At 62.6% G+C, this 114379-nt stretch carries 106 protein-coding genes, 14 pseudogenes and 1 riboswitch (2 of these 121 running past the window's edge); of the genes and pseudogenes, 53 read left to right on the top strand and 67 right to left on the bottom strand.

What is annotated here, in order from left to right; genetic code table 11:
- From ACFQT0_RS09880 to ACFQT0_RS09870, 3 genes are all read left to right on the top strand, one after another.
- Nucleotides 1-188, top strand: partial view of a hypothetical protein gene (locus tag ACFQT0_RS09880; RefSeq protein ID WP_380202369.1) — the end only. Its footprint begins 475 nt before the window's first position; only the last 188 of its 663 coding nucleotides appear in the window; its start codon lies beyond the left edge, outside the window; the stop codon is at nt 186-188.
- A 273-nt stretch (nt 189-461) separates the two neighbouring features.
- Nucleotides 462-854, top strand: coding sequence for a vanadium-dependent haloperoxidase (locus tag ACFQT0_RS09875; protein WP_380202367.1), 393 nt, complete (start codon nt 462-464; stop codon nt 852-854).
- 818 nt (nt 855-1672) lie between these two features.
- Nucleotides 1673-2104, top strand: coding sequence for a hypothetical protein (locus ACFQT0_RS09870; RefSeq protein WP_380202365.1), 432 nt, complete (start codon nt 1673-1675; stop codon nt 2102-2104).
- 55 nt (nt 2105-2159) lie between these two features.
- On the opposite strand, the gene ACFQT0_RS09865 is transcribed toward ACFQT0_RS09870, so the two are convergent.
- On the bottom strand, nt 2160-2351 hold the full coding sequence (locus ACFQT0_RS09865; protein WP_380202363.1) for a hypothetical protein: 192 nt from the start codon (nt 2349-2351) through the stop codon (nt 2160-2162).
- Between the two features lie 384 nt (nt 2352-2735).
- Here ACFQT0_RS09865 and ACFQT0_RS09860 point away from each other — a divergent pair, with 384 nt between their 5' ends.
- The 11 genes and pseudogenes from ACFQT0_RS09860 to ACFQT0_RS09810 all read left to right on the top strand — a co-directional run bounded on the left by ACFQT0_RS09860 (nt 2736) and on the right by ACFQT0_RS09810 (nt 16509).
- A complete protein-coding gene (locus ACFQT0_RS09860; RefSeq protein ID WP_380202361.1) occupies nt 2736-3245 on the top strand; it encodes a hypothetical protein in 510 nt (169 codons plus the stop codon).
- Nucleotides 3246-3445: 200 nt separating this feature from the next.
- Nucleotides 3446-5329, top strand: a pseudogene (locus tag ACFQT0_RS09855) (substrate-binding domain-containing protein); the annotation flags it as partial.
- Between the two features lie 97 nt (nt 5330-5426).
- A complete protein-coding gene (locus ACFQT0_RS09850; protein WP_380202359.1) occupies nt 5427-6230 on the top strand; it encodes a response regulator transcription factor in 804 nt (267 codons plus the stop codon).
- Nucleotides 6231-6582: 352 nt separating this feature from the next.
- Entirely contained in the window at nt 6583-8511 is a 1929-nt protein-coding gene (locus ACFQT0_RS09845) for a SusC/RagA family TonB-linked outer membrane protein (protein ID WP_380202357.1), read from the top strand.
- On the top strand, nt 8415-9746 hold the full coding sequence (locus ACFQT0_RS09840; RefSeq protein WP_380205966.1) for a SusC/RagA family TonB-linked outer membrane protein: 1332 nt from the start codon (nt 8415-8417) through the stop codon (nt 9744-9746). Before ACFQT0_RS09845 ends, ACFQT0_RS09840 begins: the two co-directional genes overlap by 97 nt.
- A gap of 376 nt (nt 9747-10122) precedes the next feature.
- Entirely contained in the window at nt 10123-11490 is a 1368-nt protein-coding gene (locus ACFQT0_RS09835) for a RagB/SusD family nutrient uptake outer membrane protein (protein WP_380202355.1), read from the top strand.
- A 120-nt stretch (nt 11491-11610) separates the two neighbouring features.
- Nucleotides 11611-12948 (top strand): sugar porter family MFS transporter, encoded by a 1338-nt coding sequence (locus ACFQT0_RS09830; RefSeq protein ID WP_380202353.1) that lies wholly within the window; start codon nt 11611-11613, stop codon nt 12946-12948.
- Between the two features lie 18 nt (nt 12949-12966).
- A complete protein-coding gene (locus tag ACFQT0_RS09825) occupies nt 12967-13527 on the top strand; it encodes a PfkB family carbohydrate kinase (RefSeq protein ID WP_380202351.1) in 561 nt (186 codons plus the stop codon).
- The gene (locus ACFQT0_RS09820; RefSeq protein WP_380202349.1) at nt 13511-14773 is read left to right on the top strand and encodes a PfkB family carbohydrate kinase; all 1263 of its coding nucleotides are present in this window, start codon (nt 13511-13513) and stop codon (nt 14771-14773) included. Before ACFQT0_RS09825 ends, ACFQT0_RS09820 begins: the two co-directional genes overlap by 17 nt.
- Nucleotides 14770-15417, top strand: a complete 648-nt coding sequence (locus ACFQT0_RS09815) for a GH32 C-terminal domain-containing protein (protein WP_380202347.1) — start codon at nt 14770-14772, stop codon at nt 15415-15417. Before ACFQT0_RS09820 ends, ACFQT0_RS09815 begins: the two co-directional genes overlap by 4 nt.
- 702 nt (nt 15418-16119) lie before the next feature.
- Nucleotides 16120-16509: an integrase core domain-containing protein gene (locus tag ACFQT0_RS09810; RefSeq protein ID WP_380202345.1), complete on the top strand. Its 390-nt coding sequence runs from the start codon at nt 16120-16122 to the stop codon at nt 16507-16509.
- Nucleotides 16510-16625: 116 nt separating this feature from the next.
- Here the strand turns inward: ACFQT0_RS09810 and ACFQT0_RS09805 are convergent, their stop codons facing one another.
- Together ACFQT0_RS09805 and ACFQT0_RS09800 are read right to left on the bottom strand one after the other, a co-directional pair.
- Nucleotides 16626-17351, bottom strand: a complete 726-nt coding sequence (locus ACFQT0_RS09805) for a LytR/AlgR family response regulator transcription factor (protein ID WP_380202343.1) — start codon at nt 17349-17351, stop codon at nt 16626-16628.
- Nucleotides 17320-18045, bottom strand: a complete 726-nt coding sequence (locus ACFQT0_RS09800) for a sensor histidine kinase (RefSeq protein WP_380202341.1) — start codon at nt 18043-18045, stop codon at nt 17320-17322. Before ACFQT0_RS09800 ends, ACFQT0_RS09805 begins: the two co-directional genes overlap by 32 nt.
- Nucleotides 18046-18625: 580 nt before the next feature.
- Between ACFQT0_RS09800 and ACFQT0_RS09795 the strand changes: the two genes are divergently transcribed.
- The 5 genes from ACFQT0_RS09795 to ACFQT0_RS09775 are packed head-to-tail and all read left to right on the top strand — an operon-like array spanning nt 18626 to nt 23156.
- Nucleotides 18626-19540, top strand: a complete 915-nt coding sequence (locus tag ACFQT0_RS09795; RefSeq protein ID WP_380205965.1) for an ABC transporter ATP-binding protein — start codon at nt 18626-18628, stop codon at nt 19538-19540.
- Entirely contained in the window at nt 19537-20163 is a 627-nt protein-coding gene (locus tag ACFQT0_RS09790) for a hypothetical protein (RefSeq protein WP_380202339.1), read from the top strand. Before ACFQT0_RS09795 ends, ACFQT0_RS09790 begins: the two co-directional genes overlap by 4 nt.
- 11 nt (nt 20164-20174) lie before the next feature.
- Nucleotides 20175-21368: a hypothetical protein gene (locus tag ACFQT0_RS09785; RefSeq protein WP_380202337.1), complete on the top strand. Its 1194-nt coding sequence runs from the start codon at nt 20175-20177 to the stop codon at nt 21366-21368.
- Entirely contained in the window at nt 21287-22495 is a 1209-nt protein-coding gene (locus ACFQT0_RS09780) for a M1 family aminopeptidase (RefSeq protein ID WP_380202335.1), read from the top strand. The genes ACFQT0_RS09785 and ACFQT0_RS09780 overlap by 82 nt, the downstream gene beginning before the upstream one ends.
- Nucleotides 22476-23156, top strand: a complete 681-nt coding sequence (locus ACFQT0_RS09775) for a hypothetical protein (protein WP_380202333.1) — start codon at nt 22476-22478, stop codon at nt 23154-23156. The genes ACFQT0_RS09780 and ACFQT0_RS09775 overlap by 20 nt, the downstream gene beginning before the upstream one ends.
- Before the next feature lie 137 nt (nt 23157-23293).
- Here the strand turns inward: ACFQT0_RS09775 and ACFQT0_RS09770 are convergent, their stop codons facing one another.
- From ACFQT0_RS09770 to ACFQT0_RS09745, 6 genes are all read right to left on the bottom strand, one after another.
- Nucleotides 23294-23923, bottom strand: a complete 630-nt coding sequence (locus ACFQT0_RS09770) for an ABC transporter permease (RefSeq protein WP_380202331.1) — start codon at nt 23921-23923, stop codon at nt 23294-23296.
- Entirely contained in the window at nt 23899-24129 is a 231-nt protein-coding gene (locus ACFQT0_RS09765; protein ID WP_380202329.1) for an ABC transporter permease, read from the bottom strand. The genes ACFQT0_RS09770 and ACFQT0_RS09765 overlap by 25 nt, the downstream gene beginning before the upstream one ends.
- Nucleotides 24074-25720: an ABC transporter permease gene (locus tag ACFQT0_RS09760; protein WP_380202327.1), complete on the bottom strand. Its 1647-nt coding sequence runs from the start codon at nt 25718-25720 to the stop codon at nt 24074-24076. Before ACFQT0_RS09760 ends, ACFQT0_RS09765 begins: the two co-directional genes overlap by 56 nt.
- Nucleotides 25721-25765: 45 nt before the next feature.
- Nucleotides 25766-26455 (bottom strand): ABC transporter ATP-binding protein, encoded by a 690-nt coding sequence (locus tag ACFQT0_RS09755; RefSeq protein WP_380202325.1) that lies wholly within the window; start codon nt 26453-26455, stop codon nt 25766-25768.
- A 301-nt stretch (nt 26456-26756) separates the two neighbouring features.
- Entirely contained in the window at nt 26757-27428 is a 672-nt protein-coding gene (locus ACFQT0_RS09750) for an efflux RND transporter periplasmic adaptor subunit (RefSeq protein ID WP_380202323.1), read from the bottom strand.
- Between the two features lie 108 nt (nt 27429-27536).
- A complete protein-coding gene (locus tag ACFQT0_RS09745; protein WP_380202321.1) occupies nt 27537-27971 on the bottom strand; it encodes a hypothetical protein in 435 nt (144 codons plus the stop codon).
- A 512-nt stretch (nt 27972-28483) separates the two neighbouring features.
- On the opposite strand from ACFQT0_RS09745, the pseudogene ACFQT0_RS09740 reads away from it, so the two are divergent.
- Nucleotides 28484-29858: pseudogene (locus ACFQT0_RS09740) on the top strand (sigma-54-dependent transcriptional regulator).
- A gap of 4 nt (nt 29859-29862) precedes the next feature.
- Complete coding sequence (locus ACFQT0_RS09735) at nt 29863-31200, top strand: sensor histidine kinase (RefSeq protein ID WP_380202319.1); 1338 nt, start codon at nt 29863-29865, stop codon at nt 31198-31200.
- A 302-nt stretch (nt 31201-31502) separates the two neighbouring features.
- Here the strand turns inward: ACFQT0_RS09735 and ACFQT0_RS09730 are convergent, their stop codons facing one another.
- The 4 genes from ACFQT0_RS09730 to ACFQT0_RS09715 all read right to left on the bottom strand — a co-directional run bounded on the left by ACFQT0_RS09730 (nt 31503) and on the right by ACFQT0_RS09715 (nt 34934).
- Nucleotides 31503-32288 (bottom strand): T9SS type A sorting domain-containing protein, encoded by a 786-nt coding sequence (locus tag ACFQT0_RS09730; RefSeq protein WP_380202317.1) that lies wholly within the window; start codon nt 32286-32288, stop codon nt 31503-31505.
- Complete coding sequence (locus ACFQT0_RS09725; protein WP_380205964.1) at nt 32285-32494, bottom strand: cadherin-like domain-containing protein; 210 nt, start codon at nt 32492-32494, stop codon at nt 32285-32287. Before ACFQT0_RS09725 ends, ACFQT0_RS09730 begins: the two co-directional genes overlap by 4 nt.
- Before the next feature lie 72 nt (nt 32495-32566).
- Nucleotides 32567-33892 carry an SBBP repeat-containing protein gene (locus ACFQT0_RS09720; RefSeq protein ID WP_380202315.1) on the bottom strand — a complete coding sequence of 442 codons (1326 nt, stop codon included), beginning with the start codon at nt 33890-33892 and terminating at the stop codon, nt 32567-32569.
- Nucleotides 33893-34778: 886 nt separating this feature from the next.
- Nucleotides 34779-34934, bottom strand: coding sequence for a hypothetical protein (locus tag ACFQT0_RS09715; protein WP_380202313.1), 156 nt, complete (start codon nt 34932-34934; stop codon nt 34779-34781).
- Nucleotides 34935-35376: 442 nt separating this feature from the next.
- Between ACFQT0_RS09715 and ACFQT0_RS09710 the strand changes: the two genes are divergently transcribed.
- Nucleotides 35377-35547, top strand: coding sequence for a hypothetical protein (locus ACFQT0_RS09710; RefSeq protein ID WP_380202311.1), 171 nt, complete (start codon nt 35377-35379; stop codon nt 35545-35547).
- A 4-nt stretch (nt 35548-35551) separates the two neighbouring features.
- On the opposite strand, the gene ACFQT0_RS09705 is transcribed toward ACFQT0_RS09710, so the two are convergent.
- The 5 genes from ACFQT0_RS09705 to ACFQT0_RS09680 all read right to left on the bottom strand — a co-directional run bounded on the left by ACFQT0_RS09705 (nt 35552) and on the right by ACFQT0_RS09680 (nt 41004).
- On the bottom strand, nt 35552-35917 hold the full coding sequence (locus tag ACFQT0_RS09705) for a cupin domain-containing protein (RefSeq protein WP_380202309.1): 366 nt from the start codon (nt 35915-35917) through the stop codon (nt 35552-35554).
- A gap of 247 nt (nt 35918-36164) precedes the next feature.
- Nucleotides 36165-37109: an FAD-dependent oxidoreductase gene (locus tag ACFQT0_RS31615; RefSeq protein ID WP_449272057.1), complete on the bottom strand. Its 945-nt coding sequence runs from the start codon at nt 37107-37109 to the stop codon at nt 36165-36167.
- A 44-nt stretch (nt 37110-37153) separates the two neighbouring features.
- The gene (locus ACFQT0_RS09690; RefSeq protein WP_380202307.1) at nt 37154-37306 is read right to left on the bottom strand and encodes an NAD(P)-binding protein; all 153 of its coding nucleotides are present in this window, start codon (nt 37304-37306) and stop codon (nt 37154-37156) included.
- A 603-nt stretch (nt 37307-37909) separates the two neighbouring features.
- Nucleotides 37910-39790 (bottom strand): gamma-glutamyltransferase family protein, encoded by a 1881-nt coding sequence (locus ACFQT0_RS09685; RefSeq protein ID WP_380202305.1) that lies wholly within the window; start codon nt 39788-39790, stop codon nt 37910-37912.
- A gap of 536 nt (nt 39791-40326) precedes the next feature.
- Nucleotides 40327-41004, bottom strand: coding sequence for an MCP four helix bundle domain-containing protein (locus tag ACFQT0_RS09680; RefSeq protein ID WP_380202303.1), 678 nt, complete (start codon nt 41002-41004; stop codon nt 40327-40329).
- Nucleotides 41005-41192: 188 nt separating this feature from the next.
- Between ACFQT0_RS09680 and ACFQT0_RS09675 the strand changes: the two are divergent.
- Nucleotides 41193-41867, top strand: a pseudogene (locus ACFQT0_RS09675) (response regulator transcription factor).
- A gap of 84 nt (nt 41868-41951) precedes the next feature.
- Here ACFQT0_RS09675 and ACFQT0_RS09670 read toward each other — a convergent pair.
- The gene (locus ACFQT0_RS09670) at nt 41952-42434 is read right to left on the bottom strand and encodes a hypothetical protein (RefSeq protein ID WP_380202301.1); all 483 of its coding nucleotides are present in this window, start codon (nt 42432-42434) and stop codon (nt 41952-41954) included.
- On the opposite strand from ACFQT0_RS09670, the gene ACFQT0_RS09665 reads away from it, so the two are divergent.
- The 8 genes and pseudogenes from ACFQT0_RS09665 to ACFQT0_RS09630 all read left to right on the top strand — a co-directional run bounded on the left by ACFQT0_RS09665 (nt 42424) and on the right by ACFQT0_RS09630 (nt 50533).
- Complete coding sequence (locus ACFQT0_RS09665; RefSeq protein ID WP_380202299.1) at nt 42424-42567, top strand: hypothetical protein; 144 nt, start codon at nt 42424-42426, stop codon at nt 42565-42567. The two genes, ACFQT0_RS09670 and ACFQT0_RS09665, sit on opposite strands and share 11 nt — an antisense overlap.
- Nucleotides 42527-43249, top strand: coding sequence for a sensor histidine kinase (locus ACFQT0_RS09660; protein WP_380202297.1), 723 nt, complete (start codon nt 42527-42529; stop codon nt 43247-43249). Before ACFQT0_RS09665 ends, ACFQT0_RS09660 begins: the two co-directional genes overlap by 41 nt.
- A 355-nt stretch (nt 43250-43604) precedes the next feature.
- Nucleotides 43605-45083, top strand: coding sequence for an efflux RND transporter periplasmic adaptor subunit (locus ACFQT0_RS09655; RefSeq protein WP_380202295.1), 1479 nt, complete (start codon nt 43605-43607; stop codon nt 45081-45083).
- Nucleotides 45084-45221: 138 nt separating this feature from the next.
- Nucleotides 45222-47287, top strand: a pseudogene (locus ACFQT0_RS09650) (efflux RND transporter permease subunit).
- Between the two features lie 34 nt (nt 47288-47321).
- Nucleotides 47322-48398, top strand: coding sequence for an efflux RND transporter permease subunit (locus ACFQT0_RS09645; RefSeq protein ID WP_380202293.1), 1077 nt, complete (start codon nt 47322-47324; stop codon nt 48396-48398).
- 194 nt (nt 48399-48592) lie between these two features.
- Nucleotides 48593-49333: pseudogene (locus ACFQT0_RS09640) on the top strand (TolC family protein); the annotation flags it as partial.
- Nucleotides 49334-49442: 109 nt separating this feature from the next.
- Nucleotides 49443-50033, top strand: a complete 591-nt coding sequence (locus ACFQT0_RS09635; protein ID WP_380202291.1) for a TolC family protein — start codon at nt 49443-49445, stop codon at nt 50031-50033.
- Between the two features lie 35 nt (nt 50034-50068).
- On the top strand, nt 50069-50533 hold the full coding sequence (locus tag ACFQT0_RS09630; protein ID WP_380202289.1) for a GreA/GreB family elongation factor: 465 nt from the start codon (nt 50069-50071) through the stop codon (nt 50531-50533).
- 48 nt (nt 50534-50581) lie between these two features.
- On the opposite strand, the gene ACFQT0_RS09625 is transcribed toward ACFQT0_RS09630, so the two are convergent.
- From ACFQT0_RS09625 to ACFQT0_RS09615, 3 genes are all read right to left on the bottom strand, one after another.
- Entirely contained in the window at nt 50582-51274 is a 693-nt protein-coding gene (locus ACFQT0_RS09625) for an alpha/beta hydrolase (protein WP_380202287.1), read from the bottom strand.
- Between the two features lie 88 nt (nt 51275-51362).
- Nucleotides 51363-52298 (bottom strand): VOC family protein, encoded by a 936-nt coding sequence (locus tag ACFQT0_RS09620; RefSeq protein ID WP_380202285.1) that lies wholly within the window; start codon nt 52296-52298, stop codon nt 51363-51365.
- Between the two features lie 157 nt (nt 52299-52455).
- Complete coding sequence (locus ACFQT0_RS09615) at nt 52456-53052, bottom strand: Crp/Fnr family transcriptional regulator (protein WP_380202283.1); 597 nt, start codon at nt 53050-53052, stop codon at nt 52456-52458.
- Nucleotides 53053-53206: 154 nt separating this feature from the next.
- Here ACFQT0_RS09615 and ACFQT0_RS09610 point away from each other — a divergent pair, with 154 nt between their 5' ends.
- The gene (locus ACFQT0_RS09610) at nt 53207-53821 is read left to right on the top strand and encodes a trimeric intracellular cation channel family protein (RefSeq protein ID WP_380202281.1); all 615 of its coding nucleotides are present in this window, start codon (nt 53207-53209) and stop codon (nt 53819-53821) included.
- Nucleotides 53822-53885: 64 nt separating this feature from the next.
- On the opposite strand, the pseudogene ACFQT0_RS09605 reads toward ACFQT0_RS09610, so the two are convergent.
- Nucleotides 53886-54631, bottom strand: a pseudogene (locus ACFQT0_RS09605) (SDR family oxidoreductase).
- A gap of 227 nt (nt 54632-54858) precedes the next feature.
- Here ACFQT0_RS09605 and ACFQT0_RS09600 point away from each other — a divergent pair.
- From ACFQT0_RS09600 to ACFQT0_RS09570, 7 genes and pseudogenes are all read left to right on the top strand, one after another.
- Nucleotides 54859-55023, top strand: a complete 165-nt coding sequence (locus ACFQT0_RS09600; RefSeq protein ID WP_380202279.1) for a hypothetical protein — start codon at nt 54859-54861, stop codon at nt 55021-55023.
- A 41-nt stretch (nt 55024-55064) separates the two neighbouring features.
- The gene (locus tag ACFQT0_RS09595; protein WP_380202277.1) at nt 55065-55517 is read left to right on the top strand and encodes a YceI family protein; all 453 of its coding nucleotides are present in this window, start codon (nt 55065-55067) and stop codon (nt 55515-55517) included.
- 356 nt (nt 55518-55873) lie between these two features.
- Nucleotides 55874-56563 (top strand): TetR/AcrR family transcriptional regulator, encoded by a 690-nt coding sequence (locus ACFQT0_RS09590; RefSeq protein WP_380202275.1) that lies wholly within the window; start codon nt 55874-55876, stop codon nt 56561-56563.
- A gap of 42 nt (nt 56564-56605) precedes the next feature.
- Nucleotides 56606-58345: an ATP-binding cassette domain-containing protein gene (locus ACFQT0_RS09585; RefSeq protein WP_380202273.1), complete on the top strand. Its 1740-nt coding sequence runs from the start codon at nt 56606-56608 to the stop codon at nt 58343-58345.
- 38 nt (nt 58346-58383) lie between these two features.
- Complete coding sequence (locus ACFQT0_RS09580; RefSeq protein WP_380202271.1) at nt 58384-59670, top strand: HlyD family secretion protein; 1287 nt, start codon at nt 58384-58386, stop codon at nt 59668-59670.
- 148 nt (nt 59671-59818) lie between these two features.
- The gene (locus ACFQT0_RS09575; protein WP_380202269.1) at nt 59819-61270 is read left to right on the top strand and encodes a TolC family protein; all 1452 of its coding nucleotides are present in this window, start codon (nt 59819-59821) and stop codon (nt 61268-61270) included.
- A 205-nt stretch (nt 61271-61475) separates the two neighbouring features.
- Nucleotides 61476-63636 (top strand): annotated as a pseudogene (locus ACFQT0_RS09570) (glycoside hydrolase family 97 protein).
- Nucleotides 63637-63818: 182 nt separating this feature from the next.
- On the opposite strand, the gene ACFQT0_RS09565 reads toward ACFQT0_RS09570, so the two are convergent.
- From ACFQT0_RS09565 to ACFQT0_RS09540, 6 genes are all read right to left on the bottom strand, one after another.
- Entirely contained in the window at nt 63819-64112 is a 294-nt protein-coding gene (locus ACFQT0_RS09565) for a sensor histidine kinase (protein WP_380202267.1), read from the bottom strand.
- Nucleotides 64109-64237 (bottom strand): hypothetical protein, encoded by a 129-nt coding sequence (locus tag ACFQT0_RS09560; RefSeq protein ID WP_380202265.1) that lies wholly within the window; start codon nt 64235-64237, stop codon nt 64109-64111. Before ACFQT0_RS09560 ends, ACFQT0_RS09565 begins: the two co-directional genes overlap by 4 nt.
- Nucleotides 64225-65379 carry a hypothetical protein gene (locus ACFQT0_RS09555; RefSeq protein ID WP_380202263.1) on the bottom strand — a complete coding sequence of 385 codons (1155 nt, stop codon included), beginning with the start codon at nt 65377-65379 and terminating at the stop codon, nt 64225-64227. The genes ACFQT0_RS09560 and ACFQT0_RS09555 overlap by 13 nt, the downstream gene beginning before the upstream one ends.
- A complete protein-coding gene (locus ACFQT0_RS09550; RefSeq protein WP_380202261.1) occupies nt 65379-65873 on the bottom strand; it encodes a tetratricopeptide repeat protein in 495 nt (164 codons plus the stop codon). Before ACFQT0_RS09550 ends, ACFQT0_RS09555 begins: the two co-directional genes overlap by 1 nt.
- 677 nt (nt 65874-66550) lie before the next feature.
- The gene (locus ACFQT0_RS09545; protein WP_380202259.1) at nt 66551-66982 is read right to left on the bottom strand and encodes an OmpA family protein; all 432 of its coding nucleotides are present in this window, start codon (nt 66980-66982) and stop codon (nt 66551-66553) included.
- The gene (locus ACFQT0_RS09540; protein ID WP_380202257.1) at nt 66979-67167 is read right to left on the bottom strand and encodes a hypothetical protein; all 189 of its coding nucleotides are present in this window, start codon (nt 67165-67167) and stop codon (nt 66979-66981) included. Before ACFQT0_RS09540 ends, ACFQT0_RS09545 begins: the two co-directional genes overlap by 4 nt.
- Before the next feature lie 315 nt (nt 67168-67482).
- Between ACFQT0_RS09540 and ACFQT0_RS09535 the strand changes: the two genes are divergently transcribed.
- The 5 genes and pseudogenes from ACFQT0_RS09535 to ACFQT0_RS09515 all read left to right on the top strand — a co-directional run bounded on the left by ACFQT0_RS09535 (nt 67483) and on the right by ACFQT0_RS09515 (nt 73534).
- Nucleotides 67483-68241: a DNA/RNA non-specific endonuclease gene (locus ACFQT0_RS09535; protein ID WP_380202255.1), complete on the top strand. Its 759-nt coding sequence runs from the start codon at nt 67483-67485 to the stop codon at nt 68239-68241.
- A gap of 464 nt (nt 68242-68705) precedes the next feature.
- Nucleotides 68706-69329: a GAF domain-containing protein gene (locus ACFQT0_RS09530; protein ID WP_380202253.1), complete on the top strand. Its 624-nt coding sequence runs from the start codon at nt 68706-68708 to the stop codon at nt 69327-69329.
- Between the two features lie 237 nt (nt 69330-69566).
- Complete coding sequence (locus ACFQT0_RS09525; protein ID WP_380202251.1) at nt 69567-71015, top strand: BON domain-containing protein; 1449 nt, start codon at nt 69567-69569, stop codon at nt 71013-71015.
- Between the two features lie 23 nt (nt 71016-71038).
- Nucleotides 71039-72663: pseudogene (locus ACFQT0_RS09520) on the top strand (oleate hydratase).
- 76 nt (nt 72664-72739) lie between these two features.
- Nucleotides 72740-73534, top strand: coding sequence for a universal stress protein (locus ACFQT0_RS09515; protein WP_380202249.1), 795 nt, complete (start codon nt 72740-72742; stop codon nt 73532-73534).
- A gap of 193 nt (nt 73535-73727) precedes the next feature.
- Here the strand turns inward: ACFQT0_RS09515 and ACFQT0_RS09510 are convergent, their stop codons facing one another.
- From ACFQT0_RS09510 to ACFQT0_RS09495, 4 genes and pseudogenes are all read right to left on the bottom strand, one after another.
- Nucleotides 73728-74783 carry a chloride channel protein gene (locus ACFQT0_RS09510; RefSeq protein WP_380202247.1) on the bottom strand — a complete coding sequence of 352 codons (1056 nt, stop codon included), beginning with the start codon at nt 74781-74783 and terminating at the stop codon, nt 73728-73730.
- Nucleotides 74780-75034, bottom strand: a complete 255-nt coding sequence (locus tag ACFQT0_RS09505) for a hypothetical protein (RefSeq protein WP_380202245.1) — start codon at nt 75032-75034, stop codon at nt 74780-74782. The genes ACFQT0_RS09510 and ACFQT0_RS09505 overlap by 4 nt, the downstream gene beginning before the upstream one ends.
- Nucleotides 75035-75090: 56 nt before the next feature.
- A riboswitch (Fluoride riboswitch) is annotated at nt 75091-75166 on the bottom strand.
- 359 nt (nt 75167-75525) lie between these two features.
- Complete coding sequence (locus tag ACFQT0_RS09500; RefSeq protein WP_380205962.1) at nt 75526-76137, bottom strand: efflux RND transporter periplasmic adaptor subunit; 612 nt, start codon at nt 76135-76137, stop codon at nt 75526-75528.
- A gap of 136 nt (nt 76138-76273) precedes the next feature.
- Nucleotides 76274-76504, bottom strand: a pseudogene (locus tag ACFQT0_RS09495) (efflux RND transporter periplasmic adaptor subunit); the annotation flags it as partial.
- Here ACFQT0_RS09495 and ACFQT0_RS09490 point away from each other — a divergent pair.
- Entirely contained in the window at nt 76443-76769 is a 327-nt protein-coding gene (locus ACFQT0_RS09490; protein ID WP_380202243.1) for a hypothetical protein, read from the top strand. The pseudogene ACFQT0_RS09495 and the gene ACFQT0_RS09490 sit on opposite strands and share 62 nt — an antisense overlap.
- 81 nt (nt 76770-76850) lie before the next feature.
- On the opposite strand, the gene ACFQT0_RS09485 is transcribed toward ACFQT0_RS09490, so the two are convergent.
- From ACFQT0_RS09485 to ACFQT0_RS09450, 8 genes and pseudogenes are all read right to left on the bottom strand, one after another.
- On the bottom strand, nt 76851-77357 hold the full coding sequence (locus ACFQT0_RS09485) for a TolC family protein (protein WP_380202241.1): 507 nt from the start codon (nt 77355-77357) through the stop codon (nt 76851-76853).
- Nucleotides 77291-78184 (bottom strand): TolC family protein, encoded by an 894-nt coding sequence (locus ACFQT0_RS09480; RefSeq protein WP_380202239.1) that lies wholly within the window; start codon nt 78182-78184, stop codon nt 77291-77293. The genes ACFQT0_RS09485 and ACFQT0_RS09480 overlap by 67 nt, the downstream gene beginning before the upstream one ends.
- Nucleotides 78111-79516, bottom strand: a pseudogene (locus ACFQT0_RS09475) (efflux RND transporter permease subunit). Before ACFQT0_RS09475 ends, ACFQT0_RS09480 begins: the two are co-directional and overlap by 74 nt.
- Nucleotides 79513-81225 (bottom strand): efflux RND transporter permease subunit, encoded by a 1713-nt coding sequence (locus tag ACFQT0_RS09470; protein ID WP_380202237.1) that lies wholly within the window; start codon nt 81223-81225, stop codon nt 79513-79515. Before ACFQT0_RS09470 ends, ACFQT0_RS09475 begins: the two are co-directional and overlap by 4 nt.
- A gap of 228 nt (nt 81226-81453) precedes the next feature.
- Nucleotides 81454-81855, bottom strand: a complete 402-nt coding sequence (locus tag ACFQT0_RS09465) for a hypothetical protein (protein ID WP_380202235.1) — start codon at nt 81853-81855, stop codon at nt 81454-81456.
- Between the two features lie 176 nt (nt 81856-82031).
- Entirely contained in the window at nt 82032-85955 is a 3924-nt protein-coding gene (locus ACFQT0_RS09460) for a T9SS type A sorting domain-containing protein (protein ID WP_380202233.1), read from the bottom strand.
- Nucleotides 85956-86289: 334 nt separating this feature from the next.
- On the bottom strand, nt 86290-87210 hold the full coding sequence (locus tag ACFQT0_RS09455; protein WP_380202231.1) for a DNA/RNA non-specific endonuclease: 921 nt from the start codon (nt 87208-87210) through the stop codon (nt 86290-86292).
- Nucleotides 87128-87619 (bottom strand): hypothetical protein, encoded by a 492-nt coding sequence (locus ACFQT0_RS09450; protein ID WP_380202229.1) that lies wholly within the window; start codon nt 87617-87619, stop codon nt 87128-87130. The genes ACFQT0_RS09455 and ACFQT0_RS09450 overlap by 83 nt, the downstream gene beginning before the upstream one ends.
- A 778-nt stretch (nt 87620-88397) precedes the next feature.
- Between ACFQT0_RS09450 and ACFQT0_RS09445 the strand changes: the two genes are divergently transcribed.
- Together ACFQT0_RS09445 and ACFQT0_RS09440 are read left to right on the top strand one after the other, a co-directional pair.
- The gene (locus ACFQT0_RS09445) at nt 88398-88973 is read left to right on the top strand and encodes a hypothetical protein (RefSeq protein ID WP_380202227.1); all 576 of its coding nucleotides are present in this window, start codon (nt 88398-88400) and stop codon (nt 88971-88973) included.
- Nucleotides 88974-89583: 610 nt separating this feature from the next.
- Nucleotides 89584-90042: a T9SS type A sorting domain-containing protein gene (locus ACFQT0_RS09440; RefSeq protein ID WP_380202225.1), complete on the top strand. Its 459-nt coding sequence runs from the start codon at nt 89584-89586 to the stop codon at nt 90040-90042.
- A gap of 182 nt (nt 90043-90224) precedes the next feature.
- On the opposite strand, the pseudogene ACFQT0_RS09435 reads toward ACFQT0_RS09440, so the two are convergent.
- From ACFQT0_RS09435 to ACFQT0_RS09380, 13 genes and pseudogenes are all read right to left on the bottom strand, one after another.
- Nucleotides 90225-91309 (bottom strand): annotated as a pseudogene (locus ACFQT0_RS09435) (YeiH family protein).
- 85 nt (nt 91310-91394) lie between these two features.
- Nucleotides 91395-92306 (bottom strand): LysR substrate-binding domain-containing protein, encoded by a 912-nt coding sequence (locus ACFQT0_RS09430; protein WP_380202223.1) that lies wholly within the window; start codon nt 92304-92306, stop codon nt 91395-91397.
- A gap of 70 nt (nt 92307-92376) precedes the next feature.
- Nucleotides 92377-92799 carry a response regulator gene (locus tag ACFQT0_RS09425; protein WP_380202221.1) on the bottom strand — a complete coding sequence of 141 codons (423 nt, stop codon included), beginning with the start codon at nt 92797-92799 and terminating at the stop codon, nt 92377-92379.
- Complete coding sequence (locus ACFQT0_RS09420) at nt 92778-93152, bottom strand: sensor histidine kinase (protein ID WP_380205961.1); 375 nt, start codon at nt 93150-93152, stop codon at nt 92778-92780. The genes ACFQT0_RS09425 and ACFQT0_RS09420 overlap by 22 nt, the downstream gene beginning before the upstream one ends.
- Nucleotides 93153-93324: 172 nt before the next feature.
- A pseudogene (locus ACFQT0_RS09415) lies at nt 93325-93972 on the bottom strand (PAS domain-containing protein); the annotation flags it as partial.
- A gap of 20 nt (nt 93973-93992) precedes the next feature.
- Nucleotides 93993-94568: a PAS domain-containing protein gene (locus ACFQT0_RS09410; protein WP_380202219.1), complete on the bottom strand. Its 576-nt coding sequence runs from the start codon at nt 94566-94568 to the stop codon at nt 93993-93995.
- Nucleotides 94561-94737 (bottom strand): circadian clock KaiB family protein, encoded by a 177-nt coding sequence (locus tag ACFQT0_RS09405; RefSeq protein WP_380202217.1) that lies wholly within the window; start codon nt 94735-94737, stop codon nt 94561-94563. Before ACFQT0_RS09405 ends, ACFQT0_RS09410 begins: the two co-directional genes overlap by 8 nt.
- A gap of 174 nt (nt 94738-94911) precedes the next feature.
- Nucleotides 94912-95013, bottom strand: a complete 102-nt coding sequence (locus ACFQT0_RS31610) for a hypothetical protein (protein WP_449272056.1) — start codon at nt 95011-95013, stop codon at nt 94912-94914.
- Nucleotides 95014-95116: 103 nt separating this feature from the next.
- A pseudogene (locus tag ACFQT0_RS31605) lies at nt 95117-95215 on the bottom strand (circadian clock protein KaiB); the annotation flags it as partial.
- 45 nt (nt 95216-95260) lie between these two features.
- Nucleotides 95261-95440 (bottom strand): hypothetical protein, encoded by a 180-nt coding sequence (locus ACFQT0_RS09395; RefSeq protein ID WP_380202215.1) that lies wholly within the window; start codon nt 95438-95440, stop codon nt 95261-95263.
- Nucleotides 95400-96755, bottom strand: coding sequence for a circadian clock protein KaiC (gene kaiC / locus ACFQT0_RS09390; RefSeq protein WP_380202213.1), 1356 nt, complete (start codon nt 96753-96755; stop codon nt 95400-95402). Before kaiC ends, ACFQT0_RS09395 begins: the two co-directional genes overlap by 41 nt.
- Nucleotides 96667-97005, bottom strand: a complete 339-nt coding sequence (locus ACFQT0_RS09385) for an ATPase domain-containing protein (RefSeq protein WP_380202211.1) — start codon at nt 97003-97005, stop codon at nt 96667-96669. The genes kaiC and ACFQT0_RS09385 overlap by 89 nt, the downstream gene beginning before the upstream one ends.
- A 153-nt stretch (nt 97006-97158) precedes the next feature.
- Nucleotides 97159-97383: a DUF1153 domain-containing protein gene (locus ACFQT0_RS09380; RefSeq protein WP_380202209.1), complete on the bottom strand. Its 225-nt coding sequence runs from the start codon at nt 97381-97383 to the stop codon at nt 97159-97161.
- A gap of 536 nt (nt 97384-97919) precedes the next feature.
- Here ACFQT0_RS09380 and ACFQT0_RS09375 point away from each other — a divergent pair.
- Nucleotides 97920-98219 (top strand): T9SS type A sorting domain-containing protein, encoded by a 300-nt coding sequence (locus tag ACFQT0_RS09375; protein WP_380202207.1) that lies wholly within the window; start codon nt 97920-97922, stop codon nt 98217-98219.
- A gap of 256 nt (nt 98220-98475) precedes the next feature.
- Entirely contained in the window at nt 98476-99558 is a 1083-nt protein-coding gene (gene fbaA, locus ACFQT0_RS09370; protein WP_380202205.1) for a class II fructose-bisphosphate aldolase, read from the top strand.
- A gap of 99 nt (nt 99559-99657) precedes the next feature.
- Here the strand turns inward: fbaA and ACFQT0_RS09365 are convergent, their stop codons facing one another.
- The 12 genes from ACFQT0_RS09365 to ACFQT0_RS09310 form a co-directional block, all read right to left on the bottom strand.
- On the bottom strand, nt 99658-100317 hold the full coding sequence (locus ACFQT0_RS09365) for an OmpA family protein (RefSeq protein WP_380202203.1): 660 nt from the start codon (nt 100315-100317) through the stop codon (nt 99658-99660).
- 158 nt (nt 100318-100475) lie between these two features.
- Nucleotides 100476-101318 (bottom strand): hypothetical protein, encoded by an 843-nt coding sequence (locus tag ACFQT0_RS09360; protein WP_380202201.1) that lies wholly within the window; start codon nt 101316-101318, stop codon nt 100476-100478.
- On the bottom strand, nt 101303-101845 hold the full coding sequence (locus tag ACFQT0_RS09355; RefSeq protein WP_380202199.1) for a hypothetical protein: 543 nt from the start codon (nt 101843-101845) through the stop codon (nt 101303-101305). Before ACFQT0_RS09355 ends, ACFQT0_RS09360 begins: the two co-directional genes overlap by 16 nt.
- Nucleotides 101846-102072: 227 nt before the next feature.
- Nucleotides 102073-103140, bottom strand: a complete 1068-nt coding sequence (locus tag ACFQT0_RS09350; protein WP_380202197.1) for a hypothetical protein — start codon at nt 103138-103140, stop codon at nt 102073-102075.
- 25 nt (nt 103141-103165) lie between these two features.
- Nucleotides 103166-106114 (bottom strand): hypothetical protein, encoded by a 2949-nt coding sequence (locus ACFQT0_RS09345; RefSeq protein ID WP_380202195.1) that lies wholly within the window; start codon nt 106112-106114, stop codon nt 103166-103168.
- Between the two features lie 132 nt (nt 106115-106246).
- The gene (locus ACFQT0_RS09340) at nt 106247-106552 is read right to left on the bottom strand and encodes a hypothetical protein (RefSeq protein ID WP_380202193.1); all 306 of its coding nucleotides are present in this window, start codon (nt 106550-106552) and stop codon (nt 106247-106249) included.
- A gap of 173 nt (nt 106553-106725) precedes the next feature.
- Nucleotides 106726-107199, bottom strand: coding sequence for a hypothetical protein (locus ACFQT0_RS09335; RefSeq protein WP_380202191.1), 474 nt, complete (start codon nt 107197-107199; stop codon nt 106726-106728).
- A 411-nt stretch (nt 107200-107610) separates the two neighbouring features.
- Nucleotides 107611-108204, bottom strand: a complete 594-nt coding sequence (locus ACFQT0_RS09330) for a hypothetical protein (RefSeq protein WP_380202189.1) — start codon at nt 108202-108204, stop codon at nt 107611-107613.
- 159 nt (nt 108205-108363) lie between these two features.
- Entirely contained in the window at nt 108364-108774 is a 411-nt protein-coding gene (locus ACFQT0_RS09325; protein WP_068192029.1) for a hypothetical protein, read from the bottom strand.
- A gap of 15 nt (nt 108775-108789) precedes the next feature.
- On the bottom strand, nt 108790-109269 hold the full coding sequence (locus tag ACFQT0_RS09320; RefSeq protein WP_380202187.1) for a hypothetical protein: 480 nt from the start codon (nt 109267-109269) through the stop codon (nt 108790-108792).
- Between the two features lie 53 nt (nt 109270-109322).
- Nucleotides 109323-109808: a hypothetical protein gene (locus tag ACFQT0_RS09315; RefSeq protein WP_380202185.1), complete on the bottom strand. Its 486-nt coding sequence runs from the start codon at nt 109806-109808 to the stop codon at nt 109323-109325.
- Nucleotides 109805-110059, bottom strand: coding sequence for a hypothetical protein (locus tag ACFQT0_RS09310; protein WP_380202183.1), 255 nt, complete (start codon nt 110057-110059; stop codon nt 109805-109807). Before ACFQT0_RS09310 ends, ACFQT0_RS09315 begins: the two co-directional genes overlap by 4 nt.
- 266 nt (nt 110060-110325) lie before the next feature.
- Here ACFQT0_RS09310 and ACFQT0_RS09305 point away from each other — a divergent pair.
- The 4 genes and pseudogenes from ACFQT0_RS09305 to ACFQT0_RS09290 all read left to right on the top strand — a co-directional run bounded on the left by ACFQT0_RS09305 (nt 110326) and on the right by ACFQT0_RS09290 (nt 113551).
- Nucleotides 110326-111445 (top strand): annotated as a pseudogene (locus ACFQT0_RS09305) (outer membrane beta-barrel protein).
- Between the two features lie 102 nt (nt 111446-111547).
- Nucleotides 111548-111979 carry a hypothetical protein gene (locus ACFQT0_RS09300; RefSeq protein ID WP_380202181.1) on the top strand — a complete coding sequence of 144 codons (432 nt, stop codon included), beginning with the start codon at nt 111548-111550 and terminating at the stop codon, nt 111977-111979.
- 148 nt (nt 111980-112127) lie between these two features.
- Complete coding sequence (locus ACFQT0_RS09295; protein ID WP_380202179.1) at nt 112128-113144, top strand: NAD(P)/FAD-dependent oxidoreductase; 1017 nt, start codon at nt 112128-112130, stop codon at nt 113142-113144.
- An 80-nt stretch (nt 113145-113224) separates the two neighbouring features.
- Nucleotides 113225-113551: a 2Fe-2S iron-sulfur cluster-binding protein gene (locus ACFQT0_RS09290; protein ID WP_380202177.1), complete on the top strand. Its 327-nt coding sequence runs from the start codon at nt 113225-113227 to the stop codon at nt 113549-113551.
- Between the two features lie 175 nt (nt 113552-113726).
- Here ACFQT0_RS09290 and ACFQT0_RS09285 read toward each other — a convergent pair whose 3' ends face one another.
- A protein-coding gene (locus tag ACFQT0_RS09285) for a DUF4440 domain-containing protein (protein WP_380202176.1) crosses the window boundary here: on the bottom strand, nt 113727-114379 show its 3' portion. The gene runs 256 nt beyond the window's last position; the window shows 653 of its 909 coding nt (coding positions 257-909); its start codon lies beyond the right edge, outside the window; the stop codon is at nt 113727-113729.

The following is a 114379-nucleotide window of genomic DNA, read 5'->3' as shown; positions in this document are numbered from 1 at the left end:
TGGCGCTGGGCCAGGCCGCGGCCGCCGCCATCCTGGCCCGGCGCGCGAACGACGGGTCCGACCGTGCGCAGATTCCGTTCGTGCCGGGCACGGCCCCGGCGAGTATCAGTTTACCCCCGTTTGACGGGCCCCCTTCAACGGGTTCTATGCGCTGGCTGGGTGGAAAGACGTGCTGCCCTTTGCCCTGACGTCGGCCAGCCAGTTCCGCTCCGCGGCGCCGCCCGCGCTAACGTCGGGCACGTACACCACGGATTATGAGGAAGTAAAAGCGTTGGGGGGCGCCGTGAGCTCCGCCCGCACGGCCGAACAGACCGCCCTTGCGCGCTACTGGCTGGATAACTCGCCGCTGCAGTGGAACCGCATCGCCCGCGCCGCCCTGGCGGCCCAGCCCCGGGACGCCTACGCCACGGCGCGGCTGCTGGCCCAGGCTGCAGTAGGCCGAAGCCGACCCCTACCTGGCCATGGCCGACGCCAAGATGGCCTACCCGCGCTGGCGCCCCATCACGGCCATTCACCTGGCCGCCACCGATACCAACCCGGCCACCGCGCCCGACCCCGCGTGGATGCCCCTGGCCTTCCCGAACCCGCCCGATGGCGAATACCCCTCGGGCCACGCCACGGCCGGCGGGGCCGCCGCCGCTGTCTTGCAGGAGTTCTTTGGCACCGACGCGGTGCCCTTGTCCATCGCCAACAACGCCGGCGTCACCCGGAGCTTCAGCGGCTTTGCCCAAGCCGCCGAGGAAAACAGCGTCTCGCGGGTGTACGCCGGGTACCATTTTCGCAATTCCACGGCCGAAGGCCAAGCCCTGGGCCAGCGCGTGGGCGCTTACGTAGCGGCCAACGCGCTGAAGTAAACTCCCCTCCATCATGGAGCACTGTATGGGTTCCGTTAAACGGTGGTAGCTGTTGCCGAACTCCCGAAGCTGGCTTTCCCTACCGGTTTACTGGTTCATCAACTGCTTGGATAAACCCCTGGAGCCCCGTTTTCTGCCGTGCGCCCTTGGGGGCAAGTGGGTGATGCTACAACCGGTACCCCGCTAGTCGCCGCTTCCGCTGGATGGGCGATGAGTGCCCGCCAAGCAACGTCGAATGGGCCAGTTTCACTTCGGAAGGGAAGTGTACAGCAAAAATATTTCCCAGAGACGCGTTCATAAATAAACTTAACCTTATAATGCAATGGCTACCACCGACCCTATCCCTCATGCCCCCGCGGCTCCCCTGGAGTCGAGCCCCCGTACCCTTTCGGCCCGCGGGTCCGCTGCGCCCGTCGGCGACCCCGGCTGTTCCACGCCCGCCGCCTCCCACCTCTGGTCGCGCGAAGTTCCGGTCCGGCGCAAAAAAGCGCGTTGTTCTTGGCCTTGCTCTTAAGCGCCGGCGCGTTCCTAGCAGGCTGTAAAAAGGACTCAGCCGACCCGGCGGTGCCCGAAGAACCGACCGTGACCGTGGTAGTGAATGAGGCCAGCCTGAATGGCTGGCTCAAGCAAACAATCGGAAACGGACCGCCGACGTTGACTTTTGTGAACGGCGCGGCAACGCCCCCGTCGGGAAAGGCAGCGTACGCTTCACGACGGGGCCAAATCATAACCACACGTTTTCTTTTGCCCGGATCCGAAACACAACCTACGCCGGAACGCCGTTAGCAAACCTTACCGAACTCTCTTACTACACTTACGTGGAACGCCGGGATTCCACGGTCGATACCCCTTTCGTGGTGATGGCGATTGACAACAACGGCGACGGGACGATAGACGATGAACTGAATTTTGGCCCTTGGTACCAAACGGGGCGATTCATCCTACCAGGCGGTGTCCCGGACCAAGGGAGCAGCCAGTTGAACACCTGGCAAAAGTGGGACGCACTGCGGGGAGGCTGGTTTGCCTTCACTACCGTCCAAGAGGACCCGGACCATTCGGGTCACGTCATTACAATGGCAGCCTATAAAACAAAGTATCCAAATGCTGTCATTCGAAACCTAGCCAACGGCTTGGGGGGCTTTCGGATACAGGCCGGGGGGCCAATCTTTTCCAACAACTTTATTGGGTATGTCGATAAGCTGAAGATTGGCGTCTCCGGCACGAACACCACGTATGATTTCGAAGAGTGAGGAGGGTAGGAAAAGACTATTCCGGGCCCGTTGGCGGGGTCAAAGCGGGCAAGTGTCAAAAAATAGGGGACCGTTGAGGCAACCGGGGCAAGTATTGTTTGGCTTCGCCGGCAGCCGCGCCGCGCACAAACAGCGTGCTTGCCCGTTTCCCGTTGCGCGCGGTGCCCGGAAGGGTGGTGAAGGCGTGAAAGACGTTGACGCCCGGCAGTGCCTGGCCCCCGGCGTCGCGGACGGTGCCGGTAAACATGGTGGGTGATTTTGTGCCGCCAGGGGCAGGGAGACGGCCAGCAAGACCAGAAAAAGGAGCTGTTTGATGGGAATAGCACTGAGAAGTGGCTTCAAAGTGGCCGGCTGCTATTCCGTCTGAAAATAAAGAGTGATGAAGGGTCGAATGAGTGCCTTGAATGAACGTTCGGCCGGGGTGAGTTGCGGGGCTACCCCAGGATAATGGAGCAGTGAACGCAGTTGTGTTTACACAGTTGTGTTTTCCGCGCGAAGGCCCAAACACCGCTTTCCCGAGGTGGCCATTATCCTCCGTTTATGTTCAAGAAAACGGTCGGAATCGCCAAAGGATGGTTACTTAGCGCCCGGGGCTCCTTGATGGCTGATGCGAAAAATACTCCTTGGGTTCATGTGCGTGCTGCTGGCCGGCGGCTTGATTGCCTTTGACATTCTCACGCAAGACCCCCTGAAGCCGGGTCTGTGTTTTGCCGCCTCACGCGAAGCCTCGCTCGGGGGCTTGTGGCTGGGCCTCTACCGGGACGGCACCTTTGCCTTCGGCCAGCACGAACGCGCCATTGCCGCGCGCGGCACCTACCGGTTCCGGGGCGACACCTTGCTGCTGGCCGCCGCCCCGGGCACGAGCATCACCCGCGACCGGCCCCACTACCGGTTCTTGCTCCGCGATTCCCTCTTGGAGGAACTGCTGGAGCCAACCGAAGACGTTCGCATCGGCTTCTTGGAAGTCCACCGCACGGGGCATGGCAGTTGCGTGCCCGCCCTTTCCGCCAACCCGCCAACTGCCGGAAAAGCAACCAGCCCCGCGCCAGGGCCTAAGCAAGAGGTCGTTCACAGAAACGGTGGTGCCTTGAACGCGCTCCGTTTGGTGAAAGGAACGATACTTTCGTGTGGGAATGGGTGAGGCCTCCCCTTCCTGCGCGGAACAGGCTCTAGTGAATGGGCTGTTACATAGTGCTCACCACGATGCGGACCATAAAGCTGGGGCTCCCAACTGCGAGGCCTTGACCCGGCGATGCCATAATTTCATCAGTATGTGGCCAGACTGCATACCTTTAAATTTATCGAGGGCTTCCTTTTTGCGAATTATCCTGTTTCCCTTTCATGCTATCACTCGCTGCTGCGTTCCGGTATCTTACGGTGCTACTTCGAAGCATCGCGCTGCTGCTGTTGTTGCTTGCCGCAGCCAGCTGTTCAGCTCCGGCTCCCCGGCCTTATCGGATAGGTTTCTCGCAGTGCACAAACGGTGACGCCTGGCGACTGGCGATGATGGCGGGCATGAAGAAAGAGCTCAGCTTTTATCCGCAAGTGACGTTTCGCATGAAGGACGCGCGCGATAACAGCGCCGTGCAGCGTGAGCACATCGCCGAGTTTTTGCGCGAAGGCATCGACTTGCTCATCGTCTCGGCCAACGAAGCAGAGCCGATTACACCCATCGTTGAGGAAGCTTATAACCGGGGCATCCCCGTGGTCATCTTGGACCGGCGCACCACCTCCCCGCTGTACACGGCCTACGTGGGCGGCAACAACCAGGAAGTAGGCCAAACGGCAGCCCGCTATATCAGCAGTCTATTACGCCAGCGGGGCGAGGTACTGGAAATCCTGGGAGCGGCGGGCTCCTCCCCGGCCGTGGACCGGCACCGGGGCTTCGTGGAGGGGTTGGCTGCCTACCCCGGCATTCGGCGAACCGCCCAGGTGCAGGGCGACTGGAAGCACCCCTCGGTGCTACGGGCCCTGCCGGCCGTGCTCCGCGACCACCCGGAGGTAGACCTGATTTTTGCCCACAACGACCGCATGGCCCTGGGCGCCTACCAAGTGTGTAAACAGATGGGCTTAGCCGGACGCATCCGCATTGTAGGCGTTGACGGACTGCCGGGGCCGCAGGGCGGCATCCAGATGGTGCAGGACAAGGTAATGACGGCCACGCTACTGTATTCTCCCGGCGGGGAAGAAGCCATTCGCACCGCCATGAAGATTCTCCTCCGGCAACCTTTCGAGAAGGAGAACATTCTCAGCACCATGGTCATCGACTCGACCAATGTGTTGACCATGAGGATGCAGACCCAAAAGCTGGCTGACCAGCAGCAGGACATTCAGCGGCAGCAGCAGCTGCTCCAAGAGCAGCTGGTCACCTACACCAGCCAGCGAACCGTGCTCTACATTCTGGGAGCAGCGCTGGTGGGGGCCTTGGTGCTAGGCGTGGTGCTGTGGCGCGCTTTCCAGTTCAACCGGCGCATCACCCGCAAGTTGGCCGGGCAAAACGATGAAATCCGTGCCCAGCGCAACCAGATTGAGTTGTTGGCCGAGCAGGCGCGGGTAGAAACCGAAGCCAAGCTCCGCTTCTTCACCAACTTCTCGCACGAGTTGCGCACGCCCCTGACCCTCATCATGGGGCCGGTGGAAGAGTTGCTGACCAACGGGGCTGACCTGTCGGTTTCCCAACGCCACGACCTGGATTTGGTCCGGCGTAATACCCAGCGCCTGCTGCAACTCGTCAATCAGCTCCTTGACTTCCGCAAAATCGACGTGGGCAAGATGCCCGTGCGGGCCACGGAAGGCAACGTAGTAGCCTTTGTACGCGACATCATGGACGTGTTTGAGAAACCGGCCCGGCAGCGCGGCATCAGCCTGCGGTTTTTACCCGCCGAGCCCAGTATCCGTCTGTGGTTTGACGTGAATATTCTCGATAAAATCATTTTTAACCTGCTTTCCAATGCCCTGAAGTTTACCCCGGAGCGCGGGCAGATTACCGTCAGCATCCAGCCCTTGCCCGCCGCGCGCCAGGTGCGCATCAGCGTGGAAGACACGGGTCGCGGCATCAGCGAACAGGACCGGGCGCACATTTTTGAATGGTTCTACCAAGGCCAGCAGGGCAGCGCCAAAGGGTCAGGCATGGGCCTCGCCCTGGCCATGGGCCTGGCGCGCCTGCACCAGGGAGAGCTCAGTTTTACGAGCACCCCGGGCCAGGGCAGCACCTTTACCGTGACCTTGCCCCAGGAACTGCCCGCGGACTTGCGCAGCACGGAGGCCCTTGCTCCGCCCTTGGCCCTGGCCGAAGTGGAGCTGGAAGCCGCAGCGCCTGAGCATGTTCCTGCCGCGGGCCGGGCCGGCAAGGACCGCAAGGAGCCTGGTGCTCGTGATAGAGGACAACGAAGAGGTCAACGCTTTCCTCGCCCAAAAGCTGGGCGCCCATTTTCAGGTGCAAACCGCCACCGACGGCGCCACCGGCCTGCGCCTGGCCGGCGAAACCATTCCGGACATCATTGTGTGCGACGTGAACCTGCCCGAGCTCAGCGGCCTGGACGTGGCTGCGGCCCTTAAGAGCGATTGGCGCACCTCGCACATTCCGCTGGTGCTGCTCACCGCCCGCAGCGCCCCCGAGCAACAGGTAGAAGGCGTGCAGGCCGGGGCAGACCTCTACCTGACCAAGCCCTTTAACCCGACCTTTCTGCTCGAAAGCCTGCGCACGTTGCTCGGCAACCGGGAGCGGCAGCGCGAACATTTTCGGCGCGGCATTTCCGTGGACACGGCGACTGTGGCTCCCCAGCGGGTGGACCAGAAATTTCTGACCGACCTCACGGCCATTGTGGAGGCTAACTTGAGCAACTCCAAGTTGAGCGTGGAAGACGTGGCCCGCAGCCTGGGCACTTCCCGGGTACAGCTCTACCGCAAGACCAAGGCCCTGCTCGGTACGGGCGTTACCGATTTCATCCAGGACATCCGCCTGACTAAAGCCCGGCAGCAGCTGCTCAACACCGAGTTGAATATTGCCGATGTGGCCTACCAATTGGGCTTCACCTCGCCGTCGTACTTCTCGGCCAGCTTCAAGGCCAAGTACCGCATCTCGCCCTCCGAGTTCCGGGCGCTGCACACCACGCCGAGTGCGTGAATCAATTCTGACAGCTCGGTAACATGAGTGATAGACTGTGAACCGTTGAAGGAGTATTTATCCTTGCAATCCACTGATTATTAGTAGTTAATATTATTTGTTGTAGGCGAACGAATAGTGATACTATTTGGGATAATCGCGCTACCTGCTGGCCCCGGTGCTGCCCCACCTTTGGGACATGAAGCCGTCGTGCCTGCTCCCTAATTTTCCTACCTTCTCTGTTGCAGCGCCCGTGCTGCCGGCCGCCTACAATCGTTTCCGGACGAGCGGTGGAGGTATTGAAGCGCCCCTGAAGGAGTGTGGCTTGATGCGCAAACGCTGCATTTTTCCACTTTCACTTTTTCAAATTCCCATGCGCAAACAAGTACTTCTGGCGCGACGGCTGCTGTTGCCGACGATGCTGGCCGCCGTGCCCATGCTGGCCACCGCGCACCCCGAAGGGGCCTACTCAAGTGAGACCATCGCGGCACCGGCGGCCCAGGCTGACCGTCCCATCACGGGCCGCGTGACCGACGAAAAAGGGGAAGGCCTGCCCGGCGTAACCGTGCTCGTAAAAGGCACCGCCGTTGGGACGGGTACCGGCCCTGACGGCAGTTTTGCCCTCACCGTGCCCGACAACGCCACGCTGGTGCTCTCCTTCGTGGGCTACAAGACACAGGAAATCGCGGTGGGTAGCCAGACGACAGTGGCCGTGCAAATGGTGGCCGACGCCGCAGCGCTGGATGAAGTAGTCGTGACCGGCTACCAATCGCAGCGCAAAGCCGACCTGACCGGCGCCGTGGCCGTGGTGAAGACCGACGAAATCAAGGACATGGCCTCCAACGATGTCACGCGCAACCTGCAAGGCCGCGTACCGGGCGTGCAAATCAACACCGACGGCGCTCCGGGCAGCGCGGCCACCGTGCGCATCCGCGGCATCGGCACGTTGGGCAACAACGACCCACTCTACGTAATCGATGGCATTCCCACGAAAGAGGGCATCAACCAAATCAACCAGAACGATATTGAGTCGATTCAGGTGCTGAAAGATGCTTCGGCGGCCAGCATTTATGGTTCGCGGGCGGGCAACGGGGTAATCATCATCACGACGAAGAAGGCCAAGCGCGGCGCTACGCGGGTGGATTTCTCGACCTTTTTCAGCGTGCAGCAGCCGGGGCCGCACATCAAGCTGCTGGGCACCCAGGACTACGGCCGCGTGTATGCTCAGGCTGCCATCAACGACGGTACTGTTCCCAGCCTTCCTTACTACAAGTTCCAAACGCACCGCGACGCCAGCGGGCGACTCGTGCTGGATGGCGTGACGGTGCCGGAGTATATCGACGCCGACAAAACCCAGCGCGCCGCTAACACCGACTGGTTCAAGGAAACCCAGCAAAACGCCCTGATTCAGAGCTACAACCTGAGCTTGAGCAGCGGCGGCGAGCGGGGAGGCGCCTTGTTTTCCTTGAACTACTACGACAACAGCGGCACCCTGAAGCACACCAGCTTCGACCGCATGACGGCCCGCCTCAACTCCGACTACAACTTTCTGGAGGGCAAGCTCAAAGTGGGCGAAAACCTGACTATTGTGAAGTCGCAACGGGCCGAGTTCGACCTGAACCTGGTACGCGACCGGACCACGCAACTCCCCTCCATTGTCCCGGTGCGCACCGTGGATGGTGTGGGCTGGGGCGGGCCGGTGGCCGGCATGAGCGACCGGGACAACCCGCTGCGCCTGCTCACCGACAACCAGCAGAACCGCTCCAACACGGGCCGCGTGTTCGGCAATTTGTTTGCCGATGCCGAAATCCTGAAAGGCCTGCACCTGCGCACCAGCTTCGGCATTGACTACAGCCTCTTCAAGTACCGCCAGATCTACAAGACCTACAAGGCGGGCTTCCTCTCCGAGGCCAACAACCGCGTAACCGACAACAACCGTTTCTGGGGTAACTGGGTGTGGCAGAACACGCTCAACTACGACATGACGCTAGGGGACAAGCACCGCCTGGGCCTCGTGGCCGGCACGGAGCGCATCAGCTACTACGACGAGAGCAGTTTTGCCTCGCGCACCAACTTTGCCAGCGAAGACCCCAATTATGCCTACCTCGATGCGGGGGCCGCTAACAAAGACAATGGCGGGGGGCCACGGCCTTCCGCCTGGCTTCCTACTTCGCCAAAATCAACTATTCCTTCGCCGAACGGTATCTGCTCTCGGCTACCATCCGCCGCGACGGCTCCTCGCGCTTTGGAGAAAACAAACGGTTTGGCGTATTCCCCGCCCTGTCGGCGGGCTGGCGCCTGAGCGAAGAGGCCTTTGTCAAGGACGCGCTGCCCCTCCTGTCGGACCTGAAATTGCGCGCCGGCTGGGGCCAGACCGGCAACCAGGACATTGCCAACTTCGCTTCGCGCGGCCTGTACCAGTCGTTGCTGGGCACGCTGGACCCCAACTTTGACTACGACCACGGCACAGCCTACGACATCTTTGGCAACGACACGAACCTGCCTTCGGGCTACCGCCGCGTGCAGCGCGCCAACCCCGGCCTGAAGTGGGAAACCACCACCCAGACCAACATCGGCGTTGATTTCGGCCTGATGGAAAACAAGCTCTCCGGTTCGGTCGATTACTTCGTCAAGAACAGCAAGGACATTCTCGTGAACCTGCCTTTCCTGGCGGTGGTGGGCGAAGGCGGCGACCAGTTTGTGAACGGCGCTTCCATCCAGAACAAGGGCTGGGAGTTCCTGCTCGGCTACCAAAGTGAGCTGGCCGGCGGGCTGACCTACGGCATCACGGGCAACCTGTCCACCTACCGCAACAAGCTCACGTTCCTGCCCGACGAAGTAATCAACGCTTACGGCGGCAACGGGCAGGATGTAACCCGCCTGGGCCACTCCATCAACGCGGTGTACGGCTACGTGGCCGATGGCCTCTACCAGAACGCCGCGGAGGTGAGCGGCGGACCCACGCAGGTGGGCGCCGCGCCCGGCCGCATCCGCTACAAGGACCTGAACGGCGACGGCAAGGTGGACAACTTCGACCAGACCTGGCTGACGGAAGGCGTGCCGAACTTCAACTACGGCCTGAACCTGAATGCCGGCTACAAGGGCTTCGATGCGCAGGTGTTCTTCCAGGGGGTGCAAGGCCTGGACGCGTTCAACAACGCCAAATTCCGGACGGACTTCTCGTCACTGGCTTCGGGCGAAAACTGGGGACAGCGCCTGCTGGGGGCCTGGACGCCGACCAACACCGGCTCCACTATTCCGGCCGCGACGCTCATCAACACCAACAACGAAGGCCGCGCTTCTACCTACTTCATCGAAAACGCTTCTTACCTGAAGCTGCGCAACGTGCAGCTGGGCTACTCGCTGCCCAGTGGCCTGGTAAGCCGGGGTAAGCTGCAGGGCGTGCGCCTGTACGTGCAGGGCCAGAACATCTTCACGGTCAAGAGCAAAGAGTACACCGGCGCCGACCCCGAGGTGACCAACTACCAGTACCCCTTGCCGCGCATTTTCACTGCCGGCCTCAACGTATCCTTCTAACCACCCGCCCGCGCTATTGCCATGAAAATCTTTAAAATCAGCGTGTTGGCCTTGTCGCTACTCGCCTTTGTTTCCGGCTGCAACGACAACAAGTTTCTCGACGTGCAGCCCACTGGCGCCCTCAGCGACGACCAGCTGAACACGCCCGCCAACATCGAAAAGCAGGTGATTGCCGCCTACTCCCAACTCGGCAACGACGTGTACCGCGCCCCCTACACCTCCATGTGGCCCTACGGCAACGTGCGCGGCGGCGACGCCTACAAGGGCGGCAACGGCACGGCCGACGTGGACGCCTTTCACTTCTACGAAACCTTCACGTTCAACCGCGTGGACGTCGGCAACACCGACGAGCCTGTGGTTCCTGCTCTACATCGGCGTGTCGCGCTGCAACGACGCCCTGCGCCGCCTCGATGGGGTCGATGCCGCGGTTATGCCCACCAAAGCCGTGCGCCAGGGCGAAGTGCGCTTCCTGCGCGGGCACTACTACTTCCTGCTGAAAGAGCTCTTCAAGCGCGTGCCCTACATCGACCAGTCGGTGCCCACGGACAAGTACGGGGAGGTGTCGAACGTGGCCCTGAGCAATGAGGAGCTGTGGACCAAGATTGCCGATGACTTCCGCTTTGGCGTGGCCAACCTGCCGGAAACCCAGCCCGAAACGGGGCGGGTAACAAAGTCGGCGGCCCAGGCCTACCTGGCCAAAACCTTGCTCTACCAAGCCTATGTGCAGAGCGACAATAACGCCGTCACGAGCGTGGACCAAGCCAAGCTGCAGGAGGTAGTGGCGCTGACCAACCAGGTTATTGCCTCGGGCAAGTACTCGCTGCACCCGGATTTTGCCACCAACTTCCTCACGGTCGGCGACAACGGCGTGGAGTCGGTGTTTGCCATCCAGTTCTCGCGCAACGACGGCACGCCCAAGGGCCGCACCAACCGCGGCAACGAGCTGAACTACCCCATGAACCCCGACTACGGCTGCTGCGGGTTTCACCAGCCCAGCCAAAATCTGGTTAACTCCTTCAAGACCGATGCCCAGGGCCTGCCGCTGTTCAACACGTTCAACAACTCAGATCTGACGACCCCGGCTGATTTTCAGGTTAACACCGTTGACCCGCGCCTCGACCACACCGTGGCCATTCCGTCGCACCCCTACAAGTACCTGCCGACGTTCATTTTCGAAACGTCCTGGCTGCGCGACCAAAACACGTACGGCGTGTACATGTCGATGAAGGAAACGGTGCTACCCTCCGACCCCAGCTTCCAGAAAACGCCGCCCTTCATGAATTCCTCGAAGAACTGGGCGCTCATCCGCTTCGCCGACGTGCTGCTGTGGAAGGCCGAGGCCCTGATTGAGCTAAACCGCGCTTCGGAAGCGCTGCCCATCATCAACCAAATCCGGCAGCGGGCCCAAAACAGCACGGGCCGCTTGAAAAACACGGCCGGCACCAATATTTCCAACTACAACATTGGGCAGTATGGCGCCGCCCAATGGAACCAGCCGTACGCCCGCGAAGCCCTGCGCTTCGAGCGGCGCCTGGAGTTTGCCATGGAAGGCTACCGCTTCTTTGACTTGGTGCGCTGGGGCATTGCCGGCGACTACCTGAACGCCTATTTCGACAAGGAAAAGACCAAGCGCCTGTACCTGAAGGACGCGCGCTTTACGAAGGGCCGCGACGAGTACCTGCCCATCCCCATCAACCAGATTAATTTCAGCAAAGGCCTGTACAAGCAGAACCCAGGCTGGTAAGGTGACCAAGCGAGGTGGTGAAGGGGAAGTTGTGGCCGCTAGAAGGCCTGCAGGCCGCCCCCTTTTCCACCTCATAATGCACCATCTCACAATTTCAATCTCACCTTAGAATTATCCGCCGTGAAAAACAGCAACGTTTTCTTTTGGTCCCTGGTGGTTGCGCTGGGTGGCTTCCTGTTTGGCTTCGATACGGCTGTAATTTCGGGGGCTGAAAAAGCCATTCAGCAGGTGTGGAACCTGAGCCCGGTGGAACACGGTTTCACCATTTCCATCGCCCTGATTGGCACCGTGTTCGGCGCCATCTTCGGCGGCATTCCTTCGGATAAGCTGGGCCGGCGCCAAACGCTCATCTGGATTGCCGTGCTCTACTTCGTGTCGGCCCTGGGGGCAGCCCTGACGCATAGTTGGATGGCCTTTGTGGTGTTCCGCTTTTTGGGTGGCCTCGGCGTTGGGGCGTCCTCGGTTACGGCACCGCTCTACATTTCGGAAGTGTCACCGCGGGAGTCGCGGGGGCGCATGGTGAGCATGTTCCAGTTTAACATTGTGCTGGGCATTCTGGTGGCCTACCTCTCCAACTACCTGCTGACGGGCATCGGCGAGCAGGACTGGCGCTGGATGCTGGGCGTGCAGGTGGTGCCGGCGGCCGCGTTTTTCGTGCTCCTGTTTCGAGTGCCCGAAAGCCCGCGTTGGCTGATTGGGCGCGGCCGGGTGGAAGAAGGCCGCAAGATTCTGCAGCTCATTAACCCCGCCTCCGCCGATGAAGACGTGAACAGCATCCTGACCACCAACGCCACCGACGAAGCCATGGTGGGCGGCCGGTCCCTGTTTGCGCGCCAGTACCGGACCCCCGTCATGCTGGCCGTGCTGTTCGCCGTGTTCAACCAAGTGTCGGGCATCAACGCCATCATCTACTTTGCCCCGCGCATTTTTGAAATGACGGGCCTGGGCAAAGGCTCGGCCCTGCTGTCGTCGGCAGGCCTGGGCCTGGTGAACTTTGCCTTTACCCTACTGGCCCGCCAATATATCGACCGGGTAGGCCGCCGCCAGCTTATGCTCATCGGCTCGTACGGAGTCATTGCCACGTTAGGGCTGGTGTCGTGGGCTTTTTATAGCCAGAACTTTAGCGCTCTAGGGGGCATGCTGGTGCCGGTGCTGCTGTTCGTGTACATCGCCTTTTTTGCCTTCTCGCAGGGCGCCGTTATCTGGGTGTTCATCTCCGAAATCTTCCCGAATACGGTACGCGCCAAAGGCCAGGCCCTAGGCTCTTCAACTCACTGGGTAATGGCGGCCATCATCGCCTTCACCTTCCCTTACCTCGCCGAAAAGCTGGGTGGGGGCCACACCTTCGCCTTCTTCTGCGCCATGATGGTGCTGCAGCTGCTCTACGTGTGGCGCCTGATGCCTGAAACCAAAGGCACCTCACTGGAGCAACTCGAGAAGACGCTGGTCGTCCACTAACTTCTTAACCACAGCATCATGCAACCAACAATAGTTTGTTTTGGCGAAACCCTGTGGGACGTGCTGCCCTCGGGCAAGCAGCCCGGTGGGGCCCCTTTCAACGTGGCCGTGCATCTGCATCAACTCGGCCAACCGGTGGAACTCATCAGCCGGGTGGGCGACGACGACCTGGGCGCGGAATTGGTCGGCTTCCTGCACGAGCGCGGCCTGAGCACCGACTACGTGCAGCAGGGCCAAACCCACCTCACGGGCGTGGTGAAAGCCAACGTGGGCGACCGCAACGAGGTGGTGTACAAGATAGTGCAGCCCGTGGCCTGGGACTACATTCAGTACGAGGAGCGCCTGAGCAAGCTGGTGGCCGAGGCCGCGATGCTGGTGTTCGGCAGTCTGTCCGCCCGCACCCCCACCACCCGCGAAACCCTGTACCGCCTGCTGCCGCAGGCCCGCTTTCGGGTATTCGACGTGAACATGCGCCCGCCGCACTACACCCGACCCGTGGTGCAGTACTTGCTGGAGCACAGTGATTTGGTGAAAATGAACCACCACGAGCCTGGCCGAAATATTGGAGTGGTTCGGTAAAAAGGCCGACGAGGACTCGGCCTTGGAGTGGCTGGCTTCGCGTTTTAACCTGCAGGCGGTGTGTGTCACTTTGGGCGCCGATGGTGCCCTGCTGTACACAAATGGCCAGCTCTACAAAAGCAACGGTTACCACGTCGAGGTCACGGACACCATAGGTAGCGGCGATGCCTTCTTAGCGGCACTGCTCGCGGGTTGGCTGGCGGGTCAACCGCCGCAGGAATGCCTGCAATTCGCCTGCGCTGCCGGAGCGCTGGTCGCTACTCATCAGGGCGCCACGCCCGTTATCACCCCGCCGATGTGGCCAGGCTGCGGCAGGCTCAATCGGTATCCTCCCAATCGTAATTCAAGCAGTTCCGCTGCGACTTCCTTGCTTATGAAAAAGCCATTTTTACTGGCCTGTAGCGTATTGGCCCTGGCTTTCGCCAGCCATGCCCAAACGGCAGCGCCGGTACCGCCAGCCACTCCGCAATACCGGCCGGCTTATCATTTCACTCCCGCTGCCCATTGGATGAATGACCCCAATGGCATGGTCTACTACCAGGGCACCTACCACCTGTTTTTCCAATACTACCCCGACGGCATGGTGTGGGGGCCCATGCACTGGGGCCACGCCACCAGCACCGACCTGGTGAGATGGAAAGAGCAGCCCATTGCCCTGTACCCGGACAAGCTGGGCATGATTTTCTCGGGCAGCGCCGTAATCGACAAGGACAACACCGCCGGTTTTGGCAAAGACGCCATGGTGGCCATTTTCACCCACCACAGTCCCGAAGAAGAAAAGAAAGGTCAGAACAAGCACCAGTACCAAAGCCTGGCCTACAGCCTCGACGCGGGCAAAACCTGGAAGAAGTACGAGGGCAACCCCGTGCTGCCCAACCCCGGCATTGCGGACTTCCGCGACCCCAAGGTGAGCTGGTACGAGGCCGGCAAGAAGTGGGTGATGACCCTGGCCACTAAGGACCGCATCACCTTCTACTCATCGCCCAACCTGAAAAACTGGACCAAGGAAAGCGAGTTTGGCGCGAAGCTGGGTGCCCACGGCGGCGTGTGGGAATGCCCCGACCTGTTTCCAATGACGCTCAACGGCAAAACCCACTGGGTGCTCATCGTCAACCTGAACCCCGGTGGCCCCAACGGCGGCTCGGGCACGCAGTACTTTGTGGGCAATTTCGACGGCAAAACCTTCACCCCCGCAGCACCGATACCAAATGGGCTGATTACGGCCCCGATGACTACGCCGGCGTGACGTGGAACAACACCGGCACCCGTCGCCTGTTCATGGGCTGGATGAGCAACTGGACGTACGCCAACCAAGTGCCCACGTCTCCCTGGCGCAACGCCACCACGGTGGCCCGGGAGTTGGCCCTCAAGCAGGTCGGGAGCCAGATTTATTTAACCTCGCAGCCGGTGAAAGAAACTGCAAAACTGTTTCCATCGGTAACCACTTTTAAGGACCTGACCGTAAATAAGACCCTTGAGCTTAACCCGAAGCTCAAGAGCGTGGGCGATAAGTTTCAACTTAAACTCAAGGCGCAGCAGTTGGCCAGCTTCTCGCTGGTCCTGGGTAACGGCAAAGGAGAAGAGGTGATAATTGGCTACGATAAGCCAACTAACCAGTACTTTGTAGACCGCACCAAATCGGGCCAGCTAGGCTTTAGCGACAAATTTGCGGGCCGCCACACGGCTCCCCGGCTAGCGACTTCGCCCCAAGCCGATATTACTCTACTGGTGGATGCCACCTCAGTGGAAGTATTTGCCGACCAGGGCCTTACGGTGATGAGTGAGTTGTTTTTCCCGACAGAACCAATCTCCAAACTGCGGCTTTCTGTCGACTCCAGCTTTCTGATTCAGGAGCTGACGTACGCTCCCCTCGCGCCCAAGGCGCAGTAAGTAAGCAGCGCAACGGTAAAGACGAGCATTTCGGGGCTCAGCCGATGGAACTCGTGCGCGGGTTCCATCAGGCGAGCCCTGGTTATGATTGTTGCAGAAGACCTTATTGGGCATCGGCCACCTTTATGACCGGGCATCAACTGCGCGAATAAACCGCTTGAACCCCGTTTGAGCCGGGCGCCCTGGTTTTTGCTCGGCGAAGGCTTGTTCCAGCCGACTTTTGCAACAGCCACTGGGATAATCTTGAACCAACGTTGAGAAGTGTCTTACTTCAGTTGATTCTAATCGAAGTTGAATGAAGGGACAATTGACGGGGGACCCGTCAGGGGACCCGTGGCTCATCTCCCCTATATCAGGACCTATCAGGCTGGACACTACTCTGCACCTCAAACGGCCAAGAAGGCAAAGGAAGTCGGGTTTTGTCTGTTCTCAACTAGCATAATAAGCAATTTCCGGGCCTTACACGACCACTAAAAAGCCCTTCACAATAGCCTTAAGGGCCTTTTTGCTTTTCCGGGAACCCGTGAGGGGACTTGGAACCACGGGCTGCGCTGTGCTCCCAACCGCTTGCTCGACTAACCCACCTCACCCAGGCCAACCGGGTCTGGTTCTCGGGCATCACGTATTTTCCGCTGGCGAACGGCACCTGGGCCTTCTTGTGCGCGTTTCAGAACGTGGCCAGCAAGCACGTGGATAGCTGGCATGCCACCATGCCCGAGGAACTCAACTCGTCACCACGACCTTGCAGCGGAGCTTTTTGGCCCAACCGGCCACCCCGGAGCTCCCTGTGCACTCCGACCGCGGCGGCCAGTACTGTGGCAACGCATACCGCGCCCTGTTGCACCGGCACGGCGCCGTGCGTACGCAGAGCCGTCGTGGCGAGTGCTACGACAACGCGCAGGCCGAAAACCGGATAAAGGTTTTGGGCGCCCCTGGTCCCGGCTCAAAACGGAAGTGCTCGAGCTACGCAAGTGGCCCGTTTTTGCCGGCTTGGCCGCCGCACAGGCCAGCGTCGCCGACTATCCTGACTACTACAATCGCCACCGGCTGCACCCCAGCATCCGCTATCAGCCCCCGTATCGCAATTACTAACAACTTCTTCGAACTACTACCCTAAACTGTCCAGCCTAATCGGACTACCTCAGGTTAACCTTGATTTGCTAATTCTAGCAGAGGCTGTAAGGGGAGGACAAAGAAACTCGCCCTACTCAAAACCCCTTCAGCATTTTATAAAAAGCTTCGGCATAGGTATCACTGATGGGGATGATTTGGTCGGCAATTTGAATCCGGTTTTTCTCGATGTGGTCAATTTTGTGAATAGCGACCAGGAAGGACCGGTGCACGCGGACAAAATCCTGGACGGGCAGCAGCTCTTCCAATTTGGCAAAGCTGAGCAGCGTCATAATCTTCTCTTCGGTAGTATGAATCCGCAGATAGTCTTTCATCCCCTCCACAAAGAGAATGTCGCGGGTCGCTACTTTCTGGATGCGGTGGCCCACCTTGAGAAAAATATGCTCCTGCTCCAGCTTCGTTTCCGCTTTTACTTCCCTTTTCTCCACGGCCTGTCGGGGGCTTTGTTCCTGGTACAGGCGTAACACGCCTTTATAAAACCGCTCGAACGTAAAGGGTTTTAACAAGTAGTCCTTCACCTCCAGGTCATACGCCTTCAGCGCGTACTGGTCGTAGGCAGTGGTCAGGATAATCATGGGCTTGGGGCTGAGCATCGGGATGAAACTGAGCCCGTCCAGGTCCGGCATGTTGATGTCCAGAAACAGCAGGTCGGGTTGGTCCGCCGCCAAATGAGCGGCAGCCTCCAGGGGACTCTCGAAGGTTCCTTTCAACTCCAGGAAAGAGACTTTCCGGATGTATTCTTCCAGTATTTCCTGGGCCAGGTGCTCGTCCTCAATGATGTAGCAGGTGAGCTTGTCTTTCATGAGTCGGGACGTGAAGGCCGTGGATGGTGAGTAGGATCGTAAAGGTGTCGCCCTTGTCCTGAATGGTCAGCGTGTGCTGGTCAGGGTATAACAAAGACAGCCTTTTCCGGACATTGGGCAAGCCGATGCCCCCGGGTTCTTCCAGCGGATTAGCCGCCTTTTTGGCAATGGGGTTCTGTACGCTGAAAGCGAGGGTATCTTCTTTTACCTGCACCCGCACCTTCAGGTCGCCGGGTTCCAGGCGGGCGGGGCTGTGTTTGTAGGCATTTTCCAGCAGGTGGATGAACAGCAAGGGAGCAATGTAGCAGGCTTCGGTCTCCCCTGCTATCTGCAGGTCCACCACCGGGCTGTTCTTGTAGCGAAGCTGCTGCAAACTCACGTAATCTTGCAAATAGTCCATCTCCCGGGCCAGCGGCACCGTGGCCGCATTGGACTCATAAATCATGTAGCGCATCAACGAGGCCAGGTGCATGACGGCCTCCGGGGCGGCCGGGGCCTGCTTGTACACCAGCGTATGGATGTTGTTGAGGGTATTGAACAGGAAGTGCGGGTTAATCTGCGACTTCAGGTTGGTGAGTTCTGCCTCCACGGCCTGCTTCTCCAGCTGCTCTTTCCGGATGGTATTCAGTACCAGCGTCTCGGTGACTCGGGCCAGCCAACTCAGGAAGAGAAAGATGGGTACGGTCGTGACCAAGTACATCGAATAAAACCCAACATCGAACGGCTTCTGGTGGAAAAGCAAAAAGGGCAACGGCCCGCTCAATGCAATTCCCCCAGCCGGAGCCAGTATCCTCTTCCTTTTCTCCTACCGGAATACTGAGTCAGTAGGTAGAAATGGATGTAGAAAACATACAGACAGGTGGCCATGAATCCTGCCGCGGTACTCCGCCAGTAGGCATCGGTGTCACTCTTGAGTTGCAAGACGACCATCAAGGTGAACAAGGCCCAGACGGACAAGTGAATCAGCCAGAAGATTTTTTTGACGCGCTCCATAACACAAAGGTGGGGTTGTAGGCGGTGGCCCGCGCCCGCGTTTCGACCAGCTGGGAAGGCTAATCTACGGGAGGGGAAAAGGAGCCTGCCAGTGCTTTGGCGGAAGCAAAGACCAACTTGGTAGATTACTTCCCCGCATCAGCATATCGGTTTTCGCTATGCGGGCCGGTAGCCATTGCTTCGTGCCACAATAGAGAAAGCCAGCATCGGCCAAGGTGCTTCACTTCCCTCATTCTAAACGATTCACCGAAGCAAATCAAGATAAAATGGAAAAGCACCTGTTGGGTCTGGCCATCCGCAATGTTTCCAAACGGTATGCAAATGGCGTGCAGGCATTGGATAATGTATCACTGGATATTCCTCCGGGCATGTATGGCCTGCTGGGCCCGAACGGCGCGGGCAAGTCCACCCTCATGCGCACGCTGGCCACGCTGCAGGAACCCGATGCCGGGCAAATATTCTTGGGAGACATCGATGTGGTGAACCAGAAGGAAGCCGTGCGGCAGACGCTGGGCTACCTGCCCCAGGAGTTCGGCGTGTACCCCAAAGCCAGCGCGGAGGAACTGCTGGACTACTTCGCGGTGCTCAAAGGCATTACCAACCGGGCGGAGCGCCGAGCCACCACCGAGGCCTTGCTCCGGCAAACCAACCTCTGGGACAAGCGCAAGCAGAAGCTGGGCGGCTACTCCGGCGGCATGCGCCAGCGCTTTGGCGTGGCGGTGGCGCTGCTGGGCAACCCCACCCTGCTCATTGTGGATGAGCCCACCGCCGGCCTGGACCCCGCCGAGCGCGTGCGCTTCCTCAACCTGCTAAGCGAATTAGGGGAAAACAGCGTGGTCATCCTCTCCACGCACATCGTGGAAGATGTCTCGGAGCTGTGCACCAACATGGCCATCATCAACCAGGGCCAAATCCTGCTGGAGGCGCAGCCCCTGGAGGCCGTGGCTGCGCTCAAAGGCCGCATCTGGCGCAAACTGACCGATAAAACTGCCCTGCCGGCGTTGGAGCAGCAGCACCAGGTTATTTCGGCCAAACTGCTCAGTGGCCGCACCATGGTGCACGTGTACAGCCCGGACCTGCCCGGCAACGGGTTTGAGCCGGTGGAACCGGACCTGGAAGATGTCTATTTCAGTGCCATGACGGGCTGCTTCGACGCGGTTAGTCAGCAGCCAAAAGCGGAGGGGATAACGCTATGAAATTCCAGCGGATTTTTGCGCTGGAATTCAGCTACCAGCTGCGCCAGGTTGCTACCTGGCTCTACTTCGGGGTCATCTTACTCATCACTTTTCTGGTTGTCATTGCCAACTATGCCTCCGATGCGCGGGACGGGTACATTTTACTGAATGCGCCCATCGTCATGGCCGCCGTCACGGTTATTTGCTGCGTGTTTTGGCTGGTGATAGGCGCCTCCGTGGCGGGCGAGGCGGCGGCCCGCGATGTGCAGACCCGCATGCATTTGCTCACCTACGCGGCCCCCGCCAGCAAAGCCGCCTACCTGGGCGGGCGGTACCTGGCCTCCTTTGCCCTCAGCGCCTTCCAGCTGCTCGCCATCCCGGTGGGTATGCTGCTGGCCATGCACTTTGCCGGGGTAGAAGCCGAGATTCTGGGTCCGTTCCGGGTGGCGCCCTACCTGACCACCTTTTTCTTTATCGCGCTGCCCAACGCTTTTTTCGCGACGGCCATGCAATTTTCGGCGGCGGCGCTCAGCCGCCGGGCCCTGGCCAGTTATCTGGTTGGCGCGGTCCTGTTCGCGGCGGCCTACACGATATGGCCGCTGCTGGAAAAAGGGGAGAATGGGGGAATCTGGCCGACCCGATGAGTTTTGGCCCGGTGCTGAGCCATCTGTCCGTTGACTGGAGCCCGCAGGAGAAAAGCACGCGTTTTGTGCTGCTGGAGGGCTCCTTTCTCGCCAACCGCCTCCTGTGGTTCGGCATTTCGCTGGGCCTGCTGGCGTTTACCTACTTGCGGTTTCAGTTCGTGCTGCCCGAAACCGGCCAAAAACAGCAGTCGGCTAGACAGCTACCCGCAGCGGTGGCGGCCTGGGAGAAGCTGAACTGGGGAACCGGGGAAGCGCTGCCGCAGGCTAAGGGAACCTATGGATGGGTCACCCAACTGCGCCAGTTGCGCCTCCTCACCTGGGAATCGTTTGTGCAGCTTGCCAAAAGCAAAGCCGGGCTGCCCCTGCTGGCCGTCCTGGCCCTGCTGGTGGGCGCGACCGTGCCCGGCAATCTGAAGGGCCGAGGCATGCCCTTGCTGCCCCGAACTGACTTTGTCCTGGATTATCTGACCGGGTCCCTGGCGCAGCCGGAGCGTTTTTGGATACTCATCGCCCTACTCACCATTTTCTACGCCGGTGAGCTGGTCTGGCGGGAGCGGGAAGCTGGATTGAGCGAAATTGCCAACGCCGCGCCGGTCCCGGAATGGGTGCTTTTCGGGAGCCGGTTTCTGGCGCTGAGCCTGGTGCTGGTGGTGTGGCTGACCTTCCTGATGACGGCCGGAATGGTGGCGCAAGTGGCCATCGGTGGTGCTACTCCTGAAATTGAGCTGTACCTGCAAATCCTCTTCGGACTGCAATTGGTGGACTGCCTGCTTTTCGCCCTGCTGGCCCTGTTGGTGCATGTGCTGGTGAATCAGAAATTCGTGGGGCATCTGGTAGCGCTGGTAGCCTATGGCTTTATCGCCTTTGCGCCTACCCTGGGCATTGAGCATAAGCTCCTCATTTTCGGCTCCAGTCCGCGGTGGACCTATACCGACATGGCTGGTTTTGGCTCGTCGCTTGGCGCCTGGCTGTGGTTTAAAGGGTACTGGGTGGCCTGGGCGCTGTTACTGGCGGTGGTAGCGCGGCTGTTCTGGGTCCGGGGCCGGGAGGGCAGTTTTGCGGCGCGGCTCCGGCGGCCCGCCGGCGCTTCACGCGTTCCAGCGTCCTGGTTTCGGCAGTGGCTGTGGCCGGCATCCTTTTGTCGGGCGGGTTCATCTTCTACAACACCAACGTGCTGCATGACTACCTATCCGCCTCTGAAATAACAGCTCAGCGCGCTGCCTACGAGCAGCGCTACCGCCGGTACCTGAACGTACCCCAGCCCCAGCTAACCGGGGTAAATCTGCAGGTGGAAATCTACCCTAAGCGGGGAGCGGTGGAGATACAGGGCACCTACCTGCTGGTGAATAACAATCAGGTTGCAATAGACTCGGTTCAGCTGGCTACGGGCGCGGGCGTTGAAACAACCGCAGTCAACTTCAACCAGCCAGCCAAAGCAGTGCTCGTGGATGAGGAGCATGGCCACCGCATTTACACCCTGGCGCAGCCCCTCTCCCCTGGCGATTCGCTGCGCCTACGTTTTCTAGTAACGTACAAAGCGCAGGGATTTTCCAACAACGGAGCCGACGCGCAAGTGCTGGCTAACGGCACCAGCTTCCGGAATATGGAATGGCTTCCCGTCATCGGGTACGAACCGTACCGGGAACTGGACGAGGCCGGCGCTCGGAAAGCGCACGGCCTGACCCCTCGGCCCGCCACCTCCTCGCTCTACGACGTGGCGGCCCGTCGCTATGCCCCATTTCCCGAGCAAATCCGCTTGGAGGCCATCGTGGGCACGGATACGGGCCAGACGGTGGTGGCACCGGGCACCCTGCGCCGCACCTGGACCAAGGGCGGCCGCCGCTACTTCCACTACGCCACAGATGCGCCCATCCGCAACGAATATGCCTTGTTCTCGGCCAGCTACGCGGTGCAGGAAAGCAAATGGCGCAACCCATCGGCCGGCCCGGGGCAGGACGTTGCCATCCAGATTTACTATCCCCCGGGGATGACGGAGAACCCTGCGCGGATGGTCCGGAGCGCCCAGGCGTCGCTGGACCACTACACCAGGCAGTTTGGGCCCTACCCGCACCGGCAGCTCCGCTTTGTGGCCCATGCCAGTTACGCCTTCGGGCACCACGCCGCACCCATCAACATTACGGCGGAGGAGGGCTTTTTCCTGCTCAACCCGAAGGATGATAAGCGGGGCTTTGACCTGGTGACGGCCGTGGTGGCACACGAGGTGGCGCACCAATGGTGGGGCAACCAGGCTCAAGCAAGCCTATGTAGAGGGAGCCGGCCTGATAACCGAAAGCCTGGCGTGGTACTCGGCCATGGGTGTAATCGAGGATGAATACGGTCCGGAGCACCTGCAGGCACTGCTGAGTTTCCTGCGGGAGGAGAACGAAACCCCGCGCACCCGCGCCGCCAAGCCACTGCTGCAGGCCGACGACTTTTACCAGAACTACCGCAAAGGCCCCTTCGCGCTGTACGCGCTGAGCCAATACATCGGCCGGGACCGCCTCAACGGGGCGCTCCGGAATTTGCTGGCCAAGCACCGCCCCGGGACAACTCCCTTCGCCACTTCGCTGGACCTCTACAAGGAGCTGCAGACGGCCACGCCGGACTCGCTCCAACCGCTGCTGCACGACCTGTTCCAGGCCAACACCTTTTGGGAACTCGCGACGGAAACCGCCACCGCCAAACAGCTCAACGGAGGCACCTGGCAGGTGACGCTCACCCTGCAGGCCAGCAAGCTGGCAGTGGATAGCGCCGGCACCGAGACCAAACTACCGATGAAGGACTGGGTGGAAATCGGCATCTACGCCTCCGCCGATAAGGGAAAGGAGGTCGGCAAGCAGCTTTATCGGCAAAAGCACCTTATCAAATCCGGCCAGCAGACTATCGTGTTGACCGTACCTGGCAGACCTGCTAACGTTAATATTGACCCACGTCATTTATTAATTGACTGGAAGTTGCAAGACAATGACCAAGTGGTGAAGACAAAAGATTAGGTCTTGACGAGAGATTGGGGGCCGGTCGTGCCGAAAAGGCACAGCAGAAATAGCTGCGTTTTCATGGGAATGTAGCTTGGCACTGAAAGAGTGCCAATGACCTTGGCCGAAAGAAGCGGCAGGGTTGCCTGGGGGCGTCAGTTGGCCCGCAGGTTGTTCACGGGATTCACCGTTGCGGCCCGCACGGCCTGGTAGCCCACCGTGAGAAAAGCCACTACGGCCGCAATAAACCCGGCGGCCAGGAAGGCCCATAGCGGCATGTCGATGCGGTAGGCAAAGTCCTGCAGCCAGGCATTCATGGCCAGCCAGGCAGCGGGGAAGGCAATGACGGCCGCCACCAGCACCAGCACCATAAACTCCTTCGACAGGAGCGACACGATGTTGCCCACGCTCGCACCCAGCACTTTCCGGATGCCGATTTCCTTTTTGCGGCGCTCGGCCGCGTAGGTGGCCAGGCCAAACAGCCCCAGGCAGCCCACGAAAATGGCGATGCCCGTGAACAGCCAGAGCAAGGACTTGAGCTTGTCTTCGGCCTTGTACATGTCGTCGAAGTTCTGGTCCAGGAACTTGTACTCGATGGGGCTCTCGGGGCTGAATTTGGCCCACACCTGCTTCACCCCGTCCACGGAGGTTCCGAGGTTTTCGCCCTTGAGCTTCACGGCCACTTTCCAGTAGGCGCCCGGGAATATCTGCAGCACGGCCGGTTCCAGCTTGTCGTAGAGGCTCTTGTAGTGGAAGTCTTTCACCACACCGATAATCTGCCCCACTTTGAGCGAATCGGGGTTCCGGTCGCTCCAGACCTTCCATTGCACTTTTTTCCGAGCGCTTGCTGCGGCGTGCCGAAGCCGAATTCCTTCACGGCCGTTTCGTTGAGGATGAAGGCGTGGTCTTTGTCGGTGGTCTGCTCTTTCGAAAAATCACGGCCCGCCACCAGCTGCAGGCCCAGGGTTTTGATGTAGTCGAAGTCCACCATCAGCTGCGTAGACGGATGCTCTTTCATCTCGCCGTTGGTGGGCACCATGATGCCGTCGCCGGCCACCTGGTCGCCCGGAAAGCCGTAGCCGATGCTCACCGATGCCACGCCGGGCACCTGGGCCAGGCTCGTTTTTGAAGGCATCGTAGTGCTTGGTCATGTTGTCGCCGCGCATGGGGAAGAACATGATTTGGTCGCGGTTGAAGCCCAGGTCTTTGTTGTGCAGATAGTTAACCTGCCGAAACACCACAATGGCGCAGATGATGAGGAACACGGATAGCGCAAACTGCACCACTATCAGCCCGTGGCGCAGCCATTGCACCCGCCCAAAAATGCCGTCCGTGACCACGGCGCTTTTCAGCACCTTCACCGGCTGAAAGCTCGAGAGCACCAGCGCCGGGTAGAAGCCCGCCACCAGGCCCACCACCAGCGTGAGGGCCACCAGCATGCCCAGCAGCGCGGGGTTGCGGAGCAAGTCAAACGTCATGGTTTTGCCCGTAAACGCATTCAGCGACGGCAGCAGCAGCGCCGTGAGCACCACGGCCAGCACCACGCTCACCAGCGTGAGCAGCACCGTTTCGCTCAGAAACTGCCCCATCGCCTGCTGGCGGCTGGCCCCGATGGTTTTGCGGATGCCCACTTCCTTGGCCCGCTGCATGGACTTGGCCGTGGACAAATTCACGAAGTTGAACCCGGCGATTAGTAGAATAAACCCGGCGATGAAACTCAGGGCCTTCACGTAGGTGATGTTGCCCTTCACCGTCAAATCGTACTTGAAAGTGGACGAATACAAGTGGATGGCGTGCAAGGGCTGCAAAAACGGCTTGTCTTCCATCTGCTCGTCCTTCAGCGCCGGCTTTACCTTTTCCACCATGTAGCGCTGCAGCTTGGCCTGGGTTTGGGCGGCATCGGCGCCGGGGCGCAGCTTTACGTAGGTGAAAAACTGGTGCCACCCCCAGTTCTTCATGCGCGTGGCCGGCAGCTGCGCCGCCGCGAGCGGGATGAGGTAATTGATTTTCAGGTGGAACTTCGACAAGTCGTTGCGCAGCACCCCTTTCACCACGAAGGGCGACTTGTTCATTTTTATCGCTTTGCCCACGGGGTTTTCGTTGCCGAAAAAGCTCCTGGCCACGTCCTCCCCCAAGACAATGGACGTGGGCGCATCCAGCGCCCCGGCGGCCGAGCCGTACTTGAACGCCAGCGGAAACACCCCAAAAAAGGTCGAGTCCACAATCTGCCCGTCTTCGACGTAGATTTTCTTGTCGCCCACTTCCAGCAGGTTGGTGGTCGACTGCATCAGAATGCGCAGCGTCTGCTCCACTTCGGGAAACTCCTGCTTGAGCGTGGTGGCGTACGCGGGCGACACCGGGGCGTAGGTGTCCGGCAGTTCCTTATTCGCTTGCTCGGTGTACACGCGGTACACCCGCTCGCCGTCGGGCACGAACTTGTCGAACTGCAGCTCGTCGTACACAAACAGCCCAATCAGCAGGCAGGCCGTGAGGCCCAACGCCAGGCCGGCAATGTTGAGAAAGGAAAAGCCCTTGTGCCGGATGAGGTTCCGGTAGGCAACGAGGAAATAGTTCTTAAACATGGCAAGAGGCGGCAAGCGCGCAGAAAAAAGGCGGGAAGGATGGGGTTAGGCCGTAAAGGCCGGGTGCAGGTTTTCGAGCACCACCTGCCCGTCAAGCAGGCGCACCACGCGGTGGGCATACCGGGCGTCGTGCTCCGAGTGCGTGACCATGACAATGGTGGTGCCCGCCTCGTTGAGCTCGGTGAGCAGCTCCATTACCTCGTTGCCGTTGCTGGAGTCGAGGTTGCCGGTGGGTTCGTCGGCCAGTATCAGGCGGGGGCCGTTTACCACGGCGCGGGCCACGGCCACGCGCTGCTGCTGCCCGCCCGAGAGCTGCTGCGGGAAGTGGTTGCGGCGGTGCATTATCTGCATCTTTTCCAGCACCTTATTCACTTTGTCCTTGCGCTCGGCCGCGCCCACGCCCAGGTATATCAGGGGCAGCTCCACGTTTTCGGCCACGGTGAGTTCGTCAATCAGGTTGAAGCTCTGGAACACGAAGCCGATGTGCTTTTTGCGCAGCTCGGCCCGGCGGCGCTCGGGCGCGTGGGCTACTTCGGTGCCCGCAAACGTGAAGCTGCCGGCATCGGGCTCATCGAGCAGGCCCAGGATGTTGAGCAGCGTGGACTTGCCGCAGCCCGAAGGCCCCATGATGGCCACAAACTCGCCTTCGCTCACGGCCATCGACACGTCATTGAGGGCTTTGGTCTGCACTTCTTCCGTGCGGTAAATCTTTTCGAGGTTTTCGATTTTAATCATCGGAGTAAGGGGTGCGGGGTGAGTGGATAGGTACTTTTTGCAGAAGGTGAGAAAAGCGGTGTGGTATTTTTCGGTAATCGAAACAGCAAAGCGGCGTTTAGCAGAACGTCATGCTGAGCGCAGTCGAAGCATCTCTACCGCTTCGTTGCAGCGAAGCCAAAGCACTCACCATTGATTTACTCTCGTGGTAGAGATGCTTCGACTGCGCTCAGCATGACGTTCAATTTTAGCTCAATTCTTGACGGTTCTTTTTAGCTCAATGCGTGTTCAGTTTTAGCTCAATTCTTATGTGGCTTAGAGGCTATTGGGCCTTCGTTTTTAGCTCCAGCTCGCCCATCTTTTCGTAGCCTTCGTAGCTCGAGGTGATGACCCGGTCGCCGGGCTTGAGGCCTTCGAGCACTTCGAAATAGTCCGGGTTTTGGCGGCCCAGGCGGATGTCGGTTTTGTAGGCTTTGGTGCCGTCTTCGCTCAGCTTGAAAATCCAGTTGCCGCCGGTTCGCTGGTTGAAGCCGCCGCGGGGCACCCGCACGGCCACGGTGGGGTCGCTCAGGGCCAGGCGCACCGGCAGGGTTTGGCCGCGGCGCAGGTCGGGCGGGGCGACCCCCACAAACTCCATGTCGACCTGCACACCCTTGGTTACCTGGGTGAATATCTTTTTCACACTCAGCTGGTAAGACTTGTCGTTCACGGTCACCTCGCCTTTCTGGCCGGGGAAGATGCGCGAGATGTAGTACTGGTCGAGAGTGGCGCGCACTTTCAGGCCGGTGAGCATGTCGAGCTGGCCGATGCGCTGGCCCCGGGTTTTCAGCTCCCCGATTTCGGCATCGAGCGAGGTGATGCGACCCGCCGCAGGCGCCTTGATGGTGAGGTCCTCCAGCTTGCGGCGCATCAGGGCCAGGTTGCTTTGCATGCGCGTCACCGACTGCTGCATCTGGTTGATTTGCTCGCGCATGGCCAGCGAATCCTGGTTCAAGGCCTTGCGGCTGAGCTGCCGCCGGCGCACTGGTACTCGTAGGCATTCTTGGTTTGCTGGTACTCTTGCCGGGCTATTACTTTCTGCTCGTACAGGGTTTTGTTCAGGTCATACACGCGCTTGGCTTCGCGCAGGCTGGTTGTCGATGTCGGCCTGCTGGTTGAGCTGCTGAATGCGGTTTTGCTGGAGCAGGTTGCGGGTGTTGTGCAGGTTGTTCATCAGGTCGAACACCGCCGTTTCGCGGTTCACCATTTCCAGCTGCAGGTCCGTATTAGCCAGCTGAATGATGGGCTGTCCGGCCGTGAGCGTAGCCCCGTCTTCCACCAAAATGCGCTGCACCGTGCCGCCCTCGGGCGCGTCGAGGTAAATGGTTTTGATGGGCATCACCACCCCATCAACCGGCACAAACTCCTGAAACGGCCCCCGCGTGACCGGGCTGATGGTCAGCCGCTCCGGGTCGACATTCAGCGTATCCGGCCCGGCCGAGGACAGCAGGCTGGCCGCTACCGCCGCCACCAGCAGCACCAGCGCCGCCAGCAGCACGAGCCGCGTCGGGGTCCAGGTCTTTTTTCAATCAGTACATCCATGTGCTTGGCAGCGTTTGTGTTGCCTTAGTAATAGGCTCCTGCCGCTGCACACGAAGAACGATGCCAATTGAGTAACTTATTGATTATAAATTCATTAAAATCATAGCCTTTATTTCAACACCCAAAATCGTACGCTTTTGATACACTCGCCGTCCGCTTATGATACACTGGCACGCGTGGGTTGAGCCAAAAGCTGCTGCCAGAAGCTCAGAAGCGGCTTTTCAGAAACTAGTACAATTCTGGCTAGAGCCGTTCCATTGTAGCACGACCTGTAGCGCGGACTGTGTAGTCCGCGTCCCCGACGGAAACCCGAACGACAGCCACCCAACGGCGCGGGGACGCGGACTACACAGTCCGCGCTACAGGTCGCGCTACCGTCTGACGTGTAAATGCCGAAACCGCTCCAAGAATGCGTGCTTTGCGTCCGCAATGGGTTCGGGCCTCAATTCAATTAGTTTTACTGAATTCATGATTCTCAAGAAAGCACGTGTTTTGGTGGTGGACGACGACACGGACGTGTTGTTTGCCGTGCGCATGCTGCTCAAGCCCGAGGTGCAGGATGTGGTGACGGAGAAGAACCCCGAGGTGCTGCTTTCCCTGCTGGCCAAGCAGCGCTTCGACGCCATTTTCCTCGACATGAACTACAAAAGCACTCTGGGCACCGGCAACGAAGGCCTGTACTGGCTGGGGCGCATTCGGGAGAAGGACCCCACCGCCACGGTGATTATGATAACGGCGCACGGCGAAATCGGCACGGCCGTGCGCTCACTCAAAGCCGGCGCTACCGACTTCATCGTGAAACCCTGGCACAACGCCCAGTTGCTCGAAACCCTGGCCGCCGCGCTCGAGCCCAGCGAAGCCGGCAAACCCGCTGCCACCCCGGCCGTGCGGCGCCCGGCTTCCTTCGCCGAGTTTTCGCTGCTGGGCGAATCGGAGGCCATGCAGGAGGTGTTTCATAAAATAGAGAAAGTGGCCCCCACCGAGGCCAACGTGCTGCTGCTGGGCGAAAACGGCACCGGTAAGGAGCTGGTGGCCAAAGCACTGCACCAAAAGTCCTTCCGGGCGGCAAAGCCCTTCGTGACGGCCGACCTGGCGGCCATGAGCGAAGGCATTTTCGAAAGTGAGCTGTTTGGCCACAAGAAAGGCGCCTTCACCGATGCCCGCGAAGACCGGGTGGGGCGGTTTGCGGCGGCTTCGGGCGGCACGTTGTTTCTGGATGAAATCGGCAACATCTCGCTGGCCCAACAGGCCAAGCTGCTCACGGCCCTGCAAAACCGCGAGGTGATTCCGGTGGGCAGCAACGCGCCCGTGCCCATCGACATCCGCCTGATTTCGGCCACCAATGCCCCACTCTACGAGCCTGGCCGCCCAGCAGCGCTTTCGCAAAGACCTTATTTATCGGCTCAATACCGTGGAAATCACGCTGCCGCCCCTACGGGCGCGCGGCGACGACGTGGTGCTGCTGGCCCGCCACTTTGCCGGCCTCTACGCCGCCCGCAACCGCAAGCCCATGCCCGACTTTGAGCCGGCCACCCTGCACAAGCTGCAGCAGCACGCCTGGCCCGGCAACGTGCGCGAGCTGCAGCACACCGTGGAGCGGGCCGTTATCCTGGCCGAGGGCCCGGTGCTGCGCCCCCAGGATTTCCACTTTTCGGCCATGGAGGCAGCTGCCGCCCCGGCCACGCCTGCGGCACCGGAAGGCCCGCTGCAGCTGAGCGAAGTGGAGAAAACCACCATCATGCGCGTGATTGAGCGCCACCACGGCAACATCACCAAGGCCGCCAAGGAGCTTGGGCTAACGCGCACGGCCCTGTACCGCCGGCTAGAAAAACATGACCTTTAGTCGCTTGGAACCCGGCATCGCGTGGCGGCTGCTTGGGCTGTTTGGCCTCCTCTACGGGGCCGAGCGGGCGCTGGAGCACGGCAGGTACGGGCTGCTGGCACTGGCCGTGCTGCTGCTGGCGGCGGCCGTGTGGGAGCTGGGCCGGCACGTCACGCGCGGCAGCCGGGCCCTGGCCGATTTCCTGCTCGCTGTGCAGTACCGCGACTTTTCGCAGCTCTACAACGAGGCCCACCCCAACCGGGCCCTGCGGCCGCTGCATGCCGTGTTCAATCAGCTCAGCGCCACCTTCCGGCAGCTCAGCGCCGAGCGCGAAGCCCAGTTCACCTACCTGCAAACCGTGCTGCAGCTCATTGACACGGGCATTATTTCCTACGACGCCGCCGGGCAGGTAGAGTCCATCAACGAGTCGTTTAAGCGCACGCTGGAGCTGCCCTACCTCAAGCGCCTATCCACACTGGAAAAGCGCCTGCCGGTGCTTTACGATGCCATCAGTCAGCTGGAGCCCGGCGCGTCCACGGTGGTAAAGCTGACGGTGGGCCAAAAAACCATGCAGCTGCTGCTTTCAGCCACCACCTTCCGGCTGCAGGGGCGTGAGTTCACGCTGGTGGCACTCAAAAACGTGAGCCATGCCCTGGAGGAAAATGAGACGGAGGCCTGGCAAAAGCTGCTGCGCGTGATGACCCACGAAATCATGAACTCCGTGGCGCCCATTGCATCACTGGCCGATACGCTGCGGCGCGACCTGCGCCGGGAGCTCGAGCAGAGCGCCGCCCTGCCGCCACCCGAACGCGACCTGCTGGCCGATGTGGTGGAGGGCATCGGCATCATCCAAACCCGCAGCGAAGGCCTGCTTCGGTTTTCGCAGGTGTACCGCGACTTCAGCACCATCAGTGCTCCGGTGCTTGCGCCCGTGCTTGTGCAGGAGCTGTTCGCCAGCATTTGCCGCCTGATGAGCACGCAGCTGGAAGCCCAAGGCATTGAGCTGCTGGCCTCGGCAGAGCCGCCGGACCTGTGCCTGCAAGCCGACGCCCACCTGCTCGAGCAGGTCCTTATCAACCTGGTGCTCAACGCAGCCTACGCCGTAGAGCAGCGCCCGCACCCCAGAATTGAGCTGCGGGCCACCGAACCCGAGCCGGGCCGCGTGGCCATCGAGGTCATCGACAACGGCACCGGCATTCCGGCCGAGGTGCTGGACAGCATCTTTATTCCCTTTTTCACCACCCGGCGCGGCGGCACTGGCATCGGCCTCAGCCTGGCCAAGCAGATTATGCACCTGCACGGCGGTAGTATTAAGGTACAAACCGCGCCGGGGCAAGGCACCATGTTTCGGCTGGAAATGTAGCGCAGCACGTTTGTAAAGCCCTTTTTCCGCACCAGACGGGGCTTGCAGGCGAGTGCTTTTGGCGCAGGTCTCCCAGTGGGATTTTTTAAAAGTATACTGAAATGCGGTGGTCTAATAGGAAACGTTCTCCCCGGCGGAACTGACCATAATCGGGGACTGGCTCACCCACCAGGTAGAACAGCAGGGCGCGCCCTCGGCCATCCGAAAGAAGCAAGCGTCTGCGAAAAACAACAGCCGGTGAATGATTAGAATTCGTTTGCCAGCTTTTTTACGTTAGGCCAACCAGCGGCTTTCGCTGCGCCTTACTTCTGAACCAGCAGGCGCAGGTGCTGCACCTGTTGGCCACTCTGCAGCCGCAGCAGGTAGAGGCCCGCGCTTAGCTCCTGCGCGTCCACGGGCACTTCGCGCGGCTCGCCGGCTTGCAGGCTGCCGGTGAACAGCGAGCGCACCCGCCGGCCCTGCAAGTCGAACAAGTCCAGCCGGGCCGGGCCGGAGAGGCCGGCCAGGACCCGTACCCGGAACTGCCCAGTGCTGGGGTTGGGCCAGGCCTGCAGCTGGGTTTGCCCGGCCACGCTGGCGCTCATCGACGAAGAGGCCCGCCGTGCCTGGGCGGCAGCCGGCCCAACCTCTACGGTAACCGTGCCGAGGGAGTAGAGCACCGGCAGGCAGGGCTCCAGCCCTCCGTACTCGACCACGTAGCCGGCGGTGCTGCCGCCGGGGTTGCAGTCGTCCACGTCGTTCCACAGCCCCGAGTTGCCGTAGAGCTGGGCGTAGTCCTCCCCTTGGGGGCGCCACTCGTTTTGGTAATCGTTGGGCTCGCCGGGCAACCAGTTGGCGTACGCTGAGCCGGCACCGGCGGGGCCGCCGCGCCAGAACAGCTGGCCCGCCTCGGGGCCGGTCTGCCAGCGCCACTCGCCCTCCACGCCCGTATCGGCCGCCCCGAACCAGTACTGGCCCTGTGCCCGGCCCACGAGGAAGTCCTTTTCGCCTTCTAACGTGATGGTGGCCAGGTAGCCGGCCATGCCCTGGTAGCGCCGAGCCGCAGCCGCAGCCTTCGCCTCGGTCCAGCACAGGCCGGGGGCACTCACAAACTCGTAGTAATGCCCGGTGACGGGGAGGCCAGCACGGGCCCGGCTTCCTGAATCAGGTAGGTGAAGGTGGCCGTGCCTACAAAGCCGGGCCACGGGGTGTAGGTAAAAGTGCCGTCCGTGTTGCGCACCAGCGAGCCGGCGCTGGGCTGGCCCACGCTGGCCACCTGCAGCGCCCGGCCCAGCGGGTCCCGGTCGTTGGCCAGCAGCCTGGGCTGCCGTAAAGGTTAGCGGGCCCGCGCTCACCGCCAGGCGGTCGGGGCCGGCCACGGGCTGGTTTACGGTACGGTTGCACTCCGGGGCGGGCTCGGCCACCCCCGACTGCGCGTATTTAACGGTGGCGTAGTCCTGGCTGGAGCCGGTAGCGCTGGAGCCGGCGGAATTACCCGTGACGTAGACGTTGCCCCGCACATCCAGGGCCAGCGCACTGGCCCCGTCTTCCTTTTAATGGGGCCATCGTAGCGCGCCACCCACAGCTGCTGGCCGGCGGGCGAATACTTCACGGTGGCGTAATCGACGAAGGTGCCGCTGTTGCCACCGGAACTGCCTGTGACGTAAGCGTTGCCCGCGGCGTCGAGAGCCAGAGCATTCGCCATATCGTCGCCGTGGCCCGGCCCGTCGTAGCGGGCCTCCCAAAGCGGCTGCCCATCGGGCGCGTACTTCAGGGTGGCGTAGTCCGACTGCAGGCTGCTCCCCTGGGACACCCCGGTGACCAGGACGTTGCCGGCGGCGTCCACGGCCAGGTCCCGGGCCGTGTCGTCGCCGTTGCCCGGCCCGTTGTACAGGGCGGTCCACAGCAGGCGGCCGGTAGGCGAATACTTCAGGGTGGCGTAGTCGGCGGTGCGCAGCTCCGGCCCGAGCACGAACCCCGTCACGAACACGTTGCCGGCGGCATCCATCGCCACGCCCTGGGCCTGGTCAAAGTCGTTGCCCGGCCCGTTGTAGATGGCCTCCCACAGCTGCTGTCCCTCGGTGGAGTACTTCACCGTGGCGTAATCGGCGCCCGAGCTGCGGTCGTCGCCGTACGAGTAGCCGGTGACCGCCACGTTGCCGGCGGCGTCCACGGCCAGGGCTTCGGCAAAGCTGCCGCTCTGCCCCGGCCGGTCGTAGCGCGCCACCCACAGCTGTTGCCCGCTGGGCGCATATTTCAGGGTTGTATAGCCCGCCACTGCCCCGGTTGAATAGCCCGTCACGTACACGTTGCCTGCCGAGTCGAGCGCTACATCTTCGGCTCGGTCGTTGCCGTTGGCCGGGCCGTTGTAGCGGGCTTCCCACAGCCGCTGCCCGTCGGTGGAGTACTTGACCGTGGTGTAGTCCGAGCTGGTTCCTAGTCCATTGGAATAGCCCGTCACGTACACGTTGCCCGTCGCGTCGACGGCCAGGGCCTGGGCTTCATCGGGCCCGTTGGCGGGGCCGTTGTAGCGCGCCACCCACTGTTGGGCCCCGCTGGGCGAGTACTTAACGGTCAGCCAGTCCGGCGGCATCTGGCTGCCCACGTAGGTAATACCGGTCACGTACACGTTGCCCGCCCCGTCGACGGCCACTGCCCGGGCGGTGGCGATGCTGAACATCCGGGGGCCTGCCTCGGTAGTATACCGGGCCACCCACTCCTGGGTGACTTCGTCCGCCGCCGTGCCCAGTTGCTGCGATTGCGTTCGCGAGGCCGGAGACAGCGAAGCCGGGACCGAAGGGGCGAAAGCCGGGGGCTGGAGCCTCGCGGGGAAGCTGCCCTCGCGAATAAGTCCGCACTCAGGGTTCGCGCGGGATACCGGCTTGGCTGTTCCAGCCGTGCCATTTTGGTGGCCCCAGCCTGCACCGGGCGCGGGCCGGCCAGTTGTTGAGCCAGGACGGGCGAGCCTAGCAGCGCGAGGGCCCCGGCCAGCAGCAGATATTGGGTAAAAATTCTGTTCATGGGCTCGGATAGAAGGAAGGTAAATTAATAACAACCACCCCCGTATGCACCATCCCAAGAGGGTTCCCGGCGCCCCGGCGCCAAGCCCTCGGTAAGACGTGTTTACGGACCAGCTTGCGACTGCAAGAATTTAACTATACGCTTAGGCTCGAATTTAGCATATAAATAGTGAAATAAAAACTAAAAATGATTATGATTACTTCGCCTTTTTACGGTCTGTTTTCAGGAGCCGAACTGGCATTGGGGCGCCACATTATTTGGCAACCGCGTGAGTCAGGCCGGTTCGCCAAGACCAGCGGGACAATGCACGGGCTTTGGCTCAACGTACATCCCCTAGCTCCTGTGCATTAGAACCATCCGGGAAAAAGCTCTTTCTGCCAGTCGGACCTTTTCCCTGGGCTTTTTAATCGATGGCGCGGTACTACACCGAATTGGCAGGCGCAGCAGCGTATTTTGTCCGGTGTCTTTGCCGCGTGCTGCGCGCATGCTATCCTCGGCCAGCCACTGCCACAACCACGAGCGTTTACTTACACTGGCCTGGCATTCGGCCATGGCCCGGGGCGGGAACGCGCCAGGTCTCAGCAGTAATACAACCCGGCGCCCACTATTCCGGTGAGGGTGTAAATGCCCAGCAGGACCACGTCCTGGGGCCACTCCATCCACGAATACCAGGGCCTGGCAGCCGTCCCGTTCGCATGGTGGGCGTACAGGCTCGCCGACCGCACGTACCCCATCCATTGCCAGGCGGCACATTGCCCGGTCCCGAGCAGGGCGCCGAGCCCCACAACTCGTAGAGGGGCAGGGACAGCAGCAGCAGCAGCTTATTCCGGATGGAAAGGTGCATCCAGCCCTGCCACACTCCGAGCGGCGAACCCAGGAGCAGCGCCATTTTCAAAAAACCGCGGTCATGGCGCACGCCATCAGCAACAGGAAGAGACGCAGCACGTGTTTCATAGAGGTCTCGAGCAACAAGAAGGGTATTCCCTCACTTGGAGCCGCTCTGGCCAACGGCGGGGCGGCGAGGGCACTGAATCACCCGAAGCGAAAGGAAGCGTCTGCCCACTGGTTCAACCAAATGGTGGAAAAAGGAAACGAGGGTTACGTTGCGTTGCCTGGCTTGCTACTGATGCCCGCTGACTTTCTCCTTCGTCAGCAGCAGTCCGGTGCGGCCACAAGATGAACGGCACTGACGCCTTGAGCTTGCAACCCTTCGCCGCCACCGTGCAGGCCGCGGTGCCCTGGCCTGCCCTTGCGCACGCCCTGAAGCGGGAAGTGTATTTTCAAGAGACCTGGGACGAGGACGGCTACAAGCGGGTCCTGTTCATCAAGGCCGCGGGCACCCGGTAAGCCCCTACAACACCTCCAGGTCCCGGCGCGTCCGCTCGCTTTCCACGTTGCCGGTATTGAGGGTGGTTTTGGGTTCTATCATCAGAATCCAGGTTTCGCCTTCGGTGCGGGGCCGGTGATCGGTGCCGCGCGGCACCACCAGCAGCTGCCCGGGGTGTACCTCCTCGGTGCGGTCCCGGAAGTCCATCAGCAGCTTGCCCTCCACTACCATAAACAGCTCGTCCTCCTCGGCGTGGCTGTGCCAGATAAACGCGCCATTGACTTTGGCAATCTTGATGTGCTGGTCGTTCAACTCGCCGATGATGCGGGGGTTCCACAGGTCCTGAAACTGCGCGAACTTATCGGTCAGGGTAATGGGCGTAGGAGTCATGGGAGTAAGAAATAAAAGCCGGGTTCGTCCAGCGGTTTGTAAAAGGGCGTAAAGAGAGGCTTCTGTCTGTGGAAGATTCGTTGCTTACCCCGGGCCCCGCGTGGATTAGGACGGAACGTAAACAGGACCTGATAAACCTGACCAGCCAGCACGTGCTCAATACTGGGGGCAGCGAGGGCACCGGCCAAGCCCTCGTGGCGAGCCTGGTGCAGCCAAATTCAAGGGCCCGGCGCGCACGCACGCACCCCTACCGCTCGGTGTGGGCCGAAGGGCCGGCAGCCGAGCTCGGCCCTGGCATAGCTACGCGTCTCCCGCCAACTGCCGCAGCACGAGTGCCGCGGCGTGGCGGCCCGATTCCACAGCCCCGTCGAGCCGGCCCCATTCGCTGGTAGAAGTTTCGGCCCCGGCCCAGTAGAGGGTGCCCGCCCACGCGGGCTGCCGCAGGAGCGCCGGGCCCTGCAGGGGCACCGATGCAGGCGGCTGCTCGTCGCCCGGCACGCTGGTAAGCGGGTCCCGGGCCCAGTCCCACTCGTGGTAGGCCAGCGGGGTGCCGGCTTGCTGGCCGAACAGGTTGCGGAGCTGGGCGAGCACCGCCGCCTGCCGCGCCGCGAGGGGCAGCGCGCAGCGGGTGCGGCGCGGCGAAGAATCCGAACAGCACGCCGGGCGTGGAACTCGAGGGTGAGGCATCGTGAATCTCCGTCAGCGGCCCCAGGCGGCTGACGGCAAAGCCCGACCAGCCGTGTGCCCGCCAGAACGGCTCGGGGTATACCACCACGCTTTTCATGGCGTGGCTCATCCACGTGGGCACTGCGCGCAACGTTTCCAGCAGGGAGGCGGGCAGCGCGGGCTCGAAAGCCAGGCGGTGGGCCACCAGCCGCGGCGGCAGCGCCAGCACCACCGCGGCGGCGCGGTAGGTGCGCGTGGTGTCGCCCTGCGCCGCGTGCACCTCGATGCCCTCGCCGTGGGGCAGCCGGCGGAGCTGCGTGACGCGGGTGTTGAGGTGCAGGCACTCGGCCGGCAGCTGTTCGGCCAGGGTCTGGCACAGCACCGCCGCGCCGCCGGCGAAGCGCAGGTAGCCCGCCGAGCCTGACGGATGGGGCAGCCGGTGCACGCCTTGCGGCGTCTGGTAGGCAGTGGCCCCGGCACTGGGCTGCACAAACGGGCGGATGCCCAGCTCGTTGAGCAACTGCACCAGGTGCGGGTGGTGGAGCCAGCCCCAGGTAGCGCCCAGGTCGACTAGGCTGTCTTCCCCTTTCTCCGCCAGGGCCGGGATGGCCCACGTACGCCCCCGACCCGTTCGCGGGCTTCCAGGACCAGCACCGGCACGCCCGCAGCCCGCAGGACCCGCGCGGCGGTGAGGCCGGCCAGCCCGGCCCCTACGACCAGCACCGCCGAGGTGCTGGAAGCAAAAACGAAAGGGCTTGGGTCATAGGCAGGGAAAAAGCCGGGCCGAAATTACCGCGGCCCGCTGGGCCCCAATACGTCGGGACGGGCGTAGTGACCGGCTGCACCGGGAACCCGGCCCCTCGAAACTGCCTTCGTGCCCAACCCGCATGGCAACGAGGGCCCAGAAGACATCTCGGTTAGCTTAGACGACAGGACGGCCATTTCTGCAAAAAGCTAAGGAGACGCTTAAAGGTCAAGCAGCAGCTTTGGGCAAGTAGCAGGCTGGCGTGGCTCAACTAAAGGAGCGTGGCTGTTGCAGAACCCGGCGCGCCATTATAGGTTTGTTTTCTACGGGCCGAACTGAGCGGGTGAGGCGGCTAAACCGACCTTTGACCCGCTTAAAATAGCGATTGGAGGGCGTTTTGGCGTTGCCCACCGGGTTCTGCAACCGCCACGGCAGGACAGGCAAACGAGGGTTGGATTGTTCCTGAAGCCGTTTAGGAATCCGCCTGACGGGTCTCCTGCTTCGACCAGCGGACGCCGGATGAAGCAGGCCGTTCCAACGTGTTTTATAGGGACTTCCTGAACCGCTGCTGCCTCCTTCTCCTACCAGCCAATGCCGTAATCTTCGCCGTGGTTGCTGGAGCCGCCCCAGAGGCTGCCGTGTTTCCAGTCAAAGTAAATGGCATTGATGGGGCCGCTGGTGCGGTCTTCGAAGCTTAAGGTGTAGCCCAGCTTTTTAAGCTCTTCCCGCACCTGTTCCGGGGTGCTTTTGTTGAGCAGAATCTGGCCGGGTTTGGGTTTGCGGTCGTCGGTTTTGGAGCCGCCCAGCGAGAGCCATAGCTGGTTGGTATTGAAGTTGGCGGCCTCGGAGGCTTGCTGCACGGTCATGCCAAACTCCACCACGTTCAGGAAAAACTGCAGCAGGTTCTGGTCCTGGGTGTCGCCGCCCTGCACGGCAAACGACAGAAAGGGCTTGCCGTCTTTCAGCGCCATGGAGGGCGTTAAGGTCACGCGGGGCCGTTTGCCGGGGGCCACCACGTTGAACGGGTTCAGGGTGGGGTCCAGCACAAAGCTTTGCATGCGCTGGCTCATGCCCACCCCGGTGTTGCCGGCAATACAGGCCGGCAGCCACCCGCCGCTGGGCGTAACCGACACCACCCAGCCTTCCTGGTCGGCGGCTTCCATGGTGGTGGTGCCCCGCCACAGGCGGTCCTGGTACTCGGCGGGGGCCGAGTGGTTGCCCACGTCGTGCTTGGGGGCGAAGTTTCGTTTGGTGGTATCCATCTCATACCCCCGGGCTTTGAGCAGCTTCAGGTACGGGTTTTTCCTGCCTTCAAACGGGTAGGGGTCGCCGGGGCCAATGCGGGGGTCGTTTTTCTGGTATTGAATCAGGCGGGCCCGCTGCCTGGCGTAGGCTTTGCTGAGCAGCCCTTTGATGGGTTCTTCGGGGGCGGCATGGGAATCGCCGTAGTAGAAGTCGCGGTCGGCAAACGAGAGGTTCATGGCCTGGTACACCGTATGAATGTACTTGGAGCTGTTGTAGCCCATGGCCTTCAGGTCGAAGTTTTCCAGAATGTTGAGCCCCTGCAGCATGGCGGGTCCCTGGGTCCACTGCTGCAATTTGTACACGTCGATGCCTTTGTAGTTGACCGTGAGCGGCTCCTCTTCCAGGGGTTTCCAACGGGCCAGGTCTTGCATAGTAATCAGGCCGCCCTGCTCCTTCGAGCCGCGGACAAATTCCTGGGCAATGTCGCCGGTATAAAACCGGTCGTAGGCGGCCATAATGGCCTCTTTTCGACTTTTACCTTGCTTGAGGGCTGCTTTTTCTGCGTCTACCAGTTTGGTCAGCGTTTGCAGCAGGTCTTGCTGCACAAAGATTTCACCGGCCTCGGGCGCTTCGCGGGGCTGGCCGGGGTGCGTCAGAAACAGTTTTTTGCTGTACGGCCATTGTTTTAGCAGTGCTTTGTTTTTCTCGATGCTGTTGGCCGTCTGTGCTTCGATGGGGTAGCCGGCGGCCATTTCCAGGGCCGGGGCCAGCACCTGCTCCAGGCTCAGGGTGCCGTAGTTGGCCAGCATGTGCATCAGGCCACCTGGGGTGCCGGGCGTGGTGGCGGCCAACGGGCCGTTCTCCGGCGGGAAATTGTAGCCCTTGTCTTTGAAGAACTTGGCCGTGGCCCCCGTCGGCGCCACGCCCATGGCATTGATGGCGATTACCTTTTTGGTTTTCGGGTTATAGATAAGCGCCTGGGTTTCCCCGCCCCAGCTCAACACATCCCACATGGTGCAGGTAGCGGCCAGCATGGCGCAGGCCGCGTCCACCGCGTTGCCGCCTTTTTGAAACGTCATGGCCCCGGCCGTCGCCGCCAGGGGTTTGCCGGTTATCGCCATCCAGTGCTTGCCGTGCAACGGTGGTTTCTGGGTCTGTTGGGCTATAGCGGGCAACGAAAAGACCAGTTGAGCCAGAAGTACATAGAGAAGTTTCATAACATGAACGTTGGTGAAGGGAAAGGAGAGGGTGTTCAGCACTTCATCGCTGGGGGTATTGTACGGAGCAATAAGACGACAAAAGCCAGAAAATGAAAGGCCGGCCACTTGTTCGACGTTCGTTTCAACGCGTACCGGCTGGTTTTGAAACGGTCGGGCCCGAAATTTGTGCGCTCAACCGCCGGGTGGTCGCGATAAAGTTCGGTGTCGACCAACATACCTGCTGCTTCTTCGCTGTTACGGGCCCGCGGGTTTGCAGCCCTATTCGCCGCACTGCCCAACCCCGCCCGGGGCACCACTACCATCACCGGAGCAACCCCGGGTAGCACGCTCACGATTCCTGATGGATTGAGCCGGGAACTGCTCACTGCCACGTCCGATGCCAAAGGCACGGCCCGTCTGGCCTTGCCCATCGGGCTGCCGGCAGGAGTTTACATAATGCGCCGTGACAGGCAGGTGAGCCGCCTTGCCGTGGAGCAGAGACTCCCTCCTTACCTCTTTTACACCATCACCAAAAAGCAGCAGCCCGGCGCGCCTCAGTTGAGCCGGAAGTTTTGCAGGTTTTTGGGCACCAGCGGATGCCGGGAGGAAAGCAGGGTGTACTGAATGGCCAGGGTAAAGGCCACGAGCACGGCAATGGTGAGGTTGCTGAGCAGCGTGGCGGTGCTTTCTGTTACCAGGGAGCGTTGCGAGAGCTGCTGCCCCACCCGCTGCTGAATCTGGTTGAGCTGGCTCAGGTCCGTGTGCACCAGCGCAAACTGCTGCGCGATGGCGGCCCCCGGCGCTTCGGCCGAAGAAGGCACTGCCTGGGCCAGCAGCTGCGCTTCCAAGGCATTGTAGCGGGCCAAGCGCGCCTGGAACGTGCGCAGCAGCTGCTTTTCATCGGCCACCAGGTACGTGGCCTCGTGCTGTTTGATGATGGCCTGCAGCTGCTGGTTGAGGGCAGCGAGCCGGGCGAGGGTGGGGCGCTGCCGGGCCACGGCCGGCGCGGCCAGATACTTTTCCAGGAGCTGCCGCTTGGCGTACATCAGGTCGTTGAGCTGAAACAAGCCCGTGGCCGGCACGAGCCGGTCCTGATACAGCGACGAAATCGAAGTCGTCATACTGCGCATCAGGCGCTTTTCTACCACGCTGCTGCCCACTACCGCCAGCATCACGAAGAGAAACAACAGCACCGGTTTCGCTTTAGAATGAATTCCAGACAGCAGGTTCATGGCGCAGGGCTAAGCTAAAAAGCGGAGAACTATTTCTTAGGACGGGGCAGGATAACTGGCTGAAAGTAAGAAAAAAGATAGGACGCGGGGGCACTGCCCCTCCCCTCTCTTTACAGAGGGTGGCCTAATGCCGGGGAATATGCTGCCGCCGGCCTGCCGTAACTTGCGGCCGCCCCAACCCTGCGCGCATGAAAATCCTCCTGGTTGAAGATGAGCCGCAAGTGGCCTCGTTCATCAAAAAAGGCTTCGAGCACGAAGGCTATGAGCTCACCATTGCCTACGACGGCCGCATGGGCTGGTCGCTCTACGAGCAGCAGCCCTACGACCTGGTGATTCTGGACGTGAACCTGCCCCACCTCAACGGCGTGGAGCTCTGCCGCCTCATTCGGGCGGGCCGGCGCCGGGTGCCGGTGCTGCTGCTCACGGCCCTCGACAGCCTGGCCGACAAAGAAGCCGGCTTCGAGGCCGGAGCCGACGACTACCTCGCCAAGCCCTTTGCCTTCCGGGAGCTGCTGCTGCGGGCCCGCGCCCTCACCACGCGCTACGCCGAAACCAGCACGCCGCAGCGCCTGAGCATGGCCGACCTCGAGCCTGAACCTGGACTCCAAAATCGTGACCCGCGCCGGGCAGCGCATCGACCTGACCACCGGGAGTACTCGCTGCTCGAGCACCTGCTGCTGCACCAGGGCCGCATCGTGTCGCGCGTCGATATTGCCGAGCGGGTATGGGAAGTTGATTTTGACACCACCACCAACGTCATCGACGTGTACGTGAGTTACCTGCGCAAGAAAATCGACCGGGACTTTTCGCCCAAGCTCATCCATACCGTGGTGGGCATGGGCTACGTGATGCGCGCCGACTGATGCTGATTCGCAACACGCTGCTGGTCCGCTTCACGCTGTTGGTGCTGAGCATCCAGGTCAGCTTCTCGCTGTTTGTGTACTCCTTCAACGCCAGTTTACGGGCCCAGCGCTTCGAGCACCGCCTGGCCAGCAGCGCCACGCTGGCCGGCCGCCTGCTGGTGCGCACCCACAAGCTCGAAACCGGCCAGGCTGGGCAGCCTGCACCGCAGCGACCTGCTGCTGCTGCCCGGCGAGCAAATCAGCGTGTACGACCCGAAGGGCGCCCTGCGCTACAGCAGCGCCGACGACATCGACCAGGCCGCCAACCGCGCCCTGCTGAGACGGGTGGTGCCCGGCCCGGCCACCAAGCTGCCCGGCCGCGGCAAGCTCGAAACGGTGGGGCTGGCCTACCGGGCCGGGCCGGCGGCGGACTACTACCGCATTATCGTGGCGGCCGAAGACCGCACGGGCTGGGCGCGGCTGCGGCAGCTGGGGCTGCTGCTGGCCCTGGGCAACGTGGGGGCGCTGGTGCTCACCATTCTGGCCGGCTGGTTTTGCGGGCTCGGCGCTGCGGCCGGTGGCGCGCATCAGCCACCAGGCGGGGCGCATTTCGGCCACCAACCTGGGCCGCCGCATATCGGAAGGCAACGGGCGCGACGAGCTGGCCCAGGCTCGCACGGGTGTTCAACGCCCTGCTGGCCGGGCTCGAACAGGCCTTTGAGGGGCAGAAAAGCTTTCTGGCGCACGCCTCTCACGAGCTGCGCACGCCCCTGACCACCCTCACCGGCACCCTGGAAACGGCCCTGGCCTACGACACCACCCTGCCCGAGGCCCGCCAGAGCCTGGCCCGCAGCCTCGACGCGGCCCGGCACCTGAGCGCCCTCACCAACGGCCTGCTGAGCCTGGCCCGCGCCGACGGCGCCCTGCCCGCCTTCGTGCCCGTGCGCCTCGACGAGTGCCTGAACCAGGCGCTGGCCTTTGCCCGCGCCAAATACCCCGGCCGTGAATGGCGGCTCTCCTTCGGCGACTTTCCCGCCGACACGGAAGACGACCTGTTTACGCTGCCCGGCAACGCCGAGCTGCTGACCACAGCCCTGTTCAACCTGCTCGACAACGCCGGCAAGTATTCCACGGGGCCGGTGCAAACCGAGCTGGCGTACGCCGACGCCACCACGCTGCGCGTGCGCGTAACCGACACCGGCGTTGGGCTGTCGGCGGAGGAGTTGAGCCGGATTTACGAGCCGCTGTACCGCACGGCCGGGGCCCTGGGCCACGCCGGCTACGGGCTGGGGCTGCCGCTCACCAAGCGCGTGGTGCAGCGCCACGGCGGGCAGCTCCAGTTTGAATCGGCCCCCGGCCAGGGCACTTCCGCCACCGTGCTGCTGCCGGTGGGGCCGGCGTAGCGGGGCGCAGAGATTACACCTCACCCCTGCCGGGCACGGCCCTCTCCGAGGGTGAGGGGGGCTACGGCAGCGCGAACGTAGCGCGGACTCTGTAGTCCGCGTCCCGACGGAATCCTGAGCGTTACCCAAATGGCGCGGAGACGCGGACTACAGAGTCCGCGATACAATCGTCCTGCTCCCCTCTCCCCGGCTTCGCGCATCAAGCGAACCGGGGTTGGGGGTGAGGCCAATCGGCCATAGCCACCTTGAAACTACTCTGGAACGCGTTTTAATCTATTCTAATACGCTTCTCATCTCGTTCTAACGTCGGGGCGGGTCCTTTGTGGAACATTCCATGTAAGCGGCTTTTTCGACTGTGCTCCTCCCTCCTGTTCCGCGGCCTACCAACGTCCTGGCCCTGCTCTTCGGCGGGGCGCTGGTGCTGTCGTTGGGCCTGAACAGCTGGCTGCTGGCCTCCTGGCCCGACGACCGGCCCACCGACGAGAGCACCGAGCCTGGCCGCCACCACCGCCGACCTCCACCTCACCCAGCGCCTGCTGGCCCACTGCCAGCACCACCAGCAGCGCCAGGACAGCCTGCTGCTGGCCTTGCGCACCCAAGCTTCCGGCCCGGTTGTGGCCGGCCAATAATGCCATCACCTCCTAAAAACATGATTCCCACACAAATGCCGACGCGCCCCCATTCACGCACCCGACTCCTCACACCAGCCCGGCGTCCCTGGCTGAGTGCGCTGGCCGGCCTGCTGGCCCTGGGGCTGGGCGGGTGCTCGGCCGATGGCAAGAGCCCCGAGAAGGCGCCGGCCCCGGACGTATTGCCCGTGGTGACGCTGAAAACCAGCGAGCGGGAGCTGTTCCACGACTACGTGGCCGACGTGCAGGCCGTGCGCAACGTGGAAGTGCGGGCGCAGGTAGCGGGCTTTCTGGAGGAGATTTTCGTGGACGAAGGCCGCCCCGTGAAGAAAGGCCAGCCCCTGTTCCGCATCAGCGCCAGCGCCTACCAGAACAAATTGAGCCAGGCCCGGGCCGCCGTGGCCAGTGCCCAAGCGTTGGCCGCCTCGGCGCGGCTGGAACAGGGCCGCGTGAAGCTGCTGGTGGAAAAAAACATCATCGCCAAAACCGAGCTGGCCCTGGCCACCAGCAAGTTGCAGGACGCCGACGCCCGCGTGGCCGACGCCCGCGCCGGCGAAGCAGCCGCCCGCACCAACCTGAGCTACACCCTGATACGCGCGCCGTTCGACGGCATCATCGACCGCATTCCCCTCAAGAAGGGCAGCGTGGTGGAGGAAGGCACCCTGCTCACCACCGTGTCGGACCTGCGGGAGGTGTACGCCTACTTCAACGTGGGCGAGGGCGAGTACCTGCAGTACGTGAAGGCGCGGCAGCAGAACCCCACGCACCACTCCGACTCGGTGCAAATGACGCTGGCCGACGGCTCCGTGTACCCGCAGGCGGGCCGCATCGAAACCACCGAAAGCGAGTTCAACCCCAACACCGGCTCGCTGGCATTCCGGGCGCGGTTTGCCAACCCGCAGCGCCTGCTCAAGCACGGCGCCTCGGGCCGCATCCGCCTCACCACCACGCTGCCCACAGCCCTGCTGCTCCCGCAAAAGGCCGTGTTCGAGATTCAGGACAAAAACTACGTGTACGTGGTGGACCAAGCCAACGCGGTGCACATACGCAGTTTCAAGCCCCTGGCCCGCACCGGCGACTTTTACGTGGTGCAGGATGGCCTGCGCCCCGGCGAGCGGGTGGTGTACGAGGGCGCGCCCGGCCTCAAAAACGGGCAGCGCATCGCCCCGCGCCCCGTGGCCGTGGATTCGCTCCTGGCGATGTAGTAGCGCGGACTTTTAATCCGCGCCGGAACAAGGCCCGAACTGCGCTAGCGGGGCGCGGACTCTCAGAGTCCACGCTACATGCCATTACAATCATAAACAGCTATATGCTCGCGGACTAAAAGTCCGCGCTACTTGCTTATGTTCAATATTTTCATCCGCCGGCCCATCCTTTCGCTGGTTATTTCGGTGTTTCTGGTGCTGCTGGGGGCCTTGGCGCTGTTCACGCTGCCCATCACGCAGTTTCCCGACATCGTGCCGCCTTCGGTGACGGTGACGGCCAAGTACACCGGCGCCAACGCCGAGGTGTGCGCCAAGGCGGTGGCCACGCCCCTGGAGCGCGCCATCAACGGCGTGCCGGGCATGACTTACATGAACTCGGTGAGCTCCAACAACGGCGTGACGCTCATCACCGTGTTTTTAAGGTGGGCACCGACCCCGACCTGGCCGCCGTGGGCGTGCAGAACCGCGTGACCACCATTCTCGACGAGCTGCCCGAGGAGGTCATCAAGGCCGGCGTGACCACGGAGAAGGAGGTAAACTCCATGCTGCTTTACCTCAACATCACCAGCGACGACAAGGCCGCCGGCGAGAAGTTCATCTACAACTTCGCCGACATCAACGTGCTGCAGGAGCTCAAGCGCATCGACGGCGTGGGCTTTGCCGAAATCATGGGCTCGCGCGAGTACTCCATGCGGGTGTGGCTCAAGCCCGACCGCATGGCGGCCTATGAGGTAGGCACCGACGAAATTGTGCAGGCCATCCGCGACCAGAACGTGGAGGCGGCCCCCGGCAAGTCGGGCGAAAGCTCGGGCGCCGACAAAACCCACCCCATGCAGTACGTGCTGCGCTACACCGGCAAGCTGTTTGAGCCCGACCAGTACCGCAACCTCGTGGTGCGGGCCAACGCCGACGGCTCGGTGCTGCGCCTGCGCGAGGTGGCCGACGTGGAGTTCGGCTCGCTCACCTACGGCATGTCGTCGAAGGAAAACGGGCAGCCCTCGGCGGCCATCATGCTCAAGCAGCGCCCGGGCTCCAACGCCTCCGACGTCATCGCCAACGTGAAAACGCGCATGGCCGAGCTGCAGGCCACCAGCTTCCCGCCCGGCATGAAGTACAGCATTGCCTACGACGTGTCGCGCTTTCTCGACGCCAGTATTCACGAGGTGCTGCGCACGCTGGTGGAGGCCTTTTTGCTGGTGTTCCTCATCGTGTACCTGTTTTTGCAGGACTGGCGCTCCACGCTCATTCCGGCGCTGGCTGTGCCGGTGGCCCTCATTGGCACGCTGTTTTTTATGCAGGTGCTGGGCTTCAGCATCAACCTGCTCACGCTCTTTGCGCTGGTGCTGGCCATCGGCATCGTGGTCGACAACGCCATTGTGGTGGTAGAGGCCGTGCACGCCAAGATGCAGGAAAAGCACCTGCCGGCACGGGCCGCCACCTTCGAGGCCATGGGCGAAATCAGCTCTTCGCTGGTGGCCATCACGCTGGTGATGTCGGCCGTATTCATCCCGGTTTCCTTCATGGATGGGCCGGTGGGCGTGTTCTACCGGCAGTTTTCACTCACGCTGGCCATCGCCATTGTCATTTCGGGCATCAACGCCGTGACCCTGACGCCGGCCCTGTGCGCGCTGCTGCTCAAGCACACGCCGGCCGAAGCGGGGCCAAGCCCAAGGGCCTGATGGGGCGGTTTTGCGGGCTTCAACCGGCGCTACGAAGCGCTGGCCGGGCGCTACCAAGGCCTGCTGTCGGCCGTGGCCGGGCGGCGCGTGGTGACGCTGGCAGTGCTGGCGGGCTTCTGCGTGGCCACCTGGGGCGTGAGCCGCGTGCTGCCCGCGGGCTTTATCCCGACCGAGGACCAGGGCATGGTGTACATCAACGTAACCACGCCGGCCGGCGCCACCGTGGAGCGCACCGAGGCCGTGCTAGCACAGGTGCAGCGCATTGCGCAGCAGCTCAAGCCCGTGGAATCGGTGTCGACCCTGGCCGGCTACAGCCTCGTGAACGAGGTGGCGGGCTCGAGCTACGGCATGGGCATGATTAACCTCAAGCCCTGGGACCAGCGTGCGCAGTCGGTGCCCGAGTTCATTGCCGAGCTGGAAGAGAAAACCAAGGGCATCGCCGACGCCGACATTCAGTTTCTGCCCCCGCCCACGGTGCCGGGCTTCGGCAACAGCAGCGGCTTCGAGCCTGCGCCTGCTGGATAAGTCGGGCACGGGCAACCTGCAGAAAACCGCCGAGGTGTCGCAAACCTTCCTCGCGGCGCTGCGCAAGGACCCGGCCATCGGCGGCGCCTTTACCAGCTTCGACCCCAACTTCCCGCAGTACCTCATCCACGTCGACCAGGACATGGCCGCCAAGAAAGGCGTGACCATTGATAGGGCCATGAGCACGCTGCAAACGCTGATGGGCAGCTACTACGCCAGCAACTTCATCCGCTTCGGGCAGATGTACAAGGTGATGGTGCAGGCCGGCCCCGAGTACCGCGGCCGCCCCGACGACCTGCTGGCTTTGCACGTGAAAAACGACCGGGGCGAGATGGTGCCCTACTCCACTTTCGTGAAGCTGGAGCGCGTGTTCGGCCCCGACCAGCTCACCCGCTACAACATGTACACCTCGGCCATGCTCAACGGCGACGCCGCCCCTGGCTACAGCTCCGGCGACGCCATCACGGCCATCGAGAAAGTGGCCGCCAAGGAGCTGCCGCGCGGCTACGCCTACGAGTGGAGCGGCATGACGCGCGAGCAAATCCTGAGCGGCGACCAAGCCCTGTACGTGTTCGGCGTGGTGCTCATCTTCGTGTACCTGCTGCTGGCGGCGCAGTACGAAAGCCTGCTGCTGCCGCTGCCCGTGCTGCTGAGCCTGCCCACCGGCATCTTCGGGGCCTTCCTCAGCCTCAAGCTGCTGGGCCTGGAAAACAACATCTACGCCCAGGTGGCGCTGGTAATGCTGGTGGGCTTGCTGGGCAAAAACGCCATCCTCATCATCGAGTTTGCCGAGCAGCGGCGCCGGGCCGGGGCCACCGTGCTGGCCGCAGCCGTGGAAGGAGCCGTGTCGCGCCTGCGCCCCATTCTGATGACCTCCTTCGCCTTCATCGCGGGCCTGATTCCGCTGGTGATTGCCAGCGGGGCCGGCGCCCTGGGCAACCGTTCCATCGGCACGGCAGCGGCGGGCGGCATGCTCATCGGCACGCTTTTCGGCATGGTGCTCATTCCCGGGCTGTATGTGCTGTTTGCCTCTTTCGAGAAGGTGAAAAATCTGGAGGATGATGAGCTGCCGGAAGCTAAAGAAGTGCGGGAGGCGGAGCTGGTGGCTTAACCTCACCCCCAGCCCCTCTCCAAAAGAGAGGGGAGACTGACGAAAATGTAGCGCGGACTTTCAGTCCGCGAATTGACCACTCAAAATGCCTCACTCGCGGACTGAAAGTCCGCGCTACACCTTGCGCCATCGTGGCTCCCCCTCTTTTTGGAGAGGGGGCCGGGGGTGAGGTTATCCGAAAGAGCAAACAACCCATGCGTTTTCTTCCCGCCCTCATTTTCAGTGTAACGCTCCTGGCCACCGGCTGCCGGGTAGCTGCGCCCGCCGACCCCACCGCCGGCCCTACCCTGCCCGCCGCCTTCACCAAAGCTGCGCCTGGGGCCGATACCCTCCATGCCGGGGCGCAGCCCTGGCGGCATTTTTCCAGGACCCCGCCCTTACGGCCCTCATCGACACGGCGCTGCGGCAAAACCTGGACCTGCAGGTGGCACTGCAGCGCGTGGAGGAGCCCGGGCGCAGTACCTTGCCCGGCAGGGGCGCTGCTGCCCACGGTATCCGGCGCCGCCTCGGCCGGGGGCGACCGCTACGGGCGCTACACCCTCAACGGCGTGGGCAACTACGACACCAACCTCTCGCCCAACATCGACGGGCAGCAGCGCATACCCGGCCCCGTGACGCCCGAGTTCTTTGTGGGTTTGCGCAGCTCCTGGGAAATTGACCTATGGGGCAAGCTGCGCAGCCGCCGCAAGGCGGCGTACCTGCGCGTGCTTTCCTCGGAGCAGGGCCGCAACCTGGTCACGACCACCGTGGTGGCCGAGGTGGCCCGGCTCTACTACCAGCTGCTAACGGCTGATAATCAGCTGGCCGTACTGGAGCGCAACACCGGCTTGCAGCGCGAGGCCCTGCGGCTGATGCGCATTCAGAAGCAGGCCGGCCGGGCCACTGAGCTGGCCGTGCAGCAGTTTGCCGCCCAGGTGGCACGCACCGAAAGCCTAGCCCACGAAGCCCGCCAGCAGGTAACGGAAGCCGAAACCGGCCTCAACCAGGCTGCTGGGGCGCTACGCCCGGCCCATCACGCGGGGCCTGCCGCTGCCGGGCCAGGTATTGCCCGAGCGCCTGCGGGTGGGTGTGCCCTCCAGCGCCCTGCTGCGCCGCCCCGACGTGCGCCAGGCCGAGCTGGAGCTGCAAGCCGCCCGCGCCGACGTGGACGCCGCCCGCGCCGCCTTCCTGCCCGCCCTCACCCTCACCCCCTACGCCGGGTTCAATTCCTATCGGGCCGGCGTGCTGTTCGACCCTTCGTCCTTGGCCTACGGGGCCCTGGCCGGTCTCACCGGCCCGCTGCTCAACCGCGCGCAGTTCAAGGCCGACTACCGCCAGGCCGTGGCCGGCAGCTACGAAACCTACTACCGCTACCAGCAGGCGCTGCAAACCGGCTTCCGGGAGGTGGTGACCGGCCTGCGCGGTCTGGAAAACTACCGCGCTGCCGCCGCCGCCCGCCAGCAGGAAGTGAACCTGCTCAGCCGGGCCGTGGCCACTTCCAACGAGCTGTACGTGGCCGGCTACGCGACTTATCTGGAAGTCATCACCGCCCAGCGCAGCGTGCTCGAAGCAGAGCTGAGTTTGGCCGAAACCCGCCACAATCAGCTGCTGCAAAGCGTGAACCTGTACCGCGCCCTTGGCGGCGGCTGGCAATAGCCCGCCTGAAGCTCCTCCCCTAATCTTCCATCCCAATGTCTGATGCCATGCCTTCCCATCTCTCCCCCGGCAGCCTACCGCACACCATGCATGCGCCTTCCGACATCTACGTCACCAAGCTCGACTACGAGCGGCTGACGCGGCTGGTGCGCCAGGAGCCGCTGGCCGGCGACGCCGGGGCCATTGCCGCACTGGAGCAGGAGCTGACCCGCGCCCACCTGGTTGATTCCTACGACATTCTGCCGGATGTCGTCACCATGAACTCGCGCATCAAGCTGCGCGATATGAACAGCCTGGACGAGCTGCAAATCACGCTGGTGTACCCGCCGGAGGCCGACGAGGCGCTGCACCGGGTATCCATCCTGAGCCGGGTGGCCATTGCCGTGCTCGGCTGCCGCCTGGGCGACAAGGTAAAGTGGCCCTCGGCCGGGGGCCTGGCCAGCTACTGGGTGGAAGCCATTTTGCACCAGCCCGAAGCCGCCGGCGACTGGCTCAGCTAAGCCGTTTAGCCGCCGCTGGCAGTTTTCATCCGGGAAGTGAAGGCGACTCTATACGGGCTGGCGGGCCAGCCACTGGCGGGCGGCAGCCAGGCCCCGTTCCGAGATTTCGTGCCCGCCCTCAAAAGGTTCGTAATGTAGACTGATGCCCAGGGTTTTTAGAAAGGCTGCGGCCTGCTCTGCGTAAAACGCGGGCAGCTTATCGTCGTGCCGGCCGTGGCTGATGAAGAACTGTACTTGCTGCACCTCGGCCGCCTGGGCGTGGCGCTGGCGCGATTCTTCCAGCAGGCGCCCGCTGAAGGCCAGCACCCCGCGTACTTGCGCCGGGTGGGTCAGGGCCACGTCGTAGGCCATGATGGCGCCCTGGCTGAAGCCCAGCAAATACACCTGGCCGGCGGGGATGCCGTAGCGGGCCGTGGCCTCGCCGATGAAGTTGAGCAGCAGTTGCTGCCCGGCCAGCTGCTGGGCCTGATTGAAAACAGGCTTGCCGGAGGAAAAATCAACCTCATAGAAGCCGAAAGCAACGGGGCCCAGCACCAGCGGTGCGCGCACCGACAGCACGAGCGTGTGTGCGTCGGCCAGCTGCTCGCCCGCGGGCAGCAGGTTCAGCTCGTTGCCGCCCACGCCGTGCAGCAGCAGCAGCAACAGGCGCTGGGCCCCGGCAATCTGAGCCGGATTTACCAGCCGGTAGGCCAGGGGTAAATCGGTGAACAGCGGAGGCGGCGTGGCGGTAGCGGGAGTCATGAATGTGGTTAACAGATTTGTAGAAAGACGAAGGAGATAGAAAGACGAAGGAGACCAAGCCGGCTCCGCGAACAGCTTACTTCCGGAGCTACGCCTCGGCGCGGAGCAGCAGGCGTATGCCCCACGGGTCGGTCACCATGGGTCCTTCGGGAGTGGCGGCCACCGGGTAGCCGGCCTGCTCGAGGCGCTGCGCCGCGGCGTCGCGGCTGCCGGCATCGGGCAGCCACAGCTCCCAATGGAGCAGGCGTGCGTCTTCGTCGGTCGCGGCGGGCGAGCCGGCGGCCCACACGTTCAGGCCCAGGTGGTGGTGGTAGCCGCCGGCCGACACGAACAGCGCGCCCGGCAGGCTCCAGGTCACCACGTCGAGGCCCAGGGCCTGGTGGTAGAACGCCGCGGCCTCCGAGAGGCTGCCGGTGTAGAAGTGCAGGTGGCCGATGGTGGTGCCCGCTGGCAGGCCCTGCCACGGGGTGGTGCCGGCAGCCTGCATGACGCCGGCCACGTCGAGCGGGTCGAGGGCCGATTGAACTTCGCCTTCGGCGCTTACAAGCCATTCGCTGCGGGGCCGGTCGCGGTACACTTCCACCGTGAAGCCGTCGGGGTCGGTGAGGTAGGTGGCTTCGCTGTAGAGGTGGTCGGAGGAGCCCACGTGCACGCCCTGCGCATGGGCGTGCCGCAGAAAGCGGCCCAGGTCGGCGCGGGTGGGCAGCAGCACGGCGAAGTGGTAGATGCCCAGGCGGCCTCGCCGCGGTACCGGCCGCGCCCCGGGCTGCTCGTAGAGGGCCACCAGCACCTCGCTGCTGCCGGCCACGCCGAGCTCGGCCGCGTCGGCCTGGCCATTGGCGGAGGAAACGCGGCGCAGCAGCTCAAATCCCAGCACGCTTTGGTAAAAGACCAGGGACCGGTCAAGGTTTGCCACGGTCAGGTGCACCGTGCCGATGCGGATGGCGGCCGGCAACTCTTGAGCGGGGTGCTGCCCGATGCGCTCGGCCGGCAGCGAAGAATAAGGAAGTGAGGTCGTTTGCATGGTAAGGTTTAACGGAAAGCAGCCGGATAAGTCACCGCCTGCTCCCGGGTAAGTACGATGCAAAGGTCCGGCCTTCCGGCAGGTGGGCGCATTATCCTAGGATAAGAAAGCAGCAGCCCACGGGGGTTCTTTCGTCCTCAGAACCCGGGCAGTGCTACTACCGGCCCAGGCGGGTTTGCCGGCGCACGCGGCTCAACGACTCGGGCGTGATGCCCAGGTAGGAGGCGATAAAATGCTGGGGCACGCGCTGGGCAATGCCGGGGTACTTGCGCAGAAAGTGCTGGTACTTCTCGCTAGCCGTCTGGCTCAACGAGCCGTTGATGCGCTCCTGCAGGGCCACGTAGCGGCTTTGCATCAGCAGCCGGAAGTAGCGCTCGAAGACGGGAAACCGCACGTAGATGGTTTCCATGTCGGCCTGGGCCAGCAACAGCAGCTGCGCATCTTCCAGGGCGTCGATGTTCATCGTGCTGGGCTGCTGGGTGAGCCAGCTGTAGATGTCTGAAATCCACCAGTCTTCGGGCGCAAACTGCAGGGTGTGCTCCTGGCCCTGGGCCGTGAGCGAGTAGCTGCGCAGGCAGCCCTGCGTCACGAAGGCCAGGTGCGTGCAGGGCTCGCCGGCCTGCAGCAGGTGCTGGCGCTTGCGCAGCGCCAGGGGACGCAGGTAGCCCTGGAAGAGGGCAAAGTCGGCGTCGGTGAGGGCGACGCGCGCCTGCAAGTGGGCCCGTAGGACGTGGTACTCAGCAGCAATGGCCATGCGATGAAGGTACTGGAATCATCGGGTTTGCCCCTGCGCCCGGCCTGGTTCAGTAGCACGAGGCGCTACCTTGCTCAACCGTTGGTCTCGCCGGTGCAGTGGGCGAGGCAGCGGTTTAACGGCCTGACTGGCTCAATAATTAGGAGCGATTTTAATGAACGTAATCTATTGGACGGATTTAATCGGGACCGGCGTATTTGCCATATCCGGGACGCTGGCGGCTTTGCACAAGAAGAAAGACCACGACATCCTCACGCTTTTCATCTTCGCGTTTGTCACGGCTACGGGCGGCGGCACCCTGCGCGACGTCCTGATAGATGCGTACCCGGTGGCCTGGATTAGCGACGCCAACTACCTGATTGTCATCATCGCCGGCGTGGTCATCGCCGTTGCCTGCCGCCGCTGGTGGCTGGGCATTCTTCAGCGGCCCCTGCTGGTGTTCGACACGCTCGGGATTGGCATCTTCACCATTCTGGGCCTGGAGAAGGCCTTGATGGCGGGCGTGAATACCTGGGCGGCCGTCTTGCTGGGCATCGTTTCGGCGCTTTTTGGCGGCGTCATCCGCGATACGCTGGCCAATGAGGTACCGCTGGTCTTTGAGCGGCAGCTCTACGCCACGCCCTGCCTGACCGGCGCCATTCTGTACGTCGTGGGCCTTTCCCTGCAGCTGGACCCGACCGTGAATTTCCTGCTGGCGGCGGGCGTGATAACGGGCTTTCGGCTGCTGGCCGTGAAGAAAGGCTGGTCGTTGCCGCCCATTCGGGGGTAAAGCAAGCTGCGGTTTTCACCGTTGGCAACCCAACCACCGGCCTGTTTGGCCGGACGCGGGCCCGCTAGCTGTTGCCGTACATGTTCGACTCGCCGCCGTCGATGGCAATGGTCTGGCCGTTGAGGTAAGAGGCGTCTTCGCTGAGCAGAAAGGCCACTACTTTGGCCACTTCCTCGGGCAGGCCGAGGCGGTGGGTGGGGTTGCGCTGGGCGTATTCGGTTTCGGCTTTTTTGGGGTCGGTGGGGTTTATCTCCCGGAAGGCTTCGGCCACCATGGGCGTCAGAATGGCCCCCGGGGCAATGGCGTTGGTCACGATGCCGTGGCGGCCGTACTCGAGGGCCGCGTTTTTGGTCATGCCCGATACGGCGTGCTTGCTGGCCACGTAAGCCATCTGGTGGAGCACCCCACGGATGCCCCCACCGACGACACGTTGACGATGCGGCCGTAGCCCTGCTGCTGCATCACCGGAATCACGTAGCGCATGCCGTAGTACACGCCCATCAGGTTGATGTCGATGACCTTTTTGAATACCGCCACGTCGTAGTCGACGAGGCTGGCCTGCTTGCCCTCGATGCCGGCGTTGTTGTAGAGCCCGTCGATGCGCCCGAAGGCTTTGACCGCGGCTGCCACGTAGTTTTTTACGGCCTCTTCATTGGATACATCGGCCACGAACGTCTCCATGCGCGCGTTCGGAGCCTGTGTGGCAAGCTGCTGCCGGGCCGTGGCCAGGCTTTGCTCGTTGTAGTCCACCAGCAGCAGGTTGGCGCCGTGGGCGGCCAGTTCCTGAGCAGCGGCCAGACCCAGGCCCATCGCAGCGCCCGTGATAATGATGGATTTCCCCTGGAAAGAACTCATCGGAAGGTGCAGTTAAAGGGTGAAAAGATGGGGTGCGGATAATCCATCAATATACCAATTATATAGGTTATTGGCAAGCAAAATTGGGCCGTCAGGAGGGGCGCCTGGGCGCGGGGAGTAAGGAGTCGGCAACTTTCCCTTAACTTGTTGCCAACTACTTTACCCTCACCTTTTTTGCAATCATGAATAAGCTCCTCTTTCCGTTGGTGCTCGCCGTGGCGCTTGCGGCTCCCGCCGCTGCCGCTACCAGCACCGCGCCCGCCGCCGCGGTGGCCCGCAAGCCCACGCCCGAACCCTACACACTGCAGCCACAACTGAGCTCGTTGGGCTGGCTGGCCAAAAAGTAACCGGCCAGCACAACGGCACCATCCAGTTTCAGAGCGGCCAGGTGCTGGTGAAAGGCAGCCAGATTGTGGGCGGCACGTTCGTGGTGGATATGGCTTCGATGAAGGACGAGGACCTTACCAGCGCCGAGTCCAACGCCAAGCTGGTGGGCCACCTAAAATCAGACGACTTCTTCTCCGTGGAGAAGCACCCCACCTCCACGTTCGTCATCACGAGCGTAAAACCGCTCAGGGGCGATGCCAGCGGCAACAATGCCACCGTCACGGGCAACCTCACCATTAAAGGCATCACCAACCCGCTGAGCTTCCCGGCCAAGATTGGCGTGAAAAACGGCGTGGCGGCCGCCAGCGGCACGGCCACCATCGACCGCACCAAGTACGATATCCGCTACCGTTCCAAGTCGTTCTTCGAGAGCATCGGCGACAAAGCCATCGACGACACCTTCAGCCTGACCTTCAACGTCATCGCCAAGGCCGAGGGCGTGGCCCAGCGCTAAGGGCGGGTTTGGATTATTGTTTGGCCGTTGAAACGAAGTAGAGACGCAATATTTTGCGTCTCGTCGTTGAACGATGGGAGAACGACACCCACGCGGCGCCCACGACGAGACGCAAAATATTGCGTCTCTACTTCGTTTCAGCCAACCCCAACGGCTTCCCAGGACAGCTGCTCCTACTACAAAAACGGCTCTGCTCCTTGGGCAGAGCCATTTTTGTGCAACCCGTACCGGTGGCATAACGCGCCACGATAAAGCCCAGCGGGCCACAACGGCGAATTGAAATGATAGTAATACTATCAAAGTCGAAAGCTTGTGTATCTTTGCGGCGTTTCTGAGCCCATCTATTACTGGCTACCATGATTACTTCGCTTCGTATAGAACTAAACGACAAGCTGTTTCTGCGCGACCCGCAGGACACCGACCTGGGACGCCGCCTGGTAGCCGAAAGCATCCGGCTAATCGATGAAATCGGGTTTGAGCAGTTTACCTTCAAGAAGCTGGCGCTGCGCATCGAGTCCACGGAGGCGTCGCTGTACCGCTATTTTGAGAACAAGCACCGGCTGCTGGTGTACCTGGTGAGCTGGCACTGGGCCTGGCTCAGCTACCAGATTCGGTTTCATACCCACAACGTGCCCGATGCCCGCGAGCGGCTGCGCCTGACGCTGAGCATCCTCACCCGCGCCCACCAGGACGACCCCAGCACCACCCAGGCTCGACGAAGCGGCTCTCTACCGCATCGTGGTCAGCGAAGCCTCCAAGGCCTACCTCACCAAGGAAGTAGACGAGGACAACCGGGCCGGTTTTTCCGGGAGTACAAGCGGCTGGCCGCGGGCATCGTGGCCGTGGTGCAGGAAATCAACCCCGCCTACGCCCACCCACACGCGCTGGTGAGCACCCTGCTGGAGGCCGCGCGCAAGCAGCTCTTCTTTGCCCAGCACCTCCCCTCCCTCACCGACGCGCCCGTGGCCGGGGCGGAAGACGCCCTTTACAGCTTTCTGGAGCACGTGGCTTTCGCGGCCCTCGACCACCAGGGCTCAAACAAATAGTCTGCCGCCTGTTTTTCTGCAAACCCGACAACCTGATTTCCTATGGCAGCTACGGCCTCTTTGCTCACCCCCACCCAGCGCTTGTTCCGGCTGCTCACCGCCGAACGGCGCGACATCGGCTACTTGTATGTCTACGCGGCCCTGACGGGCCTCATCAGCCTGACGCTGCCGCTGGGCGTGCAGTCGGTTATTGGCTTCGTGAGCAGCGGGGCCGTCAGCACCTCGCTGGTGGTGCTCATCGGCTTTATCGTGCTGGGCACCTTGCTGGTGGGCGCGCTGCAGGTGATGCAGGTGTATTTGGTCGAGTTCATTCAGCAGCGGCTGTTTGCGCGGGTGGCCCTGGACTTTGCCGTGCGCCTGCCGCGGGTGCGCACCGAGTCGCTGGACGGGCAGTACCTGCCGGAGCTGATGAACCGCCTGCTCGACGCGCCCACCCTGCAAAAGGGCTTGGCCACGCTGCTGATTGAGTTTTCGGCCGCCGCCCTGCAAATCCTGTTCGGGCTGCTGCTGCTCTCGTTCTACCACCCCATTTTCATCGGTTTCGGCGTGCTGCTGGTGGCCCTGCTGGCCCTCATGATTCGCGTAACCGGGCCCAAGGGCCTGAGCACCAGCCTCACCGAGTCGAAGTACAAGTACCGCGTGGTGGCCTGGCTCGAAGACGTGGCCCGCACGGTGCAAACCTTCCGCCACCCGCCCCGGCAGGAAATGGCCCTGAGCCGCACCGACGACCTGGTGGAAGGCTACCTGGTGGCCCGCCAGAAGCACTTCAGCGTGCTGCTCACGCAATACTGGGGGTTCGTGGCTTTCAAAACGCTCATCACCGCCGCGCTGCTCATCATCGGCTGCTGGCTGCTTTTGAGCAAGCAAATCAACATCGGCCAGTTCGTAGCGGCCGAAATCGTCATCATCCTCACCATCAACGCCATCGAGAAGGTATTGCTGAAGCTGGACGTGGTGTACGACGCCCTCACCTCACTAGATAAAATCGGCCATGTGCTCGACCTGCCCGTGGCCGGCCCCAGCTCCACCACCGGCCTCACGCTGCCCACCACCACCCAGGGCCTGAAAGTGGAGCTGCGGCACCTGGGCTACGCCTACCCTCACGCCCGCAAGCCGGCCGTGGGCGACGTCTCGCTGACGCTGCAGCCCGGCGAGCACGTGGGCCTGACTGGGTTCGACGGCTCGGGCAAAACCTCGCTGCTGCGCGTGCTGGCGGGCTTACTGGAAGGCCACACCGGCCTGGTGGCCTACGACGGCCTGGCCCTGCAGGACCTGACGCCCGAGGCCCTGGGCCTGGCCGTGGGCGACAACATTGCCCACCAGAACCTGTTCGAGGGCACCATTCTGCAGAACCTGACCTTGGAGCAGGCCCACCTCTCGCCCGACGACGTGGCCTGGGCCCTGGAGCTGGTGGGCCTGCGCGACCACGTGTACGCCCAGCCCCAGGGCCTGGGCACGCCCCTGGGTGTGGGCACGCCGCTGCCCGACAGCACGCGCCAGAAGCTGCTGCTGGCCCGCGCCCTGGTGCGCCGCCCGCGCCTGCTGCTGCTTGACGGCTTTTTGCCCGGCGTGGAGCCGGCCGAGCGCCACCGCATCCTGCGCCGCCTGCTGGACCCCACCCAGCCCTGGACGGTGCTGCTGGCCAGCAGCGACCCGCGCGTGCTGGCCCTGTGCCCGCGCCTGGTGGTGCTGCGCGAGGGCGAGTGGTGGCCGACGGTACCTACGCCGACGTGGTGCGCCAACCCGAGCTGCAGCCCCTGCTGGCCGAGTAACGACAGCTAATCCGCCTTCCCGAACGGTCTTTAATTGCCTGAATAGACATGCCTTTCGCCGAAAACCCTTTAGATGAGACCCACCCGCTCACGAGCCGCTTCCGCTCGTACCGGCGCGTGCAAACCCCGCACGTGGGCCGCACGCTGGCGCGCTGGGCCGCGGGGCTGGGCCTGCTGGTGTTCCTGGCCGGCTTCCTGCCCTGGACGCAGAACATCCGCTCCACCGGCAAGCTCACCACGCTGCGCCCCCAGGACCGGCCCCAGACCGTGCCCAGCACCCTGGCCGGCCGCATTGCGCACTGGCACGTGCGCGAAGGCCAGCGGGTGAAGCGCGGCGACACGCTGGTGGAAATTGCCGAAATCAAGGAGAAGTACTTCGACCCGCAGGCGGTGGCCCGCACCCGCGAGCAGTTGGAGGCCAAGCAGGCGTCGCTGGGGGAAAACCAGGCCAAAAACCAGGCGCTGAAGTCGCAGCAGGCCGCCCTGCGCACCTCCCTGCAGGTAAGCCTCGACAAGGCCCGCAACAAGGTGAAGCAAAGCCGCCTGAAAGTGAACTCCGACGAAGCCGAGCTGCGCGCCGTGCGCAACGACTACGCCATTGCCGAGCGGCAGCTGGCGCGGCAGGAAGAACTCTACAAGCAAGGCCTGAAGTCCCTGACCGAGCTGGAGCAGCGCCGCCTCAAGTTCCAGGAAAGCACGGCCAAGCAGCAGTCGTCCGAAAACAAGCTGGCCGCCAGCCGCCAGGAATTGAGCAACGCCCAGGCGGAGCTGGCCTCGCTGGCTGCCGAATACCAGGACAAGCTGGCCAAGAGCGAATCGGACCGGCGCTCGGTGACGGCCTACCAGTACGACACCGAAGGCCAGATTGCCAAGATGCGCAACGAGCTGGCCAACCTGAGCATCCGGGCCGGCTACTACCAAATCACGGCCCCGCAGGACGGCTACGTGGTGCGCGCCCTGAAGGAGGGCCTGGGCGAGATGGTGAAGGAAGGCGAGCCCGTGGTGACGGTGATGCCCGACGCCCCGCAGCTGGCCGCCGAGCTCTACGTGCAGCCCATGGACGTGCCGCTGCTGCGTGTGGGCCGCAAGGTGCGCCTGCAGTTCGACGGCTGGCCGGCGCTGGTGTTTAGCGGCTGGCCGGGCACCAGCTTCGGCACGTTTGGGGGCGTGGTGGCCGTTATCGACAACATCGACAGCCAGGGCCAGTACCGCGTGCTCGTGACGCCCGACCCCGCCGAGGAAGCCTGGCCCAAGCCGCTGCGCGTGGGCTCGGGCGTGTACGGCTGGGCCCTGCTCGACGACGTGCCCATCTGGTACGAGCGTGGCGGCAGCTGAACGGCTTCCCGCCGAACTACGTGGGCGAGCCCGGCAGCGAGAAAAGCGACAAGTCTGCCAAAAAAGGGAAAGCCATCACCAAAGCCGACGAGGAAGACGCCAAATGAAAGCGAACCTAAGAATTGGGCTACTGGCGGTTGTGCTGCTTTTGGCCGGCTCCCTCGGGGCGCGGGCCCAGGTGCCGCGCACAAAGCCGGCCCCCGCTGCGGTGCCGGCCGGGCAAACCAGTGCGGCCGACACCAGCCAGCAATTCTCCCTCGCCGACCTGCTCACCTACGTGACGCAGCGGCACCCCGTGGCCCGGCAGGCGGCGCTGCTGCCCGAGCGGGCGCAGCAGGAAGTGCGCTTTGCCCGCGGCTTGTTCGACCCCGCTGCCAGCAGCAAGTATTACGGCAAAACCCTGGGCGGCAAGGAATACTTCCACGATTGGGACACCCAGCTGCGGGTGCCACTCTGGTTCGGGGCCGATGTGAAAGCGGGCTTTGAGCGCGGTACCGGGCCCTACGTGAACCCCGAAAACTACACGGCGCCCGCGGGGTTGAGCTACGTGGGGATATCGGTCCCGCTGGCCCAGGGGCTGCTGATGGACGAGCGGCGGGCGGCCGTGCGCCAGGCCCAGGCCCTGCAGGGCCTGGCCGAAGCCGAGCGCCGCGCGGCCCTCAACAAGCTGGTGCTGCAGGCCGCCAAAGACTACTGGGACTGGGCCCTGCACCACCAGCGCCGCGAGCTGCTCCGCCAGAATGTGGCCCTGGCCGACGTGCGCTTCCGGGCCGTGCGGGAGCGGGTGCGCCTCGGCGACTTGGCCGCCATCGACTCGGTAGAAGCCCTCACGGAGCTGCAAAACCGCCAGGCCGCGCTGGTGCAGGCCCAGGTGCAGTGGCAAAACGCCACCCTGCTGCTCAGCAACTACCTCTGGGACGAGCAGCAACAGCCCCGCGAGCTGCCCGCGGCCGTGCGGCCGCAGCCGCTGCCCGGCCCCGGCGCCTGGCTGGCCCTGCCCGCCGACTCGCTGGCGGCCCTGGCCGCGCGGGCCCGCCAGCTTCACCCCGACCTGCAGAAAAGCCGCGCCAAATTGAGCCAGCTGGGCGTAGAGCGGCGCATGCTTGGCAACAAGCTGCTGCCCAAGCTCACCCTCGACTACAACCTGCTGCAGGCCGGGGCCCCGTTTAGCCCCGAAACCGGAGCCAGCCTGGGCAGTGCCTACCTGCAGAACAACTACAAGCTGGGCGCCAGCTTTGCCTACCCCCTGCTGCTGCGCCAGGAGCGCGCCAAGCTGCAGCTCAACCGCCTCAAGCAGCGCGAAACCGAGCTGGATTTGCAGCAGGACACCCGCGCCATCGAGACCGGTGTGCGCACTGTAGCCAACGACTGGGAAGCCCTGCGCGAGCAGCTGCGCCTGCAGGAGCAGGTGGTACTCAACGCCGAGCGCCTGCGCCGGGGCGAGCAGATTCGCTTCGAAAACGGGGAAAGCTCGGTGTTTCTGCTCAATGCCCGCGAGGCCTCGCTGGTGACGGCCCGCGTGAAGCTGGCCGAGCTGCAGGCCAAGTATGCCCAGACCCAGGCCACCATCCGTTGGGCAGCGGGCGGAGGCGTGGAGTAGGCTTGTCCCCGTTGCCTTCTGCTTCCTCAGTCGCTCGCCCCCGGAAACAAAACCTCGGCGATTAATTTCCAACCCGGTAATTTGCCGGCCCATGCGCCAGGGGGCCGCAAGCGCCTGCGCGTTTGAAGAGCCCCGTTTGCCCTCGCTGGGGTGGCCGGGGCTCTTCCACAACAATCATCAGCTCACCACCTCCGATACCCGCCACATGCCCGTCCTCAGCTTTTCCGCCGGCTATTTTTCCTTGAAGAAAGCCGGCCAAACCCTCACCGTGCTCTGCCTTTGCTTGCTGTGGCAGGTTGCCCAGGCCGAAGAAATCAAGTCGCCCAACGGCAAGCTCACGCTCACGTTCTCACTGCAGAATGATGGCGTACCCACTTACCGCCTCACCTTTAAGGGCCGCGACGTCATCAAAACCAGCAAGCTTGGGCTGGAGCTGAAAAACGCGCCGGGGCTCACCAGCGGCTTTGCCGTGGCCGACAGCAAGCAGCGCAAGTTTGACGAGAGCTGGCAGCCGGTGTGGGGCGAGGTGAAAACCATCCGCAACCACTACAACGAACTGGCCGTGACCTTAAAGCAGGCCGCTACCGACCGCACGGTGCGGGTGCGCTTCCGGGTGTTCGACGACGGCCTGGGCTTCCGCTACGAGTTTCCGCGCCAGCCCAAGCTCGACTACTTCACCATCAAGGAAGAGCGCACGCAGTTTGCCCTGGCCGGCGACCACAAGGCCTTCTGGCTGCCCGGCGACTACGACACGCAGGAGTACAGCACGGTCACGTCGAAGCTCTCGGAGGTGCGCGGCAAAATGAAAGCCGCCGTGACGGGCAACGCCTCGCAGACCACGTTCTCGCCCACCGGCGTGCAAACCCCGCTCATGCTCAAAAGCCAGGACGGGCTCTACATCAACATCCACGAGGCGGCGCTGATAGACTATTCCTGCATGCACCTGGAGCTCGACGACAAGACCTTCGTGCTCGAATCGCACCTCACGCCCGACGCCGTAGGCGACAAGGGCCTGATTCAGACGCCGGCGCTCTCGCCCTGGCGCACGGTCATCGTCAGCGACCGGGCCGGCGACATTCTGCAGTCCAAGCTGGTGCTCAACCTCAACGAGCCCACCAAGTTCAAGGACACCTCCTGGATAAAGCCGGTGAAGTACGTGGGCGTGTGGTGGGAGATGATTACGGGCCGCAGGCTCGTGGTCGTACACCAACCAGGACAACATCAAGCTCGACTCCATCGACTACAAGCAGGTGAAGCCCAACGGCACGCACGCCGCCAACACGGCCCACGTGAAGGAGTACATCGATTTCGCCGCCCTGCACGGCTTCGACGCGGTGCTGGTGGAAGGCTGGAACGTGGGCTGGGAAGACTGGTTCGGCAAGCACAAAGACTACGTGTTCGACTTCGTGACGCCCTACCCCGATTTCAACGTGCCCGAGCTGCAGCAATACGCCGCCGGCAAGAACGTGAAAATCATCATGCACCACGAAACCAGCGGCTCGGTGCGCAACTACGAGCGGCACCTGGATTCGGCCTTTCAGTTCATGAACAAGTACGGGTACAACGCCGTGAAAACCGGCTACGTGGGCGACATCGTGCCGCTGGGCCACCACCACTACGACCAGTGGCTGATTAACCACTACAACTACGTGCTGGAGAAAGCCGCCGAACACAAAATTATGGTGAACGGCCACGAGGCCGTGCGCCCCACTGGCCTCTCGCGCACCTACCCCAACCTGATTGGCAACGAAGCCGCCCGCGGCACCGAGTACGAGTCGTTTGGCGGCAACAACGCCGACCACACCACCATCCTGCCCTTCACCCGCCTCATTGGGGGCCCGATGGACTACACGCCGGGCATCTTCCAGACCAAAATCAGCGCCCTCAACCCCAAAAACAATTCCTTCGTGCACAGCACCCTGGTGCGGCAAATGGCGCTGTACGTGACCATGTACTCGCCCCTGCAGATGGCGGCCGACCTGCCCGAACACTACAACCAGCACCTCGACGCCTTCCAGTTTATCAAGGACGTGGCCGTGGACTGGGACGACACGAAAGTGCTCGAGGCCGAGCCCGGCGACTACATCACCATGGCCCGCAAAGCCAAAGGCAAAAGCAGGCGGTTTATCGGTAGCACCTGTGATGAGCAGGGCCGCACCTCCAACATCAAGCTCGACTTCCTGGAGCCCGGCAAAAAGTACGTGGCCACCATCTACGCCGACGCCAAGGACGCCCACTACGAAAAGAACCCGCAGGCCTACACCATCCGCAAAGTGAACGTGACACGCAAGACCAAGCTGGCTCAATATTGCGCGCCCGGCGGCGGCTACGCCATCAGTATTTTCGAAGCTCCCAAGGCGAAATAAGGGCCGCTTTCGGGCAACCCCGCTTCTTCGGCAGTTCAAGAAATGTCGGCAATGCCACTGGCTTTAGGAGGTTCTTTGTCTCTTTGGAAGCTTGAGAAGCTTCGGCCACGCAAGCTTCTTGAGCAGAGCCGGCAAAATGCTTTTGAAGCTTCTCCCCTTTGCTCGCCGGCAACGCCCAAACCTTAGGCGACCATCTGGGGCTCGACTGGCGGCGCAGGCGCCGGAACCGGCAGACAAATCGTGAATTCGGTAAACCGCCCTACTTCCGACACGACGGTGAGGTTGCCGCCGTGCGAATGGGCCACGATGTCGTAGCTCAACGAGAGGCCCAGCCCGGTGCCTTCGCCGGGTGGCTTGGTGGTAAAGAAGGGCTGGAATACTTTGGCTTGCAATTGCTTGGGAATGCCCGTGCCGTTGTCGCGCACCCGGATTTCCACGGCCTGCCCGGCGGCTGGGTGGCCGGTGCACACCGTCACGGTGGGCTCGTAGCCGGGGGCTCGTGGGCGGCCGTGGCCTCGCGCTGGCGCTGGCGCACGGCGTACAGGGCATTGGCGCACAGGTTGAGCAGCACCCGGCCCAGGTCCTGGGCTACCACGGCCACGGGGCCCAGCCGGGGTCGAGCTCGGTGCGCAGGGTGGCGTGGAAGGCGGGGTCCGACGCGCACAGGTTCTGGTAGGCCAGCGCCAGCGACTCCTTCACCAGCGCATTCACGTCGGTGGGCGCCCGCTGGGCCGAGCCGTGGCGGGAGTGCTCGAGCATGCTCTTCACGATGGACGAGGCCCGCTGGCCGTGCTCCCGGATTTTTCCTGGTTGAGCTGCAGGTCCGTGGCCAGCGCCCGCAGCGCCTCCTGGTCGAGCACCGGCCGGGCCGCTTCCGTCTGCAGCTCGGCCGACAGCTCGGCGCTCACGGCGGCGAAGTTGGCCACGAAGTTGAGTGGGTTTTGCAGGCTCGTGGGCAATGCCGGCGGTGAGCTCGCCCAGAAAGGCCATCTTCTCGCGGCGCATGAGCTGGTCCTGGGCCGACTTCAGGCTGGCCAGGGCGGCGCGCAGGGCGTCGCGCTTGGCGGCAATGCGGGCGTTCCAGGCAAAGAGCTGCCGGTTGGCCTGCTGCTTGAGGCGGATGTTGCGCCAGAGCAGCAGCAGCACCGGCACGGCCCCAATCAGGGCGGCCAGCAGCCACTGCTGGCGACGCTGGGCGGCGGCCTGCCGCTCGTGCTCGGCCAATTCCTGCTGGCGCAGCCGCTCGTTCAGGCTCAGCATCTGCACCTGGCCCATCTTGGTGAGTCCAAACAAAGTGTCGCGGGTGGCGCTGGCCAGGGTCAGGTACCGGAAGGCCGTGGCCGTGTCGCGCCGCGCCGCATGGGACGCCGCCAAAAACTGGCTGGCTTCGAGAATGCCTTTGGGGTACTCGCCCTGCTGCCCGGCGGCCAGGGCCTGCCCCGCGCAGTAGAGCGCCGAATCGGTCCGGCCCTGCCGCTGAAACAAGCGCGCCTGCCCCAGGTAGGCCCGGCACAGCGCGAAGGTGATGCCCCCGCCCTGGGCCCGCCGAATGCTCTGGCGGTAGTAGCCCTGGGCCACGCGCGGGTTGCCTAGGGCAGCGTACACGTTGCCCAGCATGGCCACATCGCCTACTTCGCTGGTCAGGTCGTGCTCCTGCAGGTCGAGGGCGTAGCCTTTCTCGAGGTAAATCAGGGCCGAATCCAGCAGGTGGAGCTGCTGGTAGGCGTTGCCGATGTTGCCCATCACGCGGGTGAGCAGCTTGGTGTTCCGGCTTTTTCGGCCACGGCTTTGGCCCGGAAGAAATAGCCCAGCGCGGGGCGGCTGTTGTGCTGTTCCCAGTAGAGGTAGCCCAGCGCGTTGAGGGCCCGCCCCAGCAGCTCAGGGTCGTGCAGCGCCTCGGCGGCGTGCAGGCCCCGCAGCCCCACCTGCAGCGCGGCCGGGTAGTTGCCGGCTTCCCGAAACCCCGACCCCAGCCGCACCAGGGCCCAGCCCTCGCCCCGCCGATACCGCAGGCGCTGAGCCAGCTGCAGCGCCTGCTTGCCGTAGGCAATGGTGGCCAGCGGGTCGGTTTGGGTAAGTTCGTACGCCAGCTGCGACAGCAGCAGCACACGGGTGGTATCGGGCGGGGCCGCTGCCAGCTGGCGGCGCAGGCGGGCCACTGACTCCGGAAGTGGCCGGGCCGTGCCCGCGGGCCCAGGAGCCAGGCAACAAAGCAAAAGCACGAAAACCGTTGTCATCGCAAAAAGCAGAAGCACTCGCGGCGGCAAAATGGCCGTCCAGGAAGGCCCCACTACCCCGCTCGCGTGCCGTGCCTGGCCTCGAGCCACGGTAGCCTGGCTCCCGCGTTTGGCCCGCCGTACCCCGCCCCGCTGCCAACGGGGAAGCCCACGTGCCGGACACTACGCGACAACACTTGTAATATACTCATTAAATCGCAAATAACTACCGACGTGTCAAATCATTGCCCCGCCATACAGTGGGCGAACTACAGTCGCCCTTGGGGGCAAACACGGTTCCGGTTTATGGCACTGCCTGTTCTGCATAGTTCTGGCACCCATCCGCAGGGTGGTGCGGCCCCATAACCCCACCCACTCCAGACCAAAAACAGGGACCGAACCGCTGCCTTGCCCTCCCCCACTTTCGCAACCGCTGTTTCGGATTAGCTTCTGCCAGATGCTGGAACATTCCAGCAAAAGCACACCCGCCTACTCCACTGGTTTACCCCGGCCATGCCGAACCCTTCGTCCCAAAATACCCGCGAGGAGCTGAACACCGCTAAGCAGGCTGACCTCGACAACGTGGGAGCCCTGAAAATTGAGCCGAATTGAGCTGAAGGAGCTTGCTGCTTTCGCATAAAAAAGCCCCGACCTCTGAGCGAGGCCGGGGCTTTTTAAGGCTGGAAATTACCGTGCTGCTACTTCGTGCGCACTGCAATTTCTACGCGGCGGTTTTCCTGGCGGCCGCTGGCGGTGGCGTTGGTAGCGGTGGGATTGGTCTCGCCCATGGGCTCCACGCTCACGCGGGCGGCGTCGATTTTACCCTTGGATACCAGGTAGTTCTTCACAGCTTCGGCCCGCTGCTCGCTGAGCTCTTTGTTGTAATCCTTGGAGCCGCGCGAATCGGCAAAGCCCATCACGCGCACCTGGCTTTTGCCGAAGCGCTGGCCAATGGAGGCGGTAATCTGGTCCAGGGCCGCGGCGGCGCCCGGCTTAATCGTTGCCTTGTCGGTATCAAACAGCACCGTTTCGTCTACGCTGTACACGTTGTAGGTGTCGTCGCCGCGCACCGTTACGCCGGTCTGGGTGATTTCCTTGTATTTCACGTCGGCCAGCTTGGCTTTGGTCATGTCCCAGGTATTATCAACGGCGGCGCCGGCCGGCTGGCCACGTCGCCTACGGTGCGGCCGTCGCGCGTCATCACGGCGGTGTCCTGGCCGGCTTCTACTAGCTGGTCTTTGGTTTCAGAGTGCTTGGTTTCGCAGCTGGCCAGCAAGGCTACGGCTGCCATCAGGGAAAGGAGGTGCTTGTTCATGGGAAGGAAGAATGTGAATACTATGATTTTACCGTTTACGGCTCAACTCGCCCGATGTTTTAGATTGAGCTACCGGGCAGCTGCCCGGCTTTGCAGGGGTGAGCTGTGTATCCCTTTTGGCCGGGCAGCCCACCCGCCGGGAATCTTTGCCGCGGGCCGCCTTTTCATCTCCGGCCCGGGTTGTCGGTAGTCCTTTAAGGCACAGGGGCTAGCATAAGCAGAGCGGTAGAAGTTCGTTGAGCTATGTTGCTGAAACCGTTTCCTGGCAGGAACTTGCACGTACCCGGGCCTGTAGCAAGGCTAGATTTAAGTATCATGACCAAGACCTTCCTGCCCTTGCGCTTCGCCGCGCTTGCCCTCTCTCTGCTGCTGGGCGCCTGCCAGAACGAAACGGTTGAGCCCGCCTCTCTTTCCGAACACCTCACCCTGGGCAACCCCAGCGGTGCCACCGCCGACGCGGCTCAACCCACCAACTACCTGCTCAGCAAGCCGCAATACGCCCTGAGCTACCACCGCGACCGCGGCATTCCAAACTGGGTGAGCTGGCGCCTGAGCAGCGACTGGCGCGGCCCCGCCGCCCGCCAGGACGATTTCCGCCCCGATGCCACCCTGCCCGCCGGCTGGTACCAGGCAACGGCCAGCAGCTACAGCGGCTCGGGCTTCGACCGCGGCCACCTCTGCCCCTCGGCCGACCGCACCCGCACCGTGGCCGACAACTCGGCCACGTTCCTGATGACCAACATGACGCCCCAGGCGCCGCGCCTCAACCAGCAGACCTGGGCCAGCCTGGAAGAATACTGCCGCACGCTTGCCAACCAGGGCAACGAGCTCTACATCGTGGCCGGGAGCTACGGCCGCGGCGGCACCGGCACCAACGGCTACGCCACCACCCTCGACGAGGGCCGCGTAACGGTGCCGGCCCGCTGCTGGAAAGTAATTGTGGTGCTGCCCGCCGGCGCCGACGACGCGGCCCGCGTGAACAACGGCACCCGCATCATTGCCCTGAACACGCCCAACAACAATAGCCTGAGCACCAGGCTGGGACACGTACCGCACCAGCGTCGACGCCATTGAGGCCGCCACGGGGCTGGATATTCTCTCCGCAGTGGCTCCGGCCGTGCAGCAAGTGGTGGAGGCCCGCGTCGACAACGGCCCGACGAACTGAGGAGTATAAAACCCTAAGAAGCCGTTTGGGTTAATTTCTGGCCTTTGAATCGAGGTAGAGGCGCAACGTATTGTGTTTCGTCGTGGGCGCCGCATGCGTGTTGTTCAACGACGAGACGCAAAATAGTGCGCCTCTACCTCATTCCAGCGAGTCAGCTCAACGGGGCGCACCCACCTTTTGAGCGGCACATCAGGCCTACTCGCTACCTGCCTTCCTATGGGCGGCGCGTTGCCTCGACGGTGCTTACCTTCGTAGTCATACCGATTTTATTCTATGAGTTTGCCGAATAATTTAATTCCAGCCGACGACGATGCCCGCTTGCAGGCCCTGGGGCGCTACCAGCAATTGAGCAATCTGGGGGAGCCCTTATTTAATGGTGGTGCGCGTCGCCGCCAAACTATTTAACGTTCCCATAGCCCTGGTTTCGCTGGTGGAGGAGCACTCGGTCAGCTTCCCGGCCAACGTGGGCTTGCCCGAAGCCGAGCGGGTGGCCCGCAACATCAGCATGTGTTCGGTGGCCATTCTGCAGGACGAGACCACCGTTTTTGCCAACCTCACGGAGCAGCCCTGCACCCTCACCGACCCGTTTCTGGTGCGGGCCCTCAACCTGCAGTTCTACGCGGGCCACGCCCTGCGCACCGCCGACGGCTATGCCATTGGCACGCTGTGCGTTATCGACCGCCAGCCGCGCGCCTTTTCGGCCAATGAAGAGGCCTTGCTCGCCTCGCTGGCGGCCGTGGTGATGCAGGTATTTGAGCTGCGCGCCGCCATGGCCGAAGACCTCTCGGTGGCCCCTGCGCTCTGGGAAGCCATTTACGCGCGCATCGAGCCTTCGCTCCTGCGCATCAACACGTTGGCCGAGCTCACCAAGTGGGAAGAAACGCTCGACACGGAGGCCGCCCTGGCCTACCGCGTCTCGCAGTACGAAGAAGCCACGCACATCGCCGACACGCTCCAGCAGGAAATGAGCGCGGCCCTGGTGCGGCTGGTGGCGTAGCGGGCCCAACCCGGGCCGCGGCACCGGCGCGGTGCTTGAGGTTTCCTGCCCGGGCGGCATGACCAAAGTCACTGCCCGGCATGATAGATATCAGGGCAAAAATGGGCGCTGGAATGGAATCTTTGCTGATTCCTGTCGCCCGCTTTTGGGGCGGGCGCTGCGGTGCCCGAACGGCTTGCAAACGGGAAAAACCACCGGCTTGCCCCGATACCTATCTCGCATTTTTCCTCCTGCCCCATGCCTACGCACACTGCCATCCTGGCCGCGGACGAACGCCTGGCCGACACCGACATCCGGGAGGCGGTGCTGCGCTTATTCAAGCTCAAGAAGGGCGTGAGCGCGCGCCTGCTCGAAGTGAGCTGCCGCGAGGGCATTGTGGAGCTCACCGGCTTCACCGACAGCCTGCTGTCCCGCGAGCGGGCCGAGGACATGGCAAAGGCCGTGCGCGGCGTGCGCGGCGTCATCAACGAAATCAGCATTCACACCCCGGACCTGCCCGACGCCGAGCTCCAGCGCCGGGTGGAGCTGGCCCTGCTGCAGGACCCGGCCACCTGCGGCTACCCGGTGCACTGCCACGCCCACGACGGCGAAATCACGGTGGAAGGCACCCTGCAATCGTGGGCCGAAGAGCAGTTGGTGCTGCAGGTGCTGAGCAGCGTGCCCGGCGTGCGCGAGCTCAACAACCGCCTGCGCGTGGGGCAGACCGGCCCCAAAAACACCGACCAGCAAATCACCACCCAGATACAGGAGTTTCTGGCCTGGGACATCCGCGTGAAAAGTGCCCTGGTGAAGGTGCGCACCCACGAAGGCGTGGTGCACCTGTCGGGCATGGTGGGCACGGCCGCCGAGCACGACCACGTGGTGGCCACCGCCTACGTGGCCGGCGCCACCCGCGTCGACGCCCACAACCTGTACGTGGACCACTGGGCCCAGGACAAAGAGCTGCGGCAGGAAAAGTTTGCCCCCAAAGCCGACGCCGACGTGGCCCAGGCCATCCGGGACGTGCTGCGCTTCGACCCCCGCGTGGAAGACGAGGCCGTGAAGGTGCACGTGCGCGACGGCGTGGTGACGCTGCTCGGGGACGTGAGCAACCTGCGCGCCCGGCACGCGGCCGGGCAGGACGCCGCCAACGTGGTGGGCGTGGGCGTGGTGCACAACCTGCTGCAGGTGCGCGTGCTGCACCCCTCGCCCGATGCCTCCATCCGAGAGCGCGTGCAAGCCGCCCTGACCAACGACGCTTACCTGAGCCGCTTTCATTTCTCGGTGGAAGTGACCGAGGGCCGGGCCAGCCTGCGCGGCACCGTCGATTCGCACTTCGAGCAGGAACGGGCCGAAGAAGTGGCCAGCGGCGTGAGCGGCGTGGTGGACGTGGTGAACTTCGTGCAGCTGTTTGCCGCCGTGCTCGACCCCGTGGCGCCGAAGCTCTCGGTGGAGGAGGCCGGCCATTCGGCCGCGCCGCTGGGCCGCGTCGCGCCCGACGACCAGCTCGAGCAGCGCATCCGCACGCACTTCTACTGGTCGGCGCGGCTGCACGACCAGGACATTGACATCAGCGTGCGCAACGGCCGCGTCAGCCTCACCGGCACCGTGGACACCTGGGTGGACCGCCGCCAGGCCGCCGCCGAAGCCTACGCCTGCGGGGCCCTCGACGTGAACAACCACCTGCACCTGCCCGCACCCCGCTAGCCGCCCGGCCTTCTTCCTGCCCCATGCCCTGCTTTCTGCATTTCCCTCATGCCAACCCCTACTCCCCCGGCTCCATTCGGGCTTACCTTGTGGGTGGCGGCATCGCCTCCTTTGCCGCGGCGGTGTTTCTCATCCGCGACGGGCAGGTGCCGGGCGCCAACATCCACATCTATGAGGAAGCCCCCATGGCCGGCGGCAGCCTCGACACGGCCGGACAGGCCGAGCAGCCCGAGCTGGGGTACGTGCTGCGCGGGGGCCGCATGCTCAATTTCAGCTACTTCTGCACTTACGACGTGCTGGCCACCATTCCCTCGCTCACGCGCAAAGGCAAGTCAGCTTACGACGACATCGTCGAATTTGACCGGCAGATAAAGACGTACGCCCAGGCGCGCCTGGTGAACAGCGGGGGCTACATTCTTGACGTAACCTCGCTGGGCCTCACCGAGCCCGAGCGCCTGGAGCTGGTAGAGCTCATGGGCACGCCCGAGCCCGAGCTGGGCACCAAGCGCGTCGACACGTGGTTCAAGCCCGGCTTTTTCCGGACCAACTTCTGGCTGATGTGGGCCACCATGTTTTCCTTCCAGCCCTGGCACAGCCTCGTGGAGTTCAAGCGCTACCTGCTGCGCTTCGTGCACGAGTTTCCGCGCCTCGGCACGCTGGCCGGCACCGACCGCACGCCCTTCAACCAGTTCGACTCGGTGGTGCTGCCCATCATGTCCTGGCTGCGGGAGCAGGGCGTGCAGTTCCACATGGGCTGCCAGATAACCGACCTGACCTTTGCGCCAAACCCCGAAACGAAAACAGTGGTGGCCATTCGCTACCTGCACAACCAGCTGCCCGAAACCCAGACCGTGCAGCCCCAGGACCTGGTGCTGATGACCAACGGCTCGATGGCGTCCAACACCACGCTGGGCTCGATGAAGGCCGCCCCATCGGTGAACACCACCCGGGTAGACGGGGCCTGGAACCTGTGGAAAACCGTGGCCCGCAAGTACCCCGACTTTGGCCGGCCCCACGTCTTCAACGGCCGCCCCGACGAGTCCACCTGGGAGTCGTTTACGGTCACCTGCCAGGGCACCCAGTTTTTCGATTTGATGGCCAATTTCTCGGGCAACAGTGCCGGCACCGGGGCCCTGGTTTCGCTCGTGGACTCGAGTGGCTGCTGTCGGTGGCGCTGCCCTACCAGCCGCACTTCCCCAATCAGCCCGCCGACGTGACCGTGTTCTGGGGCTACGGCCTGTTTCCGGACCGGGTGGGCGACTACGTGAAAAAGAAAATGTGCGACTGCACGGGCGAGGAAATCCTGACCGAAGTACTCCACCACCTGCACTTCACCGAGCAGCTGCCGGCGCTGGTGGCCGCCGCCAACTGCATTCCGTGCCTGCTGCCTTTCATCACCAGCCCGTTTCTGACCCGGACGGCCGGCGACCGGCCGGCGGTGGTGCCCAAGGGCTCGACCAATTTCGCCTTCCTGGGCCAGTTCACCGAAATCCCCGACGACGTGGTGTTCACCATCGAATACTCCGTGCGCTCGGCCCAGATGGCGGTGTACGAGCTGCTAAAGCTCGACAAAGCGCCGCCGCCCGTCTACAAAGGCCAGCACGACGTGAAGGTGCTCTACCACGCCATGAAAGCCCTGAACCGTTGAGCCCCCTCCTGCCCCACCTTACCAGCAACCGCCCCGGCTATTCCAACACTTTTCACCTCTCCTTTTCCTCCTGCTTATGACTCCTGCCATTGTTGTACTTACCGACACCCTGACCGCGCCCGACCGCGCCCTGGCCTACGCCACCGAACTGGCCGCGCCGCTGCAGGCCCACGTGGTGCGCGTGCACGCCAACCACGACGAATTCCTTTCGTCCGCTGCCGCTCACTCCTGGGCTTCGTCGCGCCGCCAGGCTGCGCCGGCCCTGCCCACGCAGGTGCAGGTAGCCGAAACATTTCTCACGGGGGCCGCGGCCGAGCTCATACGCCAGCAGGAGCCGGAACTGATGATAATGGCGCGCCCCGACCCGACCGACGAGCTGGAGGAAGCCGTGAGCGCCGCGGCCCTAAACCTGCTGCGCGTTGCGCCTTATCCCCTGCTGCTGGTGCCCACGGCGGGCTGGGGCAACGTTCTGCCGCGCCGGCTGGCCCTGGCCGTGGATGGCCGGGATTTCCACGTTGACCACCATCACGGCATTGTGCGGCAGCTGCTCGAGCGCCTGCCCGCCCGGCTCACCGTCGTGCACGTCACCGACGAGACCAACCCGGACGCCGTGATTGGGCACCGCGCCCAGTTCTCGGTGTGCCACAGCGGCCTGGTGCACGTGCCCGAAGGCAGCCCCCGCAAAATCGTGCATCAGGCCGACGTAGCCGAGGGCATCCTGCAGGGCGCGGCCGAGCTCGACGCCGACCTGCTGGTGCTCATCGTGCGCCACCACCGGCGGCTCGGCAGCCTGTTTGCCAGCAATAGCGTGACGACCCGGGTCATAAACGAAAGCCTGATTCCGGTCCTGCTCCTGCCCTCGCTGGACTAGCCGCCCCACCTCGGCGAGCGCGGGTTGGGCTGAAAAAAACAACTCCTTAAAAGTTGAGCTGGAAAGCTAGAACGAAGTAGAGACGCAACATTTTGCGTCTCGTCGTGTGCACCGCGTGGGTGTCGTTCAACGAAGAGACGCAAAATATTGCGTCTCTACCTCAGTCCAAAAACCAAAAAAACCAAACCCGCTCTTACCCTTTTTTGCGGTGCTCCGGGATTTCGCCCAGCTGCCGGCCCTGCTCTCGTCCAAAGCGCAGGTGCTTGGCGTGCCCGATAACCTGAGCTGAATAAATGCCGGTGTGGCCCGAAAACAGGTAGGCCGCGGCGCACGCCAGCCCCAGGTACACGCCCGCGTGGGCCCCAAAGAGCTCCAGCCCCATGAAGGTGCAGGCCAGCGGGGTATTGGCCGCGCCCGCGAATACCGCCACGAAGCCCATGGCTGCCAGCAGCGCCACCGGCAGCGGCACCACCAGCGCCAGCGCCGAGCCCAGCGCCGCCCCGATAAAGAACAGCGGCGTGACCTCCCCGCCCTTGAAGCCGCAGCCCAGCGTGAGGGCCGTAAGCAGCAGCTTGAGCAGAAAATCCTGCGGCGGCAGCGGAGCCTGAAATGCCGCCACAATGGTGGGGATGCCCAGCCCAATGTACTTAGTGGTGCCCAGCGCGGCCACGGCCAGCGCCACCAGCACGCCGCCCACCACGGGCCGCATCGGCGGATAGGCAATGCGCTTGAAAACGTGCCCGACCTGGTGCGTGAGCGTGGCAAAGCCGCGGGCCGTGAGCCCAAACAAAATGCCGCAGCCTACCGTGAGCAGCAGCCCGCCCGGCGAGATGGGCGGCACCTCCAGCTGCGGGTAAGCCGTGTGGCCCACGCCCCAGGCCTTGGTCACAAGGTCGGCCGCGACGGCCGCCAGGAAGCTCGGCACAATGGCGTCGTAGCGAATTGAGCCAATCAGAAATACTTCGAGCCCAAAAACCGCCCCGGCCAGCGGCGTGCCAAACACCGACGCAAATCCGGCGCTGATGCCCGCAATGAGCAGAATCTTACGGTCGCGGGGCCGCAGCCCCAGAAGGCGCGTGAGCTGGTCGGCCAGCGCGCCGCCCATTTGCACGGCCGTGCCCTCGCGGCCTGCTGAGCCCCCAAACAAGTGCGTGGCCAGCGTGCCAAACAGCACCAGCGGCGCCATGCGCAGCGGAATGGTGGTGCGCGGGTTGTGGATTTCGTCGATGAGCAAGTTGTTGCCTTTCACCACGCTCTGGCCCAGGTAATGGTAGCTGGCCCCGATGATGAAGCCCCCACCGGCAGCAGCCAGATAACCCAGGCGTGACTTTCACGCCAGTCCGTCACCCAATCAAGCGACAGCAGAAAAAACGCCGACGCCGACCCGACCAGCACGCCCACCACCGCGCAAATCAGCAGCCAGCGAAGCAGAAAAACCAGGTACGGCGCCTGCCCCAGCACCTCGAAACGACGACCAAAACCAGAAGAGCCAAATGCCATGAGCAGCGCAGTGAATGACCGAACATACGGCCGCCCCACGGTGGCGGGCGGCCATGGTGTAAGTAGGAGTCATCAGCTCATGGGCCCGGAGGCCCCGGCGGTTCGTGGTGGTACCCCATCACCAGTTGCGGGAGCAAAAGTAGGCGCTTATTGTTCGGCTGCGCAATTGGGGTTGTTGTCGGGCTTGGCCCTGCTTAGAGCAGCTTCAAAGTCGGTGTACTGGTTACGCCTCACCCCCGGCCGGAACCTCACCCCCGGCCCCTCTCCAAAAGAGAGGGGAGCCAAACGAGTGTAGCGCGGACTCTGTAGTCCGCGTCCCCGCGCCGTTTGGGTGTCGTTCGGGTTTCCGCCGGGGACGCGGACTACAGAGTCCGCGCTACAATCTTCCGGCCCCCTCACCCCGGAGATAGGCGGGGGTGAGGCCAATCGAATACACGGACCTTGAATCCGATTAATTGAGCTAAACCAAGTAGCTTCCCAAACGCCGACAGCTACTCGTCCTGGCCTTTGCTGAGCTCGGCTTCCAGGAAATAGGCGCCGCGCCGCACCAGTTGCGTGGTATCGGGCAGGGCCTCGAGCGGGGTGATGGTCACGTCGCCATCCTGGGCCGGGCCGGTCTGCACTTTGTAGCGGCGGAAGCGGTAGCCGCTGGCGCCCCTGCCCTGCCGGGCGAAGATGTAGCTCACCTCTCCGGCCTGAATCACGGCTTCTTCGGGCAGGGTGCGGTGCCGGGCTCCGGCCGTCTGGATGTGGGCGGCCACGTACTGGCCGGGCAGCATACCCGAGGGCTTGTGCAAGTGGGCGTGCACGCGCACCGTGCGGGCATCGTCGTCGAAGGCCTGGCCCACCAGGAATACCTCGGCTTCCTGCTCCTGGGCTACGCCGCTGTTCGGGATTTTGAAGAGCACGCGCTGGCCCTTCTGCACCCGGGCAATGTCTTTCTCGAACACCTTCAGCTCCAGGTGCAGGCCGGTGCGGTCTACTACTTCCACCAGCACGTCCTGGGGGTTCACAAACTGCCCGGGGTTGATGCTCACGGACTTGACGTAGCCGCTGATGGGCGTGGTGAGCGCCACGCTGGGCGTGAGCGAACTGGGCCGCAGGCGCTCGGGCGAGAGGCCCAGCAGGCGCAGGCTGGCCGGCCAGGGAGCGCTCGGTGGCCTGCTCGGTCTGGTACTCGGCCTGGGCCTGCTGCAGCTTGCGCTTGGCGCCCACGTCTTCGGCGTCGAGGGTTTGCTGGCGCTGCAGGTCCTGCCGCAGAAACTGCAGGCGGGCGCGGGCCTGCAGGTATTCCTGCTGCAGCTTGAGGTAGTCGGGGTGGCGCAGCACGGCCACCACAGTGCCTTTGCGCACAAACTGGCCCTGCAGCACCTTCACCTGCTGCACGTAGCCGCCCAGCACCGCGCTGATGGACACGTGGTTTTGCGGGGGCACGTCCACCACGCCGTTGGCCTGCACGTCGGAGGTCATGTTTTTGAGGGTGAAGCCACCCGTCTCGATGCCCGCGGCGGTGTATTGGGCCGGGCTGATGGTGACCTCGCCTGCGTGGGCCGCGGGGGCGGAAGCGGCCACCGGCGCGGCCTCTTTGGCCGGCTCATTTTTGCTCTGGCACGCGGGCAGGCCACCGGCACTCAGCAGCAAAACCACCAGCACCGACCAACTCCTACGCGCGGAGCCGGGAACAACAGACGACTCGCGCGAGGCGAGCGGAAGAAACGAAAACAAGGAAGAATAGCGCATGAAAAGCTGAAATGGAGAGGCCCGAAAGGGCTATTGGTCATCGGTGCCGGCAAGGGCCTGCAGCGCAACGACGAACTCATTGTATTGGCCGGCCTGGTCGAGATAAGCAGCCTGGATTTGCCACGCGGGCTCGGTGTTCACCACGTACGTCACGTAGTCGATGTCGCCGGCCCGGAAGCTTTTTTCGGCGGTGACGAGCATGAGGCGGGCCTGGGGCAGAGCCGTTTTCTCGTAGTAGGTGAGCGAGGCGCGGGCGCGGGCCAGCTGCAGGCGCAGCCCACGCAGTTGGCCCTGCAGGCTGGGCCGTGGCGTAAGTGAGCTGCGCCGTGGCCACCTGCTCGCCGATGCGGGCGGCGGCCACGCGGTTTTTCTGTGCCCCGCCCAGCAGCGGCAGCGACAGCCCCAGCTGCCCCACCTGGTACCCGCCCTCCTGGTTGATGGACTGGTTGAAATAGCCCGCCCGAATGTCGGGCAGGCGGCGCAGGCGCTCCACTTTGGTTTGTTGCTGGCTTACCGTCAGCTCCTGCTGCAGCACGGCCAGCGTGGGGTTGGTGGCGGCGCTAATGCCCGCTGTATCGCCCACAGCCAGTGGGGCCAGCAGGCTGAGCCGTGGTGTCGATGCTGATGGCGGCGCCGGTGTTGAGCAGCGTGCCCAGGCTGCTGGCGCTGCACCAGCAGCTGGGTCTGGAGCGTGGCCAGGCGGTTTTGCAGCTCCTGGGCCCGGGCTGCGGCCGACACCTGCTCGAGGCGGTTGGTTTCGCCGGTGCGGTAGCGGATGCTGGCGGCGCGGGCGGCCCGGCGGTACAGGCTGTCCTGCCGCCGCAGCAGGCGCAGGCGCCGGTAGTCGGTGAGCAGGCGGTAGTAGGCCCCGCTGATGTCCTGCGTGAGCAACCGGCGCTGCAGTCGCACCCGCTGTTCGGCCGTGAGGGTCTGGCCCTCCAAAAGCTTGCGCTGGGCCGCGTACACGCTCGGCAGCGAGGTCTGCTGAATCACGTTGATGCTGCGGTCGTTGAAAGGGCCCTGGATTTGGCCGTACTGCACATCGACCAGCGTGCGGGGCACGTCGTAGCCGGTGCGGCTCAGGGCGCGCTGGCGCTGCACTTCCAGCGTGGAGCTTTGCACGAGCAGGCTTTGCTGCAGGCCCGTTTGCAGGGCCTGGGCCAGGGTGAGCGGGGCGCCCGGAAGGCCGGGCTGTGGGTTGGCGGGCACGGCTTGCGCCCGGGCCGACTGGCTCAATCCGGTAAGAGCCAGGGCCAAGAGCAGCAGACCCGCGAGGCGGCCGGGGCTGACCAGCCGGGGCTCCGGCTCAACCGGCTGCAACTCGGGCTGGGCGTCCTCATCGGTGGGGCTGGGCTCGCCGTCGCGGGTGAAGAGGGTGTAGAGCACCGGCAGCACCACCAGCGTGAGCAAAGTGGCCGAAATCAGCCCCCGATGACCACCGTGGCCAGGGTTTCTGCACCTCGGCGCCGGCCATGTTGGAGAGGGCCATGGGCAGAAAGCCCAGCGAGGCCACCGCCGCCGTGAGCAGCACCGGCCGGAACCGCTCGGCCGTGGCCCGCAGCACCCGCTTGTGCACCGAAACCACGCCGGCCCGGGCAAACTCGTTGACACTGGCAATCAGTACGATGCCGTTGAGCACCGCCACCCCGAACAAGGCAATGAAGCCCACGCCCGCCGAGATGCTGAACGGCATGCCGCGCAGCCACAAGGCCATAATGCCGCCGATGGCCGCCAGCGGGATGCCCGTAAAAATGAGCGCCGCCTGCTTCACCGATTGGAAGGAAAAGTAAAGCAGCAGAAAGATGAGCAGCAGGGCCACCGGCACGGCCACCTGCAGCCGCGCCTTGGCCTGCTGCAGGTTCTCAAACTGGCCGCCGTAGGCAATGGAGTAGCCCGTGGGCAGCTGCAGCTTTTCTTTAAGCTTGAGCTGAATGTCGTCGACCAGGCTTTCCACGTCGCGATTGCGCACGTTCACGCCAATGTTGATGCGGCGGCGGGCATTGTCGCGCGACACCTGCGCCGGGGCGTTGCGGAAGGCCACGGTGGCCACCTCGCCCAGCGGGATTTTTGGCCGCCGGGCAGGTCCACGTACAGGCTGCTGAGGTCGGTGAGGCCGCGGCGCTGCGTGGAGTCGAGGCGCAGCACCAGGTCGAACCGCCGCTCGCCTTCGTACACCTGCCCGGCTACGTCGCCAGCGAAGGAGGCGCGCAGCAGCGTGTTCAGATCGGCCACGTTCAGGCCGTAGCGGGCCAGCTTCTGGCGGTCGTAGGTCACGCGCAGCTGCGGCAGGCCCACCACCTGCTCTACCTTCAGGTCGCCCACCCCGGCCAGGGGCCGGATGAGCGCGGCCACCTGGTTGGCTTTTTCATACAGAATGCCCAGGTCGTCGCCGTAAATCTTGATGCTGATGTCGGACTTCACCCCGCTGATGAGCTCGTTGAAGCGCATCTGAATGGGCTGCTGAAACTCCACGGTGATGCCCGGAATGCCCACCAGCGCCTGCTGCATCTTGTCGGCCAGCTCCTCGCGGGTGCCGGCCGAGGTCCACTCCTTCTGGTCCTTGAGCACCACAATCTGGTCGGAATCTTCCAGGGCCATGGGGTCTGTGGGAATCTCCGAGGTGCCGATTTTGCCCACCACCTGCTCTACTTCCGGGAATTTTTGGAGCAGCACCTGCTGCACCTTGGTGGTGGTGGCAATGCTCTGGCTCAGGGAGCTGCCGGGCTTCAGGGCCACGTTCACGGCGAAGTCGCCCTCGTCGAGCCTGGGGCACAAACTCGCCGCCCATGCCCAGAAAAACCACCACGGCCAGCCCCAGCAGGCCCAGGGCCGCGCCCACCACCGCCAGCCGCAGCCGCAGCGCCCCGTGAATAAGCGGCCGGTAGCCGCGGTAAAAACTTCATCAGGCGGTCGGCCAGCGTGCCTTCTTCCTTGATGTCACGGCGCAGCGCCCACGCCGACACGGCCGGCACGTAGGTCAAGGACAGCAGCATGGCCCCGATGATGGCAAAGCTCACCGTGAGGGCCATGGGCCGGAACATCTTGCCCTCGATGCCCGTGAGCGCCAGAATGGGAAAGTACACGATGAGGATGATGAGCTGCCCGAACAGCGCCGAGCGCATCATGCGGGTGGCAGCGGTTTCGGCCACCTGGTCCATGGTCTGCTGCTCCGACTGCGCGCGGTGGTGCACGAGCTGGAAAATCATGGCTTCCACGATAATCACGGCGCCGTCCACGATGAGGCCGAAGTCCAGCGCCCCGAGGCTCATCAGGTTGGCCGACACGTCGAAGGTGCGCATCATGCCCAGGGCAAACAGCATGCACAGCGGAATCATGCTGGCCACCACCAGGCCGGCCCGCAGGTTGCCGAGCAGCAGCAGCAGCACCAGAATTACGATGACGCCACCCTCGACGAGGTTGGTGCTCACGGTGTGAATGGCTTTGTCGATGAGCTTGGTGCGGTCCAGAAACGGCTCAATGCTCAGGCCCGGCGGCAGCATTTTGTCGATAACGGCCACCTGCGCCTTCACGCCCTGAATGGTTTGCTGCGAGCTGGCGCCCTTGAGCATGAGCACAATGCCGCCGGCGGTTTCGCCCTTGCCGTTGCGCGTCATGGCGCCGTAGCGCACGGCGTGCCCGAAGCGCACGTCGGCCACGTCGCGCACCAGCAGCGGCGTGCTGCCGGCCTGCTTCACCACAATGTTGCCGATGTCCTGCAGCGTATTCACCCGCCCTTCGCCCCGGATGAAGTAGGCGTTGGGCCCGCGCTCGAGGTAGGAGCCGCCGGTGTTGGCGTTGTTGAGCTGCAGGGCCCGGAAAAGCTCGGGCAGCGACACGCCGGCGGCGTTGAGCCGGTCGGGCAGCACGCTCACCTCGTACTGGCGCACCATGCCCCCGAAGCTGCTCACGTCCACCACGCCGGGCACGCTGGCCAGCTGCCGCTTCACTATCCAGTCCTGCACCTCGCGCAGCTGGGCCAGCGAGAACTTCTTTTCGTAGCCCGGGGCCACGCGCAGCGAGTACTGGAAGATTTCGCCCAGGCCCGTGGTGATGGGCGCCATTTCGGGCCGGCCCATGTCGGCGCTGAGGCTGCCCTCGGCCGCTTTCAGCTTTTCGGCCACCAGCCTGCCGGGTGCGGTAGGTGTCGATGTCGTCGCCGAACACCACGGTGATGACCGACAAGCCCACCCGCGAGCTCGAGCGGATTTCCTGCACGCCGGGCACCGTGCGCAGCTGCAGGCTCGAGCGGAACGGTGAGCAGCCTGCTCCACCTCCTGGGCCGCCAGCGCCGGCGACTGGGTGATGACCTGCACCTGGTTGTTGGTGATGTCGGGGATGGCATCGAGCGGCAGGTGCAAGGCCGAGTAGCCACCCCAGGCCATGATGCCGGCCACCAGCAAAACCACAAAAAGCTTGTTGCGGATGCTGGCCGCAATAATCCTTGAAAGCATAAAGTATAAGGTTGTGCCCGGAGTGGCATCCGGCTGTTAGACAGACCGGCGCCGGGGCCGCAATAAGAAAACAAGCCCGTCCGGCCACTGGCCAGCGAGAAGGCAATGCCCAAACCGAAAGAGGATGCCCGGGTTGCCGGCCACGTTCAAAAAGGACGTTGGCTGGCGGTGCGCGAGACGCCGGGCCCGGAATGGGCCCGGCGGACTATTCCCGGGGGCGCACTGGGATTAGGCTCGAGGCGGCTGCAGTAAGCCGGCGCAAAACGCAAACGAATACGGCAGCGCCGCGGCCCGCCGATACGCGGGAGTCCGCCACTGCGGGGCGCGCTGGTGCACCACCGGCTGGGTGGCCGGCACCACATACTCCAGGTTTGGGCTTTGGTGATGGCCGTGGAATGGCAGCTTCTCGTGCTCGGGCGCGGGCTGGCACCGGTAGGCGGCAGCCCGGCCGGCCCCGTAGTGCAAGCTCAGAAATTGAGCCAGGGACAGAGAGCCGCCCGGCGCCGAGCGGTGGTACTGGTAGTGCTGAAACAGCTCCGGCAACTTGCTCAATTCTTCCACGTCGTTCTGCGGCATCAGGCCGCCAACGAACATGATAAGGCTCATGAACAAGGCTATTACTGGTTTCATACGAGCTGCAAAGATAGGTCGGCACACTACTTAAGCCGTTAGAAATTGGCAGGAAATACCGCTAAACAATGTCGGCAAACCAGCAAATCGAAGGCACGGTCCAATTCCTGAGACGCCCCATTAACAATAAAAAAGGGGCCGCTAGGGCCCTTTTTTATATCTGATTACAATCTGTTTTACTTGGTCAATACCAGGCGCAAGGTCTGCACCTTGCCGCCGATGCTGAGGCGGCCGGTGTAGAGGCCCGCTGCCAGCGAAGTGCCGTCCAGGGTAAACTGGTAGTCCTGCCCTTCCTGCGCGATGCCGTTGTAGAAGGTCTTGACCACCTGCCCCAGCGCGTTGTACAGTTGCAGCTGCGCCGGGCCGGTGCTGTTGGCGCGGAAGTGCACCACCGTGCGCTCCGTGAAGGGATTCGGGTAAGCTTCGAACAAGAGCCCACTAGCGGCGTTGCCATCGCTGGCGAGCGAGCTGGCCGCCGTGGTCTTCGCGCCAGCCGCCGGGCAGGCGCCGAGCGTGTCGCCCTGCTTCAGATAGCTGGGCACCTCGGTGGCCGCCACGCACTGGGGCTTGCCGCGGTGGCAGAGCAGCACCTTGGCGTTCTTGTCGTTTACGTTGCCGCACTGCACATCCACCACTACCAGGGTCACCGCTTTGGTGGCGGTGCAACCGGAAGCGCTGGTGACCGTCACGGTGAAAGTGAACGTACCGGCCGTGGTCGGCGTGAAAACCGGATTGGCGCTGGCAGCATCGCTGAGGCCGGCGGCCGGGCTCCACTGGTAGCTCGCCCCTCCCGACGCGGTGAGCGTGACGCTCTGCGGGCCGTAGCCCAGGTAGAGGTTGGTGCTCACGCCGCCGGTGTAAACGGTCGAAGACGGCGTCACAGCGATGGTGGGCGTAGGAATAATGCCCGTCACGGTAACGGTAGCAGTCTGATTGGCGGTGTTGCCGTGAATGTCGGCAACCGTCAGCGTTACAGTATTCTGGCCGATGTTCTCGCAGCTGAAAGTGGTCTTACTCAACTCCATTGAGGCAATGCCGCAAGCATCGGCGCTGCCATTATTTACGTCGGCGGCCGTGATGGTGGCCGCACCCTTGCTCAGGGCCACGGTGATGTTCTTAGTCAGCACGGTGGGTGCTTGCTTGTCCTCCACGGTCACGGTGAAGGGCTGCGAATCGGTGCCGCAGCCGTTGGTAGCGGTGGCGGTAACCGTGGTGTTGCCCACCGGGAACAGGTACGCCGAGGTGATGGCCGTAGTCACGCCTTCTTTTTCGATGGAATACGTGATGGCGGGAGCGGGCGAGCCATTGGCGGTGGCAGTTAGCTCAACGGCCGCGCCGCACTGGCCCTTGGTGGTAGTGGCCGTCAGATTAGCAGGGGCCGCCAGCACGGGCGGCTCGCAGGTGCTGCCGGTTTTCACGGTCCGGAACGTGGTGCCGATGCGGATGCCATCGACGAGCAAAGCCGGCGAAGAACCGCCCTGGCGCAGGGCCACGGTACCAATGTTGTCGTTGGGCGCGCCCGGGGTCGTCCCCGTTTCTCTGGACGTGAGGTCCGCCGTCGCCGGCTCGGTATCGGCCGTGGGGTTGATGAAGAGCTGGGTTTCGTTGCTGGCTTCGTCGAAGGTGTATTTCAGCACCAGCAGGTGCGTGGTGTTCAAGTCGTATTCGGCGGTACTGTACGCAATGGCGCTGCCACCCCCGCTGACGCCAAACTGCACCTTGGCGCTGGTGCCCACGCGGCGCACAAAGACGCGGCCGCGGAACGTGCTGCCAATGCTCTTGGGCGCGAGGTGGAAGAAGTAGTCGCCGGTGGTATTCACGTTGCTCACGTTCACCAGAACCGAGGCGTACACGGCCGTGCGGGCATACACCGGCTCAAAAGTCCGGTTCACGTCTTCGCCATTGGCCACGATAGCGGCTGCGTTGCCGGTGTTGGTGCTGTAGCCCGGGTAAGACAGGCCGCCCGTGGTTACGGCGATGGATTTGGTGCCGGTGCCGCTGTGCGATGCCCAGTTATTAGCCGTCAGTAGGGAGCCTGCCGCGTAGTCAAAGTTCTCTTCCAGCAGCAAGGCTGTGGGAGCGGCCTGCGTGCTTTGCACCAGCGTGCCGGGGGCCGTGGTCAGGTAGTTTTCGGCGTAGGGCGTGTCGTTGTCATTGAAGGCAAAGACCGTGAAATAATAGGGCGTGTTGGGGCGCAGGCCGGTTACCAAAACGGTGTTGCCGGTGCCGTTGTACACCACGTAGTTGCCGCGGCCCAGCACGCTGCCTTTGCCGAATTCGGCATTGGCGGTGTAGGTGGTGGCATCCACGGGCTCGGCATCCACGGCGGCGCCCAGGTGGGCCACCACGAGGTGCTTGGTCCCGTCTTCCCCCGTCAGGTTGAGCTGCATGGAATTGCCGGTTACCTGGCTGGCCGTGAGCGTGCCCGAGGCCATAGGCTCGGCGGCCAGCGGTACCGTAACGGTGGTAAACGTGCGCTCCTCACCGTAGGCGGTGCCCGTGGCGTTGGTGGCATAGGCCCGCACGAAATACGTGGTGCCCGGCAGCAGGCCCGTGATGGCGCTGGCAAAAGCGCCCGCACCGGCCCCGTCGCTGGTTTTGGTGGCACCCAGGATGGGGTTGGCGGTTTTGGACCACACCACGCCGCGGGCCGTGACGGCGCTGCCGCCGTCGGCGGCGATGGTGCCGCCGGTGCTGGCGCTGGTGGCCTTCAGCTCCGAGATTTCAGCGGTGCTCAGCGTGGCCGGATACACGGCATCAACACCGGTGCCGGAAACCGTTACCGCCTCATCGGGCAGCCCGCGGCTGGTCACCGGAATCGACGCCTGGGAAAGTTGAGCCAGCGTGGGCGCGAAACGCACTTCGATGGTCGTGCTCGGAACCGTGCCGCCGGCCGGGGCCAGCGTGATGGTGCAGCAGGCAAACGGGTTGGTGCCGGTCCGGATTTCGAAGCCTGCGGGCGGCGTGATGACGATGTTATCGGTCAGGGCCGTGCCGCTCACGGTGAAGCTCTGGGGCGGCGCGCCCGCTCCCACCGCCACGGTGCTAAAGTCGGGCAGGCTCGTGGCCGAAACCGTGAGCGCCGACTGCACCACCGGCGCCGATACCGTGACCATTACAGGCTCGCTGACGCCGGTAGCGGTACCGCAGGTGTTGCTGATAGTGGCTTGAGCCACCAAGTAGTAGGTGCCCGCGCCGGGAAAGCTTTCGCCCTTAAGCTGATAAGCCGCCGCCGTGGCGCCGGCAATGGCCGTGAAAGGGCCCGTTGGGCTGGAGCTGTACTGCCAGGCATACGTCGAGGTAGCGGCGGCGCTGGCCATGAGCGTGGCGCCCGTGCCGGTGGTAGCCACTTCCTGGGCCGAAGCCGGCGACACCGTGACCGGATTGGTGGTCGGCGTCTGGTTGACCACCAGGTCGGTGCCATTGTTGGAGCCGTATGTGGCGGGGGCGTCGTTGAGCACCCGCACGCGGTACTTGCTGCCGCTAACCGTGCCGGCCGGAATAACCGCCGAAATCGGCGAGCTGCCGCCCGTGCCGATGATGCCCGCGGTGGTGCTGGCGGCAAACACGCCGTTGGCATCGGAGAGCTGTACTTTGTAGGTACCGGTGAACGTGCCGCTGCTGGTGTAGGCAACGTCGAAGGGCGCGCTGCCCGCCGTGGGCGTGAGGCAGAACGAAGTCGGCGAAACCGCGCCGGTACTGATGGAGGCGGCCGGGATGCCTGTGCCGGTGGCCGTCACCACCACGTTGTCGATGCTGATTTTGGGCCGGCTGCCCGTTGGCGACACGCCGCCTGCAGTGGCCGCGATGTAGAAGCGCACCTTGGCCGTTGCATTGTTGTCGAAGGCAGTTGGCAGCGCCACCGACAGCTTGCCATTGGAAGCCATGTTATTGGTGATAACCGTCGCGGTTTGGGGCAAGTCGACAAACTGGCCGTTGGTACCCGTATTGGTTTGCAGCTTGAATGTTGACTGGCGGTTGCCGGTGGAGTTGTTCACCTCGGCCCAGTCCAGGCTAATGGTCCCTGCCGTGGTACCCGAGAAATCAAGGTATAAGTCAAAAGCTGATGCATTTGCCCCGTCGGCGCCGGTGGCCAGCAAGGCAATGGCGCCCGTGCCCTTTGCACGCCCCCGGAAACACCCGAAACAAATACCGTATTCGTGTTGGGCAATGTGGGCTGAGGGAAGGCTACCCCAAACCGTTCGGCGCCGGCTCCCGCTGCGAAGCTGGCCGTCCACCCGCTGATGTTATCAAACCCTTCGGAGTAGTTTCCATTGGCCAACTGATACGGGGTTTGCCCCCAGCTCTGCTGCACTCCAACCAGAATTAGAAAAGCCAGAAAAGTGTACCACTGCTTGATTCTCGAGGTTTGCTTATAGAAAATTGTCATACAGACGATTATATCGATTCCAGAAAAGAAATAAGAAGTAGAGGCTACAATACCGGGCCGGCATCGACTTTCGATTCGATGGCCGCCTGCACCTCCACGGGCAGCTTCGAAAGCAGGTCGTACCCCGTGGCGGCCTCGATGGCGTCAACCGTGGTGCGGTAGCTGCCCCAATCCTGGTTGATGGTGTTGGTATTGGGCATGTCAACGGCAATCACGCGGGTGCTCGCTGATATCCGGGCCACGTCGTTGTCGCCCACGGGCAGCACCACAATGACCTTCCAGGTGCGGTTGGGCACCGTGATGCGGCCCTGGTCGATGGTGGTGAAGTAGCCGTTGGTGCCGGTGCCGCCCACGCCGTAGCTGCCGCAGATGATGTACACCTCGCTGTTGGGCAACAGCGTGCGGGTGTAGCCCTCCAGGTTGCCCCAGGTTTGCTGGTTGTTGTTGGGCGCCTGCGGCATCATGTTGGTCATGAAGAAGGTCGCCGAGTTGTTTTCGTCTGTGGAAGTGCGGTCGGCCGAGGGGCAGTTGTGGCCCCGGTCGAAGCCCGTTCCGCTGTAGCTGGTCGACTGCACCTGGTACCAGCCGTCGGGCAGCGAAGTATCGTTGCGGAAGTCGTCCTGGCGGTCGGCAGGGCCGCGGTCGGAAATGTCGAGGTGCCAGCTCACCCAGTTGGGCTTGCCCTGGTCACGGTTGTAGCCCACCACGAACTGGGGCTTCACCAGCAGGTAGTTATTCGGGTAGCTGGGGTCGGCGGTGGCACCGCTGGGGTTGCCCAGGGCCAGGTTGTCGTTGTCGACCGATGGCTGGACCGTGCTGTAGTCCGTCACGGCAAAGTCGTCGATGTTCAGCCGGGCCGCGCCTCCCGAAGTCTTCCGAATCTCAAATTTGACCTTGCCCGCGATGTTGACGGTGAAGGCCACCGGCTGCAGGGTGCTGGTGGTGGTCAGTACGGTGTTGCCCACCTTCGTCCACTTGTTGCAGTTGCACGCCTCGGGCTGGGCCCAGAGCTCCCAGGCTGCTGCTGGCATCGGTGCCGTAAATGGCGTGCTGCACCGTGACGGTGGAGGCGCCGTTGGGCAAGTAGAAGTCCATGATCAACTTCCCACTTTGCTGAATACGCACGGCCTGGGCGCCTATTTTCCGGTCGTCGGCGGTGCTGCCCAGCACTGCGTCGGCTAGTATCCAGCTGCCAGTGGCCAGCGCTACGGAGCCGCTGGCATAATCGGGCTTGGTACCCGTATCGAACGTCTCCTGGGTGGCGGCAAGTACGCCTACTTCGAGTGGGCGACGCGCCTCCGCATGGGCCGGCAGAAAAGTGATGCTCGAGAGCAATAGCAGGAAACGAAACGTCAACCGTAAATAATTGGGCATAAATCTTTTATTAGAAATACTACAATCAGGTTTCAGGACAAAAAAGAAGCTTTACTCAGCAACAGAGCCTCTAAGTTATATAGAATCCAGCCACTACGCAGTTGTCGCAATAAAAGATTCAAGCATAGCAAAACGTGGAATTGTATAAATATTCAATTGTATAAGCTCAGCTAAACCATAGATATTCCACTGCCATTCAAAAGCGCATTTCTCCCCCGTTAACCCAGCTTTATTGGGGTGTAGAACATTTTCCCTGGTCAGTCTATAATTAGCTCAACTCACGGTTGCCGCGGTCTTACGCCGTCTCGGCGATGCCAATAATAAATTGAGCTACCGATTTCCAAGAGGAGTTCGCTGACGCCCTTGGGCTAGCCGTGCAGCCGGGTCAATTCCCTCAGCAGGGCAGAACGGAGGACAGCACCCGGCTCTGCTAGCGTGGCGCTTGGCGCGACGGCATTGCGGGCCCTGCCTTCATCCCTACTGTAGAGTTAACGGCTGCTTTTCCGTTTGCACTTTGTCATATACTGGTTTACAGTACAATAGCTATACTTCGAAAAAGGGTTGGCGCACAAGTTACGATTCACTTGCGTCCGATACAGCCGAGCATAACCAGCTCATTTATTAAAAATAAGGTTGATTATACCTAAATTTTTCATTGTATTTATCTAATATAATTTGTAACCTGTAATTATAAATTTTATATTGGTAATGTATTTAGTTCTAACCTCAGCCGTAATCATTACGTACTACTATGAGAAAATTCTTACCAATCTGCCTGTTGCTGATTACCCTCAGCGCCTTTCTGCCTTCATTGGCTTTGGCTCAAGTATACACATATACATTTACAGCAAAAGAGAGTGGAGACCTGAGTGGGGTAAACAGCTTTTATGACAAATACTCTTGGACAGTTACGTCATCATGTAGTGGTACTGCTTGTTCCACTTCTACAGCTCCTATTCCGCCCGAAACCCCTGGTTCTTTGCCGTCTCCGGCCCCAGACCCCCTTGGGTTTAACTATACTTATAAAGAGGTAATTGTCATCGATGGCATTGACATTGTTCTTCTGCCTGGCAAAGACTATACACTGGGAGAAAACAGCTCTTTAACTATTTTGAGCAGTCCTAATAAGACGAAAGCAGGGGCCTTGATTATGACAGGGGCAAGCTTAGGAACAAGTACAGGTTCAAGCCCGAGTATAATTTTTTCAACGTTTACATCTGCTGGAGGCACAATTAATGTAGCAGATGGGGGTAGACTTGTAGCTGCTGAATATGGTGTGATAGAGTTGAATAATAAGGCGAGTGGTTCAGTTGGCCCCCGCTTACGGTGGGTGCCGAAGGGAATATTACAGTAGAAAAAAATGGCAAGCTTGAAAGTAAAGTAAACGTCATTTTGGGTACTGGAACGCAACCTCAAAAATTCACTAATCTTATAGTTCGAGTGGGGGCTTAGCAACTGTAAAGCAACTTTCAGTAAATAAAGCAACCATTATAGTCGAGGGTAGAACTACTGGTGTTCTGGCAGGCAGCCTTGCAACCACCTGTAGCTTGATAATGGAAAATGTTGATACAATTCTTAATGGCAAAATAAACGTTGGCGGTAACCTTATACTGTTAGCTCCTAGTACAAATAGCGCTAACAATATAACTATATGCGGCTCAGGCTACATGGACATATCAGGGTGTGTATATTCTCCTAATGGACCGCAGAATCAAATTTTAAATAATTGCACACAAACTCCCAAGCCTATCATATGTGCTCATTACCAGCCTTTTTGCAACGAGTACGTTCTTCCTACAGGTATAGAATGCAATCGTACAGTTATAAACGGAGTAGACTCAAATGATGGTAGAGGTTGCCGCCCCCTTCCAGTTGAGCTAATTGAGTTCACTGCTACTACCACTAACCAAGGCGTAGCGCTGCGTTGGGCTACTGCTTCGGAGAAAAACAACAAAGAATTCACCGTGGAGCGCTCGGCCGATGGCCAAGCATTCCGGGGCATTGGCACGGTGCCTGGGGCAGGCAATTCCTCACGGCGCACTGCGTATGAATCCCATGACGAGCAGCCGCTCCCCGGCACCAGCTACTACCGCCTCCGCCAAACCGACATCGACGGCACCACCAGCTTCTCCCCTGTGCGCTCGGTGAAAGTGGGCAATTCGGCCGGGGCGCTGGAAGTGTACCCGGGCCGTGCGGCACAGGAGTGGGTGGTGAGCAGCACGCTGCCGGCGGAGGTAGTCAGCGGCAAAGCGGCCGCGGTGCAGGTTTTCGATGCGGTAGGTCGCGTTCAGCGTATTGCCTGCACGCCCGATGCTTCGCTGGCCGGGCGCTGGACGCTGGATACGCACACGCTGCCTGCTGGCATTTATATAGTGCGGCTCCTCACCGCTTCGGGCTCCTACAGCCAGCGCATCGCGAAATAGCTTCCTGAGCTAATTGAGCGGTTTTGTAGCCGAGGATGCAGACCAGAAATGGTCTGCATCCTCGGCTACTGGCTTTACACCCCGCTATCAGGATGCGAATAGCAGTGCTTCCCAAGCATCCCAGGTACCTTCCCACATTAACCCTACACTCATGGGCCACGCCGAACCGGCTCAGCTTCCCCTTAAACGGTATGCAGAATAATGTAAAGTGAGGCCGAAGAAATGACGCCCCACAGCAGCACGCCTAGTAAAAACGGCCGGGCGCCCACGGCCTGCAGTACCTTGCCCGATAGGCCGGCGCCGATGAAGAAAAGAGTGACGGTTAGCCCAATTTTGGCCAGGCTCACCAGCACCGGGCCCAGTGGTTTGGCGGCTGGGATGTAGGTGTTGATGAGCATGGCGGCAATGAAGCCCAGGATGAAATAAGGGATTTTGATTTTGACGCCCTTCTGCTTGAAAATCATGGCCGTGCCGAGGGCTACCGGGATAATCCAGAGCGCGCGGGCCAGTTTAACAGTGGTGGCTACTTGCAGGGCCTGGTCGCCGTAAGCCGTGGCCGCGCCCACTACCGATGAGGTGTCGTGAATGGCAATGGCGCACCACAGGCCGAACTGGTTCTGGGTCATGGCCAGGGCGTGGCCGATGGGCGGAAAGGCAAAGAGGGCAATGGCATTGAGCACGAACACCGTGCCCAGCGCCACCGACATTTCCTCGTCCTTGGCCCGCAGCACCGGGCCCACGGCTGCTATGGCCGAGCCCCGCAAATGGCGGTGCCGCACGAAATAAGGTGCACCACGTGGCGGCCCAGGCCCAGCCACTTGCCCGCGAAGTAGCCGAGCACCAAGGTCCCAAAGATGGACACCACCGTGAACACAATGCCCTCCTTGCCCGCCTGCGCCGCGGCGTGGGCATTCATACCAAAGCCCAGGCCGATGACGGAGTACTGAAGCAGCTTGGCCGTGGCCAGCTTGGTTTGGGCCGCAAACGGGTTGCCAACAGTTTGAGCCAATACCAGCCCCAGGGCCAGGGCCAGAGGCGGCGAGGCCCAGGGCGTGAGGCAAAACACCAGGAACAGGCCGAACACCACTTGCCGCCAGGTGAAAGGCTGCCCCAGCAACTCCCGCGGTGTGTGCAGGGCCCGAAAGTAGCCCGTGGGTTCAGCAGCGGCCGGAGGGGTGCCCGCGCCCGCTGCTTCGGCATTTTCGGCAGCAGGCGCGTGCCCGGGAGCTGCGTCGGGCTTGGTTCGGGTGATGATGGGGTGGGACATGGGGTAGAACGTTATTCCTGCCCCAAATTTACGGCGGACCCTACCCGATGGGTAATTTCAAAATGTTATCCGAAATTACTTTTAGTTATGACGAGGCGTTCAGCTGACTGTGGGCAAAGCTGAGAAACCGCTGCGCCGCGCGCGGCAGCGGCTGCCCCTGCACCCATACCGCCTCAAACTGCCGGGGCAGGTGCAGGCCCGCGATGGGCACGATTTCCAGCAGCCCCGCCGACAGCTCCCGGCCCAGGGCCCGCAGCGAAACGAAGCCCAGGGCCTCGGGCGCCGCCTCCAGATATGCTTTGATGGCTTCGGTATTATCAAAGTAAAAAGCCACCGACAGGCTGCTGAGCCGCACTTTGAGGGTGCGCAGAGCAAACTCCAGCACTTCCAGCGTGCCCGAGCCCGCTCGCGCAGCACCAAGGGGCGCGCCAAGGCATCGGCCAGCGGCACGGGCTCGGGCGGGGGCCGCCGGGCGTGGCTCCCCGTACGGCCACCAGGCTCGTCGGTCAGCAGCAGGCTCGTAGTGCAGGTCGCGGCTTTTGGAGCGGCCTTCTACGAAGCCCAGGTCGAGTTCGCCGCGCAGCAGGGCTTCGGCAATGTGCTCGGAATTGGCGTTGAGCAGGGTGAGCTGCACCTTGGGGTAGCGGGCCTGGAAGGCGGGCAGCAGGCCCGGCAGGATGTATTGGGCCAGGGTGGTGCTGGCGCCCAGGCGCAGGCGGCCGGCGGCTTCTTCGGGGTCGCGCAGGCCGTGGAGCTGGTCTTCCAGCTGCTGGTGCGAGTGGGCCACGGCCTCGGCGTGGGCGAGCAGCAGGCGGCCAGCTTCGGTGAGGGCCACGCGGTTGCCGCGGCGCTCCAGCAGCCGCTGGCCGTACTGGCGTTCCAGCTCGCGGATGTGCTTGGTCACGGCCGGCTGCGTGATGAACAGGCCCTGGGCCGCTTTGGTGAAGCTCAGGTGCTGGGCCACGGCCTGGAACACGCGAAGGCGAAAATCGGACATGGCCCCAAGGTAAAGGTGTTTGCCTCCTCCCCTACGCTCTCCTTTGCCGGCGGCTTCGCGCCGCCGAGTGTTAAAGCGCCGGGAGCTGGCGCTCGAAGTAGGTTCTCAGGACATCGTTGAGCTTGCCCTCGGTCAGGGGCTTGTTCAGAAAGCCGGCAATGTTGAGCTGCTTGACGCGCTCCACGTCCTGCGGGTGCAGCGAGGTGGTCAGCATCACAATGATAATGGCCTCCCTGTGCTCCATGGCCAGCTTGTCGTAGGCGGCCAGGAAAGCAAACCCGTCCATGACGGGCATTTTCACGTCCAGCAAAATCAGGGCGGGGCACTCGTGGGTAGCCTGGCGGCAGTGCTCCTGCACCAGGTCCAGGGCTTCCTGGCCGTTGAGGGCCACCAGCAGCTTATCCGTCACGGCCAGGCGCTTCAGCAGCAGCTGGTTGAGGTAGTTGGTCGTTCGGTCGTCGTCGACCAGCATTACGCAGGTAAGCTTTTGCATGGAGTGGCCGGCGGCAAAATGTGCCGAAAGCAAGGCACAGGGTAACGCGTATCAGCGGGTAAAGTAAACCAAAAACGTGGAGCCAACGCCCAGCCTGGAGCGCACGGCAATGCGCCCCCGGCGTTTTCCACCATCTTTTTCACCATGTACAGCCCAATGCCGGAGCCCTCGACGTGGTCGTGGAAGCGCTGGAACATGCCGAACAGCTTGTGCTCGTTGGCGGTATCCAGGCCCAGGCCGTTGTCTTCCACCTCCAGCATTACGCCGCTGGCCTCGGGCCAGGCCCGGATGCGTACCTGCGGCACCCGGTCGGGCGCGCGGTACTTGATGGCATTGCTGACGAGGTTGAACACCACGCTGCGCAGGTTTTTCTCCGAAAACGAGATGGACGGCGCGGCCTGCACATCCACGTGGAGCCTGGGCCCCACTGGACTGAATAAGCGGGTCCAAATCGAGGCACACGTCCTGAATCACCTCCGCCAAGTCCACGGCTTCGGTGGGGTGGCCGTGCTCCTTTTGCAGCCTGCTCACGTCGGTGAGGTGCTCGATGGTGCGCTTGAAGCGGTTCACCGAATCCTGCATCAGCTCCAGAATGGGCAGCACTGGGTCGGTCTGCACGGTTTCGGCGGGCAGCTCCACCAGCAGGGCGTGCAGCAGGCCCTCGATGTTGGAAATGGGCGCTTTGAGGTCGTGCGAGGCCGTGTAGATGAAGTTGTCCAGGTCCACGTTCACGCGGGTGAGCTGGTCGTTGTTGTCGCGCAGCTCGCGCTGGCCCTCGTCGATGCGCTCGAGGGCCAGCTTGTGCTCGTGAATGTCGGTGTAGGTGCCTATCCACTGGATAACCTCGCCCTGCTCGTTGCGCGAGGGCAGCGCCCGGCCCAGCATCCAGCGGTAGTCGCCGGCGCTGTTGCGGATGCGGCATTCCACCTCATAGGGCTGGCCGGTGTGCAGGCTGTGCTGCCAGCGGGCCAGCGTGGGCGCCACATCGGCCGGGTGCAGGCGCTCCCGCCACGAGCGGCTGGCCGTGGTGCCCTGGCCCTGCACCTGGCCAATGTAATCGTACCAGCGGCGGTTGCGGTAGGTGTGGTCGCCGAGGGCGTTGGTGGTCCAGGCAATCTGGGAGATGCCTTCGAGCACGCGGCTGGCTTCGGCGGCGGCCTGCTCGCCCACCATGCGGGCGGCTTCCTCGCGCTTCAACGCTTCGTTCTTCTGGTCGAGCAAGGCGTTTTTTCCTGCACCTGCGCCCGGATGGCCGTTATCTCGCGTTGGGCCGATAAGTCGGTGACAATCACGGCCAGCACCGGCGTCTCATTGAACATCAGCACGTTCATCGAGACGGAAAAGGGCACCAGCGCGCCCGCCTTGGTTTGCAGCAGCAGCTCGCCCTTGCTTTTGCCGCTCCAGCCCTGCTGCATCAGGCTGGCCCAATAGTCGCGGAACGCCAGCGGCACGCAGTCATCGAAGGAGCTGCCCATCAGCTCGGTCATGGCGCGCCCGAGCAGGCCGGCCAGGCAGGCGTTGCAGTAGAGCACGGTGGCGTCGTCGCTCAGCAGCAGGGCGCCCTCGTTCATCTGCTCAATCAGCGTGCGGTAGCCCTGGTCGGCGCCCTGCAGCGTGAAGATGCGCGGGCCTTCGGGGCTTTGCACGGCCAGCGCATCCACGGCGCCGGTCCGGATGGCGTGTATCAGCTCCTGGGCTTCCTCGGCCTGGTAGCGCAGCTCCTCGTTCTCGCGGGCCAGGTCAACCGAGGTGGGCAGGGGCTCACTCATTGCCGACGACACTGGCGGGCGGAATCACGCCCAAAGCTTTCAGCACCCGCTCGCGGTCCGAGAAATCGCCCACCATGCGGCGCACCAGCCCGGGGCGCAGCTTGATGAGCGTGGGCACGCCAATCAGGTCTTTCTCCACGGCCAGCTCCGGCTGCTGGTACACGTCCACTATCAGCAGGCTCGTAGCGCCCTTTCAGGTGCTCTTCGCAGATTTCCTTGATGTTGCGCACGGCGCGCGTGGAGTTGTTCGTAGCCCCCGTGATGTACAGGTGCAGCAAAAACTCGGGGCCGACGGGCTCTTCCGTATTGTCCGTAGGGTCCGGTAATGGTTCCATCGAACAAACTATTTTTTGATGAGGGGACGCACGTCCAGGCCCACCAGCACCCGCTCTTCGTTGGAGAGGTCGCCGATGATTTTGCGAATGGGCTCGGGCACTTTGCGCACCAGCGTCGGAATGGCCAGTATCTGGTCGCCTTCGGCCAGCCTGGGGGTTCACCAGCAGGTCGATGACGTCTATCTTATAGCGGCCTTTGAGGTGCTGCTCGCAGTGTTTTTTCAGGTTGGCCAGGGCCGTAACCGATTTGGGGGTTTGGCCGGCTACGTACAGGCGCAATTCCCAGGTTTCTTCGTCGTTTTCTTCAGCCATGGAAAGAGTGTGGGGCAGGTGCCAGCGGCAACTGGGGTATACGGGCTACTTGGAGTTTCTGCCGGCGTCGGGGGCATTGCGCCGGGGCGGGTTGGCGTCGGCAATGCGCTCGTGGCCGCTCGTCAGGCTTTGCTGGCGCGTTTGCTCCTGCGAATTGATTTGCCGCAGCTCTTCTTCCACCGACTCAAACTCGGTGCGCAGGTTGGCAATGTTGGCTTCGAGCACGCGGCGGCGGCGCTCGAGCTCGCGGTCGCGGCGGTCGGCCTCCTGCCGGGCGGCCAGCTGCTGGGCGTGTTCCTGCAGCTGCTGGGTGAGGCGGCTGGCCCCGGTCACGATGCCGGTGGGGCCCACCACCACGTCGAGCAGCCTGCACGCCACGGTCGGTCACGAGGAACTCGCGCACCTGGTTGGAATGCGCCATGCCGCGCGACTTGAGGATGCTCAGGCCGCGGTTGCGCTCGCCCACGCCCTCGAGGTCGCGCACGCTAATCCAGGTGTCGACCAGCGACGACACGCCCTCGTCGGTCATTTCCTGCTGCTGCCCGCGCCCGCTCACCAGGGCCGTGAAGTAGGCCGTGATGCCGCTCACCTTCAGAAAGTCGATGAGGCGCGTGAGCATGCTGCGCACCTCGGCAATGTTGCCCACCGTGATGAGGTTGGTGATGGGGTCGATGACCACGGCATCGGGCTTGAACTCCTTCACCAGCCGGTGCAGCGTTACGAGGTGCTGCTCGAGGCCGTTGATGGTGGGCCGCGATGCTTCGATGCGCAGCAGGCCCGAAGCCACGTGCTTTCCCAGGTCGATGCCGACCGACTTCATGTTGCGCAGCAATTGCTGCGGCGATTCTTCGAAGGCAAAAAACAGGCACCGCTGCCCTTTCAGGCAGACTTCTTCGGCGAAGGCCGCGGCCAGGGTGGTTTTGGCGGTGCCGGCCGTACCGGTTATCAGCACGCTGCTGCCCTGGTAGAAGCCACCCATGCCAAACATGTCGTCGAGGGCCTTCACGCCCGAGGCCATGATGTTATCCGACACCTTGTGGTCGAGCCGCAGCGACGTCACGGGCAGCACCGAAATGCCGTCTTCGGTGATGAGGTAGGGGTACTCGTTGGTGCCGTGCGTGCTGCCGCGGTACTTCACCACGCGCAGCCGCCGGGTCGTAATCTGGTCAATTACCCGGTTGTCGAGCAGAATCACGCAGTCGGACACGTACTCCTCCAGCCCTTGCCGGGTGAGGGTGCCGTCGCCACGCTCGGCCGTGATGATGGTGGTCACGCCCTTGTCCTTAAGCCAGCGAAACAGCCGGCGGATTTCGGAGCGCAGCACGGCCTGGTTGGGAAAGCCCGAAAACAGCGCCTCAATGGTATCCAGCACCACGCGCTTGGCCCCGATGGAGTCGATGGCGTAGCCCAGGCGAATGAACAGGCCCTCAAGGTCGTACTCGCCGGTTTCTTCAATCTCCGACCGGTCCACGTGCACGTGGTCGAGGCGCAGCATCTTGCGGTCCTGCAGCTCCTTCAGGTCGAAGCCCAGAGAGGCCACGTTGGCGGCCAGGCTCGTCGCCGGTTTCCTCGAAAGCCATGAGCACGCCCGGCTCGTTGTAGTCCAGAATGCCGCGCACCAGAAACTCGATGCCCATCAGGGTTTTGCCGCAGCCGGCGCTGCCGCAAATCAGCGTGGGGCGGCCCAGCGGCAAGCCGCCTTCGGTGATTTCATCGAGGCCCTCGATGCCGGTGGGGGCTTTGGGAAGTTGGGGCAATGCGGAAGTAACCGACGAGCTATACTCTTGCATGGAGAAACTTTAGATTGAGCCAAAGTTAATTCACGGCAGCAAAGTATTGATTCCGGATGGCCCAGATTGCACTTCAGCGGGCGAAGGCGGGGCCCGAAAAGCCGGCTCAACCCAGCAGCGGCGTGAAACAGCACGGGCGCGCCAACGGCTCAGCTAGCGGCTGCCGGCCTCAAAATCGAGCCAGCCGGCGCGGTGCTCTTCCATTTCTGCCGGGCTGATGCCGTAGGCTTTGCAGGCTTCCTGCGTGCTCATCAGGCCCTGGTCCACGGCGTTGAGCACGGCCCACACCTTCAGCTTGCGCTCGGCTTCGGTGCTGGCGGCGTTCACCGGTTCGGGGCGGCCGTCGGTGTCAAAGAAGTCGGCGGGGGATTGGCTCATTTGTACTGCAAGGTAGCCACGCAATCGTTAACCTTTGATGAAATTTTCATGATAAAATCCCACGCATTCGGCGAGGTAGTGCCCAGGTATTTTCAGGGATGAAAGTCTGAGGCGAAACAGTTGCATTGTACCCTGTCCAGCTTACTTTTTTGAGGGCGGGCGCCCTGCCTTGGCCGGGCCCTGGAGGCGGCAAAACCACCGTTCGGCGTCTTTTTAGAACAAGCCGCCGATTAATTGAGCTGGACGGAATCCCAGTCGCCCACCTTTGAAAGGAAACCAAGCGCTTAGCTTACCCCACGGCATTAGTTTTCCTGAATATTCCTCGCTAACTTCCGCTGTATATTTACTAATTCTGTGACTTAAGTCACATTTTACTTCTCTTTCGCTTTGGCTTTCCTCAACGCCATTCACCCCAGCACCCCGTCGTACTCGACCCTGGCGGCCGACGGCGCCCCCAGGATTACAGCCTTCCTTCGACCGGAGGCTTCTTACCGTTTGAAGAAATAACCAGGCAGGCCCCCGCCCCTGTCCCGCGCGTGCTGGACCGTGAAACCGGCGGTCAGTTCGTGCTGGGCCAGAATTACCCCAACCCCTACGTGGGCGAAACCACCGTTCCGTTTACCCTCACCAACACCAGCGACGTACGGCTCGACCTCTTCGACCTGGCCGGGCGCAAGGTGGCCGGTATCGTGCGCAAAAACCAGGGCGCCGGCGAGCACACCATCAAGCTTAACCTGGGCGGCCTCGGCCTGCCCCCGGGCGACTACCTGTACCAGCTGCAAGTCAGCAATTCCCGCGGCGTGTACCGCCAATCGAAACTGATGACCGCCGCCTAAAACAACTGTGTGGGAGAGGTGAGTGAAGCCAGAGGCTGACCGCTGCAACGGTCAGCCTCTTCTTTTCGGGCCTCCCCGGCCCCAACCCGCCGCCGCGCGCAACGTATCCGGGGGCGCGGCGAGGGCGCCTGGCCGGCTGAGGGCTTTCAGGTTAGGCAGCGCCGACCGTACTTTGCTGTTCAGGGCCTGCCTTGGCCGGCCCGCTGCTGACTACTTTATTCCCCACCACCGCGGCCCTGCCGCACAACTTGTTATTATGGCTGACCAAACCCTTACCGGCCTGCGGGCGGGCGTCCTGCACGGCGACGAAGTCCAGGCTCTGTTTCAATACGCCAAGGCCAACGGCTTTGCCCTCCCGGCCGTGAACGTGACCGGCACCAACACCGTGAACGGCGTGCTGGAAGCCGCCAAGGCGGTGAACTCGCCGGTGATGATTCAGTTCTCGAACGGCGGTGCCCAGTTCTTTGCCGGCAAGTCGGTGAGCAACGACGGGCAGCGCGCCAGCATTGCGGGCGGCATCTCGGGCGCCCACCACGTGCACCTGATGGCCGACCTCTACGACGTGCCTGTGGTGCTGCACACCGACCACGCCGCCAAAAAGCTCCTGCCCTGGATTGACGGCCTGCTCGACGCCGGCGAGAAGTACTACCAGCAGCACGGCCAGCCGCTGTTCAGCTCGCACATGCTCGACTTGTCGGAAGAGCCGATTGAGGAGAACATCGAAATCTGCAAGCGCTACCTCGAGCGCATGGCCAAAATCGGCATGACGCTGGAAATTGAGCTGGGCGTGACCGGCGGCGAAGAAGACGGCGTGGACAACTCCGACGTGGATTCGAGCAAGCTCTACACCCAGCCTTCGGAAGTGGCGTATGCCTACAAGGAGCTGAGCGAGGTGAGCCCGCGCTTCACCATCGCGGCTGCCTTTGGCAACGTGCACGGCGTGTACAAGCCCGGCAACGTGAAGCTGGAGCCCAAAATCCTGATGAACTCGCAGCAGTACGTGCAGGAGCATTTCGGCACCGGCCCCCAGCCCATCGACTTCGTGTTTCACGGCGGCTCGGGCTCGAGCCAGGAGGAAATCCGCGAGGCCATCAGCTACGGCGCCATCAAGATGAACATCGACACCGACCTGCAGTGGGCGCTGTGGGAAGGCATCAAGGACTACTACGTGAAGAACGAAGCCTTCCTGCAGGGCCAAATCGGCAACCCCAGCGGCGCCGACTCGCCCAACAAGAAGTACTACGACCCCCGCGTGTGGCTGCGCAAAGGCGAGGAAACCTTCGTAGCGCGCCTCAAGCAGGCGTTTGAGGACCTGAACTGCATCAACCGCCGGTTCTAGACGCTGCGCTTAATAAAGAATGAGGAGTGAGGAATGAAGAATTGGTCGTTGGGCTAATTCCTCATTCTTCACTCCTCATTCTTTATTAAGCGCAGCGTCTCACTTCCCAATCGAGCCAATCTTGGGCTGGACCTGGATAATAAACCGCTTATTGAGCCCCTCCTGCGCGCCGGTGTAGCGCCCGGCCCCGCGGAAGCCGCTGCCGGCCGCTACCACTTCCAGGTTGCTGGGGAAGCGCAGCCCGGCCTGCTCCCAGAGGCGAATCACGGCCAGGGCGCGGTTGTAGCTGAGCTGGCGCACAGCCGGGCCGTCGAGATTGCGCGGGTCGGACGCGGGGTAACGCAGGTCTTTGGCGGCGCGGCCTTCTACCACAATGAGGTACTGTACGTTGTCGTTGGTTTCCAGCGCTTTCATCTGGTTGAGCAGGAAGCGGCCGGCCTTCACGAGCGGAGCCTGGGCCTCGGCGGGCAGCACGGCGCTTTGCGGAGCAAACGTGACCGGGAAGTTCAGCTCGTAGCGCTTGTAGCGCTCGTTGTAATCGAAATAATTGCTCTCCAGCCGTTTGAGGGCCGCTTTTATCTCGTCGAGCTTGCGCTTTTCCTGCACCTGCACCTTGAGGTCGTAGATGAGCTTGTCGTTGTCGCGCTGCTTGTCTTTGAAGAGCTTGTAGCTGAGCACGAACATGACGAGCATGGTCAGGAACAAGGCCGTCATGAGGTCCACGTAGCTGGGCCAGAAGAAGTCCTTGCTCTCTTTCATGGGATGAGTTGTTGGTACTTGGAATTATTAGAACGTCATGCCGAGCGCAGCCGAGGCATCTCGCCCGTCTCGTTGAGCCGTTTGAGTTACTTACACACGCGAGATGCCTCGGCTGCGCTCGGCATGATGTTCTGTTTGTGCTTTAGCACGTTGCTCCGCTACTTCTTGCCCAGCACTGTGCGCTGAAACCAGTTGGGCTTGGTGATTTCCTCGAGCACTTTGTTGGTGCGGTCTACTTGCTGCAGGAGTTGCTGCTGCAGCTGCGCGTCGGCCAGTAGGCGGGCTTCCATGCGCTGCATGGCTTGCGCGGCGAGCGCGGCCTGGCGTTCCTGCAGCGCGTTGAGCTGCTGCTGCTGGGCCGGGAGCTGCGTGAAGGGGTTGAGGTACTCCGTGATTTTCTGGTAGATGTTGTTGTTGTTCAGCTCGCGGAAGTGGCGCTGCCACTGCTCGTGGGCTTCGGTGGCTTCCTGCTGCAGCTCCTGCAGGCGGCCGTCGAGCTCCTGGTCCATGCGGTGCACGCCTTCGCTCACGCCCTGACGAATTTGCGAGCCGATATCGGCCAGTAGCTTGCCGTGCTGGCTGAAGAAGGCCACTTGCTGGCGCAGGGCGTCGTCGTGCTGCTGCAGGTATTGCGGTACACTGGCCAGGCCCTGCTCCAGGGCCGTGAGGCGGTTGAGCAGCGCGCCGATGGTCTGGGCGGCTTCGTTGCTGTGCGTCACGGTGGTGTTCAGCGCCTGCTGGTAGCCCAGGAATTTCTCGAAGGTCTGGGCGCTTTCGTCTACCCTATCAAACACCTTGATGGTGGCGTTGGCCAGCTCCGAATAGCCGATTTTCTCCAGCTGCTCCAGGAAGCGCTTCTGCACGCTCACGTTCTCCGTGATGCTGGCGATGAGGGGCGTAAACTCGTGGATTTTGCTGAAAAAGTCGTTCTGAATCTGGCTAAAGAATTCGGCGTTGAACGTGTCCAGCACCGATTTCAGGTTGCTCATGCCCGCCTGCATGTCCGAGTTGAGCTTGGGCAGCAGGGCCTTTTGCAGGTAGGTGTAGTAGGCGTTTTTGTGGCGGTCGCGCAGGGCGCGCGCCTGCTTGAGCGCTGGTTGCCGGCCAAGGTAAAGGCCAGGCCAAACAAGCTGCCAATCATGGCGATGAGCACGCCGCCCAGGAAGTGCTGCACGTCGGTGTTGCTGAACGACGTGTCCTTGGCGGGGTCGGCCACGGCATCCGCAAACGGGTTGCCCACCAGCGAAACCAGCCCCAGAATGGCCCCCGTGAACGTGCCCAGCAAACCCAGGTACAGCGGCGTGGCAATCTGGGCCTGAATCTCCTCGTCCAGGGCTTCGGCGTGGCGCTCGGAAATGTCTTTTAGAATGCCGAAGTCCGCCGCGGCGCCGCGGTTGTTCTGCAGGTACTCATTGGTATCGGCGATGATTTGCCCAAACTCCGGCGAGGCGTCGCGGGTGATGAGCGCATCGTAGTGCACCGCAAAGTTCTTCTCCGGATTGGCGGCCGTGTAGGGTATCGGCTGCACCGCTACTCCCCCGCGGGCGGGTACAGGGCGGCCACCCGGTCGGTCAGCTGGCGGTTGCGCCAGAACACCACCGCTTGCCAGGCCACCAGCGCCAGCACCAATACAATTTCAATTAAGAGCATACTCGCTTCGTCAAATAATTGCCGAAGTTACTGCGGCAGCAGCGGCCTTGTAATTGAGTTAAAGAAGCTGCATTTGCGGCCCTACCCCGGTGGCACCGAATCAGCTCAAGGCGATGCCGGCTTTTTGTAATACGTGCCAGGCATCGTCGCGCTTTTCCAGCTTGCCGTCCGACATGTTTTTAATCGTGGTGAACTGCTCGGTGGGCGGCAGTTCGAAGGCAAAAACTCTTTCAGCTCCCGCACCCCGTTGCCGATGATGCGCGACTGGTCGGCCTGCGGGCTAAATGAGAATAGAGCTACTGTCGCCTCGGCGTGCGTTAGGGTGATGAGCAGCGGCATTTGCGGCAGCGGATTGGGGCTCAGCTTGCGGTGCTCGATGCTGGGCACGTCCGGGGCCGGCGCGTAGTAGTGCACGGGGCCACTCGACGCGGCAGGCGTCGCAGCTGTTTCCAGGGCCGTCAACGATTCAACGCGAGCATTCGGTGCCAGAGGCACTTCGGAAGCCGTGGCATCAATCAACTCCTGAATGGCCGGCGGTGTGGACGTAGGAGCCGCCCATTCGATGGTTTGCCCGGGCTCCAGGGGCTGGCTGTCGGCGTCGGAGGAAGGAACAGGAGGTTGAGTAGGATTCATAGCGGAAGGGCGGTGCGGAACGGTCCAGTCCTGAGTAGGCTTGTTCGGATTGGGGCTCTGCGATGAGCGAGGAGGTTTTCCCTTGCCCCCTGAGGATTTGGACGAAGGTTTGGGATTGGGAGCGGCAGGCGGCTGCCGGTCTTGCAGGCGGCTCAAGGACTGAAACGACGCGGGCTTGGCCAGACTTTCTGTGGGTGCACTTGGGGCAGGAGCAGGTGGTGCTTTCGGCACGTTTTCGGCCCGCTTTTTCTGCACGGGTGGGTCAGATGAAACAGGAGCCGGCGGAGGCGGCGCCGGCGCAACGTCCTCCGATTTCTGCGACTTTCTGCTCCAAATGCGAGCCCCGAGCACGCCCAGGGCGATGCCACCCAGCACGCCCAGTATCAGCGGCCAGTTGGAGGCAGGCGCCGGTACTGGGGCGCTGGGCGTAGCGGCCGCCGTCGAGTCGGGGGCCGGCACCGTAGCCAGCGGTGCTTCGCGCATGGAATCGGCCTGGGGCTGGGCGCTGGCCGCCTGCTCGCTGCCGAAAGCTAGCAACAAGAGCAGCGCGGCCTGCCCAACCCGGCTACTGAAGCGGCTGCGCGTTGTAAAGCACCTTGGATAGCTCATAGAGTGCGTTTTTGAACGGCAGGAAGAACAGCGTTTCGGGGATGGTGTCGCCGTCGCGCAGCACGTCGGCGTACTGCTGCCGGTACAAGTTGAAGGAGTCGCCGAGGTGGCGGTCCAGCGTGGCCATCACGAGGCCGGGGTCGTTTTTCACGCCCAGGTCGGTTTGCAGGCGCTTCAGCTCCGAGTCTTCGAGCAGTAGCTTCAGGCAGGCGCGGGCGTTGGCAAGCACCGCCTGCTTGATTTCGTCGGTCACGCCCGAGGCTTCCAGGTGGTGCTCGCCTTTGTCGGCCTGGGGCATCTCGGCATCGGGCAGAATGCCCACGGGGCGCACTAGGGGCGGGTCTTGCGGAATCTGGCCGGTGGCCAGCACGCCGCCGTTGGCGGTGGTTTGCTTGGGGTCGTCGGCCAGCTTGATGCGGAAATCAGTCGGCACGGATTGCCCAGTGGCCTTCTCCATGATGAGGCGGGCCAGCTTTTCCACCGGCTGCAGGTTGGCGCCGGCAGCCAGCAGGCGCACGTAGAGGCTGCCGCGGCCCGTGAAGCAGAGGTAGCGCGGCAGCTGCTGGCCGTTGGCCACCGTCACTTGCGCCACGTGGTAAATCAGGGCGCCGAAATGCAGGTAGAAGAGCACACGCAGGTGCTCGGCCCGCAGCAGCCGCTCGCTGAAGCCCAGGAGCTGGTCGTAGTTGAACAGGAAGCTGGCCACGTCCTCCGAGCCGAAATTGTCGGTTCCTTCAGCCACCAGCACGTATTCGCGGGCCCGCCGGGCCGCCGGTGAGAGCACCGCGCTTTGCACGCCGGCCACGCCGAAACGCACGAGGCCGTTGTCTTTCGAGCCGCGCACTTCGGCGCCGCCGTCGCCCCACAGGTCGTTGCCGGCAAAGCGGAACGAGGTGCTGAGCACCGGCTTGCGGTCGGCGTAGAGCAGCACGTCAGTAGTACCGCCGCCGATGTCGATGAAGGCCGCGTTTTCGCCCGGCCCCAGCGTCACGATGTTACGACGGGTGAGGTAGTAGTACGGCGCCGTGCTTTCCACCATGCAGGGCATGGAGTTGGTGGTGTGGAAGATGCTATGGAACAGCGTGTCCCACTCGCGCTGGTACAGGTTGCGCTGGTAAGTAGAGAAGCTCAGCGGGGCAAACCACGTGATTTGGGTGGCGGCCAGATTGCCGCCGTTCAGGGCCACTTTGGCGCGGCACAACAGCAGGATTTCCTGGAAGAAGGCACGCACGCGGTTGGTGCTGGCCTGGTTCAGGCTATTGTCCCACTTCAGGTTGGTGTGGTAGTTGGGCCGGCGCTGTTCTTCGGTGATGATGCCGAAGGCCACGTTGATGTTGCCCAGCACGCTCAGCTCCTGGGTGGCGTAGTTGGGGGCTTCATACGTGGCCGTGCGGGCCGGGAAGGCATACGGCGAGCCGTCCTGCCCGATGATGGGCGGCACAAACTCGCGCTCCTGGTACTGCTGCCAGCGCTTGATTTGCACAAAGTTGGCCGGGTCGTCGTCGATGCCGCGGTAAAGGCGCTCGTAGGCGGTGCGGTCGGGCTCGCCGGTGCTCTTTTTCAGCAGCACCACCGGTGTATCGGTCAGGCCAAAGCTGAAGGGCTTGGGCTCCTGGCCGGGGCTGTCCTGCATGGCCACGTGGGTGTTCGTGGTGCCAAAGTCGATGGCAAAGCGGTATTCCTTGGTGCCCTGCCGTACCTCGGGCCAGCGCGGGATAACAAGGGCCGAGCCAGCAGCCGGGGCCGGGTTGATTACTTCCAAGTAGTCGAAGTGGGTGCCGCGTACCTCGTAGTAGGTGCTGCCTTCGTCCTGCCCGGTTTTGGGGGTGCGCTCGTAGCGGGTGGCGCTTTGGCCGGTGCCGGTTTCGCCCAGTGGGCGGCCGTCGACCCAGAATTTCAGGTCAACTTTCTTGGTCACCATGCTCGGGTCGATGTTGTTGGCATCGACGAGCATCACCTTATAGAAGTCGTTGTACAGTGGCGCGTCGGCCACTTTCACAAACGGAAACACCGACAGCGCCACGTTGGTCACCAGCAGGCGGCCCAGGTTATCGCCCTGCGGGTTGGGGTAATAGGCCCGCTCGTAATCCACGTAGTCGCCGCCGCTCACCGGTACGCGCAGCTTCACGCGCACGCAGGCAGGGTCGAGCTCCATGCTCAGGTGCTCGGCCAAATCGTGGGCCGTGAAGTAGTCGAAGTAAGCCGGCTTGATGGGCAACAATGGCCAGGTGCTGGGCTTAAACCCAGGGGCAATCTTTAAGTAGCCGCAGTGAAAACGCGCCTCGTCTATTTCGTACGGCACGGTGAGCAACGACTCTTCCAGCAGGTCGTTCACCGTCAGGTACGGGTAGGGCAACTCCGGACCGGGCAGGGTGCGCTCCTTCAGGGGCCGCTCATCGGCCGCGGGCACAATGGCGCCGCTGTCGGCAAACATGGTTTCGTTGAAGTAGCGCTTGCCTACGGCCTTCAGGCCCGGGCGTAGTACGATGGGCATCGGCCCCGCCACGCCTGGCTTGCTGGGCCGGATAAAAAGGTCGGAGTTGCGCACGGTGCCCTCGTCGGGGCGCACGCGCAGCAGCACACCGGCCACGTCAATCTGGTTGTTGGAGCCGTCGGTGAGCACCGGGAAGTTGCTCAGGTTGGCGCTGCCTTCCATGGCCCACTTCTGCAGAATGCTGCGGTCGAGGGTGTCGCGCACCAGCGGGGCCAGCGCCATCAGGGCCGGGTCGCCCACAAATTGCTGGTAGACGAAGTCGCGGAACGCGGCCTCGCGATTGGCCAGCGACACGTACTGGTTGTCGAAATAATAGCCGCCGCCCTGGGGCCGCTGCACCGGCAGGGGCCGCACGTTGGGCGCCGGGAAAAACAGCGTAAGCGGCGAGGTGCCGCCAATGAGCTGCGGCACGCCATTAGCCCCGGGAAGTAGATGAGGTGCATCTCCGTGAGCTTGGCGAAGCGGCCGTCGAGGTAGAGGCTCAGCACGTCGGCCAGGGGCCGGGTGCCGGGGTTGGCGCGTAGCTTGGCCAGTTCCTCGTCCTTACGCCAGGCCCGGATTTGGAGGCGCTGGCTGGCCAGCTTGCGCTGGTGGTAGTTGAACACCATTTCCCACACGTCCCAGAAATGGCTGACGAGTGGTGGTACACCGAATCCTGGTGCCCCCACCCTGCCCCACAAAGCGCAGCGCGGTTTCGACCAGGTGCATCCGGGCAAACGGGGAAGGAATGGAGACGGCCACTTTGGCGGCACGGCCGCCTTGTGGGTCCAGCAGGCGCTCCACTTCGTGGGGGCCAATTTTACCAGTCGGGCCCCAACCCTCGTGGGTGCTGGAACCGGTATCGTGCAAACGCAGGATTTTAGCCATTTTTGGTTTTTACAAACGAACTAGAACGTCATGCTGAGCGCAGCCGAAGCATCTCGCGTGCAGCAGTAATTGAGTTAGCTCAACGAAGCGAGCGAGTTGCTTCGGCAAGCTCAGCATGACGTTATTATTGTTTTGAATTTAAGTTGTTTCCGGCGCTACGAATACTGGAGTTTCTTGTCCAGAATCTCGCTGGTGGCCTCTTCAAAGGCCTTTACTACCCAGCGCAGGGCCTCGTTTTCGGTGGGGTTGTTTAGCGTGGCTTTGCCCACTGCTTTCGTCAGCTCGTCGCGGAAGTAGCCGGGGGTAATGCCTTTGTTGAAGATGCCGGTTTCGACTGTTTTGTCGGCCACCATTTTGTTGAAGTCCATTTCCTCGGGACGGATGGCGGTATAGCGGCGCTGGTTCACGCCCAGCTCGCGAATCCATTCGTTGTATTCGCCAAAGAAGTCGTTCAGCTCGCGCAGGGCGCGGTTGTTGCGCAGTTGGGCTGAGAGATTGCCGGCTTCGTAGTAAGGGGCTTTGGCATCCTCGGGCGTGTGCTTGAGGAAGTAACGGGCGAAGTAGTGGAGCTGAATCAGCGGACGGGCTACCTCCTGGCGCATGTCGGCGGGGAGCTGGCCGAAATCCACCTCGGGGGCGTCCGACTTCAGGCCGAACTCGTGATAGAGCGGCTGGCCGCTGTCGAGCCTGGTTGTCGGGCACCTCCATGAAGTGCACCACTGAGAGGGCGCCCAGCATTTCCAGCAAGTGGGCCTGGTTGCGCTGCTCGGCGCGGCCGGGGTGGTTGGCCAGCGGCTGGCCGGGCTGGTCGCCGAGGTAGTACATGGCCTCCAGGCCCTGCAGGTTGTCGGCGTAGTACGAGAGGGCCGTTTTGGTCTTCGTGATGAAGGTATTTGAGTCGATGAAATCCTGGCCGGCGGCCTTTTCATCCTGCGAAGGCTCCTGTAGCTTGAAGTAGGGCAGCATGACCAGGGCGCCGGCTTTCATGCGGCGGCGCACTTCGGGGTGGGCCAGCGCGGAGTTGGAGTCGCGCAGGTTTTTCACCAGCAGCGGGAAGCCGGCCGCGCCGGTGCCCCCAAAATTGAGCTGATGAAAAACGCCCGGTCGCCCTCTTGCAGGCTTTGGGCGAGGTAGCGCATTTCCTTGGACTGCACCACGGCATTCAGCACCACCGAGCCCACGTTGGGCGAGCCGCGGAAGCCCACGTCGAGGTTGGCCGCGAGGCTGTCCTGGGTGAACAGCAAATCAACCAACCCCTGGCTTTCCACGGATAGGTCGTTGTATTTCAGATAGTCGCGGAAGGGCTGGCTGATGCCGCCAAAGTCGTACACGAACGAGTCGCGCAGTTCTTCCGAGCCACCCGTGTTCAGGTGGGCCAGCGTGTTCATGGGCTGGCTGAAGAAACCGGTTTTCTCTTTCTGGCCGTCGCCGTACAGCGCCTCGTGAATGCGGGCGTAGCGCTTGAGCAGAGCCACGGTGCGGGTCACGTCGCCGTTCTGGGTGTCGGGGTCGATGAGGACGGGCACCACCTGGTCGCAATTGGGGATGCGCACCCCCGAGGCCAGTAGCATGGTGAGGGAGCGCAGTACGCGGGCCCCGGTGCCGCCCACGGCAAAGATGAATAGTTTGGACATAGTTTTCTAGCTATTGGAGAAACGCATGTTTCTAACGTCTGTCATCCTGAGCGGAGCGAAGGACCTTATCAGGCCAGAACGAAGTGCAATAAAACCTAACTGCATGCACGTGATAAGGTCCTTCGCTCCGCTCAGGATGACAGGCGGAACAAAAGGAAATTAAAACGGCCCCACAAACGGGGTAGTGCGGGCGTAGGTGCTCCAGCGCTTAAGCAGCACCGAAAACAACAGGAACCACAACGAGGCCACCACCATGTTTACCACCATAAAGTAGCCCAAGTAGCTGCTGCTTTCGGCGCCGTGGCTTTTGCTGAGCGTGTTGGCCAGCAGGGTGCCCAGGCCGGCCGCCAGGGCCAGGGTGAGCACCCAGTGCGTGGTGCGGAACATGCCCGTGCGCAGAGCCGAATTGAACAGGTAATAAAACGCTACCACCAACAACAAAGCAACGCCTAAAGTGCTCCAGCCCACGAGCGAAAACAAATCGGTTTTATACAAGCCGTAGTCGGCGGGGCGCTGGCTTTGGAAGATGGAAATCAGGGACGAGTACAGGCTGGTGAAGAAAGTTTGCATAGAAGAGCAAGCGGGTTATTTATCGTTTTTGAGCGGAAGCTGAACTGTAAATACGGGCGGCAAAGGGCTTGGATACGATTGGCGAACGCCGGCCAGAATTTGGTCGAGGCCAAACGTGCGCGGCGCCGGGGTGTTGTCGTTGGCGGTCGACCAAGCGGCCACCCATTCCGGCGTTTCCGGGGCGGGCAGCGCCAGGCTGAGCGTGGCGGTGGGGGCCGCCAGCTTGCTCACCCGCAGGCGCATCACGTGGGTGAAGGGAGCCAGCACCGGCTGCCCGCTTTGCTCGTCGTCGGTGAGCAGGCGCACCGAGTTGGGCAGCAACGAAGCTTGACCGTTGGGCAGGCGTACCCGCACATGTTGGGCCAAAAATGCCGGTTTCTGCCAGGCGGCCGGCAATTCTTTCAAATTAAGCCCCACCGTAAACTCGGCCGGGTCGTCCGACACGTTCATGGTGAGGCCGTTGCCTTCGCCGTACACGCTGCCGCTAGGCTTCATTTTAGGTTCCGTGAGCTTGGTGAGCAGGGGCGCAAAGGCCGGGGTATCGGTTTTCAGCCCAAAAAGGCCTGTTGGGCCGGCGCGTTCTTGAACACCTCGGCCGTGTAGCGGGCCACCAGCGCGGGTGGCCCAATCACCCACACGTAGTACGGCACCTTCTCGCCGTTTAGCGTGCGCTTTTGCACAGGCGTCTTCACGGCCGGGAAATAGGTCCCGTAGAAGCGGGAGGCCTCGCCGAACACCGCCACCGCCAGCTGCTTTTGGCTCACCGGCGCGATGGACGTGCGAATGAGGTTGGGCAGCTGCGAGAAGTCGGACTTGCGGGCCGGGCCGTAGATGAAGTCGGAAATCACCACACTCACCTGCTGAGTGGCCTGCGGCATGTTGAGAATGCCTTCGAGCATCTGCGGCAGCTCGGTGCCGAGGGCGGCCTGGTTGACTTCGCCCTGCACCACATTGCGCAGCTGCTGAAACGGCACGGCCTTGGGGGCGGCATTTTCGCAGAGGTAGTACTTGTGGTCGGCGATGGCGCCACTCACCTGGGTTTCGGTGATAAGCGCGCCGATGCGCTGCTGAAACTCCGTCGGGGCTTGTCGGCGCCGCCGCGGGGCACGAAGCCCTTCATGCCGCCCGAGTACTCCAGAAACACACTGACCCGTAACGGAGCAGCTTCGGGGGCCGCGGGGGCCGTGGCAGTGGATTTGGTTCCTTTGGGGGAGCTGGCCGTTTTGGTTTCGGAAGTGTCGGAGCCGCCGCAGCTGCCCAGCAGTGAAATCGTCCCTAAAAGCACTCCGGCAAGCCGGAAACGACGAAAAAGACGCGAAGCGGGCAGCCCCACGGAAACGGATATCGGCATAGGTAAAGCGCTAGGCAAGGTTTTGGGGCGAAGTATAGGCATTACGCAACGAATTGCCCCGCGGCCGAAAACCTAAACGCTAAACGCACCGCCGCCGCTTCTAGTACACGTCATACAACTGCAGACCCATTTTCCCTTGTAATGCCTATTGGGACTTTGGCGATTAAGCAGCAAGCCAAAACCCACCACCTTTGCCGCGCATGAAACACGTTTTCCTCTCACTTCTACTGGCATCGGCCCTTACTGCCCACAGCCAGACTACCCCTCCTATCGACTCGGTTAAAGCGGTGACCAACCCAGCGCCCACCACAGCCCCGAACCCGTTGAGCTATTATGGCGTGGTGGATGCGTATTACGGCTACGATTTCGGGAATGATGGGTCCAATTTTCGGCCCGGTTTTCTGTACTGTCACAACCGCCAAAACGAGTTCAGCGTGAACCAGGCCGTGGTGGGCGTGCGCTACAACAACGACCAGGTGCGCGGAGCCCTTGGCCTGCACACCGGCTCGTATGTAGAAGCCAACTACGCCGCCGAAAATCCCACGTTTCGCCACCTCTATGAGGCGTATGCCGGTTTCCGGCCGTTCAAAAAGCCTGGCTCGACGCGGGCATTTTCACGTCGCACATCGGGTTTGAGTCGGCCATCAGCAAAGACAACTGGACGCTGACCCGCTCCATCATGGCCGAAAACTCGCCCTACTACGAAGCGGGCGCCCGCTTCACCTACGAAGCCGACCCCAAGCTGAGCCTGACGGCCCTGGTGCTCAACGGCTGGCAGCTTATCCGAGAAACCAACGAGAAAAAGGCCCTCGGCACCCAGATTCAGTGGAAGCCCAGCTCCAAGCTGCTGCTCAACAGCAGCTCTTTTTCGGCGATGAGCAGCCTTTCGGCAGCCACACGCGCCGGCGCTACTTCCACAACTTTTACCTGACCTATGCCCTCACCGACCGCCTGAGCCTGGCCGGCGTCTTCGACGTGGGCAAGCAGGAAACCGAACGGTACGGCCACTACGACACCTGGCACACCGGCGCCGCCTTCGCGCGCTACCAACTGGCCGCCAAGTGGACGGCGGCTGCTCGCGCCGAATATTATTTCGCCGAGCGCGGTGTCATCATCAGCGGAATTACTCCGAACCCGGGAGAACCCGATTTTCGGGCGGGCGGCGGCTCGCTCAACCTCGACTATGCTCCTACTACCAACGTGCTGCTGCGGGTAGAAGGCCGCTACCTGCGCGGCCGGGCGCCGGTCTTTCAGCGGGCCGAGGACCCCAGCGCCGACAGCTACGGCAACCTCACGTCGAGCCTGGCCATCTCATTTTAGTTACCGGATTTTAGTAATATAAACTTGCTACGTATTAATATTGTAACCCTTCCGAGCCCTAAGTATTTATCCGGACTCGCTTTGCTATGAGATAGTTGCCCTATGCGCGTTATTGCTTTCCGTCCTGAATACCAGCTTACCGTTGAAGATGACAAAAACCGGCTGTTCTACCAGAATTTTGACCCAATGCAGCAGGCCCGGGCCCTGCCGTATTATCGGGAAGACTGGAGTGCTGCGCTAGCCGAGGTCCGGCCGGGGTTCAGCATCCTCAGCGACATGCAGGTGGTTAACCAGGTCAACTACAACCTGTTGGAGGAGTTCCAGGCGGTGGAGCAGCTTATTGTGCAGCGCGGCGTGAGCATGGTGGCCGAAGTGCACGTGCCGGGCCTGCCCACGCGCCGGTACTCCGACGAAATCACCACCAGCCAGGCCATGCCCGTGCGCCACTTTTTGACCATCTGGGAAGCCGCTCAGTTCCTCGACGAACTCAAGCCTGAGTTAGAGCCGGAACTTAGCGAACGCGCTGCGGGCTAATAGATTTTTGTGGGCCACGCCCGGGCATCGGCCAACGTTTTGGGGCTTCCCGTTGTTATAAAACGGGCCGCCGTTGGCTGCCCCGGCTGCGGGCCGTACCTTTACGGCCGCTTTTCACCAGGCGCCTGTTCAGGCACTTATTGCTATTATGCCCAACGTAATTTCCACGGATATCTGTATTGTCGGGGCCGGCCCGGTCGGTCTGTTTGCCGTTTTTGAAGCCGGTTTGCTCAAGCTCCGCTGCCACGTGGTAGACGCCCTGCCCCAGCCCGGTGGCCAGCTCTCCGAAATTTATCCCAAGAAGCCGATTTACGACATTCCCGGCTTTCCCGAAATCCTGGCCGGCGACCTGGTCGACAACCTGATGAAGCAGATTGAGCCGTTCCACCCCACCTTCACGCTGGGTGAGCGGGTGGAGCGGTTTGCCAAGCTCGACGACGGCTCCTTCCAGCTCTACACCACCGACGGCACCGAGATTCACTGCAAGGCCGTGGCCATTGCCGGCGGCCTGGGCTCGTTTGAGCCCCGCAAGCCGGCCGTGGAAAACCTCGAGCAGTTTGAAGGCGGCAAAGGCGTGCACTACATGGTGCGCGACCCCGAGCACTTCCGCGACCAGAAAATCGTCATTGCCGGCGGCGGCGACTCGGCCCTGGACTGGACCAACTTCCTCGCCAACGTGGCCGCCGATGTGACCCTGGTGCACCGCGGCACCACGTTCCGCGGCGCCGCCGACTCGGCCGAGAAAGTAAAGACCCTGGCCGAAGCCGGCAAAATCAAGCTGGTGCTCAGCTCCAACGTGACGCACCTGCACGGCAACGGCAAGCTGGCCCAGGTGACCATCACTGCCAACGACGGCACCGCCGAAACCGTGCCGCTCGACCATTTCATTCCGCTGTTTGGCCTCACGCCCAAGCTCGGCCCCATCGGCGAGTGGGGCCTTGAGCTGACCGACGACGCCATCGTGGTCGACACCCTCGATTACAGCACCTCGCTGCCCGGCGTGTTTGCCATCGGCGACATCAACACCTACCCCGGCAAGCTCAAGCTCATTCTGTGCGGCTTCCACGAGGCCGCGCTCATGTGCCAGGGCGCGTTCAAGTACATCTACCCCGACAAAAAGTACACCCTGAAGTACACCACGGTGAACGGGGTACCCACGATGTGAATGAGCAATTGAGTGAATGAGTGAATAGCTAAGACGCCTGACCACTCATTCACTCAATTACTCATTCATACATTCACTTTATGGAAGAAGACATCCGCATCTACGTAGAAGAAGCGCCCGGCCAACGTACCGAAATTGTAGCCCCCACCGACATGGGCCTGAGCCTGATGGAGCTGCTGAAAGCCAGTGGCTACGACATCATGGCCACCTGCGGGGGCATGGCGCTCTGCGCCACCTGCCACGTAGAAGTGCTGGCCGGCCCGGCCCTCCCCGAGCCCGGCGACGACGAGCTCGACATGCTCGAAACCCTGCCCATAGTGCACCTAGGCAGCCGCCTGAGCTGCCAGATTCGCCTCACGCCCCGCATGGACGGACTGGTGGTGCGCCTTGCTCCCACTGGCGCGTAACCATCTGTCATTGCAAGGCAGCAGCCCCTGGCAAGCCGTCCTCTCAAAGCAACCTGCCCTGATATGTGACAAGCCCCGGTACTGCTTAGTGCCGGGGCTTGTCGCATTTTGCCAGGTGCGAAGTGGACTTTTTCTGGAAGCGTTTTCAGCCCGCACCGGGCGGCGTCACCTTTGTTTATTGCGGGCTCTTGACGGGCGCCTGCCCGGGCGTGGCCGAGGCATTGCTGGCCCCCGGGGCTACCACGGCGGCCACTGTTGCAGGGGTAAAGTTGAATATCTCCAGCACGATGCGCCAGCCGTCCACGGCTTCGCGACGCCAGATGCGCAGGAAGCTGCCGTTTTCTTCCGGGTGCTTGGCGCCGCGGGGGCGGTGCAGGGTGCCCACCACGTAGCCCAGGTCGCCGGCCGCGGCCAGGTACCCCGTTGCCGGCGTGAAGAGATAACCACCGTCGAGATTTTTCATGTTGGCAGCGGCGGCAGCGCCTTGCATCACCGACAGGCCGGGGCGGTAAAGCCGGGCCTCGCTGCTCAGGTACTGATGGTAAGTAGCGCCGGGCTTCAGCTGCTGGGCCGTGGCAAATTTGCGGTCGACGTCGAGCACGATGTTGGAGGGAGCGGTGCTGGGCGTGGCAGCCGCTGCCTGGAGGCGCGGCTGGGGCACCACCGCTGCCTTCGCGGGCGCGACACCGATGCGCTCGATGCCCATGTCCACCACAAATTTCAACTTGCCATCGGGCTGTTTGCGCCACACGGTCACGTACTCGCCCGAAGCCTGCGGCTCATCGTTTTTGAAGGACGTCCACGGGCCGGTGGTGTAGCCCAGGTCGC

It is taken from the genome of Hymenobacter humi, assembly GCF_042665855.1.
GTDB classification, from domain to species: Bacteria; Bacteroidota; Bacteroidia; order Cytophagales; family Hymenobacteraceae; genus Hymenobacter; species Hymenobacter humi.
This window is presented reverse-complemented; position numbering and strand designations above follow the sequence as displayed.

Coding starts and splice junctions, on each gene's coding strand:
- ACFQT0_RS09875 (WP_380202367.1), top strand. CDS start 462: ATGGCCGACGCCAAGATGGCCTACCCGCGCTGGCGCCCCATCACGGCC.
- ACFQT0_RS09865 (WP_380202363.1), bottom strand. CDS start 2,351: ATGTTTACCGGCACCGTCCGCGACGCCGGGGGCCAGGCACTGCCGGGC.
- ACFQT0_RS09860 (WP_380202361.1), top strand. CDS start 2,736: ATGTGCGTGCTGCTGGCCGGCGGCTTGATTGCCTTTGACATTCTCACG.
- ACFQT0_RS09850 (WP_380202359.1), top strand. CDS start 5,427: ATGTTCCTGCCGCGGGCCGGGCCGGCAAGGACCGCAAGGAGCCTGGTG.
- ACFQT0_RS09845 (WP_380202357.1), top strand. CDS start 6,583: ATGCGCAAACAAGTACTTCTGGCGCGACGGCTGCTGTTGCCGACGATG.
- ACFQT0_RS09825 (WP_380202351.1), top strand. CDS start 12,967: ATGCAACCAACAATAGTTTGTTTTGGCGAAACCCTGTGGGACGTGCTG.
- ACFQT0_RS09810 (WP_380202345.1), top strand. CDS start 16,120: ATGCCACCATGCCCGAGGAACTCAACTCGTCACCACGACCTTGCAGCG.
- ACFQT0_RS09805 (WP_380202343.1), bottom strand. CDS start 17,351: ATGAAAGACAAGCTCACCTGCTACATCATTGAGGACGAGCACCTGGCC.
- ACFQT0_RS09790 (WP_380202339.1), top strand. CDS start 19,537: ATGAAATTCCAGCGGATTTTTGCGCTGGAATTCAGCTACCAGCTGCGC.
- ACFQT0_RS09775 (WP_380202333.1), top strand. CDS start 22,476: ATGGGTGTAATCGAGGATGAATACGGTCCGGAGCACCTGCAGGCACTG.
- ACFQT0_RS09765 (WP_380202329.1), bottom strand. CDS start 24,129: ATGGTGGACTTCGACTACATCAAAACCCTGGGCCTGCAGCTGGTGGCG.
- ACFQT0_RS09760 (WP_380202327.1), bottom strand. CDS start 25,720: ATGTTTAAGAACTATTTCCTCGTTGCCTACCGGAACCTCATCCGGCAC.
- ACFQT0_RS09755 (WP_380202325.1), bottom strand. CDS start 26,455: ATGATTAAAATCGAAAACCTCGAAAAGATTTACCGCACGGAAGAAGTG.
- ACFQT0_RS09715 (WP_380202313.1), bottom strand. CDS start 34,934: ATGGGGTACGTGCGGTCGGCGAGCCTGTACGCCCACCATGCGAACGGG.
- ACFQT0_RS09710 (WP_380202311.1), top strand. CDS start 35,377: ATGAACGGCACTGACGCCTTGAGCTTGCAACCCTTCGCCGCCACCGTG.
- ACFQT0_RS09705 (WP_380202309.1), bottom strand. CDS start 35,917: ATGACTCCTACGCCCATTACCCTGACCGATAAGTTCGCGCAGTTTCAG.
- ACFQT0_RS09685 (WP_380202305.1), bottom strand. CDS start 39,790: ATGAAACTTCTCTATGTACTTCTGGCTCAACTGGTCTTTTCGTTGCCC.
- ACFQT0_RS09680 (WP_380202303.1), bottom strand. CDS start 41,004: ATGAACCTGCTGTCTGGAATTCATTCTAAAGCGAAACCGGTGCTGTTG.
- ACFQT0_RS09670 (WP_380202301.1), bottom strand. CDS start 42,434: ATGCGCGCCACCGGCCGCAGCGCCGAGCCCGCAAAACCAGCCGGCCAG.
- ACFQT0_RS09630 (WP_380202289.1), top strand. CDS start 50,069: ATGTCTGATGCCATGCCTTCCCATCTCTCCCCCGGCAGCCTACCGCAC.
- ACFQT0_RS09625 (WP_380202287.1), bottom strand. CDS start 51,274: ATGACTCCCGCTACCGCCACGCCGCCTCCGCTGTTCACCGATTTACCC.
- ACFQT0_RS09620 (WP_380202285.1), bottom strand. CDS start 52,298: ATGCAAACGACCTCACTTCCTTATTCTTCGCTGCCGGCCGAGCGCATC.
- ACFQT0_RS09615 (WP_380202283.1), bottom strand. CDS start 53,052: ATGGCCATTGCTGCTGAGTACCACGTCCTACGGGCCCACTTGCAGGCG.
- ACFQT0_RS09610 (WP_380202281.1), top strand. CDS start 53,207: ATGAACGTAATCTATTGGACGGATTTAATCGGGACCGGCGTATTTGCC.
- ACFQT0_RS09600 (WP_380202279.1), top strand. CDS start 54,859: ATGAATAAGCTCCTCTTTCCGTTGGTGCTCGCCGTGGCGCTTGCGGCT.
- ACFQT0_RS09590 (WP_380202275.1), top strand. CDS start 55,874: ATGATTACTTCGCTTCGTATAGAACTAAACGACAAGCTGTTTCTGCGC.
- ACFQT0_RS09585 (WP_380202273.1), top strand. CDS start 56,606: ATGGCAGCTACGGCCTCTTTGCTCACCCCCACCCAGCGCTTGTTCCGG.
- ACFQT0_RS09580 (WP_380202271.1), top strand. CDS start 58,384: ATGCCTTTCGCCGAAAACCCTTTAGATGAGACCCACCCGCTCACGAGC.
- ACFQT0_RS09555 (WP_380202263.1), bottom strand. CDS start 65,379: ATGGGCAACATCGGCAACGCCTACCAGCAGCTCCACCTGCTGGATTCG.
- ACFQT0_RS09550 (WP_380202261.1), bottom strand. CDS start 65,873: ATGACAACGGTTTTCGTGCTTTTGCTTTGTTGCCTGGCTCCTGGGCCC.
- ACFQT0_RS09545 (WP_380202259.1), bottom strand. CDS start 66,982: ATGACCAAAGCCAAGCTGGCCGACGTGAAATACAAGGAAATCACCCAG.
- ACFQT0_RS09540 (WP_380202257.1), bottom strand. CDS start 67,167: ATGAACAAGCACCTCCTTTCCCTGATGGCAGCCGTAGCCTTGCTGGCC.
- ACFQT0_RS09535 (WP_380202255.1), top strand. CDS start 67,483: ATGACCAAGACCTTCCTGCCCTTGCGCTTCGCCGCGCTTGCCCTCTCT.
- ACFQT0_RS09530 (WP_380202253.1), top strand. CDS start 68,706: ATGGTGGTGCGCGTCGCCGCCAAACTATTTAACGTTCCCATAGCCCTG.
- ACFQT0_RS09525 (WP_380202251.1), top strand. CDS start 69,567: ATGCCTACGCACACTGCCATCCTGGCCGCGGACGAACGCCTGGCCGAC.
- ACFQT0_RS09515 (WP_380202249.1), top strand. CDS start 72,740: ATGACTCCTGCCATTGTTGTACTTACCGACACCCTGACCGCGCCCGAC.
- ACFQT0_RS09505 (WP_380202245.1), bottom strand. CDS start 75,034: ATGGCATTTGGCTCTTCTGGTTTTGGTCGTCGTTTCGAGGTGCTGGGG.
- ACFQT0_RS09490 (WP_380202243.1), top strand. CDS start 76,443: ATGGACACGTGGTTTTGCGGGGGCACGTCCACCACGCCGTTGGCCTGC.
- ACFQT0_RS09470 (WP_380202237.1), bottom strand. CDS start 81,225: ATGCTTTCAAGGATTATTGCGGCCAGCATCCGCAACAAGCTTTTTGTG.
- ACFQT0_RS09465 (WP_380202235.1), bottom strand. CDS start 81,855: ATGAAACCAGTAATAGCCTTGTTCATGAGCCTTATCATGTTCGTTGGC.
- ACFQT0_RS09450 (WP_380202229.1), bottom strand. CDS start 87,619: ATGCCCAATTATTTACGGTTGACGTTTCGTTTCCTGCTATTGCTCTCG.
- ACFQT0_RS09430 (WP_380202223.1), bottom strand. CDS start 92,306: ATGTCCGATTTTCGCCTTCGCGTGTTCCAGGCCGTGGCCCAGCACCTG.
- ACFQT0_RS09425 (WP_380202221.1), bottom strand. CDS start 92,799: ATGCAAAAGCTTACCTGCGTAATGCTGGTCGACGACGACCGAACGACC.
- ACFQT0_RS09410 (WP_380202219.1), bottom strand. CDS start 94,568: ATGAGTGAGCCCCTGCCCACCTCGGTTGACCTGGCCCGCGAGAACGAG.
- ACFQT0_RS09385 (WP_380202211.1), bottom strand. CDS start 97,005: ATGCAAGAGTATAGCTCGTCGGTTACTTCCGCATTGCCCCAACTTCCC.
- ACFQT0_RS09380 (WP_380202209.1), bottom strand. CDS start 97,383: ATGAGCCAATCCCCCGCCGACTTCTTTGACACCGACGGCCGCCCCGAA.
- fbaA (WP_380202205.1), top strand. CDS start 98,476: ATGGCTGACCAAACCCTTACCGGCCTGCGGGCGGGCGTCCTGCACGGC.
- ACFQT0_RS09365 (WP_380202203.1), bottom strand. CDS start 100,317: ATGAAAGAGAGCAAGGACTTCTTCTGGCCCAGCTACGTGGACCTCATG.
- ACFQT0_RS09360 (WP_380202201.1), bottom strand. CDS start 101,318: ATGCAGGCGGGCATGAGCAACCTGAAATCGGTGCTGGACACGTTCAAC.
- ACFQT0_RS09330 (WP_380202189.1), bottom strand. CDS start 108,204: ATGTCCAAACTATTCATCTTTGCCGTGGGCGGCACCGGGGCCCGCGTA.
- ACFQT0_RS09325 (WP_068192029.1), bottom strand. CDS start 108,774: ATGCAAACTTTCTTCACCAGCCTGTACTCGTCCCTGATTTCCATCTTC.
- ACFQT0_RS09320 (WP_380202187.1), bottom strand. CDS start 109,269: ATGAAGCCTAGCGGCAGCGTGTACGGCGAAGGCAACGGCCTCACCATG.
- ACFQT0_RS09300 (WP_380202181.1), top strand. CDS start 111,548: ATGCGCGTTATTGCTTTCCGTCCTGAATACCAGCTTACCGTTGAAGAT.
- ACFQT0_RS09295 (WP_380202179.1), top strand. CDS start 112,128: ATGCCCAACGTAATTTCCACGGATATCTGTATTGTCGGGGCCGGCCCG.
- ACFQT0_RS09290 (WP_380202177.1), top strand. CDS start 113,225: ATGGAAGAAGACATCCGCATCTACGTAGAAGAAGCGCCCGGCCAACGT.